The 115,343-nt window shown below is 50.6% G+C and carries 102 protein-coding genes and 4 pseudogenes (2 of these 106 cut by a window edge); 58 read left to right on the forward strand and 48 right to left on the reverse strand.

Annotated features, from left to right (window positions below):
- Positions 1 to 1,074: the 5' portion of a pyruvate kinase gene (locus ABXS88_RS09100; protein WP_353671728.1), read on the reverse strand. 495 nt of this gene lie to the left of the window's left edge; only the first 1,074 of its 1,569 coding nucleotides appear in the window; it begins with the start codon at positions 1,072 to 1,074; its stop codon lies beyond the left edge, outside the window.
- A gap of 318 nt (positions 1,075 to 1,392) precedes the next feature.
- Between ABXS88_RS09100 and ABXS88_RS09105 the strand changes: the two genes are divergently transcribed.
- Positions 1,393 to 2,814, forward strand: a complete 1,422-nt coding sequence (locus ABXS88_RS09105) for an NADP-dependent isocitrate dehydrogenase (RefSeq protein ID WP_353674803.1) — start codon at positions 1,393 to 1,395, stop codon at positions 2,812 to 2,814.
- Here ABXS88_RS09105 and sppA read toward each other — a convergent pair.
- The 8 genes from sppA to ABXS88_RS09145 all read right to left on the reverse strand — a co-directional run bounded on the left by sppA (position 2,811) and on the right by ABXS88_RS09145 (position 9,577).
- Positions 2,811 to 3,629 carry a signal peptide peptidase SppA gene (sppA, locus tag ABXS88_RS09110; RefSeq protein WP_353671729.1) on the reverse strand — a complete coding sequence of 273 codons (819 nt, stop codon included), beginning with the start codon at positions 3,627 to 3,629 and terminating at the stop codon, positions 2,811 to 2,813. The genes ABXS88_RS09105 and sppA overlap by 4 nt on opposite strands.
- Before the next feature lie 129 nt (positions 3,630 to 3,758).
- The gene (locus ABXS88_RS09115; RefSeq protein WP_353671730.1) at positions 3,759 to 4,253 is read right to left on the reverse strand and encodes a hypothetical protein; all 495 of its coding nucleotides are present in this window, start codon (positions 4,251 to 4,253) and stop codon (positions 3,759 to 3,761) included.
- A 122-nt stretch (positions 4,254 to 4,375) separates the two neighbouring features.
- Positions 4,376 to 5,509: a branched-chain amino acid ABC transporter permease gene (locus ABXS88_RS09120; RefSeq protein WP_353671731.1), complete on the reverse strand. Its 1,134-nt coding sequence runs from the start codon at positions 5,507 to 5,509 to the stop codon at positions 4,376 to 4,378.
- Between the two features lie 58 nt (positions 5,510 to 5,567).
- Positions 5,568 to 6,116: a ribosome recycling factor gene (gene frr, locus ABXS88_RS09125; RefSeq protein ID WP_353671732.1), complete on the reverse strand. Its 549-nt coding sequence runs from the start codon at positions 6,114 to 6,116 to the stop codon at positions 5,568 to 5,570.
- Positions 6,103 to 6,825 carry a UMP kinase gene (gene pyrH, locus ABXS88_RS09130; protein WP_353671733.1) on the reverse strand — a complete coding sequence of 241 codons (723 nt, stop codon included), beginning with the start codon at positions 6,823 to 6,825 and terminating at the stop codon, positions 6,103 to 6,105. The genes frr and pyrH overlap by 14 nt, the downstream gene beginning before the upstream one ends.
- Positions 6,826 to 6,893: 68 nt before the next feature.
- A complete protein-coding gene (gene mnmE, locus ABXS88_RS09135) occupies positions 6,894 to 8,267 on the reverse strand; it encodes a tRNA uridine-5-carboxymethylaminomethyl(34) synthesis GTPase MnmE (RefSeq protein WP_353671734.1) in 1,374 nt (457 codons plus the stop codon).
- Positions 8,260 to 9,039 (reverse strand): photosystem II S4 domain protein, encoded by a 780-nt coding sequence (locus ABXS88_RS09140; protein WP_353671735.1) that lies wholly within the window; start codon positions 9,037 to 9,039, stop codon positions 8,260 to 8,262. Before ABXS88_RS09140 ends, mnmE begins: the two co-directional genes overlap by 8 nt.
- A gap of 13 nt (positions 9,040 to 9,052) precedes the next feature.
- Positions 9,053 to 9,577, reverse strand: coding sequence for a hypothetical protein (locus ABXS88_RS09145; protein ID WP_353671736.1), 525 nt, complete (start codon positions 9,575 to 9,577; stop codon positions 9,053 to 9,055).
- Between the two features lie 604 nt (positions 9,578 to 10,181).
- On the opposite strand from ABXS88_RS09145, the gene ABXS88_RS09150 reads away from it, so the two are divergent.
- Positions 10,182 to 11,285, forward strand: coding sequence for an RNA polymerase sigma factor, RpoD/SigA family (locus tag ABXS88_RS09150; RefSeq protein ID WP_353671737.1), 1,104 nt, complete (start codon positions 10,182 to 10,184; stop codon positions 11,283 to 11,285).
- On the opposite strand, the gene ABXS88_RS09155 is transcribed toward ABXS88_RS09150, so the two are convergent.
- The 4 genes from ABXS88_RS09155 to ABXS88_RS09170 all read right to left on the reverse strand — a co-directional run bounded on the left by ABXS88_RS09155 (position 11,282) and on the right by ABXS88_RS09170 (position 13,782).
- Positions 11,282 to 12,055 (reverse strand): ATP-binding cassette domain-containing protein, encoded by a 774-nt coding sequence (locus ABXS88_RS09155; RefSeq protein WP_353671738.1) that lies wholly within the window; start codon positions 12,053 to 12,055, stop codon positions 11,282 to 11,284. The genes ABXS88_RS09150 and ABXS88_RS09155 overlap by 4 nt on opposite strands.
- 7 nt (positions 12,056 to 12,062) lie before the next feature.
- Positions 12,063 to 13,196: a DegT/DnrJ/EryC1/StrS family aminotransferase gene (locus ABXS88_RS09160; RefSeq protein ID WP_353671739.1), complete on the reverse strand. Its 1,134-nt coding sequence runs from the start codon at positions 13,194 to 13,196 to the stop codon at positions 12,063 to 12,065.
- A 206-nt stretch (positions 13,197 to 13,402) separates the two neighbouring features.
- Positions 13,403 to 13,582 carry a photosystem I reaction center subunit X gene (locus ABXS88_RS09165; RefSeq protein WP_353671740.1) on the reverse strand — a complete coding sequence of 60 codons (180 nt, stop codon included), beginning with the start codon at positions 13,580 to 13,582 and terminating at the stop codon, positions 13,403 to 13,405.
- Positions 13,583 to 13,593: 11 nt separating this feature from the next.
- Positions 13,594 to 13,782, reverse strand: coding sequence for an NblA/ycf18 family protein (locus ABXS88_RS09170; RefSeq protein ID WP_353671741.1), 189 nt, complete (start codon positions 13,780 to 13,782; stop codon positions 13,594 to 13,596).
- A gap of 543 nt (positions 13,783 to 14,325) precedes the next feature.
- Here ABXS88_RS09170 and ABXS88_RS09175 point away from each other — a divergent pair.
- Positions 14,326 to 14,817 carry an RNA-binding protein gene (locus ABXS88_RS09175; RefSeq protein ID WP_353671742.1) on the forward strand — a complete coding sequence of 164 codons (492 nt, stop codon included), beginning with the start codon at positions 14,326 to 14,328 and terminating at the stop codon, positions 14,815 to 14,817.
- Positions 14,818 to 14,855: 38 nt separating this feature from the next.
- Positions 14,856 to 15,569, forward strand: a complete 714-nt coding sequence (gene rpiA, locus ABXS88_RS09180) for a ribose-5-phosphate isomerase RpiA (protein ID WP_353671743.1) — start codon at positions 14,856 to 14,858, stop codon at positions 15,567 to 15,569.
- Here the strand turns inward: rpiA and ABXS88_RS09185 are convergent.
- Together ABXS88_RS09185 and ABXS88_RS09190 are read right to left on the reverse strand one after the other, a co-directional pair.
- A complete protein-coding gene (locus ABXS88_RS09185; protein ID WP_353671744.1) occupies positions 15,566 to 15,976 on the reverse strand; it encodes a hypothetical protein in 411 nt (136 codons plus the stop codon). The two genes, rpiA and ABXS88_RS09185, sit on opposite strands and share 4 nt — an antisense overlap.
- Entirely contained in the window at positions 15,973 to 16,224 is a 252-nt protein-coding gene (locus tag ABXS88_RS09190; protein WP_353671745.1) for a hypothetical protein, read from the reverse strand. Before ABXS88_RS09190 ends, ABXS88_RS09185 begins: the two co-directional genes overlap by 4 nt.
- Positions 16,225 to 16,291: 67 nt before the next feature.
- Here ABXS88_RS09190 and ABXS88_RS09195 point away from each other — a divergent pair, with 67 nt between their 5' ends.
- From ABXS88_RS09195 to ABXS88_RS09210, 4 genes are all read left to right on the forward strand, one after another.
- Positions 16,292 to 17,548, forward strand: coding sequence for an MgtC/SapB family protein (locus tag ABXS88_RS09195; RefSeq protein ID WP_353671746.1), 1,257 nt, complete (start codon positions 16,292 to 16,294; stop codon positions 17,546 to 17,548).
- Between the two features lie 184 nt (positions 17,549 to 17,732).
- Complete coding sequence (locus ABXS88_RS09200) at positions 17,733 to 19,337, forward strand: mechanosensitive ion channel family protein (RefSeq protein ID WP_353671747.1); 1,605 nt, start codon at positions 17,733 to 17,735, stop codon at positions 19,335 to 19,337.
- 166 nt (positions 19,338 to 19,503) lie between these two features.
- Positions 19,504 to 22,248 (forward strand): glucosidase, encoded by a 2,745-nt coding sequence (locus tag ABXS88_RS09205; RefSeq protein WP_353671748.1) that lies wholly within the window; start codon positions 19,504 to 19,506, stop codon positions 22,246 to 22,248.
- Between the two features lie 118 nt (positions 22,249 to 22,366).
- Positions 22,367 to 23,842: an alpha-amylase family glycosyl hydrolase gene (locus ABXS88_RS09210; protein ID WP_353671749.1), complete on the forward strand. Its 1,476-nt coding sequence runs from the start codon at positions 22,367 to 22,369 to the stop codon at positions 23,840 to 23,842.
- A gap of 215 nt (positions 23,843 to 24,057) precedes the next feature.
- Here ABXS88_RS09210 and ABXS88_RS09215 read toward each other — a convergent pair whose 3' ends face one another.
- Positions 24,058 to 25,026: a DUF362 domain-containing protein gene (locus ABXS88_RS09215; RefSeq protein WP_353671750.1), complete on the reverse strand. Its 969-nt coding sequence runs from the start codon at positions 25,024 to 25,026 to the stop codon at positions 24,058 to 24,060.
- 31 nt (positions 25,027 to 25,057) lie between these two features.
- The gene (locus ABXS88_RS09220; RefSeq protein ID WP_353671751.1) at positions 25,058 to 25,591 is read right to left on the reverse strand and encodes a DUF3038 domain-containing protein; all 534 of its coding nucleotides are present in this window, start codon (positions 25,589 to 25,591) and stop codon (positions 25,058 to 25,060) included.
- 95 nt (positions 25,592 to 25,686) lie between these two features.
- On the opposite strand from ABXS88_RS09220, the gene ABXS88_RS09225 reads away from it, so the two are divergent.
- The 8 genes from ABXS88_RS09225 (at position 25,687) to tyrS (ending at position 33,418) form a co-directional block, all read left to right on the forward strand.
- Positions 25,687 to 27,252, forward strand: coding sequence for a cation:proton antiporter (locus tag ABXS88_RS09225; RefSeq protein WP_353671752.1), 1,566 nt, complete (start codon positions 25,687 to 25,689; stop codon positions 27,250 to 27,252).
- A 200-nt stretch (positions 27,253 to 27,452) separates the two neighbouring features.
- The gene (locus ABXS88_RS09230) at positions 27,453 to 28,676 is read left to right on the forward strand and encodes a M20 family metallopeptidase (RefSeq protein WP_353671753.1); all 1,224 of its coding nucleotides are present in this window, start codon (positions 27,453 to 27,455) and stop codon (positions 28,674 to 28,676) included.
- Between the two features lie 20 nt (positions 28,677 to 28,696).
- Complete coding sequence (locus ABXS88_RS09235) at positions 28,697 to 28,894, forward strand: hypothetical protein (RefSeq protein WP_353671754.1); 198 nt, start codon at positions 28,697 to 28,699, stop codon at positions 28,892 to 28,894.
- A gap of 143 nt (positions 28,895 to 29,037) precedes the next feature.
- Positions 29,038 to 29,838 (forward strand): hypothetical protein, encoded by an 801-nt coding sequence (locus tag ABXS88_RS09240; protein ID WP_353671755.1) that lies wholly within the window; start codon positions 29,038 to 29,040, stop codon positions 29,836 to 29,838.
- A gap of 144 nt (positions 29,839 to 29,982) precedes the next feature.
- Positions 29,983 to 30,600, forward strand: coding sequence for a DUF488 domain-containing protein (locus ABXS88_RS09245; RefSeq protein WP_353671756.1), 618 nt, complete (start codon positions 29,983 to 29,985; stop codon positions 30,598 to 30,600).
- On the forward strand, positions 30,587 to 31,039 hold the full coding sequence (locus tag ABXS88_RS09250) for a DUF488 domain-containing protein (protein ID WP_353671757.1): 453 nt from the start codon (positions 30,587 to 30,589) through the stop codon (positions 31,037 to 31,039). The genes ABXS88_RS09245 and ABXS88_RS09250 overlap by 14 nt, the downstream gene beginning before the upstream one ends.
- A gap of 135 nt (positions 31,040 to 31,174) precedes the next feature.
- Complete coding sequence (locus tag ABXS88_RS09255; protein ID WP_353671758.1) at positions 31,175 to 31,966, forward strand: hypothetical protein; 792 nt, start codon at positions 31,175 to 31,177, stop codon at positions 31,964 to 31,966.
- Positions 31,967 to 32,209: 243 nt separating this feature from the next.
- On the forward strand, positions 32,210 to 33,418 hold the full coding sequence (tyrS, locus tag ABXS88_RS09260) for a tyrosine--tRNA ligase (protein WP_353671759.1): 1,209 nt from the start codon (positions 32,210 to 32,212) through the stop codon (positions 33,416 to 33,418).
- A 30-nt stretch (positions 33,419 to 33,448) separates the two neighbouring features.
- Here tyrS and ABXS88_RS09265 read toward each other — a convergent pair whose 3' ends face one another.
- Complete coding sequence (locus ABXS88_RS09265; protein WP_353671760.1) at positions 33,449 to 34,207, reverse strand: sulfite exporter TauE/SafE family protein; 759 nt, start codon at positions 34,205 to 34,207, stop codon at positions 33,449 to 33,451.
- A 76-nt stretch (positions 34,208 to 34,283) separates the two neighbouring features.
- On the opposite strand from ABXS88_RS09265, the gene ABXS88_RS09270 reads away from it, so the two are divergent.
- The 3 genes from ABXS88_RS09270 (at position 34,284) to ABXS88_RS09280 (ending at position 39,650) form a co-directional block, all read left to right on the forward strand.
- A complete protein-coding gene (locus ABXS88_RS09270; protein WP_353671761.1) occupies positions 34,284 to 34,487 on the forward strand; it encodes a DUF751 family protein in 204 nt (67 codons plus the stop codon).
- A gap of 63 nt (positions 34,488 to 34,550) precedes the next feature.
- On the forward strand, positions 34,551 to 34,958 hold the full coding sequence (gene rbfA / locus ABXS88_RS09275) for a 30S ribosome-binding factor RbfA (RefSeq protein WP_353671762.1): 408 nt from the start codon (positions 34,551 to 34,553) through the stop codon (positions 34,956 to 34,958).
- 111 nt (positions 34,959 to 35,069) lie between these two features.
- The gene (locus ABXS88_RS09280) at positions 35,070 to 39,650 is read left to right on the forward strand and encodes a hypothetical protein (protein WP_353671763.1); all 4,581 of its coding nucleotides are present in this window, start codon (positions 35,070 to 35,072) and stop codon (positions 39,648 to 39,650) included.
- Between the two features lie 91 nt (positions 39,651 to 39,741).
- Here ABXS88_RS09280 and ABXS88_RS09285 read toward each other — a convergent pair whose 3' ends face one another.
- The 3 genes from ABXS88_RS09285 to efp all read right to left on the reverse strand — a co-directional run bounded on the left by ABXS88_RS09285 (position 39,742) and on the right by efp (position 41,739).
- Positions 39,742 to 40,323: a Uma2 family endonuclease gene (locus tag ABXS88_RS09285; RefSeq protein ID WP_353671764.1), complete on the reverse strand. Its 582-nt coding sequence runs from the start codon at positions 40,321 to 40,323 to the stop codon at positions 39,742 to 39,744.
- A gap of 301 nt (positions 40,324 to 40,624) precedes the next feature.
- A complete protein-coding gene (gene accB, locus ABXS88_RS09290; protein ID WP_353671765.1) occupies positions 40,625 to 41,113 on the reverse strand; it encodes an acetyl-CoA carboxylase biotin carboxyl carrier protein in 489 nt (162 codons plus the stop codon).
- A gap of 68 nt (positions 41,114 to 41,181) precedes the next feature.
- Complete coding sequence (gene efp / locus ABXS88_RS09295; RefSeq protein WP_353671766.1) at positions 41,182 to 41,739, reverse strand: elongation factor P; 558 nt, start codon at positions 41,737 to 41,739, stop codon at positions 41,182 to 41,184.
- Positions 41,740 to 41,851: 112 nt separating this feature from the next.
- On the opposite strand from efp, the gene ABXS88_RS09300 reads away from it, so the two are divergent.
- Positions 41,852 to 42,964, forward strand: a complete 1,113-nt coding sequence (locus tag ABXS88_RS09300; protein ID WP_353671767.1) for a peptidylprolyl isomerase — start codon at positions 41,852 to 41,854, stop codon at positions 42,962 to 42,964.
- 42 nt (positions 42,965 to 43,006) lie between these two features.
- On the opposite strand, the gene ABXS88_RS09305 is transcribed toward ABXS88_RS09300, so the two are convergent.
- From ABXS88_RS09305 to ABXS88_RS09330, 6 genes and pseudogenes are all read right to left on the reverse strand, one after another.
- Positions 43,007 to 43,756, reverse strand: coding sequence for a response regulator transcription factor (locus tag ABXS88_RS09305; protein WP_353671768.1), 750 nt, complete (start codon positions 43,754 to 43,756; stop codon positions 43,007 to 43,009).
- A 208-nt stretch (positions 43,757 to 43,964) separates the two neighbouring features.
- Positions 43,965 to 45,440, reverse strand: a complete 1,476-nt coding sequence (locus tag ABXS88_RS09310; RefSeq protein ID WP_353671769.1) for a carotenoid oxygenase family protein — start codon at positions 45,438 to 45,440, stop codon at positions 43,965 to 43,967.
- A gap of 116 nt (positions 45,441 to 45,556) precedes the next feature.
- On the reverse strand, positions 45,557 to 47,269 hold the full coding sequence (locus ABXS88_RS09315) for an alpha/beta hydrolase (RefSeq protein WP_353671770.1): 1,713 nt from the start codon (positions 47,267 to 47,269) through the stop codon (positions 45,557 to 45,559).
- Positions 47,270 to 47,419: 150 nt separating this feature from the next.
- Positions 47,420 to 47,824 (reverse strand): annotated as a pseudogene (locus ABXS88_RS09320) (transposase); the annotation flags it as partial.
- Positions 47,825 to 47,925: 101 nt separating this feature from the next.
- Positions 47,926 to 48,945 carry an IS4 family transposase gene (locus tag ABXS88_RS09325; protein ID WP_353674804.1) on the reverse strand — a complete coding sequence of 340 codons (1,020 nt, stop codon included), beginning with the start codon at positions 48,943 to 48,945 and terminating at the stop codon, positions 47,926 to 47,928.
- 91 nt (positions 48,946 to 49,036) lie between these two features.
- Positions 49,037 to 49,624, reverse strand: a pseudogene (locus ABXS88_RS09330) (transposase); the annotation flags it as partial.
- 251 nt (positions 49,625 to 49,875) lie between these two features.
- Here ABXS88_RS09330 and ABXS88_RS09335 point away from each other — a divergent pair.
- A complete protein-coding gene (locus ABXS88_RS09335; RefSeq protein ID WP_353671771.1) occupies positions 49,876 to 50,652 on the forward strand; it encodes a hypothetical protein in 777 nt (258 codons plus the stop codon).
- Here the strand turns inward: ABXS88_RS09335 and ABXS88_RS09340 are convergent.
- Positions 50,649 to 51,272, reverse strand: a pseudogene (locus ABXS88_RS09340) (ATP-binding protein); the annotation flags it as partial. The gene ABXS88_RS09335 and the pseudogene ABXS88_RS09340 overlap by 4 nt on opposite strands.
- A gap of 107 nt (positions 51,273 to 51,379) precedes the next feature.
- On the opposite strand from ABXS88_RS09340, the gene ABXS88_RS09345 reads away from it, so the two are divergent.
- The 7 genes from ABXS88_RS09345 (at position 51,380) to ABXS88_RS09375 (ending at position 57,333) form a co-directional block, all read left to right on the forward strand.
- Positions 51,380 to 51,685: a hypothetical protein gene (locus ABXS88_RS09345; RefSeq protein WP_353671772.1), complete on the forward strand. Its 306-nt coding sequence runs from the start codon at positions 51,380 to 51,382 to the stop codon at positions 51,683 to 51,685.
- Positions 51,686 to 51,894: 209 nt separating this feature from the next.
- A complete protein-coding gene (locus tag ABXS88_RS09350; RefSeq protein ID WP_353671773.1) occupies positions 51,895 to 52,407 on the forward strand; it encodes a hypothetical protein in 513 nt (170 codons plus the stop codon).
- Positions 52,377 to 53,255, forward strand: coding sequence for an ATP-binding protein (locus ABXS88_RS09355; protein ID WP_353671774.1), 879 nt, complete (start codon positions 52,377 to 52,379; stop codon positions 53,253 to 53,255). Before ABXS88_RS09350 ends, ABXS88_RS09355 begins: the two co-directional genes overlap by 31 nt.
- Complete coding sequence (locus ABXS88_RS09360) at positions 53,255 to 54,304, forward strand: metal-dependent hydrolase (protein ID WP_353671775.1); 1,050 nt, start codon at positions 53,255 to 53,257, stop codon at positions 54,302 to 54,304. The genes ABXS88_RS09355 and ABXS88_RS09360 overlap by 1 nt, the downstream gene beginning before the upstream one ends.
- Positions 54,304 to 55,374 carry a DUF87 domain-containing protein gene (locus ABXS88_RS09365; RefSeq protein WP_353671776.1) on the forward strand — a complete coding sequence of 357 codons (1,071 nt, stop codon included), beginning with the start codon at positions 54,304 to 54,306 and terminating at the stop codon, positions 55,372 to 55,374. The genes ABXS88_RS09360 and ABXS88_RS09365 overlap by 1 nt, the downstream gene beginning before the upstream one ends.
- A 2-nt stretch (positions 55,375 to 55,376) precedes the next feature.
- Positions 55,377 to 56,417 (forward strand): hypothetical protein, encoded by a 1,041-nt coding sequence (locus ABXS88_RS09370; RefSeq protein WP_353671777.1) that lies wholly within the window; start codon positions 55,377 to 55,379, stop codon positions 56,415 to 56,417.
- On the forward strand, positions 56,389 to 57,333 hold the full coding sequence (locus ABXS88_RS09375; RefSeq protein ID WP_353671778.1) for a hypothetical protein: 945 nt from the start codon (positions 56,389 to 56,391) through the stop codon (positions 57,331 to 57,333). Before ABXS88_RS09370 ends, ABXS88_RS09375 begins: the two co-directional genes overlap by 29 nt.
- A 68-nt stretch (positions 57,334 to 57,401) precedes the next feature.
- Here ABXS88_RS09375 and ABXS88_RS09380 read toward each other — a convergent pair whose 3' ends face one another.
- From ABXS88_RS09380 to ABXS88_RS09400, 5 genes are all read right to left on the reverse strand, one after another.
- Entirely contained in the window at positions 57,402 to 57,881 is a 480-nt protein-coding gene (locus ABXS88_RS09380) for a hypothetical protein (protein ID WP_353671779.1), read from the reverse strand.
- 164 nt (positions 57,882 to 58,045) lie between these two features.
- Positions 58,046 to 58,591, reverse strand: coding sequence for a cupredoxin domain-containing protein (locus ABXS88_RS09385; RefSeq protein WP_353671780.1), 546 nt, complete (start codon positions 58,589 to 58,591; stop codon positions 58,046 to 58,048).
- A 131-nt stretch (positions 58,592 to 58,722) separates the two neighbouring features.
- Complete coding sequence (locus tag ABXS88_RS09390; protein WP_353671781.1) at positions 58,723 to 60,990, reverse strand: heavy metal translocating P-type ATPase; 2,268 nt, start codon at positions 60,988 to 60,990, stop codon at positions 58,723 to 58,725.
- A 101-nt stretch (positions 60,991 to 61,091) separates the two neighbouring features.
- On the reverse strand, positions 61,092 to 64,238 hold the full coding sequence (locus tag ABXS88_RS09395) for an efflux RND transporter permease subunit (RefSeq protein ID WP_353671782.1): 3,147 nt from the start codon (positions 64,236 to 64,238) through the stop codon (positions 61,092 to 61,094).
- Between the two features lie 54 nt (positions 64,239 to 64,292).
- Positions 64,293 to 65,930 carry an efflux RND transporter periplasmic adaptor subunit gene (locus ABXS88_RS09400; protein ID WP_353671783.1) on the reverse strand — a complete coding sequence of 546 codons (1,638 nt, stop codon included), beginning with the start codon at positions 65,928 to 65,930 and terminating at the stop codon, positions 64,293 to 64,295.
- A gap of 479 nt (positions 65,931 to 66,409) precedes the next feature.
- Between ABXS88_RS09400 and ABXS88_RS09405 the strand changes: the two genes are divergently transcribed.
- Positions 66,410 to 67,861 (forward strand): multicopper oxidase family protein, encoded by a 1,452-nt coding sequence (locus ABXS88_RS09405; protein WP_353671784.1) that lies wholly within the window; start codon positions 66,410 to 66,412, stop codon positions 67,859 to 67,861.
- 168 nt (positions 67,862 to 68,029) lie between these two features.
- Positions 68,030 to 68,518 (forward strand): DUF6803 family protein, encoded by a 489-nt coding sequence (locus tag ABXS88_RS09410; protein ID WP_353671785.1) that lies wholly within the window; start codon positions 68,030 to 68,032, stop codon positions 68,516 to 68,518.
- 669 nt (positions 68,519 to 69,187) lie between these two features.
- Here the strand turns inward: ABXS88_RS09410 and rppB are convergent.
- The 6 genes from rppB to ABXS88_RS09440 form a co-directional block, all read right to left on the reverse strand.
- Positions 69,188 to 70,528 (reverse strand): two-component system sensor histidine kinase RppB, encoded by a 1,341-nt coding sequence (rppB, locus tag ABXS88_RS09415; protein WP_353671786.1) that lies wholly within the window; start codon positions 70,526 to 70,528, stop codon positions 69,188 to 69,190.
- Positions 70,515 to 71,213, reverse strand: a complete 699-nt coding sequence (gene rppA, locus ABXS88_RS09420) for a two-component system response regulator RppA (RefSeq protein WP_353671787.1) — start codon at positions 71,211 to 71,213, stop codon at positions 70,515 to 70,517. Before rppA ends, rppB begins: the two co-directional genes overlap by 14 nt.
- Positions 71,214 to 71,219: 6 nt before the next feature.
- On the reverse strand, positions 71,220 to 71,807 hold the full coding sequence (locus tag ABXS88_RS09425; protein WP_353671788.1) for a DUF305 domain-containing protein: 588 nt from the start codon (positions 71,805 to 71,807) through the stop codon (positions 71,220 to 71,222).
- Positions 71,808 to 71,935: 128 nt separating this feature from the next.
- The gene (locus ABXS88_RS09430; protein WP_353671789.1) at positions 71,936 to 72,292 is read right to left on the reverse strand and encodes a hypothetical protein; all 357 of its coding nucleotides are present in this window, start codon (positions 72,290 to 72,292) and stop codon (positions 71,936 to 71,938) included.
- Positions 72,293 to 72,456: 164 nt separating this feature from the next.
- On the reverse strand, positions 72,457 to 72,804 hold the full coding sequence (locus tag ABXS88_RS09435) for a type II toxin-antitoxin system HicB family antitoxin (protein WP_353671790.1): 348 nt from the start codon (positions 72,802 to 72,804) through the stop codon (positions 72,457 to 72,459).
- On the reverse strand, positions 72,801 to 73,055 hold the full coding sequence (locus ABXS88_RS09440; RefSeq protein ID WP_353671791.1) for a type II toxin-antitoxin system HicA family toxin: 255 nt from the start codon (positions 73,053 to 73,055) through the stop codon (positions 72,801 to 72,803). Before ABXS88_RS09440 ends, ABXS88_RS09435 begins: the two co-directional genes overlap by 4 nt.
- A gap of 388 nt (positions 73,056 to 73,443) precedes the next feature.
- Here ABXS88_RS09440 and ABXS88_RS09445 point away from each other — a divergent pair, with 388 nt between their 5' ends.
- The 5 genes from ABXS88_RS09445 (at position 73,444) to ABXS88_RS09465 (ending at position 76,787) form a co-directional block, all read left to right on the forward strand.
- Positions 73,444 to 74,100, forward strand: coding sequence for a hypothetical protein (locus ABXS88_RS09445; protein WP_353671792.1), 657 nt, complete (start codon positions 73,444 to 73,446; stop codon positions 74,098 to 74,100).
- Between the two features lie 56 nt (positions 74,101 to 74,156).
- Positions 74,157 to 74,297, forward strand: a complete 141-nt coding sequence (locus ABXS88_RS09450; protein WP_353671793.1) for a hypothetical protein — start codon at positions 74,157 to 74,159, stop codon at positions 74,295 to 74,297.
- Complete coding sequence (locus ABXS88_RS09455) at positions 74,294 to 75,055, forward strand: hypothetical protein (protein ID WP_353671794.1); 762 nt, start codon at positions 74,294 to 74,296, stop codon at positions 75,053 to 75,055. Before ABXS88_RS09450 ends, ABXS88_RS09455 begins: the two co-directional genes overlap by 4 nt.
- Positions 75,056 to 75,138: 83 nt before the next feature.
- The gene (locus ABXS88_RS09460) at positions 75,139 to 75,564 is read left to right on the forward strand and encodes a hypothetical protein (RefSeq protein ID WP_353671795.1); all 426 of its coding nucleotides are present in this window, start codon (positions 75,139 to 75,141) and stop codon (positions 75,562 to 75,564) included.
- 953 nt (positions 75,565 to 76,517) lie between these two features.
- Entirely contained in the window at positions 76,518 to 76,787 is a 270-nt protein-coding gene (locus ABXS88_RS09465; RefSeq protein WP_353671796.1) for a hypothetical protein, read from the forward strand.
- 1,064 nt (positions 76,788 to 77,851) lie between these two features.
- Here ABXS88_RS09465 and ABXS88_RS09470 read toward each other — a convergent pair.
- On the reverse strand, positions 77,852 to 78,070 hold the full coding sequence (locus tag ABXS88_RS09470; protein WP_353671797.1) for a hypothetical protein: 219 nt from the start codon (positions 78,068 to 78,070) through the stop codon (positions 77,852 to 77,854).
- A 103-nt stretch (positions 78,071 to 78,173) separates the two neighbouring features.
- On the opposite strand from ABXS88_RS09470, the gene ABXS88_RS09475 reads away from it, so the two are divergent.
- The 13 genes from ABXS88_RS09475 (at position 78,174) to ABXS88_RS09535 (ending at position 86,159) form a co-directional block, all read left to right on the forward strand.
- Positions 78,174 to 78,515: a hypothetical protein gene (locus tag ABXS88_RS09475; RefSeq protein WP_353671798.1), complete on the forward strand. Its 342-nt coding sequence runs from the start codon at positions 78,174 to 78,176 to the stop codon at positions 78,513 to 78,515.
- Positions 78,516 to 78,643: 128 nt separating this feature from the next.
- Entirely contained in the window at positions 78,644 to 78,931 is a 288-nt protein-coding gene (locus tag ABXS88_RS09480; RefSeq protein WP_353671799.1) for a hypothetical protein, read from the forward strand.
- A gap of 38 nt (positions 78,932 to 78,969) precedes the next feature.
- Positions 78,970 to 79,161 carry a hypothetical protein gene (locus ABXS88_RS09485; RefSeq protein WP_353671800.1) on the forward strand — a complete coding sequence of 64 codons (192 nt, stop codon included), beginning with the start codon at positions 78,970 to 78,972 and terminating at the stop codon, positions 79,159 to 79,161.
- Positions 79,162 to 79,217: 56 nt separating this feature from the next.
- On the forward strand, positions 79,218 to 79,619 hold the full coding sequence (locus ABXS88_RS09490) for a hypothetical protein (RefSeq protein WP_353671801.1): 402 nt from the start codon (positions 79,218 to 79,220) through the stop codon (positions 79,617 to 79,619).
- A gap of 38 nt (positions 79,620 to 79,657) precedes the next feature.
- The gene (locus ABXS88_RS09495) at positions 79,658 to 79,825 is read left to right on the forward strand and encodes a hypothetical protein (protein ID WP_353671802.1); all 168 of its coding nucleotides are present in this window, start codon (positions 79,658 to 79,660) and stop codon (positions 79,823 to 79,825) included.
- 961 nt (positions 79,826 to 80,786) lie between these two features.
- Positions 80,787 to 81,404, forward strand: a complete 618-nt coding sequence (locus ABXS88_RS09500; RefSeq protein WP_353671803.1) for a hypothetical protein — start codon at positions 80,787 to 80,789, stop codon at positions 81,402 to 81,404.
- Positions 81,405 to 81,488: 84 nt separating this feature from the next.
- Positions 81,489 to 81,887: an NUMOD4 motif-containing HNH endonuclease gene (locus ABXS88_RS09505; protein WP_353671804.1), complete on the forward strand. Its 399-nt coding sequence runs from the start codon at positions 81,489 to 81,491 to the stop codon at positions 81,885 to 81,887.
- A complete protein-coding gene (locus ABXS88_RS09510) occupies positions 81,884 to 82,297 on the forward strand; it encodes a hypothetical protein (protein ID WP_353671805.1) in 414 nt (137 codons plus the stop codon). The genes ABXS88_RS09505 and ABXS88_RS09510 overlap by 4 nt, the downstream gene beginning before the upstream one ends.
- The gene (locus ABXS88_RS09515; RefSeq protein ID WP_353671806.1) at positions 82,294 to 82,914 is read left to right on the forward strand and encodes a PD-(D/E)XK nuclease family protein; all 621 of its coding nucleotides are present in this window, start codon (positions 82,294 to 82,296) and stop codon (positions 82,912 to 82,914) included. Before ABXS88_RS09510 ends, ABXS88_RS09515 begins: the two co-directional genes overlap by 4 nt.
- Before the next feature lie 404 nt (positions 82,915 to 83,318).
- Positions 83,319 to 83,543, forward strand: coding sequence for a hypothetical protein (locus ABXS88_RS09520; protein WP_353671807.1), 225 nt, complete (start codon positions 83,319 to 83,321; stop codon positions 83,541 to 83,543).
- A gap of 9 nt (positions 83,544 to 83,552) precedes the next feature.
- Complete coding sequence (locus ABXS88_RS09525) at positions 83,553 to 85,679, forward strand: AAA family ATPase (RefSeq protein WP_353671808.1); 2,127 nt, start codon at positions 83,553 to 83,555, stop codon at positions 85,677 to 85,679.
- Between the two features lie 64 nt (positions 85,680 to 85,743).
- Positions 85,744 to 86,004 (forward strand): hypothetical protein, encoded by a 261-nt coding sequence (locus ABXS88_RS09530; RefSeq protein ID WP_353671809.1) that lies wholly within the window; start codon positions 85,744 to 85,746, stop codon positions 86,002 to 86,004.
- On the forward strand, positions 85,983 to 86,159 hold the full coding sequence (locus ABXS88_RS09535; RefSeq protein ID WP_353671810.1) for a hypothetical protein: 177 nt from the start codon (positions 85,983 to 85,985) through the stop codon (positions 86,157 to 86,159). The genes ABXS88_RS09530 and ABXS88_RS09535 overlap by 22 nt, the downstream gene beginning before the upstream one ends.
- 218 nt (positions 86,160 to 86,377) lie before the next feature.
- On the opposite strand, the gene ABXS88_RS09540 is transcribed toward ABXS88_RS09535, so the two are convergent.
- The 6 genes and pseudogenes from ABXS88_RS09540 to ABXS88_RS09565 all read right to left on the reverse strand — a co-directional run bounded on the left by ABXS88_RS09540 (position 86,378) and on the right by ABXS88_RS09565 (position 99,999).
- Positions 86,378 to 86,923, reverse strand: coding sequence for a hypothetical protein (locus ABXS88_RS09540; RefSeq protein WP_353671811.1), 546 nt, complete (start codon positions 86,921 to 86,923; stop codon positions 86,378 to 86,380).
- A 136-nt stretch (positions 86,924 to 87,059) separates the two neighbouring features.
- Positions 87,060 to 90,779 carry an anti-phage defense-associated sirtuin Dsr2 gene (gene dsr2 / locus ABXS88_RS09545; RefSeq protein ID WP_353671812.1) on the reverse strand — a complete coding sequence of 1,240 codons (3,720 nt, stop codon included), beginning with the start codon at positions 90,777 to 90,779 and terminating at the stop codon, positions 87,060 to 87,062.
- A 312-nt stretch (positions 90,780 to 91,091) separates the two neighbouring features.
- Positions 91,092 to 92,522 (reverse strand): fdxN element excision recombinase XisF, encoded by a 1,431-nt coding sequence (gene xisF, locus ABXS88_RS09550; protein WP_353671813.1) that lies wholly within the window; start codon positions 92,520 to 92,522, stop codon positions 91,092 to 91,094.
- An 11-nt stretch (positions 92,523 to 92,533) separates the two neighbouring features.
- Positions 92,534 to 93,451, reverse strand: a pseudogene (locus ABXS88_RS09555) (YifB family Mg chelatase-like AAA ATPase); the annotation flags it as partial.
- Positions 93,452 to 93,500: 49 nt separating this feature from the next.
- Positions 93,501 to 98,951 carry a diguanylate cyclase gene (locus ABXS88_RS09560; RefSeq protein WP_353671814.1) on the reverse strand — a complete coding sequence of 1,817 codons (5,451 nt, stop codon included), beginning with the start codon at positions 98,949 to 98,951 and terminating at the stop codon, positions 93,501 to 93,503.
- 175 nt (positions 98,952 to 99,126) lie between these two features.
- Positions 99,127 to 99,999 (reverse strand): 6-carboxytetrahydropterin synthase, encoded by an 873-nt coding sequence (locus ABXS88_RS09565; RefSeq protein ID WP_353671815.1) that lies wholly within the window; start codon positions 99,997 to 99,999, stop codon positions 99,127 to 99,129.
- Positions 100,000 to 100,190: 191 nt separating this feature from the next.
- On the opposite strand from ABXS88_RS09565, the gene secA reads away from it, so the two are divergent.
- From secA to ABXS88_RS09595, 6 genes are all read left to right on the forward strand, one after another.
- Positions 100,191 to 102,983 (forward strand): preprotein translocase subunit SecA, encoded by a 2,793-nt coding sequence (secA, locus tag ABXS88_RS09570; RefSeq protein ID WP_353671816.1) that lies wholly within the window; start codon positions 100,191 to 100,193, stop codon positions 102,981 to 102,983.
- Between the two features lie 175 nt (positions 102,984 to 103,158).
- The gene (thiL, locus tag ABXS88_RS09575; RefSeq protein WP_353671817.1) at positions 103,159 to 104,178 is read left to right on the forward strand and encodes a thiamine-phosphate kinase; all 1,020 of its coding nucleotides are present in this window, start codon (positions 103,159 to 103,161) and stop codon (positions 104,176 to 104,178) included.
- 147 nt (positions 104,179 to 104,325) lie between these two features.
- The gene (locus ABXS88_RS09580) at positions 104,326 to 107,031 is read left to right on the forward strand and encodes a phycobilisome rod-core linker polypeptide (RefSeq protein WP_353671818.1); all 2,706 of its coding nucleotides are present in this window, start codon (positions 104,326 to 104,328) and stop codon (positions 107,029 to 107,031) included.
- A 118-nt stretch (positions 107,032 to 107,149) separates the two neighbouring features.
- The gene (gene radC, locus ABXS88_RS09585) at positions 107,150 to 107,881 is read left to right on the forward strand and encodes a DNA repair protein RadC (protein ID WP_353671819.1); all 732 of its coding nucleotides are present in this window, start codon (positions 107,150 to 107,152) and stop codon (positions 107,879 to 107,881) included.
- Between the two features lie 4 nt (positions 107,882 to 107,885).
- A complete protein-coding gene (locus ABXS88_RS09590; protein WP_353671820.1) occupies positions 107,886 to 108,356 on the forward strand; it encodes a hypothetical protein in 471 nt (156 codons plus the stop codon).
- 226 nt (positions 108,357 to 108,582) lie between these two features.
- The gene (locus ABXS88_RS09595; RefSeq protein ID WP_353671821.1) at positions 108,583 to 110,487 is read left to right on the forward strand and encodes an ABC-F family ATP-binding cassette domain-containing protein; all 1,905 of its coding nucleotides are present in this window, start codon (positions 108,583 to 108,585) and stop codon (positions 110,485 to 110,487) included.
- A gap of 9 nt (positions 110,488 to 110,496) precedes the next feature.
- Here ABXS88_RS09595 and ABXS88_RS09600 read toward each other — a convergent pair whose 3' ends face one another.
- Both ABXS88_RS09600 and ABXS88_RS09605 read right to left on the reverse strand, forming a co-directional pair.
- Positions 110,497 to 110,928, reverse strand: a complete 432-nt coding sequence (locus tag ABXS88_RS09600; RefSeq protein WP_353671822.1) for a VOC family protein — start codon at positions 110,926 to 110,928, stop codon at positions 110,497 to 110,499.
- An 81-nt stretch (positions 110,929 to 111,009) separates the two neighbouring features.
- Positions 111,010 to 111,234, reverse strand: a complete 225-nt coding sequence (locus ABXS88_RS09605; RefSeq protein ID WP_353671823.1) for a riboflavin synthase subunit alpha — start codon at positions 111,232 to 111,234, stop codon at positions 111,010 to 111,012.
- A gap of 435 nt (positions 111,235 to 111,669) precedes the next feature.
- Here ABXS88_RS09605 and ABXS88_RS09610 point away from each other — a divergent pair, with 435 nt between their 5' ends.
- The 4 genes from ABXS88_RS09610 to amt all read left to right on the forward strand — a co-directional run.
- Complete coding sequence (locus tag ABXS88_RS09610; protein WP_353671824.1) at positions 111,670 to 113,157, forward strand: glycosyl hydrolase family 57; 1,488 nt, start codon at positions 111,670 to 111,672, stop codon at positions 113,155 to 113,157.
- Positions 113,158 to 113,370: 213 nt separating this feature from the next.
- Positions 113,371 to 113,565 (forward strand): hypothetical protein, encoded by a 195-nt coding sequence (locus tag ABXS88_RS09615; RefSeq protein WP_353671825.1) that lies wholly within the window; start codon positions 113,371 to 113,373, stop codon positions 113,563 to 113,565.
- Between the two features lie 222 nt (positions 113,566 to 113,787).
- Positions 113,788 to 114,867, forward strand: coding sequence for a potassium channel protein (locus ABXS88_RS09620; protein WP_353671826.1), 1,080 nt, complete (start codon positions 113,788 to 113,790; stop codon positions 114,865 to 114,867).
- Positions 114,864 to 115,343: the start of an ammonium transporter gene (gene amt, locus ABXS88_RS09625; protein ID WP_353671827.1), read on the forward strand. It continues 1,098 nt past the right edge of the window; the window shows 480 of its 1,578 coding nt (coding positions 1-480); the start codon lies at positions 114,864 to 114,866; its stop codon lies off the right edge, out of view. Before ABXS88_RS09620 ends, amt begins: the two co-directional genes overlap by 4 nt.

The following is a 115,343-nucleotide window of genomic DNA, read 5'->3' on the forward strand; positions in this document are numbered from 1 at the left end:
GCCAATCAAATCGGCCTGGGTGGCAGCAAACTGAAGGTCTTGGCGGTCTTTGTTGGTCAGGGGGCTGAGGTTAAGGGCCGTGCCCGGAAAATTCAGACCTTTCTCGGGCCGTAGTTTTACCCCTTTTGGGCTGGCGTGGGTCACTTGCAGAAGCAGGCCGGAGTGCTGGGGAATTTCGCTGTAGTCCGTCGCCACCACGCGGGTTCTGAGCTTGCCATCATCGATGTAAACCGCCGCCCCCACCGTTAAACTATCCAGGACTTCTGGCGTTGTACAACTCGTACAGAAGCGGTCGATGGGGGAAGCTGGGACGGACTCTTCATCCTGCTCGGCCGGGAGCGGTAGGGCCTGGCGCAGAAGCACAAGGTAGTCATCACGAAACAGCCGTCGTTGTTCCCCCGGATAAAATACTGGCCCTGTCCGAATTTTGGGCCCGGCTAAATCCATCAAGATCCGGCAGGGTTGACCGACTTCTTGGCTGGCCCGGCGGACATGGTCAATCATGGCCTGCCAAATCTCCGGGTCATCGTGGGCACAGTTGATGCGGACACAGGCCGCCCCCCGTTTGAGGACTTCCCGCACCAGCTCATAATTCTCTGCGGCTTCTGTGGGCAGGGTGACCATAATGCGCACCCTTTGGGGGAGCCGGGCCGGGCCAAAGAGTTCTTCGGTATGTTTCTCTAACAGATGGCGGCCCTCTAAAAATTCTGCTAGCTGGGGACGACGAATCCGGTTGGGTAATCCCGTTTGGCACAGGGCCGACAGGGTGGCCATCACGGCCATCAAGCTGGGCATGACCCGGCCTTCCAATCGCCCTAAAGAAGACAGGCCCCAAGGCATCAGGGCTGCCTGCAAGGGTCGCAGGTCGTGGCGGCGGAGGGCCAGGTAATGGGCCAAATTTAGGGCACTGGACAAAAATTCAGAGCGATGGATATGGCCCTGCCATTGGTGAAAGGTCGCTTCCCCGCTCGCTTCAACGTCTTCATAAAGTACTTGTAACGTTTGTAACAGGCCTTGGGGAGTTTGGAGGGTTTGGGGAGTGAGGTGGGTCGGGTCGAGGGGGGACACTAACATAATCGATGTCTCCTGTCGGGATAGTCTAGAGCCACAGTTTTCGTTGTTGTTTCATTCGTTTTCCGTGGGGTTAGGCTCTGTTGCTATCCCTAAGCTTAAAAGTTTTGGATCTTAGTCTCTAGGTCTCAATTCCATTGTAGGAGCCTTGGTCAGTGGCCAAACCCTTTGAGCTAGCCAGCATCAAACTTCGTAATGGCCGGTAAGAAATGAATTGGATGTTTGGCTCGGGAAAAGACCTCGTTTGGTTCCGATGACAAACGTAACAGGCCTTCCATCAAAAACGGTAAGATGCGGGGATGATCGTTTGTTGAGATGTCTATGTACGAGAAACTCCAGCCCCCCAGTGTCGGCTCCAAAATTACCTTTGAGAATGGTAAGCCCCAGGTTCCCAATGATCCGATTATTCCCTTTATTCGGGGGGATGGTACGGGAGTCGATATTTGGCCGGCCACGGAAAAGGTGATTAATGCGGCGGTGGCCCAGGCCTACGGCGGCCAGCGTCAAATCCATTGGTTTAAAGTCTATGCTGGGGATGAGGCCTGTGATCTGTATGGAACTTACCAATACCTACCCCAGGATACCCTAACGGCAATTCAGGAATACGGCATTGCCATCAAAGGCCCCCTGACAACCCCCATTGGTGGCGGCATTCGTTCCCTCAATGTGGCCCTGCGCCAAATCTTCGATCTTTACAGTTGTGTGCGCCCCTGTTGCTACTATACGGGAACGCCCTCGCCCCACAAAAGCCCGGAAAAATTGGATATTATCGTTTACCGGGAAAATACTGAAGACATTTACCTCGGCATTGAATGGCCCGAAGGTAGTGATGGCGCTAAAACCTTAATTGCCTACTTAAATAACGAATTAATTCCGGCCACGCCGGCCCTGGGCAAAAAGCAAATCCGCCTCGATTCCGGTATTGGCATTAAGCCCGTTAGTAAAACAGGTTCCCAACGACTGATCCGTCGCGCCATCCAACACGCCCTCCGTCTGCCGAAGCCCAAGAATCAAGTGACCTTGGTACATAAAGGTAACATTATGAAGTTCACGGAAGGGGCATTCCGGGATTGGGGCTATGAATTAGCGACCACGGAATTTCGGGGGGATTGTGTTACGGAGCGAGAATCCTGGATTTTGGGCAATAAGGAGAAAAATCCTGATCTCAGCATTGAAGAGAATGCCCGCAGGATTGACCCCGGCTACGATGCTTTAACCGAGGAAAAAAAAGCGGCGGTGCGAGAAGAAGTAGAACAAGTACTTGCAACCATTTGGGAGTCCCACGGTAATGGCCAGTGGAAAGAGAAGGTAATGGTCAACGACCGTATTGCTGACAGTATTTTTCAGCAAATCCAGACCCGGCCCGATGAGTATTCTATCCTGGCTACCATGAACCTGAATGGGGATTACCTTTCTGATGCGGCAGCGGCCATTGTTGGGGGCCTGGGCATGGGCCCTGGGGCCAATATCGGCGATCATGCCGCTATTTTTGAAGCTACCCACGGCACGGCACCGAAGCACGCGGGACTAGACCGCATTAATCCTGGCTCAGTCATTCTCTCGGGGGTGATGATGCTGGAGTTTATGGGCTGGCAGGAGGCCGCTGATCTGATTAAAAAAGGGATTGCAGCGGCCATTGCTAATGGAGAAGTAACCTACGATTTAGCTCGGATGATGGAACCTCCTGTGGAACCGTTAAAGTGCTCGGAATTTGCTCAGGCCATCATCAACCATTTTGGCTAGGGCCGATAAAGCCAGAGGGGTTGGCCCTGGGTGGCCAGTTCAAATTCTAACCAGGCCCAACTGGCCCCGACCGGGGCCGTCGAGATAACATTGCCAGTAAGTTTTTTGACGAGGGACTTGGGTTCTTCGATGGTTTGGCATTCGGCCTTATCTGGGTCAAGGCCAGCCAATTCAGCGGCCCAAGAGCGGGCATCTTCTTCGGTGCCCAAACGATCAACAACGCCTAGTTCTAAGGCCTGGTGACCCGTAAAAATCCGGCCATCGGCAAAGCTCCTCACTGTATCGAGGGAAAGCTTACGGGCCTGAGCTACGGTTTCGATAAATTGTTGGTAGCTGTTATCAATCAGGGCCTGAAGAATGGCCTGTTCTTCGGGCTGTAATTCCCGGTCAAAGGCCAAAATATCCTTGTAAGGGCCAGATTTAATGACCTTAAAGGAAACGCCAATCTTCTCCAGTAACCGTTCTAAATTATTACCTCGCAGAATCACACCAATACTACCGGTAATCGTGCCAGGGTTGGCCACAATGTAGTGGGCCCCCATGCCAATATAGACCCCCCCTGAGGCCGAAATATTGCCAAAACTGGCCACAATCTTGACGCTTTCCCCTAGTTTTTTCAGGGCCGCATAGATTTCCTGGGAATCCCCCACTGTCCCGCCAGGGGAATCAATTCGCAATAACAGAGCAGGATATTGTTTCTCCTTAATGGTTTTCAGGGCCTTGAGCACTTGTTGGCGAGTACTGCCACCAATGGCCCCGCTAATTTCTAGACGGGCAATTTGTTTTTTGGGGTTTGGCTTAAAGGGCCAGATCATATTCAATAATACCTATGCTTGATGTGGGTTGGAGGTCTCTTTATTGGATCAACTGGCCCTAATCTCTGCCTGGGGAAGGGATTTTGGGTGAGGGTTGCCAAAGCGGGATATTTCCGCGGTCATTGCTCTTTATTCCCCGTATTCTTGCAAGAAACTCAGGAAATCCGTTAGGGCTGATCGGGTATCCGGGTTAGGGGCGAGTTGATGTCGTGTTTGGAGAATAAAGCCTCTATTTTGGATTCGAGCACGGCTAGCCGCTCGTTCTCTTTCTTGATCTGCTCGGTCTCGTTCTCGATCTGCTTTTTCTCGTTCTTCAATCGCTCGGTTTCGTTCCTCGTCTGCAAGATGATCGCGTCGAGTTTCGCGTTCTCTTGCTTCAGCCACGCGGTTTCCTTGTGCAATCTCTCGGTTTCGGATTCGATTTCCAGCGTTCCACTCAAGGCCGAGATTAACCACGAGAGCCGCTGTGCCCAACGCAAACGCAAGGAAACTCCATGCGAGGATGGTGAGGGGGATGAGTTGGATGGGGGTGGTGTCGATGTTGCCATAAAACCTCAGTAGGGCTGCAACGGCATAGAGAAAGGTGGTCAGAGAACGGGGCAGGAGGGCTAGAAAGCTTGCCATGATTCTAATCTAAGATAACGCAGTCGGTTTTGCCCCTCGGCGATGTTTCTTTCACCCAAATTCCGGTCAATGCAAATGAGCCAAGGGGAGTCAGGTTCGGCCCCTTTCCCTCTGTATTCCCGTTAGCGGCCGAGGGTCAATTCTTCCCGTTTCCCTAATATTCCTTGGGGCCGCCAGACCATCAAGACCATCAAAATTAAACCAATGACCATCACCCGGAAGGCCCCTGCTTGGCTCTGGTCTAACCAACCCAGTTGGGGCAAGTAGGTGCGTGTTAGGGCATCGTAGGCCCAGAAGATAATGGCCCCCAACACCGTTCCCGCATTACTGCCCGCTCCCCCCAAGACCACAATAATCCAGGCGTGGAAGGTCAATAGGGGCTCAAAATTACTGGGGTAGATAGTTGTTAACTGCCAGGCAAACAGGGCCCCCGCCAGGCCCGCAATGGCTCCCCCCAGCATGAAGGATTGTAATTTATAGCCAAAAACGTTTTTACCCAAGGCCCGAGGAATTTCTTCGTCCTCACGAATGGCCTTGAGGATGCGTCCCCAGGGGGATTGTTCTAGAAAATCGAGGGCAACGTAGAGGCTCGCTAGCAGGGCCAAGGTCAACAGCATTAAGCCAGCCTTGTAACTGTACTGATAGAGGGCAATCACGCCGGGAATATAGGCCGCTAGGATCAGCCCCGTGGCGATCACCCCCCAAATCACCAAGGTCAACGGTTTGCGGGGTTGATAACTTTTGCCTTGAATTTGCTGCCCCTCGCGGTATTGCTGACGTAGACTTCGGAGCAATAGATATTCGGCATAGACGGCCAGGGCAGTAAACAGCAGGATCAAGCCCAGACGAACAACCAAATTGGGCTGAAAATCTAAGGGGAGTGGATAGCGCTGTACCCCAAAGGCCCCCCGCGTTAACCACTCTTCGTTGAGGGCAATCAGGCGGATGACCTCGGATACCCCAATGGTGACAATAGCCAGATAATCCTCCCGCAGTCGCAGGGTAGATGTCCCAATCAACAGGCCTAGGAGGGAGGAGAGGCCAATACCCACCAGAACTGCCAAGGGAATCGGGACTCCCTGGAGGCTGAGGAGGGCCGTTGCGTAGGCCCCTAGGGTCATAAAAGCCACATGGCCGAAGTTAATCAGGCCCGTAAAACCCCATTGCAGGTTTAACCCGAGGGCAAAGATGGCGTAAACGGCCGCCGATGTGACTAAAAAAACCAGGTAACCACTGCTGGCCGCAAAATCTGCCACGGTTGACTCGACTCCTCTAAATTTGAACTTGACTGCCTGGGGAAAGATGGCCAGGCTTCTAGACCGTCATAATATCCTTTTCCTTGGTGGCCAAGAGGCTGTCAATCTTACTGGTGGACTGATCCGTCAGCTTTTGTACCTGGTCTTGCAGATCTCGCGCCTCATCCTCAGAGATTTCCGCACTTTTTTCCTGTTTGCGGATGGCATCCATGGCATCCCGGCGAATATTACGGATAGCGACCTTCCCTTCCTCGGCCAGTTTGCTGGCAATTTTCACCAGTTCCTTACGCCGTTCAGAGGTCAGGGGGGGAATATTTAACCGAATCACCTGGCCATCGTTACTGGGGGTTAGGCCGATGTCCGAGAGAGAAATAGCCTTTTCAATCTGGGCCATACTGCCCCGATCAAAGGGTTGAATCGTGATAGTACTAGCATCAGGAGTACTAATGGTTGCCAGAGATTTCAGGGGTGTTTCCACGCCATAGTACTCCACACTAATCCGGTCCAGCAGAGACGCATTGGCTCGGCCGGTTCGGAGGGTATTGAAGGAGCGTTGGGTCGCTTCAATACTTTTTTGCATATGGTCTTTAATTTCAGCTAACTGCACAGGAACCTCCAACAAGCGTACCGACGGGTTCACCCTTAATGGCCCGGACAATATTCCCCGGTACCGACAGGTCAAACACCATGATCGGAATGTTATTATCTTTGCACAAGGCGATGGCCGTACTGTCCATCACCTTCAAATCATGGGTCAGCACATGGCTATAACTGAGGGTTTCAAAACGGCGAGCCTGAGGATTAGTCGTCGGATCCGCGTCATACACCCCATCCACTTTGGTGGCTTTAAAGACGACTTCCGCGTCAATTTCCGCTGCCCGTAGGGCCGCTGTGGTATCGGTGGTGAAGAAAGGATTACCTGAACCGGCCCCAAAAATAACGACCCGCCCTTTTTCCAGGTGTCGGATCGCTCGGCGTCGGATATAGGTTTCCGCCACTTCCTGCATGGCGATGGCCGTCAACACTCGGGTAGGGACATTACTGCGTTCCAGGGCATCCTGGAGAGTCATAGCGTTCATGACAGTAGCGATCATGCCGATGTAGTCTGCCGTGGCTCGGTCCATCCCGGCCGCCGAGGCCTTGACGCCCCGAAAAATGTTCCCACCACCGACCACGATGGCAAGCTGTACTCCCAATTGCACAACTTCAGCCACTTCTTGGGCAATATCGGCTACGACTTTGGGGTCAATGCCGTAACCAAGGTCTCCCATCAGGGCCTCACCGCTTAACTTTAATAAGACTCGCTGGTATGTCATGCCATTGCCGCTCAAATTTGTCTCCCCATACCATACCATTCCGGGGAATTGGGCGTAAATTTTGAGGCCTATTTGCCAATACAAAAGCGGCTAAAAATACGATCTAAAACCGATTCCGTGACACTTTCTCCGGTAATTTCCCCCAGGGCCTGAATGGCTGTCCTGAGGTCAATCGTCCAAAAATCCAGGGGCAGTTGAGCTTGAATGGTGGCCTGTACCTGCTCTAGGGCCAGCTTGGCCTTGGTTAAAATTGCCTGCTGTCGCTGGTTAATGGCGAAATCAAGATTCCGGGCCTGGAGGTCTCCCTGCTGGACTTTGGCCAAAATAGCCTGCTCTAGCTCGGCAATGCCTTGGTTCTGGGCGGCAGCGGCCTTGACGATGGCCGTAATTTCCTGGGGGATCGCAAGGTCGAGATTAGGTTCCAAGTCGACTTTATTGATCACTAAAATGAGAGGCCGTTGCTTGACCTGTTCATAAATAGCCTGTTCGGCGGCCGTCCAGCCCCGCTGAGCATCAAGGGTCAACAGAACAAGGTCGGCCTGCTGGGCCACCCGTTGGGAACGTTCGACCCCGATTTGTTCAACGGTATCCGTTGTTTCCCGGATGCCCGCCGTATCCAAGACTTGAATGGGAATGCCCCCAACCACTAATTGGGATTCCACCACGTCTCTGGTCGTACCGGGGAGATCGGTGACAATGGCCCGGTCAGTGCGGCTCCAGGCATTGAGCAAGCTGGATTTACCTACATTGGGTTGGCCGACAATGGCGACTTTCAAACCGGTGCGAAGCAACTCCCCCCGATCAGCCGTTGCTAAAACCGCCGTAACCGTCTGGAGGACTTGCGTTAGTTGGGTCTGAATCCCCGCTTCATCGAGGGGCGGCAAGTCTTCTTCAAAGTCAATACGGGCTTCGATCTCCGCCAAAATATCCAAACAAATGGCCCTCACCTGACGAATGGGCAGGGCCAGTTTTCCCTGGAGGCCAGCCAGGGCCTGTTGGGCGGCCTGGGGGGATTGGGCCCCAACCAGATCGCTGACACTCTCGGCCTGGGTCAGGTCAAGACGGCCATTGAGAAAGGCCCGGAGGGTAAACTCTCCCGGTTGAGCGAGGCGAGCCCCTTGTTCTAAACACAGCTGTAAAACTTGCTGAACTGGCATGATCCCACCATGGCAGTGGAATTCCACCACGTCTTCCTGGGTGTAGGAACGCGGGGCCAACATCAGTAGGAGCAGGGCCTCATCCACCAGGGCCTGGCTTTGGGGATGACGGACATAGCCGTAGAGAATGCGGTGGCTTTCCCAAGCTTGCTTCCCGGCCGCGTAAAAGAGGCGTTGGGCAATGGGCAAGGACTGGGGCCCGGAGAGACGCACAATGCCGATCCCCCCCTGTTGGGGCACAATGGCGGTGGCGATAGCGGCAATGGTATCCCCAGGGTTATACATAGCGGGTTAATTGCAGGCGATAACGGTCTTTTTTCGTAATGCTCACGTCCCCGATTTCTAAGCGGCCCTTGCCCCGGAAGGTCACCAGATCCCCGGCCTTGAGGCTATAGCTGGGTTGCGTGATTTCCTTCCAATTGACCCGCACATCCCCCCGACTAATGGCCTCTGCCATCTTACTGCGGGACAGGCCAAACCCGGCAGAGGCAACGGCATCCAATCTTAGAGACGCTTCCACCGTCGTCATTTCCTTTTTTTGGGGCGGGCGAATCTTTAACTCACTAGAATCAATAACCCGGGTCTTCACTGGGACAGAACGAACCTGAACGAGATGAAGCGTTAAAAAATCGGCCATTTCCGGTAAGACGATGGCCTGGGCCCCCCGCTCTCCCAGCAAAATAATATCGCCGACTTTATCCCGCACAATCCCCGTTCCCAGGATGGCTCCGAGAAAGTCCCGATGGCTAGCGGAATCAAAGAGAAAATTACCGACAATTTCCAAATAGGCTAGGGGAATTTGGGCCAGATCGAGGCCTAAATCCGCTCGATTAATGGCCAAGCGCTGGCGTTCGGCCTGGGGATAGCCGCCCCAGTTTAGGGTTTCTAGTTCAGTTAAACGGCCAAGACGTTCCTGGGCCTCCACCAAGACCGGCGGCGACAAAAAATCCGTGACGGCCATTTCCCACGTCCGCAGGGCCTGGTCGGCCAGGTCAATAATGCGGGCCATTTCTTCCCGGTATTCGACCCCTTTGAGTAGACTGTCTCGCGGTAACATCCTTGCCTATTCCCTACGCATAGTCCCCATCGGGGGCCGTATAACCCTGGAGTTTTTCGGGCTGGAGGGGACGCAAGAGGTCTGTGGCCCTGGCCCGCAACGCTGCCCCGCCGGTAACCACCACCAGATACTTGCCCATTTTTAAATAATTCCGATAGGCCTGGGCATCACCACCACCGCCAAAGCTCAGACCAACACCACCGCCAACAAAATAGCTGCCCATGGCCCCGCCGATGGCCCCCAGGAGACCGCCGAGAATATGATTACCGGGATCACCGGCCCAGTCGAGAGTATGCAGGCCCGTAATTTGATTGAAGCCGTAGCCCGCCACAAATCCAAAGGGAACCAGCCAATAGGCCATGAAAATCGCCCGCTGGCGACCCACCTGCTGGGGATCAATCAAGCCAAATTCATCGGCGGAACGGTAGCCTTGGCCAAGAATGGTGACTTGTTGAGAAGTAAAACCCTGGGCTTCGAGGGTAGTATAGGCGAGTTCTGCTTGGATACGGTCGCTAAGAACAGCGATGAGATAGGACATAAAAATGAAGGTCGCTGGGCAAGTCAATGCTTTTGTGAGGGGAACCTCCTTTTTACTATAGGGCAAGGGATACCGCTTCCTCTTCTTCGTTACGTTGAGGAGCAACGAGGGCTGTTCACCAAGATTCACATTTCTTTAACGTTCCTTTCCATTTTTTTAATGATTTCACAACTTTTCTGGCCTCCCTTCTAAACCCCCAGTTTTGTTTTAAGCAACACAAAATTTTGTGGCATTTTTGCTAGCCTAGGGTTGCCCATTGTGGCTAAGGTAGAGAGAGCCTGCGGGGAATATCGCCAATGTTGACGAAGTCTGCACCTGGCTGACCCCTTTGATTGCTGGGTTGATTGCTTATTTCAGTTAGACGCTTTCCCTTGGCTAATTTTCTTCCGAATCGACAATCTAAGTCCTAAGAATTTACCGCTAAACTCCAGGGATAGACCTTAAAAAATACTTAAAAAATACTGTCCTTGAAAAATTAATGGCACAATCGGCTCAATTACTTTTCTGAGTCCCTGCCTCGCTTTTCCTTTGACTTCCCTTGCAGGCCAGTGCCGACTGATTGCTCACCGGATTCCCGATATCCCTACCTTTTCCGTTTTTCCCCATGATCTACGACGACACCTTTAACAGCCCGAACCTACCGCCGGTGGTAGACCTGACCCAGATGCCCCTCAATCTGGAGGATCAAACGGTCGCCGTCGATTTTTCCGAGCTTGTGGAACAATTTGGCAAGGCCTCGGGTTACAGCAAAAGTCCATCGGATGATACCGTCGGTGCTTTTTTTAAGGAAATGGCCCGCTATCCCCTGCTCAATGCAGAGGAAGAGGTCATCCTGGCTCAGCAAGTCCAATCCCTGGTGCAGGCAGAGGAAAAACGTCAGGCCCTTGAACAGGCCCGCCAGGCCCCTTTGACTAAGTTGGAATGGGCCGAGGCCATGGGCTTTAGTAACGAGCGTCAGTTTGAGGCCTGGCTCTACCGGGGCCGTTCGGCTAAACGCAAAATGATTCGCTCGAATTTGCGCCTTGTGGTCTCCATTGCCAAGCGTTACCTAAATCGTGGCGTACCATTCCTCGATCTCATTCAAGAAGGGGCCATTGGTCTGAATCGGGCCTCGGAAAAATTTGACCCCAACAAGGGCTATAAGTTTTCGACCTATGCCTACTGGTGGATTCGCCAGGCCATTACCCGTACTATTGCCAACGATGCTCGTACTATCCGTCTGCCGATCCACATCGTTGAGAAACTCAATAAACTCAAAAAGGCCCAGCGCTTACTTAAACAAGAACTCCAGCGCAACCCCAATGAGCAGGAATTGGCCCAGGCCCTCGAAATTCCTCCCAGTCAACTGCGGCATCTCTTGCAACTCCGTCGCCAATCCCTTTCCCTCAACCATCGAGTGGGGAAAGGAGAGGATACCGAGCTGGTGGATCTGCTGGAAGACCAGGATGTGCCTCTACCCGAAGACCTAATTAACGAGGCCATGCTCCGCCAGGAAATCTTTGAGGTGTTGGGGGATGTCCTCACCGAGCGAGAAAAGGAAGTAATCTGCCTGCGCTATGGCCTAGCCAGTAACCAGACCTACACCCTAGAGGAAGTGGGGGTGATGTTTAATCTTTCGCGGGAACGGGTGCGCCAAATCCAGAGCAAGGCCATGCGGAAATTGCGTCGTCCCCAAGTGGCCCGGCGACTCAAGGGTTGGTTGACCTAGGGAATCGGGCCAGAAGTACTGCCGGTAAAAAACTGCTTGAGGAGAGGATGGTCAGATTGATAGGCCGCTTCGGTAGGGCCGTCCCATTGGATTTTGCCGTCGTAGAGAAAAATAATCCGCTGAGTGGTATTTTCGATGGTGCTAAATTGATGGGTCACGATCAGGTAAGCACAACAGGCCTGGTCTTGTACCAAAAGGTGATGGATTAGGCGCTCAACCCGTGTGGAGGCGATGGGGTCTAGGCCAGCCGTAGGTTCATCGTAGAGTAGGATTCTTCCCTGGCCCTGGGTTTCTTCGGGATGGGCCAGGATTGCCCGAGCCAAGCTCACCCGCTTACGCATCCCCCCGGAAAGTTCCGCCGGCAAGCGGTCGCCAATCCCGGGTAAGCCGACGAGGGCCAATTTTTCCTCCACCAGTTGACGAATCAGTACCGGAGAGAGGCGGGAGTGGCGGTAGAGGGCAAAGCCCACATTCTCATCTACCGTGAGGGAATCAAACAGGGCCGATTGCTGAAAGACCAGGCCAACCCCCAGGGCACTTTCCCCCTGTTCAATGGTGCGCCGTCGCCACTGCCCTTGCACAAAAACGGCCCCGGCATCGGGTTGTTGCAGGCCCGCAATAATCCGCAGAATCGTTGACTTGCCGGTTCCCGAAGGGCCAATCACACCCACGGCTTCCCCCGGATAGATTTTGAGGTCTACGTTGTCGAGGATCACTTTACTGCCAAAACGCTGGCAGACCCCTTGTAATTCAACGACGGGCTCCGGCATTGGCTGGCTAAGCTCCTAGGTGACGGACGAGGGCCGCTCCGACCCGCTCCGCTTCGGCCTCCGTCATGCCTGAGGTGAGGGGAGGACAAATATGCCTCGGACACCAATACTCGGCCTGGGGAAAGGACTGGCCCGCACAAATTCCTGCAAAGACGGGTTGCTGATGGCAGGGAATTTCATAAACGGTTCCCCCTAGGAAGATTTGCTCCTCGGCCAGGGCCTGTTTAACCTCTAGGGTTGTTTTGCCCTCCGGTAACAGAACAATAAGTTTATATTGACTGGCCCGATCCATGTGATCGGTACTGACAAAGGTCAAGCCCGCAGCCCGCAGGGGAGCCGTAATTAATTCGTAGGCCCGTTGGCGACGGGTGAGCATCTGGTCTAACTTGGCCAGGTGGATTTGGCCAAGAACCGCATGGATCTCCGTCATCCGGGTACTATTGCCAAAATCCGTATGCAGGCCACCAAAATTCATCCCCCGTTTGCCCTGGTTCCGTAGCGAGCGGGCAATTAGGTCTTCCTGCTCATCATTGAGGGTGATCATGCCCCCTTCAAAGGTGGTCATAACCTTGGTGGGAAAGAAGGAAAAAGCGGCCCCATCCCCTAAATTGCCGGCCTGGACATCGTTGAGCTGACTGCCGTGGGCGTGGGCTGTATCTTCTAGAACAAACAGGCCCTTTTGATGACAATAATCCACGACTTGGGGAAATTCCGGGGAAATCACCCCGCCAATGTGCACCCACAGCACCCCGGAGAGGGGTTTGGCGTAGGTTTGGCCCTCTACCGCGGCCTGAACCATGGCTAGGGAAGGGGCAAAGGTTTTCGGCTCCATATCGAGGTACTGGACCTCCCCGCCGACCCGGAGTACGGCGGCAACAGTGGCAAAATTCGTGTTGGTGGGAACTAAAACCGTTGTATTTTCTGCTTGCTTGAGACGGAGCAGGATTTCTAGTCCAGAGGAACCACTATTGACAGAGACAGCGTAGCGAGTGCCGACGTAGGCCGCAAAGGCCTGTTCAAAGGCCTGACTATGGGGCCCGAGGATTAAGGTTCCTGATTTGAGGATTTGACGCGCTTCCGAGAGAAACAACTCAATCTCTTCGTCGGTAATATCGAAGTAAAAGGGCTTAATTGGTTCCACGGTAATTGCAAGCGAATAGGCTGGGACTATTTTATCGCCATATTAGCTTTCAGGATTGATGAGTCAAACCGTAACACTTAGCTACAATCTATTTTTTTTAAGTAAAGAGCCACTTCTGCACCCCTGTCGCTCTGTCGTCCTTGGCCAAAGTAACGCAGAAGGAAGAGATGGAGAAAGTTGACCCAAAGGGCTTCAGGGCCAAGGCCCTAGAATAAGGACTTTTTCATCAAGTCACGGATTAGGTTATCTCGAACCATCAATTGCTGCATAGCATCTAGAAGATGGTTGATAACGGCATCCCGGTCTAGATCCTGATATTCCTGCTGGAGGCACTGCAATTGAAATTGCTGTTCCAAGGATAATTCAAAAGCATTACTGTTCATCATGGTGTAACTCCTTAGCCCAGGGGCTGGATAGGGGCTTGTTGCATCAAGTCTCTGAGGACATTGGTTTTGATCATCAGCAGACGAGAGGCCTGAACCAGTAATTCCAAAGCCTGGTCTCGGCTCATGCCCTGGGCCGCATCGTGTAGGCGCCGAAATTCAAACTGCTGTTCCATAGTGAGCTCAAAGGATTGAGATTCCATCGGGATGACCTCCTGACTGTTGATGTTAAGTAAAGTAACAAATAAATTGACAAAGTGTCTAGGGTGTGAAACTAGATTGTCGAGGAGTTGTCTTTGTTCCCGCCCTGGGAGGCGATGCACACGGCTTCATTTTTAGCAATACATAATTGTAAAGTTTGCTCAAAATGAACAAAATCCTGAGCGGTAGTGACGAAATGACTGGATAGTTGGCTAAATTCCTGGAGAATTCCCCCAATTGTTTGACGAAGGGGATAGCGAATCTGTAATAATCTAGGGGGGCCATGGACTCAGCGAGTTCTCAGCACCAGCCTTTAAGTCTCTCCTTCGATGCAAGTCCGGCTCTTCCCATCCCAGCGCAACCCAAGAGGTAGATTCATTTTGACGGCAAGGGTCGATAATGGTGTAGCAGGTGACGTTTTAAAAATAGAGGGAATTCCCATCGGTGATTCTTCCTCCGGTGTCGTACCTTTGATGCGGTTGGGGACTGTGCCCTGTTTATCAAACTTTTCTTTTATATCTAATATTCCTGGAGGTCTGTAACCCATGTCCGTTCGTCTCTACGTCGGTAATTTGCCCAAAGAAGCCATTGAGCGCGAAGCATTACAAGAAGTTTTTGCCGAAGCCAACGCCGTGGTTTCGACCAAGGTGATCAAGGATCGTAAAACGGGAAAATGCCGAGGCTTTGCCTTCGTGACAGTTTCCACTGACGAAGCCGCTGATGAATTTATCGAAAAGTATAACGGCCAATCCTTTATGGATAGCGAGCTAAAAATTGAAAAGGCCCTGCCCCGGGAAAAAGGCAAAAAAGAAGACGAGGAAGAGGGAGCAGAAGGCCCTAGCCTCGAAGCCAATAGCGATGAAACTGCCGCTCCCACCAGCAAGGCGAAGAAGTCAGATAAAAAGCGGGGGGGACGGACTCGGAATCAAGGCCAAGCTAACGTGGTGTCTAGCGGTCTGGAAGGATTTCAGCCCGATCCTCGCTGGGCTAGCCAACTGGCCCTCCTCAAGGAGCAACTCGCGGCCACTAATAACTAACAACCCAGGCAATATTCTGAAGTAACGTTGAGATCACAATGCCAGAAACAGCAATAGACCTAACTAAGCTTATGAAGGAAGCCGTGGGCCGAGCCGCTGCGGCCCGAGTGCAATCCAATTCCATTGTGGGGTTAGGGACAGGTTCCACTACCGCCTACGCCCTACAGTTCATTGGGGAACGGCTTCAAAATGGGGAACTCAGTAATGTGGTGGGGATTCCTACCTCCTTCCAAGCTGAGGTATTGGCCCGCAAGTATGGGATTCCCTTGACGACTTTAGATGTGGTAGACCGCATTGATATTGCCATTGATGGGGCCGATGAAGTAGATCCTCAAAAAAACTTAATTAAGGGGGGCGGAGCCGCCCACACCCGCGAAAAAATCGTCGATGCGCTTGCCGATGTCTTTCTCGTCGTCGTCGATAGCGGCAAGCTGGTAGAAAACTTGGGATCTACCTTTTTACTGCCTGTGGAGGTGATTCCCATGGCCCTGACTCCGGTGATGCGGGCCTTGGAAAAATTGGGGGGCCAACCCGAATTGCGTATGGGGGTCAAAAAAGCTGGCCCCGTGGTGACCGACCAAGGCAATTTAGTGATTGATGTTAAGTTCGACCGCATCGACAATCCAGCGGAACTCGAAAAAACGATTAACAACCTACCGGGAGTTCTAGAGAATGGCCTCTTTGTCGGGGTTGCTGATGTGGTTTTAGTCGGTGAAGTGATCGACGGCAAACCCTCGGTGCGGGAGTTTTAACCTCTGGCATGGGATGTCCCAGGGTTAGAAAAAGACGATAACTTTTGGCAAAGACGCTGGGCCAGGCCCCCAGACTTGAGCGGCTCAAGATATCCGTCGGTGTTGACCTTGACTCGGTCTCGACAATTGTAGCGCTGGGGGGCCTGGGGGATCCCATCCATCGTTACCACCACTCGATACTCCCAGGGATATTTGGCACTGCGTTTGACGGTCTCCAGGCAAAGGGTGTGGGGCCCTTCAATACGACAAAGGTTCACTTGGGCAAAGGCCGGTGCCATACTCCCGCCAAGCCACCCGAGGCCGCTATAGTAACCGGCCAGGAGCAGACAAGCCGAAAGATTGACGACGAATTTAGGAATTCTGACTAATCTGGGAATATATCCTAACCCACCAGGGAAACTGTTCACAGTCTTTCAACACTGCCGAAGAAAATCGGCTCTACCCGAATGGCCACGATGGCCGCTGGCCGAACTACCATGTACTCCCCTTGAATATTTTTGATCGGAACCGTGACAAATTCCTGGGAATCGTACTTAGGGACAACCTCTTTACTGTACCATTGTTGAAATTCTTGAATATTCAAAAAACGAACTTCCTCCCGATGGCCATTGGACAGGAAAAGATGGATTGCGTACTCGTCGGGTTTCTGAGGCATAGCTAATTTAGCAAATCATTCACTCAGAATTATCAACGATGGCGGCATCCCACGGAGCAAAACTTTGATGGATCTAACCATTGCGATCCAATTAGCAACAGCCCTAGCCTTGGGGATGATTATCGGTCTAGAACGGGGATGGTCTACCCGTACAGACCCAGACCAGCAGGGAAGTGGGGGAGTTCGGAGTTTTGGCTTAGTCGGCTTATTAGGCGCGATCACGGCCCTCTTGGCCAACCAATGGGGTTGGGGCATTCTCGGGCTAGCCTTCCTTGGCTTGGCCCTTTTGGCCACAACGGCCTACGCTTTGACTGCCCGTCATTCCCAGGATTACGGCACAACTACGGAACTGGCGTTATTAATCACCTTTGTTTTGGGCGCTTTAGTCGTCAGGAATTTGGCCCTGGAGGCCGTGGCGGCCGCCGTTGTTGTCACCTGGTTATTACGGGCCAAACAAAATATCCAAAAAACCCTCGTCTTTCTCCAGTCAGAGGAATTAATCGCCACCTTGCAGGTGCTCCTGATTGCCACGGTGGCCCTGCCCCTCTTGCCGAACCGTGACCTGGGGCCTTGGCAAGCCATCAATCCCAGGGCTGTAGGCTGGCTGGTTTTACTGATTATGGGCATTTCCTACGGAGGCTATTTTGCCCTGCGACTCTGGCGCAATCAAGTGGGCCTGTTGCTAGCCGGTTTACTGGGAGGCCTGGCTTCCTCCACGGCTACCACCCTGGCCCTGGCACGACTGGCGCGACAAAACTGTGACCAGATTCCTAGCTTAGCGGCGGGTATTGTCTTGGCCACCGGAACCATGGCCCCCCGCTTGTTTTTGGAGATTACATTCCTTCAGCCGGCCTTGGCCCAATCCCTACTGCTCCCCCTGGCCGCTCTGGTGATTGTCCCCTTGATCGGTGGCCTGGGAATTCTCTATCGCTATCCCTCCCCCGCAACGCCATCCCCTTGGCCCGTCACCAACCCGGTCGATCTACTCAGTGCTAGCCAGTATGCTGGTTTGTTGGTGGTTCTTTCTATCCTCATTCAGGGAGTCCGTTCAGCCCTCGGAACAGCGGGTGTCTATGGCCTGGCGGCTCTTTCCGGCCTAGCTGATGTAGATACGGTAAGCATTGCCCTAGCGCGTTCCGTTAATCAGGATTTGGCCCTACAGACCGCCCAGCAGGCCATTTTCTTAGCGGTGGTGATGAACACTTTGATCAAAATTGCGCTGGCTTGGTTGATTGGCGGCCGGCAATTGGCCCAATGGTGCGGGGCCGTCCTACTGATGAGTCTGGGGGTGAGTGCCCTGGGTATTGCATATATAGGCAGATGAATAGAGGAAATCAAAATGCAATACCCCGAGTGTCAATCTACCGATGACGCTATTAGCGTTTATTTTCTGGGCTTTGTTGTCGATCCAGAGAGCTAGGATGGTAGGTAGGGCCAGAAGCGACTAGTTCAGTGGAGGATCTATGCCGAGAAAATTGCGTGGATTATGGTTCAGCATCATCCTCATCATGGCTACTGTCTGTATCTTACTAACGGCTAATCTTCAGGGTTTGGTACTGGCCCAAGTCTCCCCTTCTCCCGTTGCATCTCCTCCGACGTTGTCGGCAATTGTTCTCGATGGGCAACCGCTCATAACCATTCAAGGGCCTCTCGGTAGTTTAGATGCAGTAAAAAGAGCCGAACGAGGGAGTCGATATTTACAGGAATTTGCTGATGATCAGTCTCTCTCCCTGGATTCCCTTGAAATTTACACCGGGGATAATGACGGAATTCCCCTCAGTAGCATCAGTGCTGGTAGTATCAACATCTTAACCATTTCTAATCGTGATGCCGAAAAAGCGGGTCAGTCGCGGAGGGCCCTGGCCACGGCCTACGCCCAGAAGCTCCGGCAAGCGGTGGAGCGTTATCGACAGGAGCGGAATGTTCGCTATCTTCTGCAAGCAGCGGTCTGGAGCCTCCTAGCAACAGTTCTTCTAATACTGTTTTTATTGATCATCAATCATTTTTTTGCTGGGCTTTATCGGCGTTTCCAGGTCTGGGAACAGTCTTATATTCACCCTGTTCGTTTGGGCAACTGGGAACTCATCCGCGCTAATCAATTAGATGATATTTTCAGGGGATTAGCCTGGTTATTGCGGGCGATTTTGATTCTCAGCTTATTACTAGGCTATTTTTCTTTTGTCCTACATCAGTTTCCCTGGACAAGACGTATTATTCAGCTTTTTGAAGGCTATTTTCTCGAAAGCCTACAAGCCAGTGGAAAGGCTTTTACGAATTATTTACCCAGCTTATTAACTATTCTTTTTGTTTGTTTAGTTACCTATTTCTTTCTACGTTTAGCCAAGCCATTTTTCCATGAGTTAGGAGTTGGTACCTTTTCCTTACCAGGCTTTTACCCAGAATGGGCCCAACCGACCTATCGCATTGTTATTTTTTTGGGTATTGCTTTAGCAGCCGTTATTGTTTTTCCATTATTACCCGGTTTTCAGTCTCCAGCTTTTCAAGGAATTTCTGTCTTTTTAGGATTATTGATTTCCTTAGGTTCAACGTCTGTTATTGCCAACCTAATTTCTGGCAGTGTTTTAATCTATACTCGGGCTTTCCGGGTTGGTGATCGCATTAGAATTGGTGACATTACAGGCATTGTTCTAGAAACAACATTACTGGTAACTCGTATTCAAACGCCCACCAATATTATTGTTAGCATTCCCAATGCTCAAATTAGTACTAGTTCAATTGAAAACTTTAGTTTTGGCTATCGAGAGTTTCAGAAACCCCTTATCTTGCGAGTTCCAGTTTATCTAGGCTACGAGGTCGCTTGGCGTGATGTCTATCAGGCCCTGATCCAGGCGGCCCTGAAAACCAATGGGATTTCAGCGTCTCCTTCTCCATTTGTTTTACAAGGGGAATTAAATGAAGTATATGTCACCTATTTTCTAAATGCCTATATTGATGTTAATTATTTTAAAGATAAAGAGTTAAAAGAGGTTGAATTGAGTCGTTCCCAGTTGAATGAAAATATCCGAGACTGTTGTGCAGAGGCCGGCATTCGTATCTTTGCCCCGAGTTACGAAGCCGACCCAACTAACTATGGCCCTGCTGTTGATCGTTAATTCTAGTGGGGCCCCGTGAGACCAAGGGAAATCGATCCATTCTGTTCTTATTTGGGGAGTATTAACGATACCTTAAGTTTTTTCATCGGTTGTGTCAGGGCATATTTTCTTCCTTACCCTTGAGGTAGATTAATTAATTCTCCAGTTTTCAGTAGCAGGTTTAGCGATGACGAACAACCCCGAACGCCAACGTCTCCTCGAGGCCCGTGACCCCCAAACCCCTTGGAAAAAGTGGGGCCCTTACCTCAGTGAACGGCAGTGGGGAACGGTGCGGGAAGATTACAGTGAGAATGGAGATGCCTGGAACTACTTTACCCATGACCAAGCCCGCTCCCGAGCCTATCGTTGGGGGGAGGATGGCCTAGGGGGAATTAGTGATGATCATCAAGTCCTTTGTTTTGCACTGGCCCTATGGAATGGTAATGATCCTATCCTGAAAGAACGGTTGTTTGGTCTCAATAATAGCGAAGGAAACCATGGGGAAGATGTCAAGGAATACTATTTTTATTTGGATAGTACGCCTACCCATTCCTACATGAAATATCTCTACAAGTATCCCCAGGCCGCTTTTCCCTACGAAGACCTGGTGAGGACGAATCAACAACGTAGTCGAGAGGAGTTGGAATACGAACTACTGGATACAGGTATTTTTGACGATGATCGTTATTTCGATATTTTTGTGGAGTATGCCAAAGCCGATGTAGAGGACATTTTAATCAAGATTAGTGTTTGTAATCGAGGGCCAGAAGCAGCGCCTCTACACCTCCTACCAACCCTGTGGTTTCGCAATACCTGGTCTTGGGCTGATGCTAGTTCTAAGCCGCTCCTGCAAAAAATTGGTCATGCAGAACAAAGCATTATCCACGCCCACCATACGGATCCCCTATTCCAGGAATTTCTATCGGATTACTATCTCTACTGTGAGGGCCCTGTTCCCCTCCTATTTACAGAAAATGAAACCAACCAGGCCCGTCTTTTTGGCGAACTCAATGCCAGTCCCTACGTCAAGGATGGCATCAACAATTATGTCGTCCATAGACAAGAGGAAGCGGTCAATCCGGCTCAAAATGGGACAAAAGTCTGTCCCCACTATCAACTGATCGTGCCTGCCGGCGGAACGGAGGTTGTTCGTTTGCGGTTGTCTCGCTCAACACCAACGCAACTCAGTCAGCCCTTTAGCAGATTTGAGGCCCTAGTCCAAGCTCGTTTGCAAGAAGCCGACGTCTTTTACGACTCGATTACACCGACCCAGATGACAGAAACATTCCCCGAGCGAGCTATTCTGATGCGGCAGGCCCTGGCCGGGATGCTCTGGACAAAGCAGTATTTCTACTACGACGTCGATAAGTGGCTAGAGGAACACAATGTGACCCCTTGGTCAGGCCCGGAGCAACGACACCGAGTTCGTAATGGCGAATGGTTTCATGCCTATTGTGATGACATCATCTCGATGCCGGATAAGTGGGAGTATCCTTGGTTTGCCGCCTGGGATCTGGCCTTTCACATGTTGCCCTTGTCGAATGTAGACTCGGATTTTGCTAAGGCACAGTTGGATTTGATGCTCCGCAACGACTACCTGCATCCTAATGGTCAAATCCCAGCCTACGAGTGGAATTTTGGCGATGTCAACCCTCCAGTGCATGCCTACGCCACCATGCAGATTTACCTCATGGATAAGGCTCGCAATGACGGTCAGGGAGATATTGACTTCCTCAAGTATGCCTTTTCTAAACTGCTGGTCAACTTTACCTGGTGGGTCAACCGCAAGGACCGGGGCGGCAACAATGTGTTTGAAGGGGGTTTTTTAGGGTTGGATAACATTGGTGTGTTTGATCGTAGTTCCCCACTCCCCACAGGCGGTTATCTAGAGCAAGCAGACGGCACGGCCTGGATGGTTTTTTTCAGTCAGCAGATGCTACGGATTGCTGTAGAGTTAGCCATGCATGACCCGCTTTATGAAGAATTTGTAAGCAAGTTTTTTGAGCATACCATGTGGATTGCGGGGGCCATGGATCGCCTTGGAGAACATCAGGATGAAATGTGGGACGAAGAAGATGGTTTCTTCTATGATGTCCTGCGTTTGCCCGATGGTACAGCTTTTCGCCTCAAGGTACGGTCCATGGTGGGACTACTCCCCCTAGCGGCCGTGGCTATTTTTGAAGCGGCGGACTTGACCAAGGTACCCAACTTTGTCAAACGTGCTCAACAATTTTATCGCCGTCATCCCGAATTACTAGCCAATATGCATTTACCGAGTCAACCGGGGACAGGGGGGCGGCGGATGTTGTCTGTGTTTACTGAAGAGAAATTGCGCCGTGTTTTGGCTCGCATGTTGGACGAAAATGAATTTCTTAGTCCCTATGGTATTCGTTCCCTTTCCCGTTACCATCAGGAGCATCCCTTTGTCTTTGTTCACAATGGTCAGGAATTCCGAGTGGACTACTTGCCTGGGGATTCTAATTCGGGGATGTTTGGCGGCAATTCTAACTGGCGGGGCCCCGTCTGGATGCCCGTCAATTTTGTACTGATAACAGCACTCTATCGGCTCTATGCTTTCTACGGAGACGACTTCAAGGTGGAATGTCCTACCGGTTCGGGACAGTATATGACCCTGTTTGAGGTGGCCGATGAACTCGGCGATCGCCTAACTCACATCTTTCTGCCCGATGAAAATGGTCGTCGTCCCGTCTATGGCAGTTCGGAAAAATTCCAAACGGATCCGTACTGGAAGGACTATATCCTTTTCTACGAATACTTCCATGGCGACAATGGGGCAGGCATCGGTGCAAGTCACCAAACCGGCTGGACGGGTTGCATTGCCCGCATTATTCAGATCATGGGGGAGATCACCACAGATATGTTTACGACGGCAGAGGGAGAGATAGCTGTCATGAAGAAAATGGGCAAGTAACGGCTGGTCTGGAAAAGTGGGGGTAGCCGTTGTTTCTGGCTAGTTTTTAGCTTCTGTCTTCCCCAAAAAGAAAAAGGAAATCGTTAAGGGACTCTAGAAAATTTAATCAATCAACCAGATGAACAGCTATCCTTCTCTTTACCAGATCAATACCCGCGTCTGGCTCAATCGGCTATCCCGCCAGATCGGTCGCCCGGCTACCCTCAATGACATTCCCGATGCCGCACTCGATGAATTTGCCGATTTAGGATTCCACTGGATTTATTGCCTCAGTGTTTGGCAGACTGGCCTGATGGCGCGTCAAGTCTCCCGTTCTAATCCCCAATGGTTAGCTGAATATCGAGAACTGCTACCGGACTTGCAAGCGGAAGACATCTGTGGCTCTGGGTTTGCCATCACCAGCTATACCCTCAATACCAGCCTGGGAGAAACCGATTCTTTGGTTCGCCTGCGCGATCGTCTGCATCAACGGGGCCTGAAGTTAATGTTGGATTTTGTCCCTAACCATACTGCCCCGGACCACGCCTGGGTTCAGGAACACCCAGGATACTATGTCTTTGGTACAGAAGACCAATTGGCCCAACAGCCCCAAAATTACATCAAGCTCGACCTTCCCCAAGGGCCAACAATTTTGGCCTATGGCCGCGATCCCTACTTTGACGGTTGGCCAGACACCCTACAGCTTAATTATGGCAATTCGGCTTTACAGGCAGCTCTGGTGGCAGAACTCTTGAAGATCTCCCATTGGTGTGATGGTTTACGCTGTGACATGGCCATGCTGGTATTACCGGAAATCTTTCAACGAACCTGGGGCATTGCCACCGACCCCTTTTGGCCCCAGGCGATCACTGCCGTTCGCCAGCAACACTCCGATTTTGTTTTTATGGCCGAGGTCTATTGGGATATGGAATGGACGCTACAACAACAGGGTTTTGACTATACCTACGATAAGCGCCTCTACGACCGCCTCAAGGAACAATCGGTACAAGCCGTGCGAGAACATTTCTGGGCGGATTTGTCCTACCAACAACGATCAGCTCGCTTTCTAGAAAATCACGACGAAGCCCGAGCCGCCAGTACCTTTCCCCCGGAGATTCACCGAGCGGCCGCTATTCTGACTTTTTGTTGCCCGGGCCTCCGCTTTTTCCACCAGGGCCAGTTACAGGGCTGGACTCAAAAGATTTCCGTCCACTTGGGACGAGGGCCTGAGCAACCAACGGATCTCTGCCTGGAAGATTTCTATCAAAAACTCCTATCCGTCTTACGTCGGGAGATACTCCAAAAAGGGGCCTGGCAAATCCTTGGGGTTAATCCGGCCTGGGAAAGCAACTGGACAGCGTCAGCTTTACTGGCTTTTGCTTGGCAGGGCCAGGGGGTGGACTCTATCCTAGTAACGGTTAACTATGCACCGCACCAGAGCCAAGGCTATGTCCCCCTCCCCTGGATAGCGCTAGAGACGTCGAGTTATCACCTCCAAGACCTCATGGGGACAGCGGATTATCATCGGAGTAGCTCCGATCTACACGGGCCCGGACTCTATCTTGATTTACCAGCCTGGGGTTATCACATTTTTAGCTTGATTCCAGTTCCCTAGATGATTGTCCAGAGACTTTTCCATACGGTAGGAAAAAAAGGGCTTATGGAAAAGCCGCTAACCCTAATCAGCAAAAGCCTTACAGTGCTTGATTCTGAGGCTTTAAGGGGTAAAGCGGCCGTCTAGCAATCGGAGGGTGATATTGACTTTATGTCTTAACTTCCAAAATAGTTTAAATCTCTCAGGATTTATGTATTGTATTTAACCAAATGGCCCTAGGAAACCGGGCGCTGGGCGTAGGCATGAAAGGGTTCTTTGATAAAACGAATGTAAAGATGTTTAAAGGTGGAGCGCAACACTCGAGGCAGACCAAAATCGATGGGGAGTAAGGCCTCGGGAAGTTTCCAGTCCTGCACTTGCAAACTGCTGGGATGGGCTAGGGGGAAGGTTAAGTCCTTCCAGGCTGGCGTGAGACCGAGACGCTCCTGGGCCACCAAAGTTGGGATAAGGGCTGGGTCAACCTGAAGAATATCGGCCAGAACGGCATCAAGGGCAAAAACATTCGTCGCGGCGGCCAGCAGGCCGAGGGGCCGGGGAGAGCCATTCATCGGGCCATTGCCTTCGTGGGCAATAATGCCATCCACAATGGTGAGGTCGGGTTGGATAGCGCGGGCGGTTTCCACTAGCATTTCACCAAAGCGGGTTGCATCTTTACCGGCTTCCATATGCCACCAGGCTTTCATTTTGCCCGGCACACAGCCAAAGAGATTTTTCACCCCGAGGGTCATGGTGAGTTGGACATGGGATTTGATCTTCGGCAAATTAATCACCACATCGGCCTCCATGGCTTCCTTAGAAAGACGCAGATGATGAAAGGCCTGGCTTTCCGTTCCATAGCGATGGCCATGGAATTCCACCACAGGCAAATTTAGTTCCTGGATCAACGGCAGATAACCATTGGATTCCACCACGCCCCGTGCCGTACCAAAGGCCGGACTGTCGCCCAGAAAGGGTCGGCCCCCAGCGGCCTGTACCAGCTTGGCTACACAATAAACCAGTTCCGGTCGGGTAATACATTCCTGGCCCGGTCGGCCGGCCGTCAGCAAATTGGGTTTTAGCAGGACGCGGGAGCCGGGTTTAACCCAGGTGGTGATGCCACCCCAGGGAGCCAACAGTCGTTCCAGTGCCAAACTTAAGCTCTCCAAGTCGTAGGAAGCAGTGGATAATAGAGAAATAGGAATCATTGCGGTTTTTAGGATGGAAGTCCCCCTGATTTTAAGTCTTTGTAATCAGGGCTGACCATAGCCAACGGGGGCCGTAGGGATTACTGCAGAATAAAAGATCCACCAGAAATTTAAAGGCCTGGGGACGCGCGGGAGACGGTAGGCCAAGGCGTTGGCATTGATCTTGATAGCGAACCTCGAACTTCTCTAGGTAAGTTCCCAGTAAAGCCGTTTTACTCGGGTCTTTGCCTTGCTCTTGCATTTGCTCCAAAAGGGTGACGGCCCGCCGTAAAATCTCCTGGTGTTGCTGGGCCAGCTTGGCCACGATGAGAACTAAGGAACGGGCTTCTTCAAAACTAAAGGCGGATGTTGCTCCTGGCTCGGCCGGGCCAAGGTAACGACTGAGGGGCGGTAGGCCGTCTAGGGCAAGAGCTTGACTGGCCTGATTCCAACTGCTTTCTTCCAATTCCGTTAAGGCCCAGAGAGAAAGTAAAAGGCCTTGAAGATAGCCTTGAATCAGCGGTAATTGATGGGCATCGGCCGTAATCACCAGAGGAAGTTCAAGCCCATTGTTGCTGTTAACCATACTTGCTTTCACCGACAGGCTTTACTCCCACGAAACTACACTCCACGCCTAAAATATTCTAGTCTGGCTTATTCACAATCGGGAGTTCCCTATCCATGAGTCTCGGCTCAGCGGCTGACGCGGCTATTCAACAAAACCTAGAACAGTTTGTTATTGTCCTCTCTGTCTCTCTTTCTGTCGCTACCCTATCCCGTATTGTTCCGTGGCTCCGTCAAATTCCTTATACTCTCCTGCTCGTTATTGTGGGCCTGGGCCTCTCCTTTGTCGATGTCCGCCTGGTGAATCTTTCGCCCCAACTGATTCTGGAAATCTTTTTACCGCCCCTACTGTTTGAGGCCGCTTGGAATGTCCGTTGGCCCGACCTCAAGGCTAACTGGTTCCCCGTCACGCTCTTCACTATTTTTGGGGTAATTATTTCGATTGTGGCCATTGGCTTTAGCCTGAGTCAATTTACCAGCCTCACCCTGCCGACGGCCCTATTGGTGGCGGCGAGCCTATCGACCACCGATCCTGTCTCCGTAGTAGGGCTGTTTCGGCAGTTGGGGGCCAGCAAAAAACTGAGCATTCTAATGGAGGGGGAAAGCCTGTTTAATGACGGGGTGGCCGTCGTGGCCTTTGTCCTGTTGGTGAGCTTGCCCTTCGGCTCCGAGTTAATTTCGGTGCCCATTGTTCTGCCGCTTTTTTTAAGCTTTGTTGGCATTGGCCTAGGCATTGGTTGTCTGATTGGCTTTGGAATTTCCTACCTCACCCAACGCTTTGACCTGCCTCTCGTAGAGCAATCCCTGACCTTGGTCGCGGCCTATGCCACCTATCTGATTACAGAAGAATTGGGGGGCTCGGGGGTTATCGGTGTAGTGACGGTAGGCATCATTCTGGGCAACTATGGCTCCCTTAATGGCATGAATCCCCGGACTCGCCAGCTAGTATCGGAATTTTGGGAGTTTCTCGCCTTTTTTGTCAATTCTATTGTATTTTTGCTGATTGGTGACCAAGTCCGGTTGGTTAATCTGGTAGACAGTTTTGGGGTGACCTGTGTTTGCATCTTGGCCGTCGTCGGATCCCGCTTTTTAACCATTTTTGGTTTTAGCGCCCTTAGTAATTGGCTGGTGCAATCCAACATTGGCTACAAAGAGCAGACGGTGCTCTGGTGGGGCGGCCTCCGGGGCTCGGTCTCCGTGGCCCTGGCCCTGAGTGTGCCAGGGGCCCTCAGCCAACGCCAAGAGATTATTAATGTGGTCTTTGGGGTGGTGTTATTTACCCTATTGGTGCAGGGCCTGACCATGCAGGGCCTGTTAGAGCGCTTTAATCTCATTGGCGACCAACAACTCAGTCGTAGTTATTCTGAACTCTTGGCCCGTCAGGTGGCCCTGAAGCGAATTCTCAATTACCTCGACCAGTTGACCCTCTCCAGCGAAGATAACGTTGAGTTGTACCAATCCCAACGGGATGCCATCGAAGCTCGACTCCAACAGGTCGAACAGGAGGTACAGGCCCTCAAGGCTGCAAATCCCCAATTGGAAACCATCATGCGAGAGCAACTCCAAGAAACCCTGCTGAATCTAGAAGCCGACACCTACGCCGAACTGATCCGGGCCGGTCGTCTCAATCAAGACCTACCGCCCCTCTTGAGTGATTTATTAGCCGAAACCCAAACGGCCTAGCTAGTAGTTGAGTTTACAAATCCTCCAATCTACGAACCATTCACAGCTGACCAAATTAGGAAAAGCTTACCGGTAATTGGCCAAGACTTTGCCCTTGTAGAATGCCTTGAGTGTCCGGTAACCTGAGCCGTGAAGCAAAATAGCCAAGGATGGGTTTGGTACAATCAACACTACTATCCGCTCTACCCGAGAACGTTCCGATGCTATCTACCCTTCCCCAAGGAACTGACCTTGACACCACGCAAATTCGCCTCGCCATCCGGGGCCTCCATCCCCAGCTAATTCACTGGCGACGACAACTGCATCAGTTTCCTGAATTGGGTTTTCAGGAAAGGTTAACGGCGGACTTGATTCATCGCACTCTGCAAGACCTCGGCATTGAGCATCAAACAGAGGTTGCTAAAACCGGCATTGTGGCTTTGATTGATAGCGGCAGGCCTGGCCCTGTGCTGGCGATTCGGGCCGATATGGATGCCCTGCCCGTAACGGAGGAAAGCGAGGTTTCCTACCGCTCCCAGCATTTGGGCATTATGCATGCCTGTGGTCACGATGGTCATACGGCCATTGCCCTGGGAACAGCCCAGTACCTGGCCCAGCATCGTGATAGTTTTCGGGGGCAGGTCAAAATTATCTTTCAACCCGCAGAGGAAGGGCCGGGGGGAGCCAAGCCAATGATTGAGCAAGGGGCCTTGGACAACCCCAGAGTGGATGGGATTGTGGGCCTGCATCTTTGGAATAATCTACCCTTGGGAACTGTGGGGGTCTGCGCTGGGCCCTTGATGGCAGCAGTGGAAACCTTTAGTTGCACGATTTTGGGCCGGGGCGGCCACGGGGCCATGCCCCATCAAACCGTGGATTCCATTGTGGTGGCGGCCCAGGTAGTAACGGCCCTGCAAACCATTGTGGCCCGCAATATTAACCCCCTAGAGGCGGCGGTGGTGACGGTGGGAGAACTCCAAGCCGGGAGTGCTCTCAATGTGATTGCTGATACGGCCCGGATGCGGGGAACCGTCCGCTACTTTGACCCCAAATTCCAGCACTATTTTGCTCCCCGTCTGGAAACGATGATCAAGGGCATTTGTGAGGCCCAGGGGGCCAGTTACGAATTCCACTACCACCATTTATACCCTCCCGTGATTAACGATCCGGGGATGGCTGACCTCATCCGCTCCGTGGCCTTGGCAGTACTCGAAACCCCCGCCGGCTTAGTGCCGGATTGTCGCACCATGGGGGGAGAAGACATGGCCTTCTTTTTGCAAGAGGTACCAGGCTGTTACTTCTTTCTGGGTTCAGCCAACCCGCGCCAGGGTCTTGATTATCCTCACCACCATCCCCGCTTTAATTTTGATGAAGCGGCCCTGCCCATCGGAGTCGAAATGTTTGTACGGTGTGTCGAGCAGTTTAGTGCAGGCTGGCCAGCCTAGGAGTTTGAGGGACAATCACTATGGCTAAAATACGCATTCAAAAAACCTGGACTACCGGCCGCTACCTCGCCTTGGTCTGGGGCGTCACCCTGACGCTGTACCTACTACGGGGCCTGGGCTTGGTCACCTTTTTACCCGGGGGAATCATCGCAGGCCTGTGGGGTCTGAGTCTGGTCGGGAGCGGCTTGTACTTACTTAGATTAAGCCGTCGTTGGTAGTTTGCTAGAAATCTTGAAAGTCTGGCCCAGGGAAAGCCTATACTTGAGGATGAGCATTTTCGACCAAAACACGATTAGTTTGTATCATTTGCTCGTCGCTAACTGGCATTATGATTAATTGCCCATTCATCCCCTAGCCTACTATGACCGGAAAAGTTTTAGAGAGTAATCCGAAGGGTCTGTTAGTTCTGATTCTCCCCGTCGCCACAGTCATGGTTCTCCTCTACAAAGCTTGGCGAATTATTTTAGTGCTAGTGGCCCTCCTTCTGGCCTGGGCCGCCTGGGATACCTACCAATGGCGACAAAAATGTGCTCAGATCGACCCTGTCTTTAACCAACTGATTCGGGACAACCAGGGCATTGTCACCAAAAATGATCTCCTCAATTTGGATATTGCCAAGGGCCGGGCTGCCCAGCGCTATCTCGACGATAAAGTGAAGGAATACGGGGCCTACCGACGAGAGGTTAAGGGCATTTCTGTTTACTACTTCATTACCTCTTCCACCCTGGGAACTATTTTTGATGACAGCGAACCGGAGGAAACCGAGGTTGCCGCTCCCCCAGAAACCCCCGTTGCGCCCCAACTCCCCATTGCCAGTGCGCCGGCCGTAACCTTGTCCGTACCAGAAACCCCGGCTCTTTCTTTAGAAGCAGAAGTCAATAATCCCCCGGCTACTCCCTTTGCCAGTCTGGTGGATATCAAAGAAGAACGGAAACAAGCCACGGCCCTTACGCCAGAACCAGAAACCCTTGCCCCGTCGTCCCCAGGCCCAGAAGGTTTAACGCTGATTCAATCGGAGTTAGCAAAGCGTCTCGACACTACCTCCAGTACTATCGCTCGTCGCAAGGATGCCCCCGACTTTACGGAATGGAGCCAAACGAAAGATCCGGATGGTCTGGCCTGGATCTATGACCCCGAGACAAAACTATTCACGACGACCTAAGACCGATTCCCTTGCCGAGCTAGCACGATAGGGATTAATGCTCTCCTTTTCAGGACAAGGCTCCTCTGGGGAGAATGACCGACCTTTTCCTAAAAATGTACTATTCTCCATGATCTCTCGTCAGGTCAAAACCCAGTCAATGTTATGAAACCTCTCTTTACGATTGGTCACTCTAACCATAGCCCTGAAAAATTTATTGAGCTTCTAGAGCGACATGGAATTACGGCCCTGGCGGATGTTCGTTCTTCCCCGTATAGTCGCTACTTGCCCCACTTTAACCGGAAATCTCTAGAAACTCTCCTGCCGCAAGCCGACATTCGCTATGTTTTTCTCGGGGATCAGTTAGGTGCTCGTCCCAACAATCCTAATTGTTATGTTGACGGCAAGGCCCTATACGAGAGAATTGCCCAAACGACGGCTTTTCAACAGGGACTACAGCGGCTGTTAAAAGGCTCCCAAAATTATCGTATTGCGCTGATGTGCGCCGAAAAAGATCCCTTGACTTGTCATCGGGCAATCTTAGTCTGTCAACAGCTTCTACCCTTTAATCTAGAAATTGGCCATATTCATAGTAATGGTGAGCTGGAATACCATGAAAATCTAGAAGAAAGAATGCTTAAATTGCATGGTCTGCAAGATCTAGACACTACGATGCAACTTTCTCTCTTCTCCGGTGATACTCCTCCTCTATCAGAGCGGGCGGAACGGCTCCACCAAGCCTATCACCTCCAAGGTGAGCGCATAGCCTATGTTGAAAAATAATACCATCAAGCTTTTTACCATTGGTTTTACCCGAAAGTCAGCAGAGGTTTTTTTTGAGAAACTCCGAGCCGCAGGCGTTGCACGACTTATTGATACCCGACTAAACAATACATCTCAACTATCAGGGTTCGCTAAACAAGCTGACCTCCAATATTTTCTGCGTCAAATCACTCAGGTTGACTATGAACATCAACTATCTTTAGCGCCTAATAAGGATATTTTAGATGCCTACAAACAAAAGAAAATAAGTTGGCAAGATTATGAAAAAAGCTATTTAGAACTACTCAAAAAGCGATCAGTAGAATCAATCTTCGACTCAGATAAGTTGGCAAATGCCTGCCTATTATGCAGTGAAGATAAACCCCATTATTGTCACCGACGCTTGGCGGCAGAGTATTTACGGCAAAAATTTGAAAGCATTGAGATTTTGCATTTGTAGATTTGGACTTTTTTATGACAGCAGTCCCCAGTCTATATAAAATATGTGATCATATTTGATCCTGCCTTGCTTATTATCAATCTCCAAGGACGATAGCGATATTGTAGAAAATTGAAATTCCCTTTGTAACAGAATATGGCAGAAATTATTTGTCTTGCTAATTCATACAAAAATCAGGGTCGCTGTATTGCCGGAATCTCGCTAAGAACGGGACAATGGATTAGACCCATCTCTGACCTCGATGATGGTCGCATCCCTCTGAATCATAGTCACATTCCAGTATCAAGTATTAACTTACTTGATGTGATTGAAGTTCCTCTCGATCAAGAGTGCCAGCACGGACATGAGTGTGAAAACTATCGTTACCATCATCATCCATGGTGTATTGTGCGTCAGGCAAGCATTACCGAAGTACTACGTTATCGTGAAAATAGATTACTGCATTCTAGCTTTAAGAAAGCAATTCCCTTTAGTTATTTTCAAGAGAATGCCCCTATTAAATCATTGCAACTCATTAAAGTCAAAGAATTTGAATGCCGACAGAATAGTTACTACAAATGGCGAGGGCTTATTCATGATCAAAGATACGGGCTGGAAAACATTGAGTTCAGCATTACCGATCCTTTTATTTTGGAAAAATTAAACAATGATGAAACAGTAAGTAGTCATTGTTTGTTGACCTTGAGCTTTGGTCAACCTTGGAGGGCCAGTGAAGATGAAGATTGGAAATGTTATCGCTTAATCGCAGGGATCATTGAACTGCCTCCTAAACTAGATAGCATTTTAGTAGAAATGGAGCGACTGGGCTGGCAAGAAAACGATGGAAGAAGATATTTACAGCAAAAATTTGATAAACAATCTCGTTATCAATTGACTGAAGAGGAATGTCAAGAATTTCTTGACCATTTAGAGAAGTTATCGCAATAATTTAAGACTGACTGTATTTTAAAAGAAAGCCAAAAGAAAGAGGCTATAATTATTGACCGTGGCATTAGTATCGCAGTAAAATTATCTTCGAGCAAAACCAACATTTTCACGAAGTGATATCAGCAATGTGGCGCAATAAAGAGAAGACTCCCTATCGAAGGGCTTCTCGCGATCAAGCTTGTATTCTGTGGACGGTTTGCCCTACATTGAAAAGCCGCTATCTCTGTCGCCCACATTTTTACCATGTCTAACACTGCGCCTGCTTGGTTACTACGGGGAACCCAGGAAATTTTTCCCCATCAGCCGGATTCCAGCCATCCCCAGGAAAATCTCACGGCCCTGTTAGAGCAGAGTGGGCGCCCCCTGCGGATCAAACTCGGCATTGACCCCACTGGCACGGATATTCACCTGGGCCATAGTATTCCTTTTCGCAAGCTCCGGGCCTTTCAGGATGCGGGCCATACGGCGGTGGTAATCATTGGCGATTTTACGGCCCAGATCGGTGACCCTACGGGCAAGTCGGAAGTCCGCAAACAGTTGACGGCGGAACAGGTACGGGCCAATGCGGAAAATTATCTAGAGCAATTGCGGCCGATCCTGGATTTTGAAACACCGGGACGTTTAGAAATTCGCTACAATTCCGAATGGCTCGATAGCCTGAACCTCGCTAAAATCCAGGAACTGCTGGCCACGATGACCGTGAGCCAAATGTTGGCAAAGGAAGGCTTTGCTGAACGCTTTGCCAAGGAAACCCCGATTTTTCTGCACGAGTTTCTCTATCCTCTGATGCAGGGCTACGATTCTGTGATGGTGCAAGCGGATGTAGAACTGGGGGGCACTGACCAGAAGTTTAATATTGCTGTGGGCCGGGATCTCCAAAGACATTTTGGCCAAAAACCCCAGTTTGGCCTGCTCCTGCCCATCTTGATTGGCACCGATGGCCATCAAAAAATGTCGAAATCCCTCAACAATTACGTCGGCCTGCGGGAAGATGCCCTGTCGATGTACTCCAAGCTGGAAAAAACGCCGGACGCCCTCCTGGCCAGTTACGCAGAACTCTTAACGGCCCTGGAGCAATTACCGGAAAATCCCCGCGAGGGCCAGAAGTTAATTGCCCTAGAGATTGTGACCCAATTCCACGGAGCCGCCGCCGCCCAGGCCGCCCAGGCCACAGCTCAGGCCATTGTGACGGAAGGCAATACGGCGAATGCCGACAATGTGGCGGAATTTTCCCTAGAGCAGGTGCAATTTCCAGCAAAGCTCTTTTTTCTGCTTAGTGCCAGTGGCCTCTGTAGTAGTAGTGGCGAGGGCCGCCGCCAGATCCAAGGTGGAGCGGTACGTCTAGAGGGAGAACGCCTGGAGGATGTTAACCATTGCTTTGAAACCCCAGACAGCTTGGTGGGGAAAGTTCTCCAGGTTGGTAAGAAGAAGTTTATTCGCTTCGTTCCTTAGGAATATCTAGGCAGGCCTCTGGTCGGACTGCTAGCGATGCCAGGCCTGCCAAAAAGTATAGATGGCCAAGCCAAGTAGGAACAGATTAAACGTCCAGTTGACGACACGCACGGGGAGTTTGGGTAAGAAGCGGGTACTGATTTGAGCGCCCAGCAGGCCCCCAGTTCCTAGAATTCCCCCCACCAGGGGCAATAAATTTCCCTTGCCGGCATGGCCCAAGGACGCGGCCAGGGCCGTTAGCACGATTACTCCCAGACTGGTTTGAATGGCCCGCTTAATCGGTTCCCCCAACAACAACATTTGCAGAGGCACCATCACCACGCCTCCCCCAATACCAAACAATCCGGCCAATAGGCCGGCCAGGCCCCCGGTTAATAATCGAGCCAACCAAGGAGACGTCGCAGGCGGGCCCTCCCTGGGGACGATTTTCTGGCGGATATTGACCAGGACAATATTAGCTAACAGCATCACCGCAAAGGCATTAAGCAGGGCCTCGGCCGAAAAGCTTGTGGCCAACTCTACTCCCAGCTGAGCCGTTATCAGGGAGGGAAAGCCCAAGCTGAGAACCTGTCGCCAATCCAGATAACCCATGCGCCAGTTCTGAATACTGCCTGACAGAGAAGTGATAACAATAGCCAAGCTACTGGTAGCGACGGCTTGCACCGGCGTGTACTGTAACGACACCATGGCCGGAACCAAAATAGTTCCTCCTCCAATGCCCAAGATACCTGCAAAGAGTCCAGAGCCCAGGCCTGTCAACAGCAAAAGACCAATTTGTGCAAGCGTCATAGGGCCAACTCAAAAGATGACAGAAGTTGCCAATAATGGTACCACTAGGAATGTTGTGTCATCGTTTACCAGAGCCATGGGCGATTTTTTTGACAACGTACTACGCTATCCTCGCTATTTAATTAGCTTCAGTCTCGGGATTTTCTTTGCGCTATTTGGTTGGCTGAAACCCCTCCTCAAAAATCCTGTCACCGCCGTGGCGCTGATTGGCCTCTTGGTGGGCGGCTTTCTCTTTCTCTTCTTTACCCTGCGGGCCATGCTAGGATTGACGACAGCGTAGGCTTTTCAGGCCTGCTTCGGTCGGGATGGCAACGCCCATATTGTGTAAAGGGAGCAAACAGCTATGGCTACCAGTCGTCGGGTTTCCCGCGTCGCTTCACTGATTAAACGGGAAATTAGTCAAATGGTGCTCTACGAAATCAAGGATGACCGAGTCGGAGCGGGCATGGTGAGCATTATCGAGGTAGAAGTCTCCGGTGACCTGCAACATGCCAAGGTCTTTGTCAGCATCTATGGAACGCCCGAAGCCAAAGCCGAAACGATGGCGGGGCTCCATTCCTGTGCTCCCTTTGTCCGTCGAGAATTGGGTCAACGGATGCGCCTACGGCGAACCCCTGAGGTGGTTTTCCTAGAAGACCATTCCCTAGAGCGGGGCGACCGTATTCTCCACTTGCTCAATGACCTACATCGAGACGAGGAAGCAACCGATGCAGAAGAAGCCCCTGACCTTCCCCTCGAAGAAATGGCCTAGGGCTCTGATAGCCCGAAGGAATTCTTTTTCAACTTAGGTTGATTTAATTTCAGCGATCGGATTAGGAGGCTGGCGCTAAACTTGCACTAGCTCTATTTTTGGCAGGTTGCTATGGCCGATTTCTCCCCCTTGATTCGCCTTCCCTTTGTGAGCCATGGGTCTGAGACAACGCTCTGGACGGGATTAAGCGACTGGCAGGCCCTGGGCCTATTCGATGACGATGGGAGTTATCTAGAGCTAGAAATTCAACAATCGGCCTCGCCTCGATTGCGTTTAACTCTGGCCAGTCAAGACCAAATTGCTGAAACGCTTACTGGCCTGGAATATTGGCACCAGCTTGGCCTATTAAATACTGCCAAAATTGACGGGCTGGTCGTGGTGCATGCTCAAAATCCGCAACTGCTCGAGGGCCTGGCCCAATGGCAAATCCTCGGTATTCTCCAGGCCTCACAAATTAGACGGCTTTGCTCACTTTACCTCAGTTGTGAACTACCGATGGCCGAAGTCCCTAGGAGACCCGTCGAGCCAACGCCCAAGATTCTAAGGCCGTCACTCAAAACTGAGAGAGGGCCTCAACCCGTCACGATTCCCCGGCCCCCCAGTCGCCTCCAACAAGTGACCCAGGCCCTGATGGAAGAATTGAGCGTTTTCTGGTTATTGCTGTTGGGCGTGTTGATGGTGGTGGTCTCTTCGGGGGTGTTGGCCGCCAGTCAGTGGCAGCGGTTTCCCCCCATCGGTCAATACAGCATTCTTTTGCTCTACACCCTCGCCTTCGGTTTGGCTAGTTTTTGGTGTGGCCGCCAGGCCAATTTACGGTTAACTACCCAGGCCCTGCGCCTGATTAGTCTGCTGTTGGTGCCGATTAATTTTATTGCCATGGATAGCATTCCCCTCTGGCATAGCCTGGGGGGCTGGCTTGGGGCCGGGTTAGCGGTGGTACTTCTAGCAGGCCTGAGTTTTAGTTTGTTACCCCCCAGTCGAGGTTCTAGGCCCTGGGCCGCGCTGAATCATCTGGGCCTGAGTGCAGTGCATTGGGGCTGGGGGTTGGCGGGTTGGCCATTACTGGCCGCGAATTTGGGAGTTAGTAGCACGGCCCTGCTGACTCTCTATCGTTATCACCAGGGAGAACGGTTTCAAGCCAGGACTTATGCGCCCTTTGGCCTGAATGGGGGCCTGCTTATTTATGGCCTTTTCATTTTACTGATTCGGGCTATTTTTATTGCCGGCGTTCCCGTCGCGCAATTGGGGGCGGCCCTGGCCCTGTGCGGGGCCCTCTGGGTATGGCAGGGCCAACGGGCGGAAGGGCCAACGGAGTCCGGGAAAACAACAAAATTTCCGCTCCATCACGGTGGCGAGGCCTTAATTTTCCTGGGTTGGTTCGTCTCGGTGATGTCTGAACCCAGTCAGGCCCTGGTGGCTAGTGTATTAGGCCTGTGGTGTCTAGGCCAGCGTCTTGGTCGCCGCGAGTCGGCGGGTGATCTCATGCTGATCTGGTTGATTGGGCTCCAGATGCATTGGCTGGCTTGGCGCTTATTGCCCACTATCATCCAAAATAGTTTAATTTCCCTGGGGATGACCTTGGCTGGTCTGGAAACGAATGCCTGGCCCCTGCTCAGTCTTGTTTTCTTTCCCTACCTTGTGGTCACTACCGTTCTATGGCGCTGGTTTCGGCAACGACAACGGTGGATACTGGCCCGCACCTGCCTGGGATTAGCCGTTGCGTTGGGTCTCGTCTTGCTCGTACTGAGTCTGCCGAGTCCCCTAGTCCGTAGTGTTTACCTCTTGGGAACGACCCTAATTCTGGCGGTTTGCACCCATGCAGAGGCCCACTTGTTTCCCTCCGCAGAGATTGCCGTCACGAAAACCCTGGCTCATTGGGCCCATGGCGTTGGCCTGGCGACGCTTCTGGCCTGGCTTGATTGGATTTGGCCAGATCTCAATTTTGCCCAGGGATTTGGCATTCTTTTCGTTCTGACCACCGCGGAAACCTATCTCAGCCTGGTTCCCCCACCCCGTCAGCCCTTGGCGATTCTCCTCTGGCCCACACGCTATGGCTTTAATCTGGCCCTAGCGGCCCTGGCCTACAGTTTATTGATCTTTAATCAGATGCTAGGAGAAGCGGGCCTAACTAGCTGGAGAGGCCATGGCGTGGTTTCGCCGCTCTGGAATGGCCTGGCCGGCCTGATTCCCCTCCTCTTTACCAGTACTCTCTGGCTGAGGCGACGAGACCGGGAGACGACGGCTCAGCTTAGCATCACCTGGGCCATTCTCTGGCAGGCCCTGACCCTGAGTGTTCCTCCCCTTCGTCTAGGGGCCTGGGCCATGGCCACGGTCATCCTCGCCGTCAATACGACCTACTGGCCCCGGTTGGCTGCCACCCTCCTCACCGTCGGCTTTGGCCTGGGAACCGCCGTTGGAGTCTTCGAGACCTACGGGCCGCCCCTGTCCTTATCCGGCTGGTTACTCCTCGGCAGTCTGGCCCTTTGGCTCCTGTGGGGAATGCGTCAGGTCTTGGCCCCCTCTCCCTCTCGTTTAAATTTTCTCTACAGTCAGGCCTGTGATATCTGGGGCTGGGGCCTTTATGGCCTGCTCCTGTCCCCTGCTTGGGTTTGGAGTCCAGTCCTAACCCGGCAAGATCCTCTAGTGATTACCCTCGCTCTAAGCCTACTGATGGGGGCTGTCTTTTACCGGAGTTGGCAACGGCCCCGTTCGGCCAACCTGGCCTGGATCAGTATTGGTCTGTTGCCTTTCACCGTTCTCCCCCTAGGGCCGTTAGGAGGCGGACGGGTTTGGGGGGTTGGCATCGCAACCATTGTGCTGGTCTGCCAAACTCAGTTTCTGCGGAAACGTCTGAGTGCGGCCCTGACCGTGGGCTCTGCCTTGCTGTTCCTGGCCTTAAGCTTTTGGGAGCTACTGCCCCAATGGACGCCAAACCGCTTCGGGGAATGGCTGTTGCTCGGGGCCATTACCCTGATGGCCCTCTGGTTAGCTCGTCGGGCCCTGCTTCTGCGTCGTAATGCTTTAGCCAGTTTGTATCGTTGGGCCTTAGACCGTTGGGGTGTGGCCCTCTGTGGACTGGAGTTAATCGGCCTGACCCTCCATGGCCTGTTGGTTTATAACGACTTGGTGCCGCCCTCCCTACCGGCTACACTAGGGGCCGCGATCACCCTGGGGGCTATTGGCCTGCGCACTTGGCCCCGCTTAAATAATCGCAGTCTTTATAGTCTGGGTCTGGCCCTGGAATTACTGGCGATTCAAGGCTTGGCCCTGACGAGTCAATCCTTGCTGGCCTTGACCCTTGTCAACCTGGCCCTGGGCCTGTTGACTCAATTGCTGGGGGACTGGTGGCACCGTCGCTCAGGCCAGGAACAATACCTCAGCAGTCTCCACAGCTTACCCCTGCTCTACGGGGCCCTGGGGGCCAGTTTGCGCTGGGGCCTGTTTGAGCGTTGGACGGGGTTAACGACTTTATGTCTAGTTTTCATTGCGATGGGCGTAGGACGGCGACGGGAAGAATTTAAGCCCTTACTGTACCTCGCGTTGGTGGGGATTTCTCTGTCGGCCTATGAGTTGTTGCAATATCAGCTTGTCGGCCTGCCCTGGGGCGATCAACTCCTAGCCATGGCGGCCCTGGCCACTACTATTCTCTACGGCTATCGTTTGCTGGCCCCCTGGCTAACGGACTATTTGGGTCTGGCCCCGGCAGAATTCCAACAAATGGCCCATCTACACTGGGGTCTGGGCAGTCTCCTGCTGGGTTTGGCGGTGTTCTATCCTGTAGAGATTCATCAACTGGTTGGCATTGGGGCCGGCATTTTTTTAACTCGCTATGCTCTTTGGCAGGGCCGTTTTCATCCCAACCTAGAAATCGGGGAAATATGGGTCTACGCAGGCCTCCTAGAAGGAGTAGCCATTACGAGTTATGCCTTTTATCAATCTCCCTTGCCCCTCCGTCTGGATGGTTATCTCCATCCCTACCTAGGCCTGATCATGGCTTGGCTCGGTCTCGTTCTCTACCGCAGTCCCTGGCGGGCCTGGGGATGGTCGCCGCGGCCCTGGCAAAGTGTGGCTCTAGTTCTACCCTTCGTTGGTTTGATTCCTAACCGCACGGGTTTTTATCCCTTGAATTTCTGGGCCGGTGCGGGTTTTTACAGCATTTTGGCCGTCTGGCAACGGAATATCCGCTGGAGCTACCTCAGTCTATTTCTGGGAACGGCGGGGCTCTTCTCCATGCTGAACCACTGGTTTTGGCAAGAGCCCTTGGCCTATGCCTTGATTTTGGCCTTGGATGTGTTTTATGTGGCGGCCCTCGATCCTGAACTCCAAGGAGAGGAAGGACGGGAGTTACGGCACTGGTTGCGGTTCCTGGGAACGATGCTAATCGGTACAACCAGTTTGGTCTTTAACATCCAGCCCCTGGGCCTGATTCCTGGGGCCTTGGGCTTAGTACTGATCTTTGCGGGTCTAGGGCTGAAAATTCGGGCCTTTCTCTACGGCGGCACCTTAACTTTTCTGGGCGCGATCTTCTATCAATTCGTGGTCTTGATCCTAGAGGCCCCTGTGATCAAATGGATTGTCGGCCTACTGCTAGGACTGAGTTTTATCTGGGTAGCCGCCACCTTTGAAACCCGACGGGAGCAATTTAGCCTCTGGGTTCGCAATTGGTTAACGGATTTTGAAACCTGGGATTAGGCCCCCAGCCTGGAGAGCCGGTTGTGTTGTCAGACTTCAGGGACTTAATACAAAAAGACCAATAAGTGTGTTTATCACTCAGCACACCACCTCAACTAGCCGTAAACCGTTGGATGGCCTCCAGTCGAGAGGGCATTAGTATGCACTCTTCCAAAAGTGCAAAATCCAAATCGGGGAGTAATTGGCTTGTTGGCGTTTCTTGGTAGGACTCGCCCGCTAGGGAGTAAATCAAAAATTTATTCTTTTGCCACATCCAAACCTCTCGAATGCCAAGCCGCTGATATTTTTCGAGTTTTTGGGGACTACCACTGGTAACATTGACCTCAATTGCCAGATCAGGATGCTCCTTTTTTTCCCCGAGATAATAAGATTCATCCGGCTCAAAAGAGACCGACTTCTCCTTGGATTCACGGGTAGCACTCCCTACCGGAATAAATTCAATACCTTGAGTGAATAAATAATATTCAACCAAGAATCCAATAATGGTTTTAATTGATTCGTGGTACTCCCCTAAGGTCATGAACTCAATGACTCCATCTAGATAGGTGATGCGTAGCCCTGGCCCTGGTGCCATCACCCCTTGAATCGCTTTAAATGCTTGCCAACTGTGGCGACCGGGGAGGACGAAATGTTGATTTGCGGACAGGGGGGGCGGAGAAGTGGCAACGGTCATGGGGATGGCCCTCTGCTGAGATTGCACCAATGCGACAGTTTCTATGTTACTTGCATCTAGAGATTAGGGGGCAATCGCCATTTAGCTCCCCTCTATTGAGCCAAAAGATAAGATTATCAGACGGCTTGAAATTTAGGTACGGGTCTCTAAAAGCAGGAGGGCCGTCTGCATCCCTGATTAGAAGCAGGTTTTTAATCAAAGAAAATCGGGGGTTCAAATCCTCGTTTGGTATGCGTTCCAGCGCTACATCCACCGTTCAAAAACTCGTACCCATGAACGGTGTTTCTTTTCTGGGTATGACCTAAGCCGGTTTAATCCACATCAGGGTCTGTCCGTACTCTACCGGTTCCCCATTGGCCACCACAATTTCCATCACTTGGCCCGAAATCTCTGCTTCGATCTCATTCATCAGTTTCATGGCCTCGATAATACAGACCGTCTGTTCCTTGCGGATGCTATCCCCCACTTCCACAAAGGGGGGTTCATCGGGGGCCGGGGCCCGGTAGAAGGTGCCGACCATTGGCGAGGTGATGGCCGTCCATTTTTGCTCTAGGGGAGACGGGGAAGCTACTTCTAGGACGGGGGCCGATTCTGGGGCCGGTGTTGAGGAAACCATCGGTGGGGGAGCAGGGAGCGGTGTCGTCACCACCGTCGGTGTTTCCAGCAGAATGGACGAATTGGCCTTGCGGACGGACAGCTTAAACTCGTCCGTTTCTAAGGTGACTTCCGTAATATCGGTTTGGGAAATCGCTCCTAGCAATTCCCGTAGTTCAGCAAAGTTAATAGACACCAATCTTCTCCCCTGAGTACTAATCAAAATTTCCGATGGGGTCAGAATTCTGCCCCCCTGACTAAGGACTATTCTCGACCCAGGTAAGAGCCGTCCCGAGTATCCACTTTAATTCTTTCCCCAATGGAGATAAACAGGGGCACCATCACCTGAGCACCTGTCTCAACGATGGCTGGCTTCGTACCACCCGTTGCTGTATCGCCTTTAACTCCCGGATCGGTTTCCGTAATTTCTAAAATTACCGACGTGGGGAGTTCCACATCTAGCACATTGCCATTCCAGAAGAGAATACTCACTTCCATCTCTTCCTTGAGAAATTTGACCTTATCTTTTAATTCGCTGGCGTTTAAACGAGCTTCTTCAAAGGTTTCCATATCCATAAAGACGAATTGATCGCCCTCTTTATAGGTATGTTGCATGGCCAACTTCTCAATATTGGCCTGGGGTACAGTTTCCCCGGCACGGAAGGTACGCTCGACGACATTCCCAGTTTGTACGTTTTTGAGCTTGGTACGGACAAAAGCAGAGCCTTTACCGGGTTTGACGTGTAAAAATTCGACAACTCGCCAAACAGAGCCATCGAGTTCGATGGTAACACCACTCCGGAAATCGTTACTGGAAATCATGTACTATGATGGAGGCTGAAAAGTTCACCCCATATTTTACAGGGGATGGGGGGCGCAGAGATGGGAAAATTTTCCTAGTGCTGTTTATCGCTCATCTCAATCCGGTGACTTTATGCCAATTCTGCCTAAACTTTTAGCGAGCCTCATTGCCCTGGTCTTTAGTGTCCTGTCCTTGACTTGGGCGGCTCCCAGCCAGGCCGCTGAATTATCCCCTCCGATCCTCCTGGGGGCCCTGGCTCAGGGGAATGCCATTACCGATCCCAATGCTATTCTGCGGTATGCTCTGCCCATCGATAATGACACGGTGCGGAAACTGCAAGGGGCCCTCGAAGATATTTCTAACCATATCCGGGCAAAACGTTGGCCACCGATTGCCAAGGATGTCCGAGAGGCTAATGTCGTTCTCTCCCTCCGCAGTGACAAAATCCTAGCGTCTATTCCCACCACCGGCCAAACTACTGCCGAGGCGCTACTGGCGGATCTTAGAAGCGAGCTCAGTGACCTGCAAACGGCGGTTGAGGCCAAGGATCGGGAGCAGGTAACGACTCTGCGTCAATCGGCCCTGGCCAAAATTGGGCAACTCGAACAATTAATGGTGGTGGGCTTCCCCTACGATGTCCCGGCTGATTACGGTACTTTACCCCAACTGAAGGGACGGGCCACCGTGGCCATGGAAACAACCCAAGGCCCCCTGACCATTGTGGTGGACGGCTATAGTGCCCCGGTTAATGCTGGCAATTTTATTGATCTGGTGCAACGCCATTTCTATGATGGTCTGCCCTTTATTCGCTCGGAGGATAATTTTGTAGTGCAGGCCGGCGATCCCGATGGGCCGGAAACGGGTTTTATTGATCCCCAAACCCAGGCCTACCGCGCCATTCCCCTAGAGGTTTTAGTTAAGGGAGAAGAGGGCCCTATTTATGGCATGACCCTAGAGGATGCGGGGCTCTATCTGCCGGAATTGGCCCTGCCCTTCAACGCCTACGGGGCCATAGCTCTAGCCAGGCCAGATACGGATCCCAACGGCGGTTCTTCCCAGTTTTTCTTCTTCAAGTTTGACAGTGAATTAACGCCACCGGGCTTTAATTTGATGGATGGCCGCTACTCGGTTTTCGGCTATGTGGTGCAAGGGAAAGAGACCCTGGAAAAACTGACCGATAAGGACAAAATTATTTCCGCGACGGTGGTAGAAGGGGCCGATAACCTGGTGCTTCCCCAGGGCTAGTCTCTCGACTATCTCAACCCTCAACGGCCGGGAGAAGACTGGCTAAGAGGTCTTGGCCCCGGCCGGGGTTCCTTCCAGGGCCTCGGCTTCCTCACTGGCCAACTCTAGACAGTAACCGGCCCCATAAACGGTTTTAATGTAGCGGGGACGACGGGGATCGGGTTCCAACTTGGTGCGGAGATGGCGGATATGCACCCGGATTGTCTCAATATCATCGTCGGGTTCGTAACCCCAGACTTCCCGCAAAATGTCGCTGGGAGAAACGGTCTGGCCGTGGCGTTGCAGCAGACAATGGAGTAACTCAAATTCCAAATGCGTCAGTTTGATGCTTTTACCGAACCAAATGGCCTCGAAGCGTTCGGGAATTAAGGTTAACGGGCCATGGCTTAAAATCTCGGAATGTTTGGCGGCCTGAGGAATACGGTCGGTACGCCGTAGAAGGGCTCGGACTCGGGCCAGCATCTCTTCCACATCAAAGGGCTTAGTCAAGTAGTCATCGGCCCCGGCATTGAAGCCGTCGATTTTGTCTTGAATTTGTCCGAGGGCCGTCAGCATCAGGACGGGAATATCCGCCGTGCGATGATCGCGCCGTAACCGCTGGCACACCGTAAAACCATCCACCTTGGGGAGCATCAGGTCTAGCATAATCAGATCCGGCTGAATTTGCACCGCTAGGGCCTGGCCCTTAATGCCGTCGTCAGCTTGATTGACATCGTAGCCCGCCATTTCCAAGTTAATGGAAACCAGTTCGGCAATCGCCGGATCATCATCGATAACAAGGATTCGAGGCATCAGTAGACGTTAAAGAAAGGAACTTATCTTAATAATTTGTAAAGGATGATCCAAAAAGTGTCAGGAATCTCGGACTAATTATAAACATGAATCCGCTGACAGATTGCGAATTATGGCCCTTTGTTGAGTAATGCTAACAGCTTCTTAAAATTTCGCAACCTTCCAGGAAACTAAGTCAGAGTTTGGCCAAGAAAAGCTTCTCCCCGGCTTAAAAGCACTGATCTATCCAGGAACCGTGCAGACCGTAGGGAATGTGATGCTTCAGATTGAGAGTCGCCAGGGGGCCTTGGCTCAACTGTTGGGCATCGAAAATTAGTAACCGGGAGCGGTGCTGGGCCGCATTGTAGCTTAGGACAAGCAACCACCCCTCATCCTCGGCCTTACCGCCGGGTTGGGGCACAAAAATGGGTTCTCCGGTAAAGCCCCGTGGTGCACAGGAATAGATATCCTCCTGGCCCGTGGTCACATCGAGCTTAACGACGGCTTGCAGGGGCGCATTGCCCGTGGGGTCGTGGGCCGCTCCCAGGTAGTAGTAACGGGCGGGACGGCCGACATAGTCTGGATGAAGAACAGGAAACTCACAACAACGCGATAGTAGCCGGTGTCCTTCGACATGTTGCTGGGCCAGATCGATGGTAAAACGCCACAGTTGACCTGGGTCAAGACTGGCAAAATCAACAGTGCGGTAATCGCCGTCGGGTTGGATCTGGGGCAGGGAATTGTAACAGACGGAATCTAGAATAATCTGACCATCTTGTTCATGGGCGTTGGCATGGTGGAAGACAAACCCCGCCTTTACTGGCAGAAGCTGAACGGGCCCGTAGGGCGGTTTGCGGGGAATCACCACTAACTGGGCTGGTGCTTGGGGTTGAAAATGAACGCATTCTCCAGCGCCCCGTAGACCCAGGAGGTAGGGCATCGGGTTAAAGCGGACTTTATTTTGCAGAAAGATGGCGTAGTTCGGTGTGATGGCAAAGTCGTGGATAAAGGCAAACCCTGGAATGCTATGGCTGTGGCGACGCAATAATTGGCCTTGGGGCCCAAATTCCAGCAGGGTTAGGGTACTAGAAAGGCCGGTTTTGAGGGAGAAATTTACCAAGCACGGTGCACCGCCATCTAATTCACTGTGGGGATCAATACGGGGGTGGGCCGAAAAAGCCATGCCAGGATTCAAGAGACCATTCAAGTTATCGAGGCCAAGGGTTTCCAGACTAGCCGGGTCTAGGCGGTGGGGTTCAGCCGCTTCCCACAGGGCCAGTAATTTTTTGCCCCAATAAACAACATTAGTATTAGCAATATTTTTTAAGCGCAGATCAAAGGCATTACGGAGCCATCCTCCAGCGGGTTGAGTCCCAAAGACCCCCCGGTAGAGCATACGACCTGCGGCTTGTTCTTCAACGTAGCCCTTGGTGCGGACAAAACGATTGCGGAAATGTACCCGACCGTCTCCAGGGAAACGAAAAGCCGTAATCATGCCATCACCATCAAAGGGATGTCGAATCGGCTGGCCCCCGATCTCTAACAGGCCTGGCCCATTACGAAACAGAGTTCCGGTTAATCCCGACGGTACCTCCCCTTCAATGTCCTCAATCCAGTAATCCCATTCTTCAGGCAGGGATTGATAGCCCTGTAACCAGTCGGCGGGGGAGTAACTGCGGGGGCTGGCATTTAGGGTAGAGGTCATAATGGCTCGATTGTGAAGAAATATGAAGCTCTATTTTATCGATTTTCTCTCCGTAATGTTGGCCCTAGGCCAAGTCGGCCCAGGGATGAGGCACGATCACTGATGTTGTCACGCCTCTAACGGGTAAAAAGGGCGTTATCCCCTGCGACTTCCGGTAGACCCCAACGATCCCGAAAGCCCTTAATGGCCGTCAGCAGGCCAGCCTGGGATTTTTGGGAAATGAAGAAGACCTTGAACTGTTGATCCCGGCTTAGATATTCCGAATAGGCGGCTCCTGCTTGTAGAAACGGACGATAGGTTTCGTTGCCAGCGGTATAGACTTCAAAAAAAGGCGTCGCGTAGGCTCGGGTGTAGGCATGGAGCAGATCCGGTGGTGGCAGGGTCAAATTGGTAAAGGAACTGATCAATTCCTTTGCTCCGGGGTCAAGCTTGGAAAAATCAACGTGGGCCTGGCCCTCGGCGAGTAAGAGATATTTTTCAGTACTTCCTAGACGGGGGAAAGAGCGTATCTGCTCAAAAACAAAGGGGGTGGCGGGGTCATAGGTGCCGCCAATAATCATCACAGGGGCAGTCACCTTCTGGAGTCCCGTGATCCCAAAAATGGCACTATTGACTGGATTGGCAACGGCGACGGCTGTTACCCGAGGGTCTCGGAATTGGTAGTCCTTTTGGGGAAGACGCAGGGCCTGGCATTGGAGCAGTAGCGAGGTATTAGGAAAGCTGGTATCCAGATTACATTCAGCCTTGAGAAAATTCCAATCGATCGTGGCCCCGGCTACTGCGAGGGCCGTATATCCCCCAAAGGAATGGCCCCCCACTCCCACTTGGGTCAAGTTCAGTCGGCCCTCAAATTCCCGAGCATTGCGACGTTCTAGCTCATCAATGACGTAGCTAATATCCTTGGGTCGGTCAATAAACTCATTTAACTGAAAGATCTGTCGTGACGTTCCTTCGATCAAGGCCTGAGCCTGTAAAAAATCACTGCCGGGATGTTGGGGCAGGGCCACCACAAAGCCATAGGAGGCCAAATGTTTAGCGATCTGGTCAAAGTCTTCTGGCCGGGAGGCTAGGCCATGGGAAAAGACAATCACCGGTGTTTTACCGTTCCGCCAGCGCTGGGGTTTATAAACATCCACATAGAAACTGCGGTTGCGACTCACATCGGTCAATTGCCAACGTTGCTGAATCGCGGGCCCGTAGTTTCCGGGTTGGCGGGGGTCAGGTAACGTCGTAAAATTTACCACAGGCCCCTGTTTCGCCTCCTCAGCGGAGAGTTGGGACATCACTTGAATGCCGTACTCCGAGGCTCGGACAACCATTTCGACAATACGACCTTGCTGCAGTAAGACTTCTCCCGAAACATGGCCGTCCGTTGGTAACTTACGCAGGAAATTGATCAACGTCAGGCCCTGGGAGTCTAAGCCTGCTGAGACAATGGCCCCCCGCAGGGCATATTTACCATTAATTTGCCAGGGAATCCCCAGAATACGGCCCGAGCGCGTCAAAATATCTTCGCCAATATCCGTATTCAGGAAGCGAGAAACTACCACTGGGTTTAGCTCTGCTCGGGTCGTCAAAATTCTACGTAGTTCCTGGAGTTGTTCCGGGGTGGCCCCGGCCAGATTGAAATAAAAACGCAAATTCGCATCAACAATTCCTTCTTCGGCAAACCGTTGGAGGGAATCCACTCTCACCGTTAATTTCACTGGGCCATAGGTGAGAAAAATATTATCTGCCGCTTTCGTCGCCTCGGGAAGACAAAGGGCTGAAAGGATACCCAGCACCGCACCCGAAAGCCAACGGCCAAGCAAGTTCTTTTTTAAAGTCATACAATCAAAAACTCAAGTAGAAAATCATTCATAGGAACACTTTAAAGCTAGCGGATAGTGGGCCAAAAGGAGCAGGTTTAAAGCAGAAATATTGAATGGTTTATTTGAACCACCAAGGAATAGACACAACGATTCTGTAAAAGCCCAGATTCAACAATTTACCACTAACTCTCTTAGCCAGTGTACATAACTTATTTTTTCACACATAAATGCCTGTAAATACCGTAGCTTATCTAATAAAGATTCCCCAAACTCTTTCGGAATTCTTACCAATCTCAACATTAAATATCCAATCAGGCAACTATAAATCTGAATCTCTATTCCGTTTGTATTTTTAGTGATTAGCCTGTCCAACTTTAAGTGCATTTTTAAGAACTTCCATAATAGTTCTATTTGCCAACGCAATCGATAAAACTCAGCTATCTCTTCATTACTTATTCCTCCCTCTCCCTCTTCTGGTAAATTTGTTGCCAACCTAAACTCTGTTCTTTCTTCTCTATCACTAAATACTACTACTCTTCCTTCTAGCTTTTCCTTCCCACTTCCTATTTCATACTTTCCATTTTCCAGCATATTTAAGCTTATATTGCAGAAATATTGAATGGTTTATTTGAACCACCAAGGAATAGACACAACGATTCTGTAAAAGCCCAGATTCAACAATTTACCACTAACTCTCTTAGCCAGTGTACATAACTTATTTTTTCACACATAAATGCCTGTAAATACCGTAGCTTATCTAATAAAGATTCCCCAAACTCTTTCGGAATTCTTACCAATCTCAACATTAAATATCCAATCAGGCAACTATAAATCTGAATCTCTATTCCGTTTGTATTTTTAGTGATTAGCCTGTCCAACTTTAAGTGCATTTTTAAGAACTTCCATAATAGTTCTATTTGCCAACGCAATCGATAAAACTCAGCTATCTCTTCATTACTTATTCCTCCCTCTCCCTCTTCTGGTAAATTTGTTGCCAACCTAAACTCTGTTCTTTCTTCTCTATCACTAAATACTACTACTCTTCCTTCTAGCTTTTCCTTCCCACTTCCTATTTCATACTTTCCATTGCTCAGCATATTTAAGCTTATATTGTTCTTTGTTCTTAACACAAAGTAACGCTCTTTCTCTTCTTGCAGTTTTGCTATTCTTGCTAGACTACAAAATCCTCTATCCATTATCCCAACTCCATTCTCTGGCGTTGCTTCTATCGTTTCATTCCCATATTTACTATCATGCCCTTGACCAAAATTAATTACTATTCCTCCTGGGGCTCCTGTGTCTAAATTAATCCCACTAAATAGTTTTACCTGATGATGTCCTTGTCTCCATAATAATTTGCTCGTTAACGATATCACTGTTGAGTCCAGTGGAAACAAAACCAGTTCCCTTTTTTCTGGTTCTCGAGAGACTTCTACTTCTTTTTTTAGCTTTTTTAATATTTCTTTAAAAACCTTTGGGTTTCGCTTTTTACTTGCTTTTGAGAAGGTCGATATATCTACTGACTCTCCTCTCGCGTTTAATCTCTTGAATTGACTTCTCATGCTTGTTTGGCTTTGGTCTAGCACGAAACTTAGCCAAATTGAGACAAACTTAAAGGTGTCCAGTTCTGGATAATCCTTTTTGGGCAAGTGACCCAGATGCTTTTGCACAACTTGAGGAAAGTTTGATATAATCATATTCAGTTATTTTGATTTTGTGCCCCTAATTATACAAGTTTAGGGGCTTTACCTTTTTGATTTTCTTCTAACATTCAACACTTCTGCTTATATTGTTCTTTGTTCTTAACACAAAGTAACGCTCTTTCTCTTCTTGCAGTTTTGCTATTCTTGCTAGACTACAAAATCCTCTATCCATTATCCCAACTCCATTCTCTGGCGTTGCTTCTATCGTTTCATTCCCATATTTACTATCATGCCCTTGACCAAAATTAATTACTATTCCTCCTGGGGCTCCTGTGTCTAAATTAATCCCACTAAATAGTTTTACCTGATGATGTCCTTGTCTCCATAATAATTTGCTCGTTAACGATATCACTGTTGAGTCCAGTGGAAACAAAACCAGTTCCCTTTTTTCTGGTTCTCGAGAGACTTCTACTTCTTTTTTTAGCTTTTTTAATATTTCTTTAAAAACCTTTGGGTTTCGCTTTTTACTTGCTTTTGAGAAGGTCGATATATCTACTGACTCTCCTCTCGCGTTTAATCTCTTGAATTGACTTCTCATGCTTGTTTGGCTTTGGTCTAGCACGAAACTTAGCCAAATTGAGACAAACTTAAAGGTGTCCAGTTCTGGATAATCCTTTTTGGGCAAGTGACCCAGATGCTTTTGCACAACTTGAGGAAAGTTTGATATAATCATATTCAGTTATTTTGATTTTGTGCCCCTAATTATACAAGTTTAGGGGCTTTACCTTTTTGATTTTCTTCTAACATTCAACACTTCTGGGTTTAAAGGCTTGGTTAAGCGGGATTAACTTGCGTAAAACAGGCCTGTCGTCAATCTGGCCCATGGACTAAAATTGAGTTATAATAGCCCGATATTTTAAAAGCCTCAATATAAAACGCTCACCAAATCACGGCCGGCTGCCGGAAGAGAGTCTTGTTCCTATGGCTAAACGTTTTCAACCTAAACCGATTGGACTGATTCTCCAAGAAGCGGCCCTGGTCACACCGGCTCAGCTCGAGGTCGCTCTCCACGAACAACAATATTTTGAGTTACCGCTGGGGGAAATTCTGGCCCACCACGGTTGGATTAATAAGGAAACGGCGGACTTTTTTGTCGAACAATGGCCCCGTATTGTGGACTACTCCTACCAGCACCCCCTGGGCCATTACCTCCGTCTGGCTTCCCTTCTAGATGAACAACAGATCCGGCAGATTCTGCAAGAACAGAAAAAATTAGGCATTCGCTTTGGGGCCACGGCGGTACTCAAGGGCTGGCTGAAGCAACAAACCATCGACTATTTTCTGGAAAATCTGGTGCCCATGGCCTGTAAAGAATCGGCCTTTGATATTCGTCGAGATATGCCGACCCATACCCAGACGCTCCGGCAGACCCGTACCACCCAGGCCCAATCGCCGCAGGCCCCCCACCATCGCTCTAAGCAGACTCAACCGTCCCCAACTTCCCCCTACTACCGTTCTGCTAAAACGACAAGCTCGCGGATTACCCATTCTGGTAGTACTACCCATTCAGGTGGCCCAAGAATCTACAATGATGCCAAGCCCCATCTGACGACGGGCACAAATCCTTTTATTACCAATCATCCCGATAGCGAAGACTTTGACCTAAGCTTAGCTCTCCAGATGGAGGAGGGAAATTCAGGCCTTCATCTTCGTACCTATCATAGTGGTGATGATGATGACATCATTTGGGCCGACTAGGCAAAGCGGTCGAGAGTCCGGTACTGAATCGCTTCGGCCAAATGGTTGGCACGAATGGAGGGCGACTGGTCTAGGTCAGCAATAGTGCGAGCTACCTTGAGGACGCGGTCCATGGCCCGAGCCGAGAGGCCGAGTTTCCGAATAGCGCCTTCGAGGAGTTGACGACTGCTCGACTCTAGTTGGCAAAACTGGCGCAGATGTTTCGATTGCATGGCCGCATTGCAGTTTAGTTGGGGTTCCTGGGCAAAGCGTTCCCTGGCTCGGGTTCTGGCTTGGTCAACCCGTTCTCGGACAGTCTGAGAAGCCTCGCCCTCCAGGGATTGGGTCATTTCTTCGGGCTTGAGGCGATGCACCGCTACTTGTAAATCAATCCGGTCCATCAACGGGCCCGAGAGTTTGGCCCAGTACATTTCCCGTAGACGAGGAGAACAGGAACAAGCCTGGAGAGAATCCCCAAAGTAACCGCAGGGACAGGGATTGGTACTGGCCACCAGGGTAAATTGGGCCGGGAAGAGGACGGATTGTCGAGTCCGGGAGATGGTCACAAACCCATCCTCTAGGGGTTGGCGCAAAAATTCCAGAACATTGCGCTTAAATTCCGTCAGTTCATCCAAAAATAAGTCACTGTTTCAATGCCTGCATTGCTTTGTTCACTCATTTAGAAATAAGTTTTTAATCCAATGCAGGATTGGCGTAGATGCCATTAAAGAGCTTGTGGTAGGGATGTATGGACTTTAATCCAGAACGTTGGGCCTCTCATCGTCGCGGTGAAATCGTTCGCCATCAGATTCTGTCGGTATTGGACAGTCCCAAGAGTTTAGAAACCATCGCGGCGCAGACGAATAAATCAGTCCGGCAGATCAAGCGGCATATCCAGATGTTGTCGATAGAAGGGAAGACGATGCGGCTACCGGATGGGCGGGTCTGTCTCAAGGTGGCCTTGGCCTTGTTGATTGCTGTGGGCTGGACAGTCGATGGCCTCGCATTGAACACATCTAGTCTATCCACTAAACAAGTCCAGTCTTTACGGTGAATAAATCCAACGGGCACGTTGGACAAGTAGCAGAGAAGTCCAGGGCAGAGCATTGGATAAATTTGCCCCAGTGTTGGATAGTCCGTTGGACAAATCCAGTCTTGACAGAGAAAAAAAGTCATATAGAATCCCCCAAACGCCCAGTAACAGAAAAATATTTTGGGGCTGGACAGCGTTGGATATTGGACACCTTACCACTGGACAAACCCATGGATAAATTCAACACGAAAGAAGAAGTGACCCAATTCTTGATGGACAGGTATGGCCTGGGACGGTCAACCATCCTGAACCGGCTTAAATATCTGGAGATGAAAGTCCAGAGTGAGGATGGACAATTCTTCCTGGACATTGACCAACTAGGGGAACTAGACCAACTCAATGAGTGGATTCAGTCAGGCCAAAAACTGGTGGATTTCCCGAAGCAGGGCCAACTGGTCAAACAAGAGTCCAGTGAGCTGGCCATACCCAGTATTGACCTAGAGCCAGTAGAAGGAAATACCGATACGGCCCTAGCCCAACTGCTCAGAACAGCCCAGGAACAGGCCGCCGGCATCACCATCGCCAAGAATCTACTGACGGCGGAGTTTCTGAAGAATCCGAGCCAACTACCGGAGGACTTACGGGAACAGGTAGAGCGCTCTCAGGGGGCCATGGCCCCAAAGTCGAGGAACCCGCTGGAGATAGCTGGGGAATGGATGAGGAAGACGAAATTAGCGGCCTAGGGCCAGTGCTGGTGAGTAGTCCTGATTACGAGCAACCGTGCTACCGGGAACGGGAAGTGAGCGGTATTCTCAACAGTTTGCGGGCCGGGGGCCAACTTCTGATTAGCAGTCGAGAAGGCATGGGCAAGACCTTCCTCTTGCAGGCGGTGTACCAGGAACTGATGGGGGAAGGGGCCTTGGTGGGCTACTTTGAACCGGCATCGCCCAAGGTCTTACTGGTGAGTGTGGCGGAATTACTAGGGGTTTCGAGCAAGAATGTGGAGGGCCGGGCCCTGACGGCCGAGGCTTTGAAGCAGACTCTGACCCAGTTACTCAGTGTGGCCCCCCAGCAAGCCGTGCTGATTTTCGATGATGCCCACCTGTTGGAAGCCAAGTTCAGGCTCTGGCTCAAACAGTTGAAAGCCATTGGAGTGCCCCTACTATTGGCGGCGACCAATCCCCCGAGGACGGACATCTTCATCTACCTGCCGAGGGTAGAACTGCAACCCCTGGCGGACTATCAAATCCGAGACCTGATGGAACGTACTGCCATCAGCCTGGGGGCCGACCTCCGGCCCTACCAATTGGCCCAACTCCAGGCCAGCGCCGGCGGTAATCCATTATTAGCAAAACGGGCCATTGAAGAAGGCTTCCTGGGGATTCAGAACGAAGCCGGAGACCATAGCCGCTACTTCGACATCACGCCCTTGATTTTGTTGGTGGGAATCGTGTTCGTGGCCTATCGTTTCATTGGCCTGGGGACGGGTAACGAAAGCCTGTATATCCTGGCGGGCATTGGCGGGGCCGTGTTCCTGGGCCTGGCCCGTCTTTCCTACTACCTACCGAGGGAATCAAGGAGGATTGGTTGATGTTGACGATAACGCATCTCCTGGTGGGGTCAGTCTCAGCGGGAATTATTCTACAAACCACCAGTCCCGTGGCCCTGTTGGTGGGGGCCATGGCGGCCCTCCTGCCGGACATCGACATCTCCACCTCGCCGGCGGGGAGGATACTGCCGTTTATCTCTCGGCCCTTGGAAAAGCGGTTCTCTCATCGGTCAGCAACCCATAGCCTCCTGGCCTCCTGCTTGTTGGCCCTGGTCAGCTACGGGGCTTGGTTATTACTGAAACTCTACGCCGGTCTGGCCCTGCCCCTAGAAATCATTCATGCTCTCAACATTGGCTACTTCTCCGGTTGGTTCCTGGACTGCTTTACCAAATCCGGGGTGGAGATGTTCTACCCGCTGGGGGTGCGCTGTGTTTGCCCCGGCAATCGCAATCTCAGGATTTCCACGGGAAGCCCCGCCGAGTATTGGTTGATGGTCTTCATTGTGGCCCTGGCCCTGTGGACCTTCCAGGTGAATGCCAGTGGTGGCTTTGTCGAGCAGTTTAACGCCTGGATTGCTGCCCCCAGTGGAGTCTACGAACTCTACAACAAAGAGGGGGGCCAGTTCCTCATCACGGCCCACTACGAAGGGGCCTGGAATGCCGACCGCCGACCGGTGAAGGAAAGCAACCCCATCATCGGCACCCATAACCAAGGTTTTCTGGTTGACCGCAAGGGCCAGGTAATCAAGGTGGGGACAGAAACGGACAGCAGTGTCATCGTCAGCAAGATTCGAGCAGAGAAGGGCCCGCCCATCGTGGTCAAGACCCAGACCCTCTACCTGGAAGAAGACAGCATTGACCCACTCCTCCCCTTCGATAGACCGATGACCTACCTCTCCGGTCAAATCGCCATTGATAGCCCCGACCTACTGCGATTGGAACAGGATGCCTTTGGCTTTAAGCCGATTGTGCAGGGGGGAAGAAACTTGACCCTTGACCATGCCCCCATCCAAGTGGCCCTGGCATTACTGAAAGACCAGTTCATTACGGGGTCACTCACCATCAAGCAAATTCTGAGCCAGGAGCATTAATGTTCACCCATCAGGCCCCTCCGCCACGACGCATCAAAACGACCGCTACCCCGACGACTATGGCAAAGGACGAGCCCGTCGCAGGAATTTTACTAGGGGATTCCTGCTACTGGCATCCCGACCAAGTAGCCAATCCCCACGGCTGTATCATCGGGGGTTCCGGGGCCGGTAAGACCCAGACCCTCAAAGCCATTGCCCATGCCAGTCGTACTGACCTAGCAGTGCAGATTGTCGTGATTGACTTCCACGGTGACCAGGCCATCGAGGGAGAGACCTGCCACCCCATCCACATGGAAAGCCCCCACGGCATTAATCCCCTGGTGATTAATCTCGACCGACAGGGCGGTGGGCCTAATCTGAAGGCGATTGAGTTGGCCATGCTGCTCAGGAAAACCTTGACCATGGGGCCGAACCAAGAGGGCCTGCTGATTGAGGTCATCAAAGACTGCTACTCAGAGCGTCGCATCTTTCAGGAGAAGCCCATGTCTTGGTTGTTGGAACCGCCCAACTTTGCTGACCTAAAGTTCAAACTCGATACCAGGGTGGAGGACAAGGAAGCCGTCAAGCTCCGATTGAAAATGTCCGCGATGTTTGAGTACGGCATCTTCTGCAAACCTCAACCTCCCCTGGGCCACCATACCCGTTGGGACTTGAGCAAACTCCCGCCTGAACTCCAGGCCATTGCTGGGGATGCCCTGGCCTCCCAGGTGATGAATGCCCACCGTTTACTAGGGGATACGACCGGCCTGCGCACCCTGTTGTTTATTGACGAAGCTAAGGAGTTGGGTCATTCCAGGGCCCTAGACCGGATTGCCGCCGACGGTCGGAAGTATGGCCTGGGCCTGTGGGTGGCCTCCCAAAGCTCCCGGCATATTTCCAAGGATGTCCTGAGCAACACCTTCACCAAGCTGGTCTTACCCGTTGATGCCTCAGAACTACCCCTGACGGCCCGCACCTTTCGCTTTTCCCAGGAGGCTATTGCGGCCCTGAATCCGTTAGAGTCACTGGTCAGGTTCGGCAAGGCGGCCAGCAAAATCAGCATCACCCCCTACTACCAACGCTGTGGTTAACCATGTATCGACTGCTCGCCATCTTCCTCCTCCTCAGTACGATTTCCATTGCCGCTATCGCCGCCGGTTCTAGTCCCAATGGTGACACCCCTAGTAATTTCCCCGTAACCCCTAGTAATGAACCTAAACGGTTAAAGATTACTATTACCATCACCAACCCTGCTGACCTCAAGGTGCGGGAGGGCGACCCAGTGGGCAAAGACCAGGTGATTGCTGACCGGGAACAGGAACGGGCCCGACTCAACCGAGAACGACTGAGTGTGGTCAGGGCCATTGCTGCTATTGAGGGCCAGATAGTGCCACCGATGAAGGAACCCCCAGAAATCCGAGAACTCAGCCCCGTCTCCTTTGCCATTGAGGAGGCCCAGATCCAACAGGCCGAATTGAAGTTCAGTCAGGCCCAACGCAATCTGCAAACGGCCCTGGCCAATGACCCCTTCATCACTGCTAGGGCCAGGGTCGATAAGGCCAAAGCTGGGATTGAGGCGGCCTATCGAGCTTTTGAGTTACAACAACGCAAACTGGATGCGGTCAATGGCCTGAAGGGCCTGCCACCGGAAATGTTGGCCCATGAGACGGAGAAGCTCCGGCAAAAGCAGTCAGAGCAGGAGAAGGCCCAGGCGGAGTATGACTTCTACACTGCCGAATATAAGCAGGTGGAAGCAGAGAGAAATGCCACCATTGCCGACCTGCAAAATAAAGTCCAGTTAGCCCGAGCTGAACTCGAGATTGCCCAGGCCCAGTTGCGCTCTGCCAAGGAAGTGCGGGACAAGGCCGAATATGAACATCGCATCACCCTGGCCCGCCGAGCAGAAGAAGAAAACCAGGCCGCCATCGCCCTCAGCAATCAGAAGCTAGAGCGGGAATTCAAGCTGGCCCAACTCAAGGAAGACCTGTCGGCAACGGAGGAAAAGCTCAATGCCATCGCCCAAATTCGCAGTCCCTACAGCGGCACCATCAAACGTATCAAGATGGATAAGCAGACTGACGGTAAGCTCACTGCTGTTCTCTACCTTGTCCCCAGTCTCTCTGTCTCAAGATAAACTGCCAGTTCCACCGGCCCAGGCCCCCAAGCCAACACAGCCCACCTACACCCCAGGTAAGGAGAAGCGGGAGATCCAGACCCCAGACCTCCAGGACAATGCCGATAGTGAACCCTCCGAATTGCAGGAAGAACCCAAGGGCCAGGCCAATCCCTTCCTGCCGCCTGACCTAGAAGACCTGGTGGAGAAACAGATTAGTGAAGACGTTTGGGAGAGCCTGAAGGGAGAATTGCCCTGTGTCCAGGCCACCACCGAATGCGTCAATCAACTCCAGAATGCGGCCCTGAATAGCTCTAAACTCCTACGGGAACTCGATGAGCGCATCGCCGAGGCCAACAATCGCATTGATGAGGCTAAGACCCGAAACCTAGACTCCATTTCCCTTTCCACCTTCTCACCCTTCCTGCAAAGCTTCCTCTATTCCACCCTAGGGCCAGTAAACAACGGCGTTGAAGGCCCGGTGGCCAATCCCTTCCGCATTATCTTCGGTAACTTGGGAGCGGCCCTGTTGGGGAAAGGCCTGGGGGCCCTGTTCAACTGGTCGAGCCTGAATGCCAACGATGCCCAACTGAGTCGTTCTATTGCCATCAGTGACCTCCAGGTAAAAGTGGCGGAACTGCAACGCAATAAGGCCGAGATTGCTGACAAGTTACGGGAACGAGTCACCCTAGAGGCCCTGAAGTTGGAGGAAATTGCCCGAGACTTCCAGATAGAGAAGGAGATTGCCAAGCGGGAGAAGCAACGATTGGAGATTAGTCGGGTCTCCTATCAGTTCGGGGAAGGGGATAGCAAGCAGTACCTGGCGGAGTTATCGGCCTATGACCGGCAGAAGGCCGCGACCTGGAAGCAATGGGCCAAGTTGCGGTCGCAGTTAACCCTGGTGAAGATCCTGGTCTTGGGCAATAAAGACGAGTAGCTTACTAAAGCTTCCTACTTTTTTGATAACGCAGGAAATGCTCTACGAATAAGTTTTTGGCGTCAATGTCAATATTTAAAACTAAATCTTCCATTTACTTTTTCTCCATTAATATCACTCAAGATAGCAATTTTATAATCTCCTGCTACTTGCGTAGAGAGAAGAGTCGTATAATGTTTATCTTTTTTACTATATTTAAAATTCAGGTTTTTTTGAGTTCCGTCAGGCATTTGAACTTTCCCTGTCACAACAGCATTAGAGATAGACGTATGGTCATTTCCCTTTTGCAAGTAAAAATCGAGATGAAAACCGCTAGTTTCTTTGAGGGTAAGCAGTTCCAAATGGTAAGCACCAGTTTCTACCACTTGGCCTCCTTGTCCGCCATGGGGGGCTGTCTGATCTGTTTGAATCTTTTCCGTAGTGATAATACTTGGTGTTACGGTCGGATTTGGAGAATTATTAGCAATGGGAGTTGTCGTATTACAGGCACTTAACAGGAGAATAATGGTAGCAATAAGGCTTGATTTAGTAAAAAAAATGTGTTTCATAAAAGTGGCTTTAGTTAGGGTATGAAGACAAAGTTTTTGCCGTAAATGAAAAAAGATTAGGTCGTGGAAAAAAACATGAATCAAGCATAGAAATTAGACAGTAAAAATTTTAGACATAATTATCTCAAATACCGATAAAGAATAGAATTAAGCAATCTTTTTTGTCAGGTAACGTTCTGATTATAAACTTTAGTGGGCTGAACTTCTAGCACTCCTCGGAACATATTCATACCACAAGTGAACTCATATCGACCCGGTTTTTCAGGGAGCAATTCAATCGACGTAACTTGATTGAGTGGCAGTTCTTGAGCAATGTGGAAATCAGTAAATCTGACAGTTTCCAAGCAATTACTGGGATCTTTACGATTAAATTTTAATCGTACAATTTGTCCTGAATTTACTATAATTTGGCTGGGTTCATATCCTCCATCCACTATCACAGTGATTTCTTGAATACTCCCCTGGGCAATAGCATGGCGAGATTTCGGTTTACTCAGCAGGAACCACCAAAGTTCTAACCCAATTAAGCCGATACCCCCAGCAGTGACAAACCCTTTGGCCCATAACGGTTGTTCAATTCGTTGAAACTTTTGAGTCTGCTCTGGGGACGGACTCTTCTCATGGGCCATTTGTGCAATAGCGACTCCAGACGTTCCTACCAGTAATAAGCTCAAGCTGATAATTTTACCTAAAATCACTGACTTATTCATACAAAAATCTCCTAGAGTACTTCTACAAGAATGCCTGAAATAACCCCTAATAAAAATCCAAATCCGACTAGGCTGCTAAAGAAGACAATATATTTAATCATGATTATTTCCTAAGCTTTGGGTTAAATTATTTATTTTAGATAATGACCTGTGGCAGACTTGAACTGCCTTAATCGCAGAGCATTAGTGACAACAGAAACCGAGCTAAATGCCATGGCAGCTCCCGCAATAATAGGACTCAGTAGCCAACCTGAAATCGGGTAGAGAATGCCTGCGGCAATTGGAATTCCAGCTACATTGTAAATGAAAGCGAAGAACAGGTTTTGTTGAATGTTACGAATCGTCGCATGACTTAATTGAATCGCTGTCACAATACCTTGTAAATCACCAGAGATGAGGGTAATGTCACTAGCCGCCATAGCCACATCAGTGCCTGTTCCGATAGCCATGCCGACATCTGCTTGGGCCAGGGCCGGTGCATCGTTAATCCCATCGCCAACCATAGCCACAACTTTACCTTCCAACTGGAGATGTTCGATGGTGGCAGACTTTTGTTCAGGGCGGACTTCTGCAAGGACTCGCTCAATGCCAACTTCACGGGCAATGACATTGGCAGTACGCTGATTATCGCCCGTCAGCATCACAACTTCCAGTCCCATTTTTTGCAAGGTACGAATGACGGCGATAGAAGACGGTTTGACGGCATCGGTAATTCCCATCAGGCCCTCTACTTTTTGATCTACGGCTATCCAGACAACAGTTTTGCCCAAATATTCCAGTTCGTCCCACGGTTGTTGCAGTGCGCTGGTATCAATTCCCAACTCTTTCATCCAACGGTGTGTACCCATTTGGACTAAGTGCTTAGCCACATAGCCTTGAATGCCACTGCCAGCAATGGCTTCAAACGCCTGGACAGCAGCTAACTCCGCACCTTGAGCTTGAGCGTATTGCACCACAGCTTCTGCCAGGGGATGTTCTGAATTTCGTTCTACTGATGCCGCTAGACCGAGCAGCTTGAGTTCATTCTGATGACCGGTACCTTTGGCAGTGATGTAATCAGTAACCGTCGGTTTTCCTTGGGTAATAGTGCCTGTTTTATCGAGAACAATCGTTTGTAGTTTATGCGCTAATTCCAGGCTTTCAGCTCCTTTAATTAAAATGCCATGCTCTGCACCTTTTCCAGTGCCTACCATAATAGAAGTCGGCGTTGCCAAACCCAGCGCACAGGGACAGGCAATAATCAGGACACCAACCGTCGTAATCAATGCTATGGTCACATTACCCATGAGATTGAACCAGACGATAAAGGTGAAAATAGCGATCGCAATCACCGCTGGCACAAACCATCCTGTCACTTGATCCGCCAGACGTTGAATAGGCGCTTTTGAGCCTTGGGCTTGCTGTACTAATTTGACGATTTGAGCCAGGAAGGTATCTTTGCCAATCCGCGTTGCCCGAAACTGAAAGCTACCGGTTTTATTGATCGTAGCGCCAATCACTTCATCCCCAGGATATTTCTTAACTGGTACACTTTCACCGGTCACCATTGCTTCATCGATGGTCGAGGAACCCTCTATAATTTCACCATCGACTGGAATCTTTTCACCGGGACGAACCAGCAGAATATCACCAACAATAACGTTAGCAATGGGAATATCAACGGCTTGTCCGTTACGCATGACCCGCGCGGTCTTGGCCTGTAATCCCATCAGCTTACGAATCGCCTCTGAAGTTTGGCCTTTAGCTCGGTTTTCTAGTAAGCGCCCGACCAGAATCAGCGTAATGATCACAGCGGCAGCTTCAAAATACACCTCTGGTAAAAGGCCCTGAGCGATAAACCACTGGGAAAAGAAAGTAGGAAATAAAGAGTATAAATAGGCGGCTCCCGTTCCGACAGCGACCAGGGTATCCATCGTAGCGGTATGGCGCTTTAGGGCTTTCCAGGCGTTAATAAAAAATCCATTCCCCGCCCAAAGTAAGACGGGAGTGGTGAGAACCAGTTGGAACCAAGGATGATGTAACCAGAAGGGGATAAAGGGAATTGATACCCCTATCATCGCTGGTAATGAGCCAATAACCAGAATAGTACTGATGATACCACTCATCCAAATTTTACGAGTTAATAGTTGCTGTTCAAGCTGGTGTTCACGTCGTTCGGCATCATCTTCAGTCGCTAGAACATCTTCTTGCATTGGTTGAGCTGAATAACCTGCGGTATTGACGGCTGTCTGAAGAGTGGTAACATCCGTTTTAGTCGGATCGTAACTGACAGAGGCTTGCTCGGCTCCAAAGTTGACACTGCACGTTTCTACTCCAGGGACAGAACGAATGGCCTCTTCAATGTGACGGGCACAGGAGGCACAATTCATCCCTTTTAATTTTAAGGTTATACTTTCCATATCAGCCTCCTATCTATCGAGTATTTTACTAAGAAAATAATCTTGAATAAAAGTAAAAGTATGACTGGAGTGAAATTTAGTTTTTACTTGAAAAGAAATATTCATAAACTGGTTTTAGTTAGGTGGTGTAGATGAGAAGTTTCTACTGTAGAGGAGGGGAGAGTAGGACGCAAAAAGCGTCCAAAGTAGGCATACAGAGCAGGCAATATCATTAAGGTCAAAGCAGTAGAAGTAAAAAGTCCTCCTAAAACTACTACGGCCAGGGGTTGAAGAATTTCTTTACCGGCCCCCATTCCTAAGGTCAGGGGTAGCATTCCTAAGGCAGAGGTGAGGGCCGTCATTAAAATTGCAACTAATCTTTCCTGAGAGCCTTCAGTAATTACTTGAGCCAGAGGCAACGCCAGGGCAAATTTTTGATTGTAGTTATCTACCAGTAAGAGGCCATTACGAACTGCTACACCAAAAAGGGTAATAAAGCCGACAAGAGACGCTACGGAAATGACGCCTCCAGTCATAGCGATTGCCAAAATACCTCCTGCTATAGCCAGGGGTAAGTTGACCATGATCATTAGGGTTGCCGGTAAAGATTTGACGGCAAAATACATCAAAATGGTGATGATAATAACTGCTAGCAATCCAAAAACGAAGAGATTTTGACTAGCCCTTTCTTCCGATTCAAACTGGCCGCCATACTGAAGAAAGTAACCCGCAGGTAGAGATACTTGAGCTTTAACCTGAGTTTGGATGTCATTGATCACAGACCGTAAATCTCGACCCTTGACGTTAGCAGAAACGACAATCAGTCGGGAGACATTTTCTCGGTTAATGGTGTTGGGCCCTGTGCCAGAGCGAATCTGAGCCACTTGGGCGAGGGGAATTTTTATACCGCTGGGGGTATCGACTAACAAATTACTAATCGTTTCTAGATTATTGCGGGCATCTGCTTTAAGCCATACCAGTAAATCAAATAATTGTTGGTCTTGGAGGACTTGAGAGACGACTTTGCCATTGAGGGCCGTTTCGACAAGACGAGCCAATTGTCCCACGCTCAGCCCATAACGTCCTGCTGCCTGCCGGTCAAACTGAATTTGCACCTGACGGACGGGGACTTGGGGTTCAAGTTGTAGGTCAACGAGACCGGGAATCTCCGCCATAACCGTTTCTACGGATTTTCCTAGGGTTCGCAGTTGGGCTAAGTCGGGGCCAAAGATCTTAACCGCAATCGCACTCCTGACCCCTGATAGCACCTCATCCATACGATGGGAAATAAAGCCGCCAATGTTGGGAGCAACACCAGGAATTTTGTTAAATTCGTTGCGTAGGGTTTCGACACTGCCTTCCCTATCTGCGATTCCTGCATCACTGAGTTCTACATCTAGATGGCCTAAATTAACGCCACCCGCATCTCCATCCCCTGGAGCACGGCCGGAGCGCAATTGTACAGTACTGAAACGAGGATCATCTTTAAGAGCATCTTGTAAGGCAAAACCAACTCGATTCGTCGCTTCGAGGGAACTGCCCGGATAGAGCAACAGAGCATTCACCAAAGAGCGTTCCTGAAATTCAGGTAGAAAAACACGCCCCATACTGGGGACTAGACTCAGGGAAAAAACAAATAAGGCGATCGCCGCACAGATAATCCAACGGGGACGGCGAATACTCAGTTGCAGTAACGGTTGATAAATCCGTTGGCAAATGCGAGCTAACCAAGTTTCATCGCTGGGTAAACGGCAAGGGGCCAAAAGCAAGGCACAGAGGGCCGGGGAAAGGGTCAGCGCCACCAGGGTAGAAGCCAAAATAGAGACTAAATAAGCCAATCCCATGGGGGCAAAAATCCGTCCTTCTACCCCCGTTAGACTAAAAATGGGGGCAAACACAACGGCAATAATGACGGTAGAAAAAATGACACTGGTGCGGACTTCGACGGAGGTATCATAAACCACTTGAAAGGGATGCTTGGGATTCCCCTGGGCCTGGTTGTGGCGCAGACCTCGATAGCAATTTTCCATATCTACAATGGAGTCATCTACCACAGAGCCAATTGCCACGGCTAACCCTCCTAGAGTCATGGTATTAATACCTTGGCCAAACCAGCCCAAAATCATCATGCCAATCAGAATCGATAGGGGAATGGCACTAAGGGTAATAACGGCGGTGCGCCAATTCATTAAAAACATCAGCATAACCACCGCCACAATAATAATGCCGTCCCGCAGGGAATCTCGGACATTGGCGATCGCGGCTTCAATAAAACTTTCCTGCCGAAACGTAACCTGGAGATTAACGCCTGGGGGCAGGGCCGCTTTTACCTCCGCCATCGCCTTTTCTACCGCCTTCGTCACCGTGGGGGTATCAGCTTGGGGTTGTTTATCAATGACGAGAACCACGGCCCGTTGTCCATCGACACTGCCATCTCCCCTCGCTAAAGCTGGGCCAATGGTCACTTCTGCCACATCCCTGAGCAGAATCGGTTTACCATCTTGGGCTGTCACCACAGAATCAGCTAATTGGGAGAGATTTTCGACTCGTCCCAGCCCCCGAATCACCTGTTCTTGATCAGAAGTTAATAAAAAACCGCCAGGTGCATTGACATTGGCCTGCTCCACCGCGTCTGTTACCTGTTGCAGAGAAACATTAAACGCTTTTAAACGAATGGGATCGACCAAAACTTGATACTGCTTCACCTCTCCCCCGTAGGCCACTACTTGAGAGACTCCGGGGACAGCCAAAATTTGATTGGTAATTTCCCGATCCACCCGCCGCCGTACTTCCATCAGGTTAGCTTGAGGGTTGTTTGCCGACCTATCGACTGTTAAGGCATACATCAAAATGGTGCTAATGGGAGAAGATACCGGAGAAATTTTGGGCTCCTCCGCCCCTGCGGGCAATTTATTTCGAGCAGATTGTAGTCGTTCTGTGACTAATTGTCTGGCACGATAAATGTCTGTATTATCCGTAAAAATGGCTTTCACGACGGAAATACCCACTGCTGAGGAAGACCGCACCATTTCCACACCAGGGGTGCCATTAACAGCACTTTCAATGGGGAGAGTAATTAAGGTTTCTACTTCTTCCGGCGCTAAGCCTGGAGCTTCGGTTTGAATCTCTACCTGAGGTGGGGCAAAGGGCGGAAAAACATCTAGGGGCATCCGGGTGAGGTTATAGCTCCCTAAGAGAGTGACCATAATGGCCCCGATAACCACTAGCCAGCGTTGGGCGATGGACCACTTGAGGATGGTATTGAGCATTCACTTCTTAAGTAATAGTAAGGGTTAATATATTTCCTGTATCTGCCGGGGGATTTAGGAAAAGTCCTGGTGGGAAGAGGTCTCAATCAGCACTTCTTGGGCTTGCAGGCATTGCCCATCCGGGTTTGGTGTTAAGGATTGCTCCTGCAAGGATTGGTTTTGTTGGCGTTTTCCCCAGAAGCTACCGGCCCAAAATAGTCCAGCGGCGCTTACCACACCTCCCAGGAGTAGAGGCCACCCCGTCACCATTGAGACTGACTGACTAGATTCCAGTTTGGGTGAGGGGTTGTCAGCGACCTCTGTCTGCTCTGGTTTCTTACCTCGCAATGATTGGGCATAGAGTTGACTAGCCCGTTGGGTAACCACTAAATCTCCGGCAAACAAACCATCTTTGATTTCCACCCAATCCCCGGAAACTTGTCCGAGGGTGACGGTAATGGGTTCAAAGACATTGCCATTTTGGACAAAAACAAGAGTTTGCTGATCGTTGGTTTTGACGATAGCCGATTGCGGAACCGCTAGCACAGGAGTTGGTGTGCGGTCAGTTAAGACGTCTAATTCTACGAAAAGACCGGGCTTTAGCTGACCGTCAGAATTATCTAGGGTCGCCTTAACTGGAATAACACGACTCTCTCCTTCCACCACTGATCCTATTTGGTTAATTTGTCCCGTAAAGGTTTGTTGAGGTGAGCTACTGACCCAGCCTCGAAGTCGCTGTCCTTGGCGAATTTTAGGTAGGTCTTTTTCGTAGATATTGATGGCTACCTGGACTTGTTGACTATTAACAATGCTAACAATGGATTCGCCAGCATCTTGTCGGGATTCTCCCACTTTCACTTCATGTTCTGGGGTACTAGCGGGATCGAGAATAACCCCGGCCATGGGGGCCTTGACTAGAATCGTGCTGTCGGCCCTGGCATTGGTTCCCAGTTGTTGTAGGCGAGTTTGATAGGTTTGTTCGCTTAAGGTGACTTGTTTTTGGGCCGTCTTGAGGGCCGATTGGGCCCGTTGCAATTGGGCTTGGGCTTCGGTCACGGGCAAACGACTTTGAGCCCTGGTTAAATCTGCCTTGGCCTTGGCTAGAGCTACTTCCGATTCTAGAAATTGACGACGGGGCAAGGCGCCATTGACTTCCAGTTCCCGGTCTCGGTCGTAACGTTCTTGGGCAAATTCTTTGGCAATGCGGGCTTCTGCGATTTCACTCTGGGCAAGCCGTTGCTGTTGACGGTAGTTTTCCTGGGCCAATCTCAGGTCTGCCTGGGCCTGTTCAACGGCGGCCATCGCCGAGTTACGTCGGTCTAGGGCAGTGGTGCGGAGTTCGGCTAATTCAGCGCTAGTCATAACAGCTATTGGTTGGCCTGCCTTTACCCTTTCCCCTGGATTTACCAGCAATTTGAGTAATTTTCCCCCTACAGGCATCGTGACTTCGACTCGTTGTTGAGGTAGGGTTTCAATTTGGCCGGTTGCTCTCAGACCAGTCATCAGGGAACGAGGCTGTAAAGAGTCCACTTGAATGCCTAGACGACGGATAGTGTCAGCATCGAGAGTAATCCCTTGGGCCGATTGAGCCGATTCACTTTGGTGAAATTCATCCCCATGGCCAGCATGAGCGAAGGTTGCCTTGGGAGACAATACCAATAGTCCCAAAATGAGGGGAAAAGCCCAACTTCGAGTAAGCATCTGATTTGGCATAGGACTCTGACAGCGCAATACTTGTAGTCTTTCACAGAAATATGAAACCAAGATGAAATGGGGTTACGCCTGAGGGAGCAGTGCAGGGATCAGGAGCAATTGCACGATAAAGATACTGAGCGGGCCTTCGAGCTAATTCGCCTCAAGTCCCATAAATCACGCTTTTTTCAGCGCGGTTTGTTCGCTCTTTCCTTTATAAAATAAGGTTTTGACAATTTTGTTCCCCTTTAAGAGCTAAAGCAGAAGAACTGATTTTTTTCATACACATACAGCTATCTACCCGAATTTGTAACAAATCCAGAGATTTCATCCGGATTTCATTTTGTCCAGTCAAACTAGAAATGAACAACATGAGAAGTAAAGGTCATTTCTCTTTTCAGTGAGTTCACTGTCCAGGCGAGTTATTACTTGGTTTCACTCATGTGAATACTTTGTTGAGTATGCATTCAATCAATCGTCGCAGGTTTCTTTTTCTCAGTGTGTGGACTGCCGGAGCAGTATTACTCACCCAGCTTAGTCGCAATTCCGTCTTAAGTCCCCAACTTCAGCAAGCAAGTGCGGCTCCATCTACAACCAGTAACAGCAGCTTGCTAGAAACCGTCCTGGAAGCTCGTCCTACTGCCATTCAACTGGGGCAACAATGGGGTAACTTAATCACTTACAATGGGCAGATTCCTGGCCCTAGACTGGAAGCAAAGCCGGGAGATACGGTGCGAATCCGCTTCACAAATAGACTCCCCCAGGCAACAAATCTCCACTTTCATGGTTTGCATATTCCTCCGACTGGAAATGCTGACAATATCTTTTTGAGCGTCTCGCCTGGGGAAACTCAAACTTATGAATTCACACTCCCTAAAAATCATCCTGCCGGAACTTTCTACTACCATCCTCATTTGCATGAATTCGTTGCAGAACAAGTGTTTGGTGGCTTGGGTGGAATTTTTGTTGTACGCGGAGAATTAGATGAAATTCCTGAAATCCAGGCAGCGAAAGAAGAGTTTTTATTTTTGAAAGACTTTGCGCTGAATGCCAACGGAGAAGTTCCACGGCCTAATCATATGGACTTAATGCGCGGGCGTGAAGGTTTGATTTTGACTGCTAATGGTCAGGTTAATCCTACTGTTACCATTCCCGCTAAAGGTTTGTTGCGGTTGCGGATCGTGAATGCTTCCACTTCTCGGTTTTACCGTCTGAGCTTGGAGAATCACCCGTTGTATTTAATTGCAACAGATGGTGGTGCGATCACTAAACCTGTCGAATTGCAAGAATTGCTCTTATCCCCCGGCGAACGAGCAGAAGTGCTCATTCAGGGGAATCGTTCACCGGGCAATTATCAGCTACTCAGTCTACCCTACGATCGCGGCAATGGAATGGGGATGATGCGCGATGGAATGATGGGTGGTGGAATGATGAATAGCTCGTCATCTACATCTAATGCTTCGCAGGTAATTGCGACCTTAAGTTATCAAGACTATATCCCTCAACAATTGCCTTTACCAGAAAAACTAATTCCGGTTGAAACATTACCTCAACCTAGTAAAATCCGTCGAATTGAGATGTCAATGGCAATGGGCATGCAACCAGGGATGGGAATGCAAATTGCATTTCTCTTTAATGGTAAAACATTTGATATGAACCGCATTGATGCAGCGGTGAAATTGGGCAGCGTTGAAGATTGGGAATTAGTGAATGTTGATCCAGATGGAATGGAACACTCATTTCACCTTCATACTAATCCTTTCCAGGTAATCAGTCGCAACGGTAAACCTGACCCCTATCAAGCTTGGGAAGATACCCTTCGGGTGCGGGCAAATGAAACAGTTCGGATTCGGATTCCATTTCGCAATTTTGCTGGAAAAGCAGTGTATCACTGTCATGTTCTAGATCATGAAGATCTTGGAATGATGGGGATTGTAGAAATGCAAGCATAAGTCTTTACCAAATCTGTTCTTGTTGCAAAACTATCTTCGTTATGCTCAGTTCTGCCTTTCCCTTAAACTCATTTCATCCTGGCTTCATCCGAATCTGAAAAACTAATAAATAGATAAATTTTCAGCCACTGATTTCCATAACGATCTTTATCAAAAGGAGTAACAAAAATGGATATGACTCATTACATGGAATTGCTAGCAACAAATCAGCCCTGGAATCTCATCATTTTCATGGCAATTCCTGTTATTTTGGCAGAAACAATTGCCGTAACTGAACTCTACATTCTCTATACTCGCAACATCAAGGGAATGATTAGAACAGTCAATAAAATTGCAGGGATTATTGCGGGTTTCTATTTTCTGATTGTGTTTTTACATTTGCTCTCAAAAGCTGTTATCCCCATCACTGCCTCAGGTCAATGGCGTACAGTTATTGATGTGATTGCGGTTAGCTTTTACTTGCTCGGTGTTATTCCTTTGTTTGGCATTACATTGCTGGAAATTGGTGCCATTTGGAAGAAAAAGAGTGAAGAATGGAAGTTAGGCGCACACGCAACGTTCGTTGCCATATTTCTGGTCGTCGCTCATATCGCAATGATTTTCGGCATGCTCAGTCCAGCTCTACTGTCCGGTGGGACACCCATGCATCAAATGTAGTAAAAGATACGCGGATTTTGTTGGTCGAAGATGAACCCGATTTAGGAGTCGCAATTCAGCGAGTTTTGAAACACAATAAGTATATCAAAAACTATTAGCAGAAGAATTGGAAAAATCTAAGCGATAGTAATCATGGACGATTGATAAACTCCACTGCCCTCTTCTCAACTCATAGAAATTATACCAAATCTCTAAAGCCCGACTACATAACTAGACCCCACCCGTCCTACCCTTGCGAAGGGGAGGTGCCGTAGGCGGAGGGGTAAACATCTGTAGCCTTAATTTGGAGGATTGGTATTACTGATTATTCAAAGGCATAGACCGGAGATAGGCTTCCAAAGCATCCGTTACCAACTTATTGAAATTAACCCCCTGTTCCTGGGCAAAAAGGGCCGCTTGTCGATGGAGTTGACTTCCTATTGGATTTATGATGCTTAGGATGGGTTCTCAGTCCGGTTAATCGCTGTAATCTTTAATCTGTAAGCTTTCTAACCTTGGCGACCAAAATTTCTCCATTGCTATACAAGAGTGTGATTGGGCCTTTGCTGAAATTACCCATTATGGCGTTAGTGGCCCAGTTGTTGTTGCACCAAAAATGATAGAAATGTTGCTAAGACTCTAGGGATTGGAAGTGCATAGTCAATCAACCCAGTTCAAGATGACATTTGATTATGCTATGGAAAAAAGGGGGAATTTAACGATGAATAAGCTACCTTGGCCTAACTCACTCTCCACTGTTAAAGACCCTTGATGCTTAACGGCGATTGCCTGAGCAATGGCCAAACCTAATCCGGCTCCTCCCTGTTGTCGAGACCGGGCTGTATCCACCCGATAAAAACGGTCAAAAATTCGCGCTTGTTCAGCAGGGGCGATGCCAATTCCTGTATCTTGAACCTGTATTAGGGCCTGATATTTATCACTCCCCAGCATAACTTGTACCCTTCCCCCAGCCGGGGTGTAGTGCAGGGCATTATTGATGAGGTTAGCCACTAAGCGATAAAGCTGTTCTTCTTCTCCCCTGACCCAGATGGGTTCTTGACTGTCCAGCTTTGACGATAACGCTACCCCAGCGGCAAGGGCCGACCCTGAAAATTCCTCCACTAAATCACTGACCAAATCATTAAGACAACAGGCTTGAAATTGACTCCGATTCACCTTCTGTAAATCCATACGAGAAAGTAGCAATAAATCCTGAATCAAATGAGTGAGGCGATAATTCTGTCGTTTGAGGATTTGCAAAGTACTATAGGCTTCCTCTGGACTTGGTTCTGCGCTTAAAGTCGTTTCCAGGGTGGCCTGAATCGCCGTAATCGGTGTGCGTAATTCGTGGGCAATATCTGCGGTGAACTGCTGAATTTGCTGGTAGGAACGATAGACCGGCTCCATGGCCAAACCCGCTAACCACCAACTGGCTCCCCCGACGACAAGCATCATAGTGGGTAAACCCCAGACCAAAAACGCCTGGATACTGTGCAAATGATGGTCGTATTCCACCAAAGAACGCCCTACTTTTAAATAACCCCAGGGTTGACCAGTGGCCGTTTTTAACTGCAAGGAGACTTGATGGTAACGATTGCCCCGTTGATCCGTTAGCGGTTGTTGACGGGTCGTTTCTCGCTCAAAAGCCAGGCCCGGTGGGTTTTCTCCCGCCGTTGCCAATAATTGACCATTTAAATTTAAAAAACGAACATAATACCCCGGTTGCTGAGTGGCATTAAGGATATGGATTCGTTGGGGTGGCCTAGGACAGGCCTGAGGGCCAATGCAGAGATTTGGCAAAATATGTCGAACAGACGGCTCTAACTGGCCGGGTTGTTGGAGAAGGGGTTCAAGGCCATCATGGAGGGTTCCGGCTAAAGAGGTTAGCTCCTGGTCTAGGGAACGCCAATGATCCTGGGCCGTCATTTCATAGACCGCTAGGCCACACAGGCCCAAAATCAGACCCATCACCCCCGCATAGTAACTGGCTAAGCGCCAACGGGAGAGGTTAAATAGTCTATTGTTCCGCATGGGTTGGATGGGGTTGGAGGCGATACCCCAGGCCATAGACCGTTTCAATCAGATCACTATGGCCGTATTCCCCTAATTTCCGCCGTAGCAACCGCACCTGGGCCGCAACCACATTACTGGTAGAGTCCGCCGACACGGCCCAGAGTTGATTTTTAATCTGTTCACTACTGAGAATATGCTGGGGATGCTTCATAAAATACTCTAACAACTGAAACTCCTTTGCCGTTAGGGAAATGGCCTGGTGCTCTGGTGTGATCACAGTAAAGGTTCCATAATCTAAGCGCCAGTCCCCAGCCTGTAACTGCTGAGGTTGCAATTGCGGTGACCTGCGTTGTAGAGAGCGTAAACGGGCCAATAGCTCGGCCATACCAAAGGGTTTGATCAAATAATCATCAGCTCCTGCATCCAAACCTTGAACTCGGTCTGAAATTTGGTCTTTAGCCGTCAGCATCAGGATCGGTAAAGAACTCCCTCGGGCCCGCAACCGTTGGCATAGTTCCAGTCCTGATAGGCCGGGTACCATCCAATCAAAAATGGCTAGGGTATAGTTCACCCACCCTTGATCCAAATAGCTCCAGGCCAGGCCTCCCTCTTGTACCCAATCGACAATGTAATTTTCCCGTTGGAGCGCTTTTTCTAGGGCCATTCCCAAGTCGGGTTCATCTTCCACTAGCAGGAGTCTCATTACCCTTTAGCGACCATACCAGCTTTGATACCATTGCTTCATTTGCTTAATCTCCGCACTTTGGGAGCGAATAATATCATCCGCTAGTTTATTCATTTCCGGGCGATTGGTGTTGGTTTTCAGGTTACTGGCCATCATGACCGCCATTTGGTGGTGGGGAATCATCTGACGAATAAATTCCCGGTCGAAGTTCTGGGCCGTTGCCAATGCCTCTAAATCCATTGCCATCATGTCATGGCCCTGGTGCATCCCCATCACTCCCTGACTTGATAGGGGGGGAACAGCCTGGCCAAACCACTGTTTGTACCAAGTCTGCATTTCTTTAATTTCTCGGTTTTGGTCTTTAATAATGCTCTGAGCTAGCTTTTTCAGTTCAGGGTGCTGGGCCTTTTTTAAGGCCATCTCGGCCATGTCTATGGCATCTTGGTGGTGGGGAATCATCATTGCGATAAACCCCTGGTCTGTCCAGCCCATTTGCATCGGTGTTTGGGTTAGCATAGTCGGCGTTTGATTTTGATAAGCCCTCGTTACACCAACAGCCGAACCACTGAGGAGCAGTCCCGCTAATCCATAAAGCCAAAGTTGATGACGCATAAGAGCACTCCATTCTTGCTTTTCTATCCTGCTTCCAGTGTGACAAAGCAAAATGAAATCACTATGAAATGGAGCAAGCTTATAAAGCAATACCTCAAATCGCTTTTAAAAGGGTAATCCTATACTCGTTATGGTCGTCCCCATTCCAACCAGCGAATGACCAGTTTTCCAGCCTGCTCAGTCACGATGACAGAGACTGCTTCGAGATAATCCTCACCCTCAAGGGAGGTATACAGCCACACCACATCCCCAGTTTCCATGGGGGGATATTGCCATTCCGTCAGGAGGCAGTCCGTCATTACCAGGGCTGTTTGTATAGGGCCAGAACCATAGGCAATCATGGCTTCGACGGTCTGCTGTAGGGCCTGAGGTGAGTATTGATGCTGGAGTTCTGGGGTCAGTAGGGAGTGGGCAGTGTTGTAATTGCCTTGGGCTAAACAATCTCCAAACTGTTGGGTAAGGGTAATGGCTTCAGAAATACTCATGACTGTCTGTCTCCCAGCTCAGGCTCTTAGATTGCCCAGTACCATTGCAAAAAGAGCAGGTTTCTTCCCGCTGTACCTCTCCAGAGCAGTCTCGCAACTCAGTATAGCCCTGGCCATCGCCCTTTTATCGTCAATCCCGTAGTCCAACTCCTCGAAATTATGAACTATATCAAAGTCACAGAGCGGAGGTAGGACTCCAAGGCATCCGTCACTAACTTATTAAGATTAATTCCTTGTTCCTGGGCAAAGAGAGCCGCCTGTCGATGGAGCTTGCTACTAACTCGCACATTGAAACTGCCCTTAAACGGCTGTTCAGGAATAATATCTTCGTCCTCACAAAGAGCTAGATAATCATCGATTGCTGCCTCAAAATTCGCTCGGAGACTAGGGACATCTTCCCCTTCAAAACTAATCAGACTCCGAATATACTCCACCTTGCCATAAAAGATTTGATCTTCATCACTATAGTGAATTGAACCAAAATATTTCTTATACTGCATCATATTGTTCATAGCAATTCTTCTCCCTGGAGTAACTCAATCACTTGTTCTATTTGATATCGTTTTAAGATGTTTTGAGGATGGGGCTTGTGTAAAGCGAGAGTGACCCCATTCGAATGAATAAATCGTCGCCGTGACCCCCCTGTTTTCCCCGTGGCTATCTCCTCAAAACCTAGAGCCACCAATAAAGACACCAACTCATCCCAGCTAAAATCTTTAGGACGAGCCAATAGCCTTTTAATCAGCTTTTCTTTACGACTCACACCCCTTATCCAATAAACTGCAACTGAATCTAGTTACATTATGGCATCTAGTTCCCACTAAATACCCAACTCTGATTCACAGTTCACGCAAGTCAAACCAAGCGACCAAAAACAGTTTATATAATCATTGTCTTTGATTTAGCCTTGATTACATAAATAACGCGATGTGCAACTAAAAACAGCAGAATCAGGGTTCCAGGCGATAATCTAACCTTCCTTATTTCTGAAAGCCTTGTAAATCAAGGCCTAAAAAATAGTTGCACACGGGGTTAAATAACATGACTTCTTTTCCATTGCTGTTTCTGTCAATCTTGGAGGGATGAAGGGCCTTGACATTTGGGGGAGGACATATAGAATCCATCAACTTTTCGTCAGGATTCGACTCCCCATGCGTCTTCCCAAGGCTTTCCCTGCCTCCCTTTTCCTCCTTCTCAGTCTAACGGCTGTTGCTGATGTGGCCTCGGCTGTCCCCACCGCTGGCAAGGAGACCCGCACTGGTGATATCTACGTCAGTGGTCTTAATAGCTATCAAACCCTCGAGGCCGCCTACCCTGGCCTGCCCAAGATTGTCAAAAAGACCGCTAATGAATGCGGCTTCTTCAAACTCGCCAGCACTGAGTCTTCCCCGATCACCGATGCCAGCAATCTCCAGTTGGGCAGTAATACGGCCTTTACGGTCGGCAGTCTCCCCACTCAGGCCGCTCCTAAATGTACTGATGGTCAACTCGCTGGTACCAACCTAACCCCGGCCGCTGTTCTGAAAACCGCTGAGGGGGATGTTTATTTCACGGGCCTGGTGGACTACTCCCAGCACGATGTCCGGTATCTGGACTTGTCCCAGACCCGCAGTATTAAGGCCAATACCTGTGGCATCGCCAAGCTCTCTAGCACGGGGGCCTATGCGAATCCCACCGGTGTCCTGACTCTCAAGGATAAAGAGACTCAGGCCACGGTTATCGGCATTGATACCGCCACCATCGCTTCGGTCAGTGGAGGGCCAATTTGTCGCAATGGGGTGGCCCTGTTCACGGCGGATTGGCCCTAATTGTTGTCTCGTTTGCTTCTCACTCATCGTCTAGGGGAATCTTCCCCTTTTTTCGTATGGCCCTTAAAACTCTGCTCTCGCTTCTCCTCATTGCTGTCGTCTCTCTCCCTACCCTGGCCCAGACCCCAGGGAATACCCCTCAACCCAGACAAGAGGATGGCCACACCAGCGAAAACGTTAACCCCAATCGCAAATGAAACGCCTTCTTTCCTTCGCTCTCCTCCTATCGGCCCTCTTGCCCCTGTTGCCTGCCTCTGCTCAACAGATAACGGGGGGCAATTACTTCAATGCCAAGACCCGCAAAACGACGGTCACGCTTCAGGGCCTTAACCCCTATGAAACATACGAGCTTTTCATTCCTTCCTATCGTTATCGCACTAAGGCTAAGGCCGATTCCTGCGGTATCCTGACCGTCAAAGCTGGCAGTTATCCTCTGCGTGGGGCTGGTAGCGGTTGGCAACGGGTCGAAATTGCTGACCTTGGCAAATGGCTTTTCTATTGGGGCGATGCTGCTGTCGATGATAGCCCCGCTAATGAGCCTTTTTGTGTCAATGGCCAGGTCACGAAGGGAGGATACGGTACTCCTTGGCCGGCTGGGGAATGGACGCTATGGGTCGGGGGAGGTCTGGTCAAATTCTATGACCCTCCTCTCGGGCCTCAAATGGCTAACAAAGAATATGCGGTCGTCTTAGCTGGCAACCATGAGGGAACCTATTCTGGGCGTACCAAAACTAAGTCTCTCAAGGCCAGCAAGTGTGGAACGGTTTCCTTCAACATCCTGGAGTATTGGGATGGCGACCTGAAGACCAGCATGGGAGAGGCTTTCCAATATGTTGATGGCTACCAGTTACGCCGCTCCACTGGCTCCGTCTTGTATTACTTCAACCCCGCTAATTTGTGGGACACCATGGCCTCTGTTTGTCTCAAAGGCAATCTTTATAGTCCTCGTCCCTGATGTGTATCCTTAGACCTCGGTGCTTACGTCGTTGCTTAAGGTCTGGCCCTCACGGCTGGACTTTAATCGAAATTGCAACAATCATGGCGATTGTCAGTATCCTTGCTGCTATTGGCCTACCTAGTATGATTGGCTTCTTTGCCAACCAAAATCTCAAGTCAGATTTAATTGCTGTTAAGGGGGCCTTACAGGAGATTCAACGGGTGGCCATCAAGAAAGGGATGGCCTGCCAAGTCACTATCACCAGCCACGATATCCAGGCCTCCCCGGCTGGTTGTCTCCCTTCCGCCGTGGACTTGGATGACAACACCCATTTAGAACTGGTCAATTTCCCAGGCCCTGGCCTCCAGGTCAGTTATCGTGGCACCTTCCACATTGGCGGCGGGGATAATCTCATCCTTTTCCACCACTCCCAAACTTCCCAGGAGTATTGCCTGGCCCTTTCTGAACCGTTGGGCCTGCTCCGGCCTGGGGTTTGGTCGGGTTCTGCCTGTTCGGCTCGGTGGTAGTCGTTGCGTCCCGCCGGCGGCCGGCCGCGTTCAAGTTTCGCCCGGCCCTGCCCGGCTTTGAAATAACGAAGTCTAACCCCCCATCCCTCCGCTCATCGGGGGGCTACCTGTAAAAGCACCGCTATGCCAGGTTTGGCCATTCTACCTACAGGGTCAAGGGTGCCTCCGGCATCAACTCACCTTTCGTTGCCCCCGTTGTTCTCGGCCCTGCGGGGCTATGGTGGGGGCCTTAATTATCAGACTGCTCGCCCTTGTCTCCCTCCGGTCTCCCTAGCTGCGTTGTTTCTGGCGGTTTTGGCCATGTTCGCTTTGCTTTTGTTTGCTGTTTGGTTCTGCTTCGTTTCTTGCTTGCTTCGTCGTCCTGTGCGCCGTCTTGTTCCTGGGGTTGTGCCGCCTGGTGGGTTCCCGCTTCCGCCCTCGGTTGTTGCTGGGTGTTGCCTGCTTCGTTCTGCGTCGGGGCGTTCGCTCTCTGGTGGGGCTTTGTCTTCTCGGGTCGCTCGCCTGCGTCGGCTTTCGGTTTTGGTCTAGTTCTCCTTGCGGGGCCTGCGGGCCTCGTTTTTTTATGCGTGTCCCCAGGGCCAGAGAAAGATGAATAGGTTGACAGGGCCTATGAAGTGAGATTGCAGGGCCAGTCGAAATTGATGGGTATCTCAGATGACTGGAATATAAGCGGTTGCCTACGGCGTTGGTGATTGATTTCTTGATTGGTTGGCCGCCACACAGCTTTCTCAGTCTAGCGGCATGATTCATGCTCACCGTCTTAAACCCAACGGGCAAGCCTTAACCCTGCTCAGGGGAAACATCTCAGTCGTTGCCCCTAGCCGCCGCATAAAGGTAATCACCAAATCCAACGGTATCGAACGGCGTTGGGGCCATTGCAAATTGGTTCCCCTTCGGACTTGCCTTGATCGCCGCCGCTATGTGTTGTGCTGTTGTTTCTGGCGGTTTTTGTCGTGTCTGTTTCTTCTGATTTGTGGGTTGCCTTACCGGCCCGTCGCTTCGTTTCTGGTTCTGCTCTCAGCTCCGGGGCCTTGCGTTGGTTCCTGCGGGATTCGGCTCGCTCTGCCTCCGGCCTTGTCCTGGTTGCGGTCTTTGCCTCTCCTGCTTCCGCTGGGGCTTTTGCTTCGCGCTGGGCCGGCCGTGTTCCGGGTCTGTCCTTCGTTGCGGCTCGTCGGGTTCCTGAGGGTTGGGCGGTTTCGGTTCCCGTCGCTCCGGCTCCCTAGCTCGGTTTTGCTTTTGGGCCTTCGGGCCCTTTTTTTGGGCGTCGGTTAAATTAAAACCCCGGCAGACCGGGGCCAGACGATACATAGTTCCCATTATTAATCAGTATAATTTTTCTTCTTAGTGATTGCCAATGGGCCACAGATGGACACGCCCCTTGTTAAAAAAAGGAAAACAAATCATACATGGACAAGGGGGCCGGGCCTGCGGGCGATTAGCCCAGAGCCAGCAAAGACGAGGCAAGGGACTTTTTCCTTTACTGTCTCTGCCAAAGGCGCTAGTCCCTCGTGCGGCAAGCCATAAGCGTCTCAGGATGATTCGATGGAGAATAGTAATGAGTAGCAGTAATTGCATCCCAGGGCCTTGAAGAAAGGGCGTAAAAATAGCTCAACCAGGCACATCAAACAATGAAATTTTCTATTTTTTTCTATGTCAGGGCCTGATCTCTAAACCTGAAAAATCCGTAGGCGGAGACGAGGATTTTGATGGTCGTCCATTTCGCCAGTTTTGTATCTCAGGGCCTTGAATCTATGGTTGCGTCCCGCCTTCGGCCGGCCGCGTTCAAGTTTCGCCCGGCGTTGCCAGGCTTTGGCGCGTTAGCCTCCACCTAGGGATATTTTGGCACACCAGTCACTTTGCCTATTGCTGCCCCTCTTTTGCTGGCACTGCCATCCCTTCCCCGTGCTGCTTGTCTCAGTCAAGGTTGCCCATCTCTTGCTGGCTCGCCTTCGCTCGCTCTTGGGTGGTTGGGCATTTCACATTAAGCGGCGTGGCTCAGTTCGGCAGGCTCTTTGGCGGTTGGGCTTTGATTACGTTGGGGCTCTCGCCTACGGGTCTTCCTTCCCGCCCTAGGGCAAGTTTAGCCTGCGGCTCGTCCCTGTTGCTCCGTTTTGTGGTGTGCTTCAGTTTGTCACTGGGTGTCGGCACGCGCATTGGGGAGTTACGAACGGAGAGAGGTGAGGCATTCGGGTGTTCTCCCTTGGGGTTTCTCGTTCCACCCTAGGGCATTTCTTGCCTTCGGCCTCCGTTCCTCGTTGGTCGTTGGCCTGTGGCTCTCCGGCTGGCGTTATGTCCGCCCACCACCCCAGAATGGCACTACCACGCAAAACATACAGCCAGGGCGGGGATACCAGTAGTAAGGGAGCTTCAGTTCTTGCCAGAGCAGCTTATACAGTTCGTCGGCGTAGCGGTCTTGGCCCCGTCCATCCGGTAGCCGGATTATCACCTTCTCACCGTCCCAAGTGTACTGTAATCCAGAGCTTTTCAAGTAATTATTTAGTGTCATTTTTTATCAATTTTCTTTCGCTTATTATAACACAAACGCCGTGTTACACGGTATAATAGACGTATCAAGTCAAGTTAAGGGCAATCGCCCAGGAGACAAAATTATGACAATTGGTTCCGTACTAATTCGCTCGCCCCACGACAGTTTTATCACCCGTCGTCTCACCTACAATTGTGTAATTTGTGAAGCCATGGGCGGAGATATTTACAACTGGGGCAATTCAACCGATGAAGAACCCGCCTTCATCCTGTACCTAGGGGTTGAGTATAGCGGATTCAAACTTCCCAAGGATACAGTCGAGGAAATTGTCAGTACCTATGGAGCCAGCGAAGTCACCATCCGCAAGCCCAAACACCTCAAAGAATTTGATTATGAGCTCAAAATCCGGGGCATCTACCGAAATCAGCTCGACGAATTTCTGTATCGCTTCTGCTGCCCCTTTTAGTTTGTCCTTGGTGACGATACTTTGTATCACCAGTTAGCCCCAAAAAAGCCCCGCCGAAGGGTCGCTCATTCCGCCTTAGGGCTTGAGAACTCTTCGAGGGCCACTCACAAAGTAAGGAAATTTTACCAATGTTTGCAGTCTTTGAAAGACCCCAAGTACACCCTGACGAATTACCCATTAGCCGTCTTGATGTAGCCCTAGGCCATCATTCCTTCTGGTCTGCCTGGGAAGGGGCGGGAACCTGGGAGGAGGAACGCTACACCCAAGCGCAACGAATCCTAGCCGAGCTAATGAACGGATTTCTACCAGCCCCAGAAGCTCCGATCAGCAATCAAGCAATGGAAGTGTACAACCGGCTCTGCCAACGCTACCTAGCCCCCGCCATCTATCGCGGCGACTTTCCCACTGAGTTTTAACCACCCTCTCTGGCCCTCAGCACTGGGGGCCTAAAGTCATGACCGAAAAAGAATACAACCAAAAAATGTCTCACCTTGAAGCCCGCCTAAATCTAGCAAAGACGGCAGAAGACCGCTGGGAAATAACCAAGGAAATCAATCGACTAGAAGCACACGCTGACCGCTGGGGGCTAGACAATTACAGCGCACTCGATCACTACCTTGAAGAAGCCCAAGCAGGAATACTGTAAACCCTCACCGGCCCTCAGCACTGGGGGCCATGTACCAAAACCCAAAGGATCTAACCATGGAAATGCACACTACCAAAGACGGAACACAAATGCTAATTGCTGAAATGAACAATGACCACCTACTAAACACGATTAAAACATGGTGTCAAAAAATTAAAGTAAGTCGGGAAATACTGGAAAACCCAAACAAAATCCAGCAAAACGTAGTGCTACAGGCAATTAACAAAAGCTATTCCTTGGAAAGCACCATGGATCGCGCCACGGACTTAATCGAAACAAGCCACAAAAAGCTATTGCCATACTGTCTCGAAGCGGCTCTACGAGGGCTAGAAATAACCCCGACCCTTCAGGAAGCTTACGGACGTAAAGAAGGGGTAGCCCCGTTAAGCCAGCTAGCAATAAAACTATTCTTCGGACAATCTCAACCAGAGATTTTCATAGAAGAAGACTACGACTAACCGATACCGGCCCTCAGCACTGGGGGCCATTCACCACCATGACCAGCAACTACGCCAAAGAAGTCAGAAAACAGGAAGCCAAAAAGCTTCAGTACATAGCCCTAGAAATAGCCTGCATTATGGACAAGTTAACTGTACTAAAACTCCAACTCCGGCAACTAGCCGAAGACCTAGAGCAACCCATTGACGAAGGAAAACTCTCATGAGCAGACACATTCCCAAACCACCCAAAGACCACCCCTTTCACGGCGAAGGGTTCAACAGCAAAGAAGAACGATTCCAACGCGACCTAGAGCAAGCCCTAAAACGCCGAGAAGAAATGCTGAAACGATTCAGAGAGGAAAAGCGATGATCAAACAAGTTAAAGACTTACGCGAAGGCGACCTTGTTTTCCTATGTGGAACCCGATGGATCACCCGTGAAGGCGATCAACGCTCACGAGTGTTAGAAAACCTAAATTCCTACTGCTGGCCAAAAAGACTATTCCACGATTTACACGGGCCTGTTTGTGTTTACGCCAAGAGGCAAAAACAATGACCCCAATCAATCTCCCCCAATTCACCCAACAACCCTTAACCCCTGACGAAATAGCCGCACCCTTATTGGCCACCCTCGCCCGCAGGGCCTACCTAATCCAATGGGGAAACGCCATAATTGAAGAGTCCACAAGGCGAATATCTAAGCACACCTGGGACAAAGCCCACAAGCCAAGACAGAAGCGAAACCAGATGTAGGAGTAAGGCCCTCAGGAATGGGGGCTTTTTGTTGTTCCTCGTTGCTCTTTGCAGGCGCATCGCTACTTGTCACCACGCATCGCAATCAAGACCGGGCCAACTTCTCCCTAATTGCCTGTTCAACCCAATCTTTTAGGTCAGGCCCAGCAACCACCCGGATATGTTGATCCAGAGATTGAGGCAACCGCAAACTGATAGGATTGCCCCGCCTTTCTTTGTAAGGGGATGCAAATTTCCCCCCATTCCTTGGCTGAGTAATTGCCATATTTCTTAACCTAATTTAACCCTTTTATTGTAGCGTTTTTCCGCGTATCACGGTATTATAGGAGCATGACGATAATTTATTTCGTCAGTGCTGGGGGTTAACCATTCACCAATGGTCAAGCAACAGCCCCCTGGTATCCACTCACAAAGTAAAAGTAGAGAAAAGAAAATGGCTACGAAAACGAAAGAGACAGCAATTCAGGAAGTAAACCCCATCGGCTTTGGCATCACCCGGTCTAGCGGGATTATGGTTCCTGCCACGGCCTACTCCGTCCGCAACAACTGCCAAATTGGGCAATGGATGCGCGGCGATGGCGTAACCCCAATCGGCAACAAACTCAGCTTTAGCCCTATTCATGTCGTCCCCTTCTATGGTGATTTGGGCAAGACCAAGGCAACCCACTGGCTCCAAGTCTGGGGAGTCTCCGAGCAAGTCTTAAGCGGCAAGTCCGTCTTTGTGACTTACATCAAGGGTCAGAACCAAAGCAGTTTTGGCAACATGATTTTAGAAGCAACCCTGGAAGGCAAACAGCCCCAAAACATCATCATTCATTCCAGCTTCATCCAGAAGTCCAACGAGTATGGGACTTATTACACCCTCGGCTTTGAAATGGCCGACCGGGCCGAAGATGACCCCATGCAGGAAAAAATTGCCCTGCTGATTGGGAGTTATCCCCAACTCACGGACACCAACATTCCGATCACCCTATTTCCCAGCAATGGCCTAGACCAGTCTCAGTTAGACGAAGAACTAGACCTGCGCCGCACCCTAGCCGGGAAATCCTAACAGCGTTTTCTCCTCAACTTGACGGCCTGAGTTAGTTTCTGCTACTTTCTCAGGTCTTTTTCTTATCCAATACCCAGCAAACCGATGACCCAACCAAATTGGAAACCAATCCCAGGCTATGAGGGCCTATACGAAGCCAGCGACACCGGACAAATCCGCTCAAAAAAGGGAGAACTAAGCCAAAAAATCTGGAGAGGATACCCCAAAGTTGTCTTAGTCAAAGACGGAGACCGAAAAAACTGGCGCGTTCATAACCTAATCGCCCTAACGTTCATAGGGTCAAGACCGGACGGATACGAACTCGACCACATTGACGCAAATAAGCTAAACAACCACATCACCAACCTGGAATACGTCACCCACCAGGAGAACGTAAAACGAGCGGCCCAAAAAGGGCTTAGGACACGAACGAAACTTCAAAGTAGCCTAGCCTGGGCTTCTGCTATTGTCCAGGGTTTTTTATTACCCCAGGAACCACGATGAACACCAAACGAAGCGCAAAACAGGTAATGCAAGAAATCATTGACGAAAATCGAGAACTACTCGAAGAAAACCAGAGCGAACCCATCGCCACCGAGCGACTCAAGCTAGTCGCATCCCTACGCCTCAAGCCAGAACCGCTCATCCTTGGACTGGAAGAGATACGAGAGGCCTACCATGCCAAAGACATTCCCTTACGCACCTTCGTTAAATGGTGGCTACAAATCAAATGCGGCCCAGAGGCAGTTGCAGCGATAGACCCCGAAATACTCGCCCATGAAATGAGTGGGGAAGTCAAAAACGACTACCTGAACATCAGAGGGCACGAAGTTCTCAAGGCCCTTAGTGACCTGATGAAGAAAAGACAACTCACAGCAAAAACCAACATTCAGCTAGAACTAGACCTATCATGACTCCCAACTATCCGCGAGTAACCCACATTCTCAGCGCCACCGAAGACGAGAAAAGCCGCAATCGTCTCCGCAAGTGGCAAAACAAGATGGATCGAATCCATGGAGCCAACCACGCAGAACAAATCAGCGAGGAGGCCAGGAATAACGGAACCCGGTTCCACCTGGCCATTGAGAAGTTCTTCACCGAGGGCAAGCGGCCAAACTACAGCGACCCCAACGATTACCTAGAACAACGCCGATGGGACAACGCTGAACCCCACCTCCGCATCATCGCTAACGAATACCTAGCCCTGGAAAAGGAGGTCATCAGTCACAAGCACCAATACCTGGGGCACCTGGACTGCTTAGCCTGGAACAATGGAAGACCGATTATCTGCGACTGGAAGACCAGCAAGCGAGTTAAACAGAAAAGCTGGCTCACAGATTACTTTCTACAAGCCACCGCCTACGCGCTAGCCGTGGATGAAGAAGGCCAACTTGACCCCATAGAGGAGTGTCGAATTTACATCTTCAGTCCCGATAAAGCCCAGTTGTTCACCCTCAACCCCAACGACTACCGGGAGCAATGGCTTAGCAGGCTAGAAAAATATCATGCTACCCAGCTAGTAGCTGTCTAGCCATCTCAGCTCGCTGTTCCAAGGGGAGTTTACGAGCATACTCCAAGATTTCCTCAATGCTAAATGGAGGCAAATTAGGATCACCTGTCCTCAGATACGACGACAACTGATCCAACGTCCAACCTTTGAGTTCGCTAATCGTCTGTAAATGCTCGAGCCTGGGCAATGACTGACCAGCTTCCCAATTCCGCCAGGCCGACCAGTGTAGATCTAAGTCAGCACAAAATGAACGAATTGACTTATCTCCCCTAATCTCGCGGAGCAAACTAGCCAATCTCGCCATTTCTTCACGTGACATGGTGAAACAAAGTAACATTAAACACCCCCATTGTAACCATAAACAAGGACGTGACAAGACCTGTAGCGTTATAATACCATCACTGACGATACTATTCATCACCACTATGCAAGGTAAAACAGACATCAAAATCAGGGTCTTATTACAGACCAAGCAATGGCTCAAAGAGATTGCCAAGCATACCCATCGAACCCCTGGACAGGCTTTAGATTGGTTAGTAGAGGAAAAATACCGAGAACTTAATCGAATCTCACCGAATCATTCTGCCATGCCCCAGGGCCGGGCTGAACTCGATAACCACACTTACAAAGTCTCCCCATTCGAGAAATAGGTACCCTCAATGACGATACAAAATCTCACCATCCCAGATCGCTATCTGCCTCTATTCAATGCCCTGGGTGACCGCATCACCGAAACAAACGGTAATCCGATGGACAGCCCGTTAGCGCCGGCAAATCCCCTGGAGATAGCAGAGCTACTCAGTTATGCAGGCCAAGGCCAGAAAGCAAAAGACTGGCTCAGTAACCACTATCGCCTAAAGGACTACCTGGGCCTACTAGATACCGTAGTCTATCCTGTCAAATACCAAATCAATCAAGGGGCAAGGCTCACCGGCTACAACTGGCCGATTATTGCCGAAGACCTGGCAGATTGTCTAAGCCTGGTCGATACCGATAAATTCCGAGACGAGGAAGTATTGGCGATACTCGAGCAAACCGAGCCTCACTGCGCCGACGAAGCCGAACTGACTACCATCGCCCAAGTATTGCGAAAAGTGGTTCACGACTGGCAAGGATTCCCGTCCCTCCTGCGGATCATCAGCAAGCGACTAGAGCGGCGGCTATGGCATGATAAAACCCCCAAAGAAGGTAACGACCCCACCAAGCTCCGGCTGGAGATTGCTGCTTACCTAGCAGAACACGACCTGATCGCTAGAACTCTACTCAAGACCCAAATCTGTCGCTCATTTGGCCTGGACAAGAAAACCTTTGAGGTCATTGCCGAATCCTTGGACAATAATTCCAGCAAGCCCAAAGCGAAGCTCTATGACCCCACTGAATTTATGGCCCTGCCAACCACGGGAGCCAACCTCCTGGCCCCTGGCTTTGTAGCGATGGGAGTCACTTTACTTGCCGGCAACCCAGGCGGGGGCAAAACCACCCTACTCTATGACCTGGCTGGTTGTGTCATCAATGGCGAGGAGTTCCTAGGGGAAGTTCCAACGCGCCAAGGGCCTGTCCTCTTTATCAATTGCGACGAACGCCATAACTTCAGCCAAGACAAGCTCATCAACCGAGGCATTACCCACAGCTACAAAGTCCTGCTTGACTGGGATGTTAGCCAATGGGCCATCCTAGAACAAGCGGTGGAAGACCTACGCCCCGCCTTGGTCATTGTCGATTCCTTCAACTCCATTCACAACGACCCCAACTTTGACGAGAATTGTGCCCAGGCCAGTCAGACCATTAAAAAACTGGAGCAGTTATCCGCCAAGCACTGTACCCCCGTTGCTATCACTCACCACCTCAATAAATCCAAGGACAACAAGGGAGTCAACAAGCTCAGAGGCTCTACCGCCATCGCCGCTTCAGTGTCCTCGACCCTCATCCTCGACGGTGAAGGCACAACCAAAACCCTTCGACAAGACAAAGTGCGTGGATCAGAGCCCCTCAATGTAGTCATCGAAATGAACGTCGAAGAGGGTCGCTTCAAACTCATCTCCGGCAACGTGGCCGACCCTGCAACCAAATCCCTGGCCCAACGACTCAAGGAGTTCTACGAGCAACACCCCGGACTCTACGAAATAGAGGAAATCAACTACTATCTCCCTGGCCTTGACTCTAAGCAACTCCGCAATGCCCTAAACCGACTCCTTGGCACTCCGATCCACGGCCAGCCCTTCATCAAACGTCCCTCCGAATCCAATCCTCGCCGCAAGGTCTATGGCATAGTACTTCCAGAAAATGTACCTGTTGAGAAACCTGTGGAAAACTCACCCCCCATATATCCCCCCTCACACACACATGAACCCGACCCCCCGAAAGCTATGCAACCTATTCACAGTAAAGATTACAGCTTACGCACAACGTTAGGCACAACTAACGCACAATTTACGCATAACAACGGATGTACACCCCCCTCTATATCTTCTGAAACTCTTGCCCAGACGGAAATGCACAAACGCACAACTAACACACAGCGACAGGGTGTGTGTGTCTCCTTTGAAGCTATGCCCAACTCACAAATGGCAGTATATACTACACTTGATTTACCCCCCCTCATTATTCCCCAGGCCTACCCCGGCTTAATTTTCTTCGTAGAGCAATATCCAGGCGTTGAGATTACCGTCACTCGTTTGAAGTCCGAGAATGGCGAGTGGTTCTATGGCAACACCAGTTTTTGGGCAGATGACGAGTTATTCCATGTCAGTGAAATCGTTGGCATTCAGCCTGAATTAGAGTTTTAGCTTTTTTGACGACATAAGTTATCGCCATGAATCTGATAAATTTAGCGCTGGAGTATCGAGACCTATGCAATCAGAAAAACAAATCCGATACCGAAAAGACCTGTTCACTCACCCCAAGCCAACGCGAGAAAGCAAGCGAGTCTATGCCAATGCCCAGCAGGAAATCCTAGTGTTGGACGCCTTGGTTAACGGACCTCGCACCATTCACCAGATCAAGCAGGCAACAGGCCTATCTCGTTGGCAGGCCCAAACCACCCTACGCCGATTACAGGGCCTTGTCCGCAAAAACTGGAATACGGGAAAATGGTCACTTATCGACAACTAACACTCTTTGACGAGCGAACGCCTAGTAAGCCCGTAGAAACCATCAGTAGCATCTTCACCAAAACCTATTGTTACCGTTGCGTCTATGGACCGGTCTATTGTCTCAAGGCCACCTTTGGTATTGGGATGAAGTGCTATACCTTCAAGCAAGGCTAACATCAATGCTCTGGCCCTGAGCAGCCTTTCCTACAACGGAAGGGGAAGAAGCATAAATTTGTTACCCTAATTTGGAAGATTAGTATTGCATCCAGTGAGGTGACGAGTAGTATCGGCCACGGTTCAATGGGGCGCATCTACCGTCAAAAGCGTTAGCAGACTTTGTACATTCGTTGCATAACGGAATTGTTAAACCGATTCAATTCAAGCTGATATATTTATTTAGAGAGATTTTCAATATCATTCACAAAAATTCCTAGAATCGATACTTCATCTATTTGCTGGTTTTGATGACCTAGATCTTTTCGCATCGCTAGTAGCAATTGACCAAATATCGAAATGGGACTGCTCGAGGCATTTTGTATATTACTACTTGCCATTTGTCGAAACTTAATATACAGATTCAAGACATCATCAGATGCCCATAAAATCAAGTCAGGTGTCATTTCTGCTAATTCCTTAACTATAACTATTTCTTCTTCCTTCTTAGGTTGCTGCCCTAATCTTGTAGCTAGAATTGAATCGAAGAAGAAGTTAATTACTTTGTCGTATATCTCGGTTTTTTTAGGCTTTTGCTCATTACGAATTTGGATTTGAAAATTACCAGCAAATGTAATCAATGTACCTAATAAAGCAATCAGAATTGTGATGAATTGCCAAGGAGCTTTGCTAATTTCATGAAACAAAGCCCAAGTTACTAAGCCAACAATAGTAATTGCAATTATTCCAATACCAACATTCTGCCAGTTTACACTATTTTTCATGCTATTTGTTGATCAAAATATTTGTAGAAAATATCCTCTAGAACGATTTATATCCTCACTACAAAAAGATAACTAGTGACAATAGAGCGTGGTTGAGTTTCCATCTGAGTGGAGCGCCTTATGAGCCGAGATTCACTTAGGTTTTTTCTGTTTCGCAATCTCTCCATACGTTTCTAATTTCAGCAAACTCATCAGGAGATAGACTTGTCTCACGCCATTTTTCAATAACCGCAGGGACGGTTAAGCTCCGAGATTTGTAATATTTCCAGAGTACTGCTGCCAAAGTGGATGAGATGAGCCGGACTGTCAGTTTTTCGTCAAAATTCAAATCTGGATTGTCATTATCGTATGCCGTATCAGCAAGTAACCTACCAAGTCGCCTTTGGACAGCTATTTCCAGACTAGTTGAAAAACTATCTAGCGAATTTTCCAGAATACGAACGATGATTCGCAGTGCTAAGTTTATGGAATGTGTTGGACACCATGTAAGATATTGGCTGAGTAATGAGTCTGGATCCGGTTTAAATGAGTCTGGATCAGCATCATTCCCAATAGCAATGATTTTGGCGATTGCCATAAGCCCATCTTTTTGGATGTTATCCTGATTCGAAATCAATGCTTCACTGATCCGGTTATAAACATCAGCCTTCTGATCCAGGCATATGGGAAGACAAGCCGCTTCAGCTGCAAGACCCGGCAATCCGTACTCCCGAACTTCCTTAAGAAGTCGATTGAGGGATGTTTTAATTTCGTCAGGTGAATCTGCGCTGAGTTTCGGGCCTACAACTTCGGCAAGCAGTTCGACCATACGGGCAAATCTTGCCTGAAATTCTTCCGATATTGAGAAAAACACATTTCCCTTTTCACTCAGTCTATCCTTGTCGGCATCCCACCACTCAATCAGGTGTTGTAGAATCTCGGCGGCATCTTCCGCCGTCCAGATACTTGCGCCATTATTATTATTTGCATTAATAATTTCGTCCACGATGAGGATATTTCCATTCATTATGCTGATGCCCTTGTCTTGCTGTTTTTTTTGAATCGGAAAAGGCGTGGACATGACATAATTTTTGAAAAGCTGGACAGGATTAACACCCTCAGGATGGGGAAGTCGCAAAAACATAAATTTGTAGAAATCGGTACCATCCGGCAGTCCGTACTGATCCGTTACACACCAGATAACTCCTGCTAATTTCCTGCTTTGGCCGTCGTCAAGTAGCTGTAAGTTGTACAGTGTTACCAGAGATGTTATTGCCCAACGCCGACCTAAATTATCCGACGTTGCCTGTTTCAACAAGTAGTCTACCAATCCAGGCTGAATTTCCAAGACAGGGGCACATTCAGGCTTCTGATTTAACTTGAGTAGTAGGAAAGGATTCGGAAATTCGTTTTTGACGAGTGGGCTCAAATCTTCGGGGAAAGGAATTTTTAGTAAGTCCGGAACCAGCATGTATTGCTCTACTTCAGACATAGAACTTATGAGCCGAATGGTTAGGCTTTTGATATTCCGGTAATTCGTTTTGTTGGGTGAAGTATAGATTCCATGAACAAACTCAAAGACGCGGTGCTTCATCTTACCTGAACATTTGCAACAGAGCCTCGATATGATCTCAGGCAGTAGCTGTGAGAGACGCACACTGTAACTGTCCTGTCGAAAAGTATCGCCTGCGTAGATATCATTCCGGCATTTATTGAGCGCATCCAGATAGCTATGAATTAACTGATCTGCCTCATTGGCAGTAAATCTGTAAACGGACTCGCGGCTGAACAGGCTATCAACAGCTTTCGCATCCCCCAGCCTGACAAGCGTTGCCATCGCCCAAAATGAAGAATAACGAGATATACATTGCAGACTTGCCAACGCGGTTTTCGCTGCCATTGTATAGATACCGATACGATATGGTAAGCCTACCTCCTCACAGAATCGAAGGAAGGAATAGGCACTCAATCCTTCCTGGTCAATACTGCTAAAGTGGTGAGTTTTAGTGACCAAGCCAATATCAAATTCTCGTTTCTCAGTGATGGTTCTTATTTGAACCGGCGAATTTCTCAGAGTTAACTCGAAGAGCTTGATTTCGTTATATGGGTCATATTTTAACCTTTTAAATTCATCCAATCGCTCATGGAATTGCTTATTGTTTTCTTGCAGTGTTTCCCATTTCCCCTTTTCGAGAGTAGCAGCATCTTGAATGTATTTCCCCAATAGCATCGCATTACTTTCGAGAGAAACCAAGGTGAGATCTGTTAGACTCGCCTTCTGATTTAGTTTTTTCCTGATGTTTTCCAGTGCATCCCTTGCAATTATTTCGGCTTCATTGAGTAAACCAATTTCAGCTAGTCCGGCAGCACGCTTGGCCATCCAGTAGGATTGCGTTTCATTTGGTCGCCAGTTTTCAATACGTTGTTTAGCGTTGGGCAGATCCAGGGTAAAAAGGCTGAAGAGAAAGCCTTCGTAATTCAGAAACTCCTTTTGCTCTGCCGAAAGATAGTCGGAAAGATCATTAAGCAGGATTTCCGCTTCCTTCCATTTTTCGAGATATCCCTCCTCACGATAGAAGCGTAGCATAGCAAGCTTAATGGCCAGCCATGCCTGCCGAAGGTCATTCCATGATAAATCTTGAAATTTATCTTCCCTGGGGTGGATTTTGCAGTTTGCAGGTAGATCTTCGTTTTGAAATGGCCAGTACTTGTTGAGGATTTTTTCGCAAAACTCTGCTATGTTGTTGAAAACCGGTAGCAAACACCTTTCAAGCCGCCAAATCAACTCAAAAACATATTTAATATCCAACCCCGGGGGGGATTTCTCCATGTCCGGAAGATATCTAACCCAGTTCTCTGTAAATACCCACAAATTCTCTCTTTTATCATGTGGTAGAATCAGCCAGCCGGGATAGGACTGCCTTTGCCGCCGCCATTCTTCCGTGATCTTCTGAAACTCTTCGATACAATCCTTTACGTTAGCAGGATGCATCATTTGGGGGTCATGAGGCCAATCAAGAGCATCCGGTTTTTTCGACCTTATGTATTCGAAAAACCAACTTAACGCCTTTTTGTGATCATGTTTCTCGATGCCGTGGCAACACGAAAGGTCAACGACAATAATCCCACGTTGCATCAGAAGTTGTAGCCTGGCGGACGAAAAGTTGAATACCCCGATCAGATAAATTTTCTGGGTCTTGTCTTTACCAAGGTTATCGCGAATCCAGCCGATCCACTGAAGAAAATTGGGATCGTCTCCGGAAAATCCGATCAGGCAGAAGGTGTTCTCAAGAAGGGCCTGCTGAACGGTATTGACGAAAGGGGCATAGTCATGAGGATAGCGCCGGTAATCCTCTTCGGTGATGATAAAGGGCCGCTCCGAGGGGAAGCTGCCGTGGAGCTTCACAATTCTGGGCTTGATGGCGTAGGGGATATCCTCTCTGTTAACAACCGGCTCGTATCGCCGGGTTACAACCTTGGCGCTAGCCCGTTCAATCAAGGTGTCGTAATTAGTGGTGAATACATCTACCCATGGCAACTCAAGTAGCTCGACATGGAGACCAGAAGGTTCGACGTTCAGATCCGGGATGTTGGCGCGGAGCAAGTTCTCCAGCGCGGGTCGACCAATAGCCGCCTGCACTTCTTCAGCTAGCCGCAAAATATTCAGATACTTTTGTCTAGCTAGATCAGGCTTAACCCCATGTGCTTTCTGATAAAAAAGATCGCCCAACTGGTTCCAATCAGGAAACCCATTCCCCGCATTTTTGCTGAAGCCTGCACCAACCATTACAGCGGCTCGCTCAGCCCATACACGTTCCGCAATTTCGTTTAAGTAGGGGCGGATGGAATCCGGCACATCGTTGTTCGTTACTCTCATTACATCTTTCCTTTTTTAGCTGACTAGAAACTATACAGACTGCATATCAAATACTTTTTTAAATCTTTCCGCATGTTACTTCAAATATAGAAATCGTAAGCAGTTTTCCGTATAGTATGCCAAAAAAACTGTGAGAGGTAGCTCTGGCTATTCTTCATCAACAGCCCGCTATACTGCTGTTTAGTGAAACATGACTGGGGATTAGAGTTCTATGTGTTTAACAAGTTCATAACCTACCCAGGCCATGTCCTGGCCCTTCCCAGAAAGAGCCGACTGTCTGGACGCCTCAGCGCTGAAGATGGACTCACTGCATTACATGGTCAACTCGACCTTAACGACAGCTCCATCCCGAATCAAGATGGTCTTGACCCATTTGCGATAAAGGGCCCTAATTTCTCCAGAGCTTAGTCGTTCCTCTAGCCAAGCCCAGAAACTAGGGTCTGAGAATATCTCTAACACCTCACCTTGTCTCGATAGGGTTTCTTCGTGCTTGATGATCTGGTTAATCTCTAATCTGGTAATTTCCCGCTTGGTTTCTTCAATGGCCTCTCTGATCACTCTGGATTGGGGTTGAATTTGCAATAGGTCTTCTACCTGTTTCCTGAGTATGGGAATCTCTGGGTTTTCTTCCTTAGCCTTTTGTCCTGACTCTAGCTTTACAATATCGCCGGCCCTCTTGATCAATTCAGCGATAACCGCCTCTTTCACTCGCTCTGCCCGGACTCCTTGGACCTGCTCGCAGGCCCTTAACTCGGCGTAGGTACTACATTGATAGCGGTAAGTATAGACCCCAGTCCGTCTCCGACTGGAGCTTATCAAGCAGTGGCGATTACAGACCTCACATCTCACAATGCCCAAGAAATGGTGTTTACTCCCACCACCACGGTTCCCCATGCGCTTGGAATTGCGGATCAGAATATCTCTAAGGATCTGCCATTCTGCCTCGGTTATCAGGGCCTCGTGAGTATCGCGGATGATTGTCCAGTGGTCTTCGTATTTAACCCTCGCTTTTCTCGTCCTTCCATAGGCTATATGACCGCGCAGAATTGGATTGGATAGCCAAATGGATAGCCCCGACGCTCCTACACTCGCATCTTTCTTCCTCTGACCCTTTCCTCGTGAATATATTTGGATGCCGAAGGTTTCGTTATATTTTCTCAGGGCCTTTCGCAGGCTTCCCAATTCAAGTATTAAATCGATTCGGTATCTTGCTAACTCAGCGGGGCTCCATTCTCGACCATCACAGCAGAGGATAGGGGTTCTATCCAACTCCAGGCGGTTCTCTACTTTCCGATAGCCAAAGGGTGCAAAGTACGGCTTCTGCTGTTTTTGGTGGTACTCGTGACCATGCTTGACCCGTTCCGACAAGCGATCACTTTCCATCTCTGCCAATGCGCCCAACATATTGAGGTGGAATTTACCCGCCGCTGTCGTGGTATCGATAGCGTCATCCAGAACCAAAACCTGTACCTGGTGCTTCTCGCAATGCTCAAAAAACTTCTTCAGGGTAATAATGCTTCGACTAATCCGGTCACATCGGGTGGCGACAACCTTCTTTACCCCACCGGCTGCTATCAATTCTATCAACTCGTTAAACTGTAATCGCTGGTCTTTTCTACCGCTCTCTACGTCTGACAAAATCTTGTCAACTCCATGCTGGACTAACCTTTCTTTCTGTTGCTCCAGCGCCGAGCCATAGGACTGCTCTCGATTACTTACCCTCGCGTATCCAATAATTTGCATTGTTTTATGCTTTCATTTAAAAACAACACCCCCCGGTGAGCCAAGGAAATTTCCCCCGGTCGCGGAAAACTACCGCCTCCCACTAAAGCAGGGCCCGAGGCGGAATGGTGGGGACTGCGGAAGGGCCGTTCTTGAATCAAACTACCCCGTTCTTTGAGTAAACCGGCTACGGAATGAATTTGAGAAACCTCCAGGGCCTCATCAAAGGTTAAGGGGGGCAAAATCCCAGACAAACGCCGGGCCAGCATCGTTTTGCCACTCCCCGGTGGCCCAACAAAAATTAAGTTATGACCCCCGGCCGCCGCAATTTCTAGGGCCCGACGGGCATGGCTTTGGCCCTTGACATCTTTAAGATCCAAGCTAGAGGCTGGCTTGATGTTCTGGCCCTGGCCCTTGTAGCGAAAGGGCTGATAATCCTGGGGCCGGGCCAAAAATTGCACCACTTCCCGCAGATGCGTAAACCCATAGACGGCTAGGCCTTGAACAATGGCGGCCTCCGGCGCATTATCTCCCGGCACTACCAGGCCCTTGAAACCTAACTTATGAGCAACGGCGGCAATCGGGAGCACACCAGTCACGGCCCGCAGACTGCCATCCAGAGACATTTCACCCAGAAAGAGAAAATCATTGAGGAGACTGGCCTCCACCTGTTCCGATGCTGCCAGAATACCGATACTAATAGGCAGATCAAAACTCGGCCCCTCTTTGCGGAGGTCGGCTGGGGTGAGATTGATCACAATCCGACGAACTGGAAAGGCAAAACCGGCATTTTTAATGGCAGCCTTAACCCGTTCCCTCGATTCCTGCACCGCCGCATCAGGAAGACCCACCAAGGCAATGGCTGGCAGGCCCCCCGACACATCCACTTCAACGCCGACCTTAACCGCATCGACTCCCAACAGGGACGCACTCCAAACCCTCGCTAACATGGATTGATTAGGCCATTAGAATAAATTTTGGCCGCATTATAGCAGAGGGCTAGGCCTCCTCTGGGTTAGCCTGACTGAGCGGGTCGTAGGCCACTGTTCGATTGCGGCCCTGTTGTTTCGCCCGGTAGAGGGCCTGGTCTGCTTGGGCCAGTAATTGCTGGGGATGACTATCCGGGCCGGGAGTCAGTTGAGCGACCCCAATACTAAGCGTTAAGTATCCCGTCTCCGAGGCCAGGTGGGGAATATTCTGTTCCAGAATGGAGGCTCGGATGGCCTCTGCCACCATGACGGCACCGGTCTGGTGAGTATTGGGAAGGATGACAGTAAATTCCTCTCCGCCGTAACGGGCCACTAAGTCCGCAGGGCGTTTGATTTGCTGGGTTAAGCATTGGGCCACTTGGATCAGGCAATCATCGCCCCGTTGGTGGCCATAGCAGTCGTTATAGTTTTTGAAGTAGTCAATATCAATGAGTAACAGGGCTAAGGGACTTTGCTCGCGGCGATGACGTTGCCACTCTTGGTCTAGATACTCATCAAACCGCCGACGGTTAGCGATCTGGGTCAGGCCATCTAAGGTCGCTAAGCGCGTTAACTCTTCATTGAGACGTTGCAGTTCCTGAGTCCGCTGGGCCACCTGGTGTTCTAGGTGATTGCGATAGTCCGCCAAAACTTGTTCTGCCTGACGGCGCTCCGTAATATCTTGAAAGGCAGTCATCGCATACTGGACATTGCCCGCTTCATCGAAGATGGGGGTTCCCCAAGCCTCTAGAGGAATACATTGTTGTCCTTGATGGATCTCAAGATCATCGACATGACAGGTTTCCCCCCGCAGAGCCCGAACAATTGGTAACTGCTCGTTGGGGTAGAGCTGTTGAGTCCCGGCCTGATAGTTATGATAAACTTGTGCGATCTGAGAGCATTCGGTTTCTGGCACCACGCCCTGACCTAGAATCGTCTGGGCCTTTTTGTTAGTGTAGTAGGGATAGCCATCTTTATCGAGAATCCCGATGCCAATGGGAACCGCCTCCAAAAATTGCCGGAGGGTGCCCTCCTGACGCTTTACCTGGGCATACAACTGGGCGTGGCTGACGGCAATGGCTACGGAGCCCGCCAGTAATTGTAAAAATTCCAAATGGTTTGCGGTAAAGACCCCACGACTCGCTTGATTTTCCAGATAAATCAAGCCGACTAACTGTCCCTGATTCACCATAGGAAAGCAAAGTACAGAGAGTAACGGCAAGGATTGTAGGTAGGGATCCGGACGAAACTGGTCTTGTTGGCAAGCATCATCCAAAACCACCGCTTCTTGAGTTCGTGTGACGTAGCGAATGATGGACAGGGGAACAATCTCCCCTATGGGTAAGTTTGGACAACAGCCCGTCTCTTCCCCATGGCTACAAGCGGCAATTTCTAGGGGGGTCGTTTCTTCACTAGGCTGAGCCGAAGGTAACAGGATACACCCCTTCTGGGCCCCCGCATTTTCCAGCAGGATACTCAGGAGGGTCTGGAGCAAGGTGTCTAATTCAATTTCCCGACTAATGGCCTGGGAGGCCTTCATTACCGTCATCGTATCCAAGGATAAGTTGCTGGCTTGGCCCTCAGTCCAAGCGGAAAGAGACGTCTCCATGGCCCTCCGTCGGGGGGCCAATTCGGGCGCTAATTGCTCAACCTTGGCCGTTGCCCCCCAAAGACGGTAGGTATAGTCGGCCTCCGTTAGGTAAACCTGGGCAATGCGTTGGTGGCCCCAGGCTTCGTAGAAACGGGCGGCCAGTTCATAGGCCAGGGCCTCTTCCTGCAAAAATCCCTGGGCTTGGGCGCCGGCAATTGCTTGGTCATAGTATTCCATGGCCTCCAAAGGCTGGCCCAGAATACGACACTTTTCGGCTTCCACCAACTGCCACTTGTGTTGGTAATTCATCGGAGCCTGTTCGGCCCAGCGTTGGAGCTGGCACTGGTTTTGGGCCACTCGGGGTAATAATTGGCCCTGATCAGGGGATTTAGGATCCAGGCCCGCCAGGACAATTAAGGAATCGTAGAAATAAAAACCGGCTTCACAGACCGTGGCCAATCCCCCCTTGAGATAATTTCGGGCCCGGTCGATATCCTGTTGGGCAAGGGGAAGGCGCCCCAGGAGAAAGAACAGCAGGGCCCGGTGGAGGTAAAAGTAAAACAGTCGAGTCACATCCGCTGTTGCCAGAGCGGGCCGGAGAAGGTCATTGTCCACCGACGTTGATTCCCAGGCCAGTTCCTGGTGATCGGGATTCCCCTGCAAGTAAACCACGGTCTCCCAGAGGATGCGGCAATAATTGTAGGACATGGAGAGATTAAACCGCTCCAGAAGTTGGCAATACTCTCCAATTTGCTTTTCCAGTTCTCTTAGGGGTTGGCCAGACCAAAAAGCATTCACACAAAATCCCTGGCCGTTATGACCAACGTATTCCCACTTGCCAATATCCAGAGCAACTTGATGCCCAGAACGGAAAAGTGGCAGGGTGTCCCGCAGGGGATAGCGATGGTGGAGAAGATAAAACCCCACGGGGAGGGTTGTAACAGCATAAATGCACTTATCCTCGGTCAGGGAGGCTAGGGCATAGGCCAATTGCCCAAACTGTACCCCTTGCTCAATCTGCCGTTGGTGGTTGAGCAGAAAAATGCCGTAGTCGGCGTACCCGGTAGCAGAACTGGGGGCATTACCGTACTGGAGGGATAGCTGTACCTGGAGAATACAGAGATGATAGAAGATAGGGGAACCCGCTAAATAACAGGCTGGAATCAGGCGATTAGCAATTTTCATAATCGCCAGGGCCTGGGGGTCTACCATCGCCGGCAGGTGGACAAGGTCGTTCGTCTGCTGGGATCCCATCAGGGCCGTGATGGTCGCGACACCTTGTTGACTATCCTCTTCATCAAAACGCTCAGGCAGTGACCGGCCGAACCGAGCAAGGGCGGTCTGGCCCCACTGGATGGCTTGGGTAAACTGGTGCTGTAGGGTCAAGGCCTGAATTTGGATCAGATAGGCCGCTAGAGCATCCAAGGGTTGGTGACAGTGCGCCAGGATGATCTGAACCCGAGTTTCTGCCTCATCAAACTGGCCCGCTAAAACCGCCACTTCCGCCAGGAAGGTCTCCAAGGCCAGGGTCAGGGCGTAATGGTCTTGCCAGGCCCGATCTCCCAAGAGTTTGAGGCCCGTGAGGGCATAATCCTGGGCGAGGACATGGGCCGCGGTTAATTTGGCCTGTTGGCCCGCTTGGAAGTTGAGTTGGGCTAGACGATATCTCAATTCTCCATTCCCTTGAGTTAGCCTCTGGGGAGGGCTTTGGTTCAAGTGATTAACAACCACAAAGATATTATCCTGTAATACTTCTGCGGGCCAGTAATCCAAGAGTAGGGTGCCGATACGGTAATGAATCTCACCATGGTCTGCCACAGGCTGTAAATGATAGGCTGCCTGCTGGAGACGGTCATGGCTAAAGTGATAACTGGCCGGATGCTCTGAGGTAGCCGGCCCCTGACTCAAAAAGCCAGCCACCAGGGCCTGTCGGAGGTCTGCCGCAATCTCTGCCTGCGGTCTGGCCTGTAACTGGGCCAATAGGGCCAACTCAAAATGGGTGCCCAGATGGGCCGCCAGGGACAATAGGGCCTGAACAGAGGTGGGGAGTTGCTGGAGTTGTCGAACCATCAGTTCTGCCACATTCTCGGTAAAGTCCAGACCTTCAATGGCCTGCCGTTGCCATTGCCATTGGCCTGCTTGGGGATCAAAGGCCAGCAAGCCTTCTCGGTGGAGGTTCGTCAGAAACTGATTCACAAAGAAAGGATTGCCCCCGGTTTTGCGAACGACCAATTCAGCCAGGTCGGCTACCATCGGCGGGGTCAGGGCCAGACTATCGGTAATCAGTTGCTCTATCTGGTTTACTGTCAGAGGCTCTAGGGTGAGCCGTTCTTGGACAAGGGGCTGACGGGCAAACTGACTTAACAATAGGGATAGGGGATGGTCTGACGGTAGGGGATCATCACGATAGGCCAAGATGAGGAGCAACGAAGTAACCGTGGGGGGCTCCAATAGATGCTGAATCAAGGTCAGCGTAGCGGTATCCGCCCATTGCAAGTCATCCAAAAAGAGGATCAAAGGCTGATCCGGCCGGCAAAAAGCTTGAATCAATTGCTGGAAGACGGTCTGGAATCGATGCTGGGCCTCGGCGAGGTTGAGGGCCACCAGGGGCGGTTGGGGCCCGATAATCAGCTCTATTTCCGGCAGGACATTAATCACCACTTTGCCGTTGACCCCCAGCAGACTTTGCAACCGTTCCCGCCACTGCTGGAGTCGAGTCTCTGATTCCGCCAAGACTTGATGTACTAGTTGGGTTAAAGCGGCGATGAGGGCCGCGTAGGGAATATTACGCTGAAACTGATCAAACTTGCCGCTAACAAAAGCCATGCCCCGCTGGGGAAGGGTCGATTTAAGGGAATGAACAAGGGCCGATTTACCAATGCCCGAAGGGCCGGATACCAACACCACGGCACTGCTGTCCTCCGCCTTCTGTTCGAGGACGGCCAAGGTCTGGAATATCTTGTCCATGACCCATTCCCGACCGTACAATCGGCCCGATAATTGAAAGCCGGCCGGATGATCCTGGGCCCCCAAAACAAATTGAGCGCGACTGGCCTGCTGTTGCCATTGTCGCCACCAGCATTCCTCTAAGTCAGTCTGGAGGCCCCAGGCACTCTGGTAGCGCTCCTCGGGGTTTTTAGCCATCAGCTTGGCCACAATATCGACCAACTCCGGCGGGATCGCTTTTGCCGTCACCTGGGTCAAGGGGGGCGGCACCTGGGCCAAATGAGCATACACCAGGGCCAGGGGATCCGTCTGGGGAAAGGGTAAACGGCCCGTTAACAGTTCGTAGAAAATGACCCCTAGGGAATAAAAATCCGTGCGGTAATCCAGGCCCTGATGGGTGCGACCCGTTTGTTCCGGGGCTAGGTAGGGAAGATTTTTTACCCAAGTCTCCGGCCTTAAGGGGAAACGGGATGGTTCCAGTTGGCGTTGACTAGCTTGGCTAAAGTCAATGATCTTGAGGACAAGGGTGCTGGGATTGAAAATGAGATGACGAGGGTTGAGGTTTTGATGAATAACCTCGTGGCTATGGAGTTGTCCTAACCCCTTCGCGATTTCAATGGCTAGGGGTAAAAACTGCTCTAGCCCAAGGCCCTCGGGATATTGGCTTAGCCACTGCTTGAGATCCAGTCCGCCAATATCCTCTAGAGTCATCACCAGGGTTTTGTCCCAGGTTTCTAGGCTGTAGGCCTCAATAACGTAGGCCAAGGGGAGAGAACGGATCAGTTCATACTCTTGCTGATACTCCTGCTTTTGTTCGGTGTCGGCCTTCAGGACTTTCAAAATCACGGGAGTGCCGTCGGCTATCCGTTGACCCCGATAAATCCGGGATTGGATACCCTCATAAAGGAGGACTAGGTGTTCAGATCCGGCGCAGGTGGTGGCCATGGGAAGCAAAGGAGGATAGCGGCCCGTAGAAGCTCAGCATCAACACCACAAATTTTGGGTAATCTTGGCTTGAGGGCAGGGCTATTCGGCTATATTCCAATATAGATTTTCTTACCGAATTGCGTTGTCATTGTGTTATCTATCCCAGCCCATTCCATCCAAGCAAGGAATTGTCCTAGCAGTTGACTAATTCCGGTTGGGCTGAAGTATGGCTGATAGAGGGGAAGACTTGCTGACGACAATGAATTTCGCAGGAATTATTCGGACTTTCGATCAAGGTTACTTTTTCCAGTTCAACCCCCAGGCGACGCACGGGTTCCTGGAGTAGTTGGGCAATGTAGAGGGCGATATTTTCCGCCGTGGGAACAACTTCGGCGAAGTAGGGAATATCTTTGTTAAGAAAGGTATGGTCGAAGGGTTCTACCACCAGATTCTGCACCAGGGCCTGGAGGTCTCCCAGGTCAACAATCATGCCGGTGCGGGAGTCCATTTCCCCGGTCACGGCAATTTCCAGATGGTAGTTGTGGCCATGGCCATTGACCCGAGCGCATTTACCGTAAATTTCCGTATTTTCCTCTAGACTCAACGCCGGCAGGGCCAGACGATGAGCGGCACTGAAATGGGTTTTGATGTTTAACGTAGCTTCCATAGCATTTCCTCGGTAATCAACCCAGAGTTCGGGGTGTTCAAATAGACGGACTTTGACCAGGGGCAGGTGGGGGGCCAAGCGGGCCCAGATGGTTTTAGCGATAAATTCCGTGGTGGGCAAGGTCTGCTCAAATTCTGGCCAGACCTGGTTCAGATAACTATAATCCAGTTGATTCGTGACCTCTTGCTTGATCACGCGCTTAACCGTGGAGAGATTTTCGACCATGCCAAAACGGTCTAGCTCTCCCCAAAGGGAAACGTAGAGGACGTAATTGTGCCCATGGCCGGGAAAACGGCTACAGGCCCCAAAACGCCGCTGATTTTCCGCATCATCCAGTTCCGGCAACCAGTAGCGATGACTAGCAGAAAAGAGGGCGCGACGGTCAATAGTACATTGCATGGTGACTGACCCAGCAGGCGGTGTGAATTTTTGTTAAGGCTGGTTATTACCATAGCGCAAGGGGGGATCGCCGGGGAGAACTGCTTACGAATCCGCTCCAGGGCCAACCGATGCTCCTGGGCTTTCCCCGAGGTAAGCGGTGTAAAATAGACGACTACGACCCCTAATCTGAGTGAACGTTTAAAAGTCCCATGTTAAAAGCCCTGTTTGGTGACCCTAACGCCCGCAAACTGAAAAAATTTCAACCCTACGTCGCAGAAATCAATGTGCTCGAAGAAGACATTGCGACCCTTTCCGATGAAGCGTTGAAACAAAAAACAGTTGCCTTCCGCGAGGCCTTAGAAAAAGCGAGAACAGAGGCGGAAACCGAGGAAATTTTAGACGAAATTTTGCCCGAGGCCTTTGCCGTGGTGAGGGAAGCGGGGCAACGAGTCCTGGGGATGCGCCACTTTGATGTGCAATTACTGGGGGGCATTATTCTCCACAAGGGCCAAATTGCCGAGATGAAAACCGGGGAAGGTAAAACCCTAGTGGCGACCCTGCCGGCCTACCTCAACGGCTTGACGGGCAAAGGGGTGCATGTGGTCACCGTCAACGACTATCTGGCCCGGCGGGACGCGGAATGGATGGGGCAAATTCACCGCTTTTTAGGGCTGTCTGTCGGCCTGGTGCAATCCAGCATGACTCCGGAGGAACGCAAGAAAAACTACGCCTGTGATGTCACCTACACCACCAACAGTGAACTGGGCTTTGATTACCTGCGGGATAACATGGCCACCTCCATGCTGGAAGTGGTTCAAAGGCCCTTTAATTTTTGCATTATTGACGAAGTTGATTCGATTCTGATCGACGAGGCCCGGACACCATTAATTATCTCCGGCCAAGTCGAACGCCCAACGGAAAAATACATGGAAGCGGCGGCCATTGCGGCCCAACTGGAAAAAGACCGGGACTACGAAGTTGATGAGAAACAGCGCAACGTGCTCATGACCGATGAGGGCTTTGAAAAGGCCGAGACACTGTTGGAAACCCAGGATTTATTTGATAAGGACGACCCCTGGGCCCACTACATCTTTAACGCCATCAAGGCCAAGGAACTCTTTATCAAGGATGTGAACTACATCGTCCGCAATGGCGAAGTGGTGATTGTCGATGAATTTACCGGCCGGATTATGGTGGGCCGCCGTTGGAGTGACGGCCTGCACCAGGCTATTGAGGCTAAGGAACGGGTGGAAATTCAGCGGGAAAGTCAAACCCTGGCCACCATCACCTACCAAAACTTTTTCCTCCTCTATCCCAAACTTTCGGGCATGACGGGAACGGCAAAAACCGAAGAAACGGAACTAGAAAAGGTCTATAATCTCCAGGTCACCATCACCCCTACCAATCGGCCCTCGGGCCGCCGGGATTGGCCCGATGTGGTTTACAAAAATGAAATGGCCAAATGGACGGCCATTGCCAAGGAATGCGAGGAACTGCACCAACAGGGCCGCCCAATCCTAGTGGGCACAACCAGCGTCGAAAAATCGGAAGTCATCTCCCGCCTACTCCAGCAAAGCGGCATTCCCCATAACCTCCTCAATGCCCGACCGGAAAACGTTGAGCGAGAATCGGAAATTGTGGCCCAGGCCGGTCGCAAGGGGGCCGTCACCATTGCCACTAACATGGCTGGTCGGGGTACCGACATTATCCTTGGGGGAAATGCCGATTACATGGCCCGTCTCAAGGTGCGCGAGTACTTTATGCCCAAAATTGTCCGCCCCAGTGACGACGAACTGATGGCCAGTCCGGCCCTGACCACCGGGCGGGACAAACCCCAGGGATTTGGCCAGGGTAACAGCAAAAAAACAAAAAGCTGGCGTGTCTCCCCCGAAATCTACCCCACGGAAATTTCCGCCGAAACCGAGGCCCTGCTCAAGGAGGTGGTTAATTTTGCCGTCGCCGAATATGGCCTGCAAAGTCTGAGTGAATTAGAGGCTGAAGATAAACTGGCCGTTGCCTCAGAAAAGGCCCCCACCGATGACCCGGTCATCCAGAAACTGCGGCAAGTCTACAACCAAGTCAAGGCGGAATACGAAGCCTTTACCAAAGCGGAACACCAGGAAGTCGTTGCTCTAGGTGGCCTGCATGTGATCGGCACAGAACGTCACGAATCGCGGCGGATTGATAACCAGTTACGGGGCCGGGCCGGTCGTCAAGGCGACCCTGGCTCGACGCGCTTTTTCCTAAGCCTGGAAGACAACCTCCTGCGAATCTTTGGCGGAGACCGGGTGGCAGGCCTGATGGAGGCCTTCCGGGTCGAAGAAGATATGCCCATTGAATCGCGGATGCTGACGGGATCCCTGGAAGGCGCCCAGAAAAAAGTGGAAACCTACTACTACGACATCCGGAAGCAGGTCTTTGAGTACGACGAAGTAATGAACAACCAGCGTAAGGCCATCTATGCCGAACGCCGCCGTGTGCTGGAAGGTCTTGATCTCAAGGAACAGGTTTTGGTCTATGCGGAAAAAACCATGGACGAGATCGTCGATGCCTACGTCAACCCCGAACTTCCCCCCGAGGAATGGGATGTGGAGGGCATGGTCAGTAAAGTGAAGGAATTTATCTACCTATTGGAGGACATCAGTCCCGAAGACATGGGGGATATGACCGTTTCTGAGATGAAAATTTTCTTCCACGAAGAAGTCCGCAAGGCCTACGACCTCAAGGAGAAACAAGTCGATAATATTCGCCCTGGCCTAATGCGGGAAGCCGAGCGCTTTTTCATCCTGCAACAGATTGATACCCTCTGGCGAGAACACCTGCAATCCATGGAGGCCCTGCGGGAATCCATTGGCCTGCGCGGCTATGGTCAAAAAGACCCCCTGATTGAATACAAGCAGGAAGGCTACGAGATGTTCTTGGAAATGATGATCGATATTCGCCGCAATGTCGTCTATTCCCTCTTCCAGTTCCAGCCCCAACCTCAACCCCAAGCGGTGTAGGGGATCTCTCCCTCGGTTTAAGGATCACAGTAACGGAGGCTGAGAAATCAGATCATTGTTTTGAATGGGATCTCACAGAACCTTACCCCTCCGTCTCCGGCACCTCCCCTTGCGAAGGGGACAGTGGGGTCAGTTATGTCGCCGGGATTGAGAGATTCGGTATAATGCCCCCAACATGAAGACAGAACTCACGGTTCAAGCCATTGGTGAACAGGGCCTGTTGACTCAACTCCAGGCCTTTTGTCCGGCGGAGGTGATCGGGGATGATGCGGCAGTGTTGGCCCTTCCTGCTGAACAATCCTTGGTGGTCACAACGGATTTACTGGTGGAGAATGTCCATTTCAGCGACCAAACCACTTCGGCCGAAGATGTCGGTTGGCGGGCGGCGGCGGCCAACTTGTCGGATCTGGCGGCCATGGGGGCCTCGCCGGTCGGAATTACGGTGGGTTTGGGGCTGCCTGGCCACTTGTCGGTGGACTGGGTTCTCAGTCTATACCAGGGTCTGCAAGCTTGTTTGGCCCCCTGGCAGACCCCGATCCTGGGGGGTGATATTTGCCGGTCGGCCCAGATCACCGTGGCAATCACAGCCCTGGGCCAGGTTTCTCCGCAACAGGCCATTAAACGCTCAGCGGCCCGGCCGGGAGATTTAATCATTGCCTCGGGAGTGCATGGGGCCTCCCGTGCGGGTTTGGAACTCCTCCTCAATACTCAACCCATAGAGTCATCGTGTTTAACCAAAACGCAATACCAACGCTTTATCCAAGCCCATCAACGGCCCTGTCCTCGTTTAGATTGGCTCCCTATTTTGAGAGCATTACCAGCGGATATTCCCCTGGCTGGTATGGACAGTAGTGATGGTCTAGCCGATGCAGTTCTGCAAATCTGTCGGGCCAGTGGGGTCGGGGCCCAATTAGAGCAGGCCCAATTGCCGTTACCCCCAGGATTAGTGGATTGGGTTGGCCTGGAAACGGCCCTGGATTGGGCCCTGTACGGCGGCGAGGATTTTGAATTAATTTTGTGTCTGCCGCCGGCTTGCCTCCCTCGTTTGCAGGAGCAGACTAATTGTTCTGTTATTGGTCGCATCACGGTGGGGTCACAAGTATTGCTAAACCGGCCCGACCAACCGCCTCTTGAACTTTCCCTAACCCAAGGATTTCAACATTTTCAGTCTCTCGAAAATCTAAACAATTCTTAATAAAGGCCCTCAGGCAACCCGAAACGTTCTAATCTAGATGCTGATTCATTTTAAAGATCCTAATTTTATTTAGCCTTGCCGGGGCTATCTTGTATCCCTAGTTTTAAGGCAATTGCAATTTTGTTAATGGGAGATAGTTGAAATCCAATGAGTGTTAAGGCAAGTGGTGGAAGCTCATTAGCCCAACCCCAGCTATATCAAACCGTTCCCGTCTCGGCCATTAGCCAAGCGGAGCAACAGGATCGGTTTCTGGAGCGGGCCGAGCTAAATGAGTTAACAACGTATTTTCAATCGGGGGCCCTTCGTTTAGAGATTGCCCAAACGTTAACGAATAACGCTGATTTAATTGTTTCGCGGGCCGCCAATCGGATTTTTACCGGTGGGTCTCCCATGGCTTACCTCGAAAAACCACCGGTCGAATTGTCGGCCATGGCCGCAACCGCTATTGGTGCAGGGAAAACGGTGCAGGAAGGGATGACCCTGGGCACCGTTACCTACGTTGAGGGTGGCGCTGGTGGTGGTGGCTTCTTAGGTGGCCTACGGACGGTCTTTAGCAGTACGGGCCCAACGCCTCCAGGTTTTCGCCCCATCAACATCTCCCGCTATGGCCCTAGCAATATGCAAAAGTCCTTGCGGGATATTTCTTGGTTCCTGCGCTATGTGACCTATGCCATTGTGGCCGGCGACCCCAATATTATTGTGGTCAATACTCGGGGCCTGAAGGAAGTCATTGAGAATGCCTGTTCCATTGATGCCACCATCGTTGCCATTCAGGAAATGCGGGCCGCCTCCGCAGATTATTTCCGCGGTAACGACACGGCTAAGGCTATCGTCCTTGATTACTTCGACGTTCTGCTCAGTGAATTTAAGGCCCCGACCCCGGCCAACAAACTCCGCCAAGGGCCCTCTGGCGATATTCAAGGTCTGAGCCTACCCCAGAGCTATTTCAATGCGGCCGCCAAGCGACAAAAATTTGTCATGAAGCCCGGCCTCTCAGAATCGGAAAAATCCGCAGTAGTTAAAGCGGCCTATCGCCAGGTGTTTGAGCGGGATATTACTCGGGCCTACAGCCAATCTATTTCCTACTTGGAATCCCAGGTCAGAAATGGGGATATTTCCATGAAGGAATTTGTCCGCCGTTTGGCCAAGTCTCCCCTCTACCGCAAACAATTCTTTGAACCCTTTATCAATAGTCGGGCTCTAGAATTAGCCTTCCGCCATATTTTAGGTCGGGGGCCTAGTTCCCGCGAGGAAGTCCAGAAGTATTTTGCGATTGTCTCCGGTGGTGGCCTGTCGGCCCTGGTGGATGCTCTGGTGGACTCCCAGGAATACGCTGACTACTTTGGCGAAGAAACCGTTCCCTATCTCCGTGGTTTAGGCGTCGAAGCTCAGGAATGCCGCAACTGGGGGATGCAACAAGACCTGTTTAACTACAGCGCTCCCTTCCGCAAGGTGCCCCAGTTCATCACCACCTTTGCCAAGTACGACCGGCCCTTACCGGATCAGCATGTTTACGGTGCGGGCAATGACCCCCTCGAAATTCAATTTGGGGCCATTTTCCCGAAAGAAACCCGTAATCCCAGCAGTAGCCCGGCCCCCTTTAGTAAAGATACCCGCCGGATTCTGATCCATCGTGGCCCGGGTATCAACAACCAACTCAGTAATCCCGGTGCTCGGGGTGAGTTTCCTGGGTCTCTGGGTGCACCGGTGTTCCGTCTCAATAATGAGTTACCCGGTAACAGTACCAAAGGGATTAGCATTAAATTTGGGGAAAAATCCACCCAGGCCGTGATTCGCGCCGCCTATCGCCAGGTTTTTGGCCGGGATGTCTACGAGGGCCAACGCCTCTCCGTTGCCGAAATTCAACTGGAAAACGGCGACATTACGGTACGGGAATTTATCAAACGCCTGGCTAAATCCGAGGTCTTCCTCAAGCTCTACTGGACCCCCCACTACGTCTGTAAGGCTATCGAGTATATTCACCGCCGCCTCTTGGGCCGTCCCACCTACGGCCGTCAAGAAATGAACGCCTACTTTGATCTGGCCTCAAAGAAAGGGTTCTACGCCGTTGTCGATGCCATGATCGACAGCAAAGAATATGAACAGGCCTTTGGAGAAGATACCGTTCCCTACGAGCGTTACCTCACCCCCGCCGGTTTGCAACTCCGTTCTGCCCGTCCTGGAAATCTCCGGGAAGATATTGGCCAACGGGTGGATAAAGTGGAAACGCCCCGCTTTGTGGAATTGGGCCAAGTGTCCCAGGTTCGCACCGAGCCAGACATTGAGTTCCGCATCAACCAAGGGGTTTCGACCCAGCGTCAACAAAGCAAGGTCTTCAAACTGCTCACCCACACCGACAAAGTGGCCGTACAAACCACGGTGCGGGCGGCCTATCGGCAGATCTTCGAGCGGGACCTCGACCCCTATATTATTCAAGCGGAATTCACGGCCCTGGAAAGCAAACTCAGCAATGCGGAAATTACCGTTAAAGAGTTTATCGAGGGCCTGGGATGTTCGGATCTCTACATTAAAGAGTTCTATGCCCCCTATCCCAACACTAAGGTGATTGAGATGGGCACCAAGCACTTCTTGGGTCGGGCCCCCCTCAATCAGAAGGAAATCCAGAAATATAACCAAATTCTGGCCAACCAAGGGATTCGGGCCTTTATTAGCGCCATGGTTACTAGCATGGAGTACCTGCAACTGTTCGGAGAAGATACGGTGCCCTACCGTCGTTTCCCCACCCTGCCGGCGGCCAACTTCCCCAATACCGAACGGCTCTACAACAAACTCACCAAGCAAGACAGTGAAGTGGTGGTGCCCAGCTTTAAACCGGTGACCAGCCGCGTCTAAGGCCCTTCCCTACTTTCCTCGTTTAAGACTCGTCCCCACGGGTCTTTTTTTATGTTTTGTTCCCAACCCCTCTGTCAAGGTTCGGCGAGGGGAGTCAACCAGAGTTGTTAACCTTTCCATGGCCTATCGTTTACGCATTGCTGACCTCCCCAGTACCGAACGGCCCCGCGAACGCCTATTGCAAGTAGGGGCCAAGGGCCTGACCAGCGCTGAATTATTGGCGATCCTCCTGGCCACGGGTCAAGGCAAGGGCAAACTCTCCGCTGTAGGCCTCGGCCAACATATTCTTCAACAACTGGGAGAACATCGGCGCGACCCCTTGGATGTGCTACGGGAAATTCATCCCCAGGAATTGATGGCCTTTCCCGGTATTGGCCCTGCTAAAGCAACAACAATCCTCGCAGCGGTAGAATTGGGGCGGCGGGTTTTTCAAGGCCGTCCCCTGGAACGGATGCTGATCGATAGTCCCGCCAGTGCCGCCCAAGCCCTAAGCCAAGACCTGATGTGGCAGGCCCAGGAGCACTTTGCCTTGGTGATGCTAGATGTCAAAAATCGGCTCTTAGCGACCAAAATTATCACCATTGGCACCGCCACTGAAACCCTGATCCATCCCCGCGAAATTTTTCGAGAGGCCATTAAACAGGGGGCCAATCGTCTAATTGTGGCCCATAATCATCCTTCCGGTAGTTTGGAACCGAGCCCTGAAGATCTGAACCTGACCCAACTCCTCCTCCAAGCCGGTCAATTTCTCCAGGTGCCAGTGCTGGATCATTTAATCCTAGGCAACGGCAACCACTATAGTCTGCGCCAAAATACCGGACTGTGGGAACAATGGCCCCAGGGAGATTAGGTCAATGGGATACGCTCCTCTGTTATCTGCCCCTCTCTCCCTTGCTATACTAAAGGGCCGTTCTGCACTCATGGCCTGCGTGGAAACCTCTCCTTCCTCCGACCCTCGACAACAACAGTTCGAGCAATCTCTCCATTTTCTAGAGCAATCTCTCCTCACTCTCAAGGCCCGCTACAGCAAGGTCAAGGCCCATCAGCAAAGACGCCTTGATCTCGAACAACACCGCCATGACTTAGAGGCCCAGTGGCAGTTAGAACAGTTACCAGACTTAGAAAAAGACTTACAAGCCCTCCAGGAACAACAACAGGCCCTGGAGTTGGAACTTGAAAGCGAATTACTAACCAATACCCAATTACAAACCTTGTTTTGGCAGGGCCTGCGCCAGGGGATTTTGGGAGATGCTTTTTGGCAAATTCTTCGCTTCGGTGGCCTGGGTCTGGTTCTCGGTTGGCTTCTCAAGGCCTGGGCTGGCTAATCCTAAGTTTCACAATCCGTTAATTAATGACAGCCTCTTTCGTTCAATAATACCCATCGAGTATCCAAGAAAGTCACTGTCGTCTTAGTTCAGAAGGTTAATCTAGGTCTTTCCTGGGCTGTTACGATAGGGATCCCTCCCCAAACCTGAATTTGAGTTTGATTCAGAGAGGGAACTCCCCTGGGTTCTGCCCTATCCCGATTACCGACTCTATTTCCTGCTTTCTATGGCCTTAATTGTTGTTCGTTCCCTCAAAAAAGATTTTGGTATCAAGGAAGTGCTGAAGGATGCGAGTTTCAGTCTTGAAGCCGGTGACCGCTTGGGCCTGATCGGTACCAATGGTTCGGGCAAGTCAACCCTGTTAAAGATCCTGGCCGGCCTGGAAACCTACGACAGCGGCGAATGCTGGTTCAATAGTAGTGCCAAGGTGATCTATCTGCCCCAACAACCGGATTTGACAGAAAGTAACACTGTTCTAGAGCAGGTCTTTGCCGATTGTGGTGAAAAGTTTGAGTTAGTTAAACAGTACGAAGGCGTTTCGGATCAACTGGCGGAGGGCCATGGGGATAGCGAAAAATTACTCAGCCGCCTGGCCCAGCTATCGGAGCAGATGACGATAACTGGGGCCTGGGAACTGGAAACCCAAGCCAAAATTGTTCTCAGTCAACTGGGGATTGAGCATCTGGATCGCAAGGTGGGGGAACTATCGGGCGGTTATCGCAAACGGGTAGCCATTGCCGCGGCCCTCTTGGCAGAACCGGATGTGTTGCTGATGGACGAACCAACCAACCATCTGGATGCCCTGACGGTGGAATGGCTCCAGGGCTATTTGCAACGATTTCGCGGGGCCTTGTTACTGATTACCCACGACCGCTATTTTTTAGATCAAGTCACCAATCGTATTCTGGAAATTGACCAGGGCGATCTCTACAGCTACGACGGCAATTATGCCTACTATCTAGAAAAAAAAGCCGAAGCAGAGGAGTCGATCCAAAGCAGTCAACGCAAGCATCGGGGCGTTCTACGACGGGAATTGGAATGGCTTAAACGGGGCCCAAAAGCCCGCAGTACCAAGCAAAAGGCCCGCATTGACCGGATTCGAGATATGCAGGAACAAACCTTTAAAACGGCCCAGAGCAAGGTAGATCTCTCCACCGCCGGACGACGCATCGGTAAGAAAGTAGTTGACCTAGAGAATATCAGCAAGGCCTTTGGGGAACGCACCCTAATCCAAGACTTTTCCTATATCTTTACCCCGGAAGACCGGATCGGCATTGTCGGCAAAAATGGGGTCGGCAAATCGACCTTGATGAATATGATTACGGGCCGCTTAGCACCGGATAGTGGCCGAGTTGAAATTGGTTCTACCATTCATTTTGGTTACTTTGACCAGCACTCCGATGATCTGGCCCTGAAACCGGAACAGCGAGTGATTGACTACCTTAAAAGCGTGGCGGAACTGGTAAAAACCGCTGATGGCCAGGTGATTACCGCCTCGCAAATGCTGGAACGCTTTCTCTTTCCTCCCAACCAGCAGTATGCCCCCATTGAAAAATTATCCGGCGGCGAAAAACGGCGTTTATTCCTGTTGCGGGTTTTGATGCAGGCCCCCAACGTGTTGATTTTAGATGAGCCAACCAATGATCTAGATGTGCAGACATTGGGAGTTCTCGAAGACTATCTGGAAGACTTTAATGGTTGCGTGATTGTCGTTTCCCACGACCGCTACTTCCTGGATCGTACCGTTGATACGATCTTTGCCTTTGAAGGGGAAGGAAAATTACGGCAATATCCTGGTAACTATTCCCTCTATCTAGACCAGGTAGCGGCCCAAAAAGCCGAGGAAAGTCAGGAGAAAGACGTTACGGTTAAATCCCCGAAGACGGAAACCCCGGCCCCGAAAACCAGCAAAGCCCAGAAACTATCCTTCAAGGAAAAGCGAGAATACGAACAATTGGAACAACAAATTCCCGCTTTAGAAGCAGAAAAGGAACAAATCGAACAACAACTCTACCAAGGCGCGAATGCAGACTTCAGCCAACTCCAACAACTCACCGCCCGCCTAAGTGAAATCACTAACACCCTCGACCAGGCCATGGAACGCTGGCTAGAACTCGCCGAAAGGGCCTAGAAATAAGGCCTAGCGGTCTCCTACAGCGGCAAATTCCCGCTGGCCAAAAATCGCTTCAGGATAGCGATAAAACTTGAACTCCAGCAGATTGTGGAAAGGATCGGCGATGAAAAAGGTAGAATGCTCCGTCATTTCCCCTGCAAACCGTAATTTCGGGGCAATCACAAAAGGAATGGCCTGGGCCTGAACCCGGTCGCAGAACTGTTGCCAGTGTTCTGCTTGCAAAAAGACGAGGCCAAAGTGACGGGGATAAATGCCCTGTTGGGGCGACAAGGGTTCTGCTGTTTTATGGGCCACCACCTGATGACCATAGAAATTCAGGATCAGGGCCTGGGGGGTTTCTCGTCCGGCCTGACACCCCAAGCGCTCACAGTAAAATGCCTTGGTTTGGGAAATATCTGTAACCGGGATGGCCAGATGGAAAAGACTAGGATAATCCATGGTAGATCAAGCGCAACACATCGTTAAAACAATCAAGCACATCAAAAAAATCAAGCACATCGAATCGCCCAAGCATTGGCCCTAGTCGAGGGGATGGGGGGAAGACCAATGGTAAAAACGCTCCAAACCAATCGGAATTGCAATCAGGGTCAACTTTAAGGCCCAGGGCGCACAGACCAAGGTCAACAAGAGAGAGAGAATGGCCACGCATCCCAAAGCCGCCCGGACAACTTCTTCCCGAATATTCAGACAGAAGGCGGCAGAGAGAAAGGCAACGACCAATGAAACAAGGGAGAGAACAACCATTTCAACAAACCAGTCCTAACAGACGATGAAAAAAGGCCCTACAGCAAGTCCCACAGTTATCTTTGACTGGTTCGTCGCAAAGCAACAGTCAATCGGGCACTTAATAATGGGTTTGCTATTTAGGCAGACAGAGAAAAATTAGCTTTGGGTTGGATTATATATCCAAAAATTGCGGCGGTATAGAGTCGCCTGAACACTATAGCATAAAAAAATCTATGGAGATTGATGCGGCTAATTCGACAGATTAAAGCGTACATTAGTATTTCTGGAGCAGGGCCAGCAAATCGGCTAGTGGTTGTCGCTGGGGGATATTGGAATAAAAATCAGGGCTTTGACTGCAGAAAAAGTCGGCATTTGTCAAGACTCCTTGACCCCCAATAAGATTAGTTCGCCTAAATGATAAGATTAGCAAAGCTTATACAAAGGAAGATTTCTATGGTTGCAACGATGCCCACTCCAGTCCAAGCCGCGACGGGATTGCCCCCCATTGCTGGAGCAGAAGCAAAGATTCTAGAAGTCGTAAATCATAATGACCCGGTTTTTCTGCCGACGACCAACCTCCGCTTGGAGAATATTACTTCGGCCTTTGCCTGTGCGCTCCACATGCACCAGCCCACCATTCCAGCGGGCCAACGGGGAGAATTGATTTCCAACTTACAGTACATGTACGAACACCCCGGTGAGGGAGATAACCACAACGCCGATCCCTTTGCCTGGTGTTATCAGCGCATGGGGGAAATCATCCCGCAGTTAATCGAAGCCGGCGGTAATCCGCGCATTATGTTGGACTACTCAGGAAATTTGCTCTGGGCCTTTCAACAGATGCAACGTCAAGATATTTTTGACAATTTGACTCGGCTCACCTGTGACCCCCGTTACCAACCCTACGTCGAATGGCTGGGAACCATGTGGAGTCATGCCGTGGCCCCTTCGACCCCCATTCCTGACCTGAAATTACAGATCCTGGCCTGGCAACAACATTTTGCCTCCATCTTTGGCTACGAGGCCCTGAAGCGCGTCAAGGGTTTTTCGCCGCCGGAAATGCACCTGCCCAACCATCCCGACACTCTGTATGAATACATCAAGGCCCTGAAGGAATGCGGTTATCGTTGGCTGATGGTGCAAGAACATACCGTAGAGCGTCTGGATGGCTCCGGCCTGCACCACGGTCAAAAATATACGCCCAACCGACTGGTGGCCACCAACTCCCATGGGGAAACCATCAGTATTATTGCGCTGATCAAAACCCAGGGGTCAGACACCAAATTAGTAGCCCAGATGCAACCCTACTACGAAGCTAAGAGCCTTGGACGGGAATCCCTGGGCGGCCGTTCTATTCCAGCCCTGGTCACCCAGATTGCGGATGGTGAAAATGGTGGGGTGATGATGAACGAATTTCCCCCGGGCTTTACCCAGGCCCATCACCAAATTGCCCAGGAAGGTGGGGGGACTGTGGGAACGGTTCCGATTAATGGCACAGAATACCTGGAATTACTGGCAGCAGCTGGCATTAGCGACGAGGATTATCCCGAAATTCAGGCCAGTCAACAGCACAAAATTTGGCAACGGGTGGATCGTCAAAATCCCAGCCCCGAGGCCATTGAAGCGGCCATTACGGAACTGAACCAAATAGATCATCAATTCCACATGGATGGAGCCTCCTGGACGAATAATTTGAGCTGGGTGCAGGGCTATGAAAACGTCTTAGAACCGATGAATAAACTCAGCGCTCTGTTCCACCAGAAGTTCGATGCCTTAGTGGCCCAAGACCCTAGCGTTACCCAGCGAGCCGACTACCAAGAATCCTTGTTGTACACGATGTTGGTGGAAACCAGTTGCTTCCGCTACTGGGGCCAAGGCACCTGGACAGACTATGCTCGAGAACTCTATCGCCGGGGAGAGACCTTGCTAGAACACAGCTAATATCAGGGATTCTGTCCACTAGCGACTAATTGTTAACGCTCTGGGGCCGACCCAGGGCGATTTCGGTTTTTTGAAGGGGCCTTAACTCCCTTTCTTTCCATGTGATGGGTCTAACCTTTGGCTCAAATCCTTGCTAATTACCGTTTTGGTGGGACTGACATCACCCTCAGGCTCCCCCTATGCTGAAGACAGCCTAAAAAAAGAGTCCCTCCGATGACTACTACCTCCTCTGCTCCCACTCTCTTCCGCAACTACCTTGCCGCCGCCATCACTGTTGTCCTACTCAGTACAGGGATTAGTGAACTCGTCAATAGCCCTTCCCGCCTTGCCCAGCAACAAAAACTGGACGGCTATGGTTACTACGTCAGTGCCGGGCTAGTGAGTTATGCCAAATCTTCCCTCAAATAGCAAGAGGGCCAGGGAATCCCGGTTCGATCCTGAGACTGAATTGACGAGAGCGTCAAAAGGACTACGACTATCGAGGTTGCATCCAATTCCTAGCTTGGATGGTTGCCCATCCGTTATCAAGAATTTCAGCAATTGTTGTTTTGCCTACAATCTCTAGCCGGTGGGCCAAGGTACAAACAGAGGGATGTGTCGGGGAAAGGCCGCTCTCAACACCAGCCGGGTATGCAAAATTCCAGTAAACGAATCCAAATGGGGGTGCTATTTTTTATCATCACCCTCGTTTTTTCGACCCTCGGCTACAAACTGTTTGGCTGGACAACCCTAGAGGCCATTTACATGGTGGTGATTACTATTTTTGGGGTCGGCTACGGAGAAGTTCGTCCCCTGGTGACGCCCACCGAACGAATTTTTACCATGTTGGTGATTTTGGCCGGTACCACTTCGGCGGTTTACATTGTGGGGGGATTTGTGCAAATGGTCACAGAAGGAGAGATCCATCGGGCCTTAGATAATCAGCAACGTCAGCGACAGATCGCCCATCTGGCCCACCACACTATTATTTGCGGTTTTGGGCGTATGGGCCAGGTCTTAGCCAAGCAACTGGACGAGGCCGGCATTGCCTTTGTGGTGATCGATAACCAACCCCAGCAGATTAGTCTGGCGGAAAAACTGGGCTACTTGGCCCACTGTGGTGATGCCACCCGCGAGGAACAGTTGCATAGCGTCAACATTATGACAGCCAAGTGTTTAGCCACGGTGCTTCCCGAGGATGCTACCAATGTGTTTATTACCCTGACGGCACGGGAACTGAATCCTAATTTGATGATTCTGGCTCGGGGAGAGGTGCCTGAAACCGAGCGCAAATTACGTCTGGCCGGGGCTAATCGCGTTATTTTACCGTTGACGGTGGGGGCCATCCAGATGGCCAACCTGATTACCCAATCCAACCTCCGGGACTTCCTTAATCGGCCCGATGAGCGGGGCTATCTCAATGACCTCTTGGCCAATATTGATGTGCAGTTGGATGAATTAACGGTTTTGGCGGATTCTCCGGCCCTGGGCCGAACCATTATGGAAATGGAAGTCCGCAGTAAGGGGGCCTTTATTGTGGTGGCCCTGCGCCAGGCCGACGGTCGGACGCTTCTCCATCCCCATCCATCCCAAATCTTGAACGACCACGACACCATCATTGTCCTGGGCCATCGGCAGGAAATTCCCCGCTTTGCGGAACGCTACCAGTTCCAGCGCAAGCAGTTGCATACCCCGAATCTTCGTCCCCTTTCCCTGCCCTCTTCCCCATGATTGATACCCTCTGGTTGCTTCTCTGTTCGGGACTGGTTTTTCTGATGCAGGCGGGCTTTATGTGTCTAGAATCTGGCCTGACCCGCTCTAAGAATAGTATCAATGTTGCTATTAAAAATTTGGCAGATTTTGGCATCTCCGTGATTTTGTTCTGGAGCTTTGGTTTTGCCCTGATGTTTGGTCTATCCCAGGGCGGTTGGTGGGGGGAAGGGGCCCTTTTTCCCAATTTTTCGGAATCCCCTAATCAAGCGGTCTTTTTTCTGTTCCAGGCCATGTTTTGCGGTACCTCCACCACCATTATTTCTGGGATTGCAGCGGAACGCTTGAAGTTCATGGCCTATCTGCTGATTGCGGCTCTCGTCTCCGGCCTAATCTATCCCCTCTTTGGCCATTGGGCCTGGAATAGTAATGTAGCCCTAGAGGGCCTGGCCACGACGGCCGGGGGTTGGCTCCAGAAATTAGGCTTTGTGGATTTT

Source organism: Synechocystis sp. LKSZ1, assembly GCF_040436315.1.
In the GTDB taxonomy this organism is placed as follows: Bacteria; Cyanobacteriota; Cyanobacteriia; order Cyanobacteriales; family Microcystaceae; genus Synechocystis.

Coding starts and splice junctions, on each gene's coding strand:
- ABXS88_RS09105 (WP_353674803.1), top strand. CDS start 1,393: ATGTACGAGAAACTCCAGCCCCCCAGTGTCGGCTCCAAAATTACCTTT.
- sppA (WP_353671729.1), bottom strand. CDS start 3,629: ATGATCTGGCCCTTTAAGCCAAACCCCAAAAAACAAATTGCCCGTCTA.
- ABXS88_RS09115 (WP_353671730.1), bottom strand. CDS start 4,253: ATGGCAAGCTTTCTAGCCCTCCTGCCCCGTTCTCTGACCACCTTTCTC.
- pyrH (WP_353671733.1), bottom strand. CDS start 6,825: ATGACATACCAGCGAGTCTTATTAAAGTTAAGCGGTGAGGCCCTGATG.
- mnmE (WP_353671734.1), bottom strand. CDS start 8,267: ATGTATAACCCTGGGGATACCATTGCCGCTATCGCCACCGCCATTGTG.
- ABXS88_RS09140 (WP_353671735.1), bottom strand. CDS start 9,039: ATGTTACCGCGAGACAGTCTACTCAAAGGGGTCGAATACCGGGAAGAA.
- ABXS88_RS09145 (WP_353671736.1), bottom strand. CDS start 9,577: ATGTCCTATCTCATCGCTGTTCTTAGCGACCGTATCCAAGCAGAACTC.
- ABXS88_RS09150 (WP_353671737.1), top strand. CDS start 10,182: ATGATCTACGACGACACCTTTAACAGCCCGAACCTACCGCCGGTGGTA.
- ABXS88_RS09155 (WP_353671738.1), bottom strand. CDS start 12,055: ATGCCGGAGCCCGTCGTTGAATTACAAGGGGTCTGCCAGCGTTTTGGC.
- ABXS88_RS09165 (WP_353671740.1), bottom strand. CDS start 13,582: ATGATGAACAGTAATGCTTTTGAATTATCCTTGGAACAGCAATTTCAA.
- ABXS88_RS09170 (WP_353671741.1), bottom strand. CDS start 13,782: ATGGAATCTCAATCCTTTGAGCTCACTATGGAACAGCAGTTTGAATTT.
- ABXS88_RS09175 (WP_353671742.1), top strand. CDS start 14,326: ATGTCCGTTCGTCTCTACGTCGGTAATTTGCCCAAAGAAGCCATTGAG.
- rpiA (WP_353671743.1), top strand. CDS start 14,856: ATGCCAGAAACAGCAATAGACCTAACTAAGCTTATGAAGGAAGCCGTG.
- ABXS88_RS09190 (WP_353671745.1), bottom strand. CDS start 16,224: ATGCCTCAGAAACCCGACGAGTACGCAATCCATCTTTTCCTGTCCAAT.
- ABXS88_RS09195 (WP_353671746.1), top strand. CDS start 16,292: ATGGATCTAACCATTGCGATCCAATTAGCAACAGCCCTAGCCTTGGGG.
- ABXS88_RS09200 (WP_353671747.1), top strand. CDS start 17,733: ATGGCTACTGTCTGTATCTTACTAACGGCTAATCTTCAGGGTTTGGTA.
- ABXS88_RS09205 (WP_353671748.1), top strand. CDS start 19,504: ATGACGAACAACCCCGAACGCCAACGTCTCCTCGAGGCCCGTGACCCC.
- ABXS88_RS09210 (WP_353671749.1), top strand. CDS start 22,367: ATGAACAGCTATCCTTCTCTTTACCAGATCAATACCCGCGTCTGGCTC.
- ABXS88_RS09215 (WP_353671750.1), bottom strand. CDS start 25,026: ATGATTCCTATTTCTCTATTATCCACTGCTTCCTACGACTTGGAGAGC.
- ABXS88_RS09220 (WP_353671751.1), bottom strand. CDS start 25,591: ATGGTTAACAGCAACAATGGGCTTGAACTTCCTCTGGTGATTACGGCC.
- ABXS88_RS09225 (WP_353671752.1), top strand. CDS start 25,687: ATGAGTCTCGGCTCAGCGGCTGACGCGGCTATTCAACAAAACCTAGAA.
- ABXS88_RS09230 (WP_353671753.1), top strand. CDS start 27,453: ATGCTATCTACCCTTCCCCAAGGAACTGACCTTGACACCACGCAAATT.
- ABXS88_RS09235 (WP_353671754.1), top strand. CDS start 28,697: ATGGCTAAAATACGCATTCAAAAAACCTGGACTACCGGCCGCTACCTC.
- ABXS88_RS09240 (WP_353671755.1), top strand. CDS start 29,038: ATGACCGGAAAAGTTTTAGAGAGTAATCCGAAGGGTCTGTTAGTTCTG.
- ABXS88_RS09245 (WP_353671756.1), top strand. CDS start 29,983: ATGAAACCTCTCTTTACGATTGGTCACTCTAACCATAGCCCTGAAAAA.
- ABXS88_RS09250 (WP_353671757.1), top strand. CDS start 30,587: ATGTTGAAAAATAATACCATCAAGCTTTTTACCATTGGTTTTACCCGA.
- ABXS88_RS09255 (WP_353671758.1), top strand. CDS start 31,175: ATGGCAGAAATTATTTGTCTTGCTAATTCATACAAAAATCAGGGTCGC.
- tyrS (WP_353671759.1), top strand. CDS start 32,210: ATGTCTAACACTGCGCCTGCTTGGTTACTACGGGGAACCCAGGAAATT.
- ABXS88_RS09265 (WP_353671760.1), bottom strand. CDS start 34,207: ATGACGCTTGCACAAATTGGTCTTTTGCTGTTGACAGGCCTGGGCTCT.
- ABXS88_RS09270 (WP_353671761.1), top strand. CDS start 34,284: ATGGGCGATTTTTTTGACAACGTACTACGCTATCCTCGCTATTTAATT.
- rbfA (WP_353671762.1), top strand. CDS start 34,551: ATGGCTACCAGTCGTCGGGTTTCCCGCGTCGCTTCACTGATTAAACGG.
- ABXS88_RS09280 (WP_353671763.1), top strand. CDS start 35,070: ATGGCCGATTTCTCCCCCTTGATTCGCCTTCCCTTTGTGAGCCATGGG.
- ABXS88_RS09285 (WP_353671764.1), bottom strand. CDS start 40,323: ATGACCGTTGCCACTTCTCCGCCCCCCCTGTCCGCAAATCAACATTTC.
- efp (WP_353671766.1), bottom strand. CDS start 41,739: ATGATTTCCAGTAACGATTTCCGGAGTGGTGTTACCATCGAACTCGAT.
- ABXS88_RS09300 (WP_353671767.1), top strand. CDS start 41,852: ATGCCAATTCTGCCTAAACTTTTAGCGAGCCTCATTGCCCTGGTCTTT.
- ABXS88_RS09305 (WP_353671768.1), bottom strand. CDS start 43,756: ATGCCTCGAATCCTTGTTATCGATGATGATCCGGCGATTGCCGAACTG.
- ABXS88_RS09310 (WP_353671769.1), bottom strand. CDS start 45,440: ATGACCTCTACCCTAAATGCCAGCCCCCGCAGTTACTCCCCCGCCGAC.
- ABXS88_RS09315 (WP_353671770.1), bottom strand. CDS start 47,269: ATGACTTTAAAAAAGAACTTGCTTGGCCGTTGGCTTTCGGGTGCGGTG.
- ABXS88_RS09335 (WP_353671771.1), top strand. CDS start 49,876: ATGGCTAAACGTTTTCAACCTAAACCGATTGGACTGATTCTCCAAGAA.
- ABXS88_RS09345 (WP_353671772.1), top strand. CDS start 51,380: ATGGACTTTAATCCAGAACGTTGGGCCTCTCATCGTCGCGGTGAAATC.
- ABXS88_RS09350 (WP_353671773.1), top strand. CDS start 51,895: ATGGATAAATTCAACACGAAAGAAGAAGTGACCCAATTCTTGATGGAC.
- ABXS88_RS09355 (WP_353671774.1), top strand. CDS start 52,377: ATGGATGAGGAAGACGAAATTAGCGGCCTAGGGCCAGTGCTGGTGAGT.
- ABXS88_RS09360 (WP_353671775.1), top strand. CDS start 53,255: ATGTTGACGATAACGCATCTCCTGGTGGGGTCAGTCTCAGCGGGAATT.
- ABXS88_RS09365 (WP_353671776.1), top strand. CDS start 54,304: ATGTTCACCCATCAGGCCCCTCCGCCACGACGCATCAAAACGACCGCT.
- ABXS88_RS09370 (WP_353671777.1), top strand. CDS start 55,377: ATGTATCGACTGCTCGCCATCTTCCTCCTCCTCAGTACGATTTCCATT.
- ABXS88_RS09380 (WP_353671779.1), bottom strand. CDS start 57,881: ATGAAACACATTTTTTTTACTAAATCAAGCCTTATTGCTACCATTATT.
- ABXS88_RS09385 (WP_353671780.1), bottom strand. CDS start 58,591: ATGAATAAGTCAGTGATTTTAGGTAAAATTATCAGCTTGAGCTTATTA.
- ABXS88_RS09390 (WP_353671781.1), bottom strand. CDS start 60,990: ATGGAAAGTATAACCTTAAAATTAAAAGGGATGAATTGTGCCTCCTGT.
- ABXS88_RS09395 (WP_353671782.1), bottom strand. CDS start 64,238: ATGCTCAATACCATCCTCAAGTGGTCCATCGCCCAACGCTGGCTAGTG.
- ABXS88_RS09400 (WP_353671783.1), bottom strand. CDS start 65,930: ATGCCAAATCAGATGCTTACTCGAAGTTGGGCTTTTCCCCTCATTTTG.
- ABXS88_RS09410 (WP_353671785.1), top strand. CDS start 68,030: ATGGATATGACTCATTACATGGAATTGCTAGCAACAAATCAGCCCTGG.
- rppB (WP_353671786.1), bottom strand. CDS start 70,528: ATGCGGAACAATAGACTATTTAACCTCTCCCGTTGGCGCTTAGCCAGT.
- rppA (WP_353671787.1), bottom strand. CDS start 71,213: ATGAGACTCCTGCTAGTGGAAGATGAACCCGACTTGGGAATGGCCCTA.
- ABXS88_RS09425 (WP_353671788.1), bottom strand. CDS start 71,807: ATGCGTCATCAACTTTGGCTTTATGGATTAGCGGGACTGCTCCTCAGT.
- ABXS88_RS09430 (WP_353671789.1), bottom strand. CDS start 72,292: ATGAGTATTTCTGAAGCCATTACCCTTACCCAACAGTTTGGAGATTGT.
- ABXS88_RS09435 (WP_353671790.1), bottom strand. CDS start 72,804: ATGAACAATATGATGCAGTATAAGAAATATTTTGGTTCAATTCACTAT.
- ABXS88_RS09445 (WP_353671792.1), top strand. CDS start 73,444: ATGCGTCTTCCCAAGGCTTTCCCTGCCTCCCTTTTCCTCCTTCTCAGT.
- ABXS88_RS09450 (WP_353671793.1), top strand. CDS start 74,157: ATGGCCCTTAAAACTCTGCTCTCGCTTCTCCTCATTGCTGTCGTCTCT.
- ABXS88_RS09455 (WP_353671794.1), top strand. CDS start 74,294: ATGAAACGCCTTCTTTCCTTCGCTCTCCTCCTATCGGCCCTCTTGCCC.
- ABXS88_RS09460 (WP_353671795.1), top strand. CDS start 75,139: ATGGCGATTGTCAGTATCCTTGCTGCTATTGGCCTACCTAGTATGATT.
- ABXS88_RS09470 (WP_353671797.1), bottom strand. CDS start 78,070: ATGACACTAAATAATTACTTGAAAAGCTCTGGATTACAGTACACTTGG.
- ABXS88_RS09475 (WP_353671798.1), top strand. CDS start 78,174: ATGACAATTGGTTCCGTACTAATTCGCTCGCCCCACGACAGTTTTATC.
- ABXS88_RS09480 (WP_353671799.1), top strand. CDS start 78,644: ATGTTTGCAGTCTTTGAAAGACCCCAAGTACACCCTGACGAATTACCC.
- ABXS88_RS09485 (WP_353671800.1), top strand. CDS start 78,970: ATGACCGAAAAAGAATACAACCAAAAAATGTCTCACCTTGAAGCCCGC.
- ABXS88_RS09490 (WP_353671801.1), top strand. CDS start 79,218: ATGGAAATGCACACTACCAAAGACGGAACACAAATGCTAATTGCTGAA.
- ABXS88_RS09495 (WP_353671802.1), top strand. CDS start 79,658: ATGACCAGCAACTACGCCAAAGAAGTCAGAAAACAGGAAGCCAAAAAG.
- ABXS88_RS09500 (WP_353671803.1), top strand. CDS start 80,787: ATGGCTACGAAAACGAAAGAGACAGCAATTCAGGAAGTAAACCCCATC.
- ABXS88_RS09505 (WP_353671804.1), top strand. CDS start 81,489: ATGACCCAACCAAATTGGAAACCAATCCCAGGCTATGAGGGCCTATAC.
- ABXS88_RS09510 (WP_353671805.1), top strand. CDS start 81,884: ATGAACACCAAACGAAGCGCAAAACAGGTAATGCAAGAAATCATTGAC.
- ABXS88_RS09515 (WP_353671806.1), top strand. CDS start 82,294: ATGACTCCCAACTATCCGCGAGTAACCCACATTCTCAGCGCCACCGAA.
- ABXS88_RS09520 (WP_353671807.1), top strand. CDS start 83,319: ATGCAAGGTAAAACAGACATCAAAATCAGGGTCTTATTACAGACCAAG.
- ABXS88_RS09525 (WP_353671808.1), top strand. CDS start 83,553: ATGACGATACAAAATCTCACCATCCCAGATCGCTATCTGCCTCTATTC.
- ABXS88_RS09530 (WP_353671809.1), top strand. CDS start 85,744: ATGCAATCAGAAAAACAAATCCGATACCGAAAAGACCTGTTCACTCAC.
- ABXS88_RS09535 (WP_353671810.1), top strand. CDS start 85,983: ATGGTCACTTATCGACAACTAACACTCTTTGACGAGCGAACGCCTAGT.
- ABXS88_RS09540 (WP_353671811.1), bottom strand. CDS start 86,923: ATGAAAAATAGTGTAAACTGGCAGAATGTTGGTATTGGAATAATTGCA.
- dsr2 (WP_353671812.1), bottom strand. CDS start 90,779: ATGAGAGTAACGAACAACGATGTGCCGGATTCCATCCGCCCCTACTTA.
- xisF (WP_353671813.1), bottom strand. CDS start 92,522: ATGCAAATTATTGGATACGCGAGGGTAAGTAATCGAGAGCAGTCCTAT.
- ABXS88_RS09560 (WP_353671814.1), bottom strand. CDS start 98,951: ATGGCCACCACCTGCGCCGGATCTGAACACCTAGTCCTCCTTTATGAG.
- ABXS88_RS09565 (WP_353671815.1), bottom strand. CDS start 99,999: ATGCAATGTACTATTGACCGTCGCGCCCTCTTTTCTGCTAGTCATCGC.
- secA (WP_353671816.1), top strand. CDS start 100,191: ATGTTAAAAGCCCTGTTTGGTGACCCTAACGCCCGCAAACTGAAAAAA.
- thiL (WP_353671817.1), top strand. CDS start 103,159: ATGAAGACAGAACTCACGGTTCAAGCCATTGGTGAACAGGGCCTGTTG.
- ABXS88_RS09580 (WP_353671818.1), top strand. CDS start 104,326: ATGAGTGTTAAGGCAAGTGGTGGAAGCTCATTAGCCCAACCCCAGCTA.
- radC (WP_353671819.1), top strand. CDS start 107,150: ATGGCCTATCGTTTACGCATTGCTGACCTCCCCAGTACCGAACGGCCC.
- ABXS88_RS09590 (WP_353671820.1), top strand. CDS start 107,886: ATGGGATACGCTCCTCTGTTATCTGCCCCTCTCTCCCTTGCTATACTA.
- ABXS88_RS09595 (WP_353671821.1), top strand. CDS start 108,583: ATGGCCTTAATTGTTGTTCGTTCCCTCAAAAAAGATTTTGGTATCAAG.
- ABXS88_RS09600 (WP_353671822.1), bottom strand. CDS start 110,928: ATGGATTATCCTAGTCTTTTCCATCTGGCCATCCCGGTTACAGATATT.
- ABXS88_RS09605 (WP_353671823.1), bottom strand. CDS start 111,234: ATGGTTGTTCTCTCCCTTGTTTCATTGGTCGTTGCCTTTCTCTCTGCC.
- ABXS88_RS09610 (WP_353671824.1), top strand. CDS start 111,670: ATGGTTGCAACGATGCCCACTCCAGTCCAAGCCGCGACGGGATTGCCC.
- ABXS88_RS09615 (WP_353671825.1), top strand. CDS start 113,371: ATGACTACTACCTCCTCTGCTCCCACTCTCTTCCGCAACTACCTTGCC.
- ABXS88_RS09620 (WP_353671826.1), top strand. CDS start 113,788: ATGCAAAATTCCAGTAAACGAATCCAAATGGGGGTGCTATTTTTTATC.